The sequence below is a fragment of the Pelomonas sp. Root1237 genome (assembly GCF_001425055.1).
GTDB lineage: Bacteria > Pseudomonadota > Gammaproteobacteria > Burkholderiales > Burkholderiaceae_C > Pelomonas.
This window is the reverse complement of the sequence record NZ_LMDK01000018.1, coordinates 115,343-230,685: the sequence shown is the minus strand read 5'-3', so window position 1 is coordinate 230,685 and position 115,343 is coordinate 115,343. Positions and strand designations below refer to the sequence as shown.

At 67.5% G+C, this 115,343-nt stretch carries 95 protein-coding genes and 2 tRNA genes (2 of these 97 running past the window's edge); 46 read left to right on the top strand and 51 right to left on the bottom strand.

The genetic code is table 11. The annotated features are described in order from the left end of the window. On the bottom strand, positions 1-292 hold the 5' portion of the coding sequence (locus tag ASC91_RS21725) for an alpha-1,6-glucosidase domain-containing protein (protein ID WP_157281934.1). It extends 2,417 nt beyond the left edge of the window; the window shows 292 of its 2,709 coding nt (coding positions 1-292); it begins with the start codon at positions 290-292; its stop codon lies beyond the left edge, outside the window. Between the two features lie 169 nt (positions 293-461). Between ASC91_RS21725 and ASC91_RS21720 the strand changes: the two genes are divergently transcribed. Continuing rightward, positions 462-2,045: an alpha-amylase family glycosyl hydrolase gene (locus ASC91_RS21720; protein WP_235532054.1), complete on the top strand. Its 1,584-nt coding sequence runs from the start codon at positions 462-464 to the stop codon at positions 2,043-2,045. Further along, positions 2,042-3,871 carry a glycoside hydrolase family 13 protein gene (locus ASC91_RS21715; protein ID WP_056201830.1) on the top strand — a complete coding sequence of 610 codons (1,830 nt, stop codon included), beginning with the start codon at positions 2,042-2,044 and terminating at the stop codon, positions 3,869-3,871. Before ASC91_RS21720 ends, ASC91_RS21715 begins: the two co-directional genes overlap by 4 nt. A 49-nt stretch (positions 3,872-3,920) precedes the next feature. On the opposite strand, the gene ASC91_RS30415 is transcribed toward ASC91_RS21715, so the two are convergent. The 5 genes from ASC91_RS30415 to ASC91_RS21690 form a co-directional block, all read right to left on the bottom strand. After that, complete coding sequence (locus ASC91_RS30415; RefSeq protein WP_056201828.1) at positions 3,921-4,601, bottom strand: PEP-CTERM sorting domain-containing protein; 681 nt, start codon at positions 4,599-4,601, stop codon at positions 3,921-3,923. Between the two features lie 151 nt (positions 4,602-4,752). Further along, positions 4,753-6,261 (bottom strand): 4-alpha-glucanotransferase, encoded by a 1,509-nt coding sequence (gene malQ, locus ASC91_RS21705; protein ID WP_056201826.1) that lies wholly within the window; start codon positions 6,259-6,261, stop codon positions 4,753-4,755. Beyond that, complete coding sequence (glgX, locus tag ASC91_RS21700; protein WP_056201823.1) at positions 6,258-8,336, bottom strand: glycogen debranching protein GlgX; 2,079 nt, start codon at positions 8,334-8,336, stop codon at positions 6,258-6,260. The genes malQ and glgX overlap by 4 nt, the downstream gene beginning before the upstream one ends. 86 nt (positions 8,337-8,422) lie before the next feature. After that, entirely contained in the window at positions 8,423-10,600 is a 2,178-nt protein-coding gene (gene glgB / locus ASC91_RS21695) for a 1,4-alpha-glucan branching protein GlgB (protein WP_056201821.1), read from the bottom strand. 2 nt (positions 10,601-10,602) lie between these two features. After that, positions 10,603-13,131: a glycogen/starch/alpha-glucan phosphorylase gene (locus ASC91_RS21690; protein ID WP_235532053.1), complete on the bottom strand. Its 2,529-nt coding sequence runs from the start codon at positions 13,129-13,131 to the stop codon at positions 10,603-10,605. 290 nt (positions 13,132-13,421) lie between these two features. Here ASC91_RS21690 and ASC91_RS21685 point away from each other — a divergent pair, with 290 nt between their 5' ends. The 7 genes from ASC91_RS21685 to ASC91_RS21655 all read left to right on the top strand — a co-directional run bounded on the left by ASC91_RS21685 (position 13,422) and on the right by ASC91_RS21655 (position 22,850). Beyond that, a complete protein-coding gene (locus ASC91_RS21685) occupies positions 13,422-14,543 on the top strand; it encodes an ABC transporter ATP-binding protein (RefSeq protein WP_056201815.1) in 1,122 nt (373 codons plus the stop codon). Next, on the top strand, positions 14,540-15,781 hold the full coding sequence (gene malE, locus ASC91_RS21680) for a maltose/maltodextrin ABC transporter substrate-binding protein MalE (RefSeq protein ID WP_082532901.1): 1,242 nt from the start codon (positions 14,540-14,542) through the stop codon (positions 15,779-15,781). Before ASC91_RS21685 ends, malE begins: the two co-directional genes overlap by 4 nt. Positions 15,782-15,786: 5 nt before the next feature. Then, positions 15,787-17,370: a maltose ABC transporter permease MalF gene (gene malF / locus ASC91_RS21675; protein WP_235532051.1), complete on the top strand. Its 1,584-nt coding sequence runs from the start codon at positions 15,787-15,789 to the stop codon at positions 17,368-17,370. 278 nt (positions 17,371-17,648) lie between these two features. Then, positions 17,649-18,539 (top strand): maltose ABC transporter permease MalG, encoded by an 891-nt coding sequence (gene malG, locus ASC91_RS21670; protein WP_056201809.1) that lies wholly within the window; start codon positions 17,649-17,651, stop codon positions 18,537-18,539. A gap of 5 nt (positions 18,540-18,544) precedes the next feature. Further along, entirely contained in the window at positions 18,545-20,917 is a 2,373-nt protein-coding gene (locus ASC91_RS21665; protein ID WP_056201806.1) for an alpha-amylase family glycosyl hydrolase, read from the top strand. Then, positions 20,914-21,792: an aldo/keto reductase gene (locus ASC91_RS21660; RefSeq protein ID WP_056201803.1), complete on the top strand. Its 879-nt coding sequence runs from the start codon at positions 20,914-20,916 to the stop codon at positions 21,790-21,792. The genes ASC91_RS21665 and ASC91_RS21660 overlap by 4 nt, the downstream gene beginning before the upstream one ends. Continuing rightward, positions 21,774-22,850 (top strand): hypothetical protein, encoded by a 1,077-nt coding sequence (locus ASC91_RS21655; RefSeq protein WP_056201800.1) that lies wholly within the window; start codon positions 21,774-21,776, stop codon positions 22,848-22,850. Before ASC91_RS21660 ends, ASC91_RS21655 begins: the two co-directional genes overlap by 19 nt. Positions 22,851-23,080: 230 nt before the next feature. On the opposite strand, the gene ASC91_RS21650 is transcribed toward ASC91_RS21655, so the two are convergent. The 6 genes from ASC91_RS21650 to glk all read right to left on the bottom strand — a co-directional run bounded on the left by ASC91_RS21650 (position 23,081) and on the right by glk (position 30,822). Beyond that, the gene (locus ASC91_RS21650) at positions 23,081-23,920 is read right to left on the bottom strand and encodes a PA4780 family RIO1-like protein kinase (protein WP_056201797.1); all 840 of its coding nucleotides are present in this window, start codon (positions 23,918-23,920) and stop codon (positions 23,081-23,083) included. Positions 23,921-23,951: 31 nt separating this feature from the next. Further along, positions 23,952-24,254 (bottom strand): Rid family hydrolase, encoded by a 303-nt coding sequence (locus tag ASC91_RS29870; protein ID WP_162247840.1) that lies wholly within the window; start codon positions 24,252-24,254, stop codon positions 23,952-23,954. A 73-nt stretch (positions 24,255-24,327) separates the two neighbouring features. After that, positions 24,328-25,074 (bottom strand): sugar nucleotide-binding protein, encoded by a 747-nt coding sequence (locus tag ASC91_RS21640; protein WP_056201792.1) that lies wholly within the window; start codon positions 25,072-25,074, stop codon positions 24,328-24,330. Beyond that, positions 25,071-26,363: an alpha-amylase family glycosyl hydrolase gene (locus ASC91_RS21635; RefSeq protein WP_056201789.1), complete on the bottom strand. Its 1,293-nt coding sequence runs from the start codon at positions 26,361-26,363 to the stop codon at positions 25,071-25,073. The genes ASC91_RS21640 and ASC91_RS21635 overlap by 4 nt, the downstream gene beginning before the upstream one ends. Positions 26,364-26,584: 221 nt before the next feature. Next, positions 26,585-29,374, bottom strand: coding sequence for a TonB-dependent receptor (locus tag ASC91_RS21630; protein ID WP_082532898.1), 2,790 nt, complete (start codon positions 29,372-29,374; stop codon positions 26,585-26,587). A gap of 455 nt (positions 29,375-29,829) precedes the next feature. Next, positions 29,830-30,822, bottom strand: a complete 993-nt coding sequence (gene glk / locus ASC91_RS21625) for a glucokinase (protein ID WP_056201784.1) — start codon at positions 30,820-30,822, stop codon at positions 29,830-29,832. Between the two features lie 349 nt (positions 30,823-31,171). Here glk and ASC91_RS21620 point away from each other — a divergent pair, with 349 nt between their 5' ends. The 6 genes from ASC91_RS21620 (at position 31,172) to ASC91_RS21595 (ending at position 39,570) form a co-directional block, all read left to right on the top strand. Further along, positions 31,172-33,082, top strand: coding sequence for a glucokinase (locus tag ASC91_RS21620; RefSeq protein ID WP_056201782.1), 1,911 nt, complete (start codon positions 31,172-31,174; stop codon positions 33,080-33,082). Between the two features lie 177 nt (positions 33,083-33,259). Beyond that, on the top strand, positions 33,260-34,411 hold the full coding sequence (locus tag ASC91_RS21615) for an efflux RND transporter periplasmic adaptor subunit (protein WP_056201779.1): 1,152 nt from the start codon (positions 33,260-33,262) through the stop codon (positions 34,409-34,411). Positions 34,412-35,038: 627 nt separating this feature from the next. Further along, entirely contained in the window at positions 35,039-37,054 is a 2,016-nt protein-coding gene (locus ASC91_RS21610; RefSeq protein ID WP_056201775.1) for an ATP-binding cassette domain-containing protein, read from the top strand. A 5-nt stretch (positions 37,055-37,059) separates the two neighbouring features. Next, positions 37,060-38,445, top strand: a complete 1,386-nt coding sequence (locus ASC91_RS21605; RefSeq protein ID WP_056201772.1) for a TolC family protein — start codon at positions 37,060-37,062, stop codon at positions 38,443-38,445. Continuing rightward, positions 38,442-38,783: a low molecular weight protein tyrosine phosphatase family protein gene (locus ASC91_RS21600; RefSeq protein WP_056201769.1), complete on the top strand. Its 342-nt coding sequence runs from the start codon at positions 38,442-38,444 to the stop codon at positions 38,781-38,783. Before ASC91_RS21605 ends, ASC91_RS21600 begins: the two co-directional genes overlap by 4 nt. Positions 38,784-38,787: 4 nt before the next feature. Next, the gene (locus ASC91_RS21595) at positions 38,788-39,570 is read left to right on the top strand and encodes a glutaminyl-peptide cyclotransferase (RefSeq protein ID WP_056201766.1); all 783 of its coding nucleotides are present in this window, start codon (positions 38,788-38,790) and stop codon (positions 39,568-39,570) included. 1 nt (position 39,571) lies between these two features. Here the strand turns inward: ASC91_RS21595 and ASC91_RS21590 are convergent, their stop codons facing one another. From ASC91_RS21590 to ASC91_RS21580, 3 genes are all read right to left on the bottom strand, one after another. Beyond that, entirely contained in the window at positions 39,572-40,030 is a 459-nt protein-coding gene (locus tag ASC91_RS21590) for a DUF4440 domain-containing protein (RefSeq protein WP_056201763.1), read from the bottom strand. A gap of 211 nt (positions 40,031-40,241) precedes the next feature. Next, entirely contained in the window at positions 40,242-40,973 is a 732-nt protein-coding gene (locus ASC91_RS21585; RefSeq protein WP_056201760.1) for a DUF6445 family protein, read from the bottom strand. A gap of 273 nt (positions 40,974-41,246) precedes the next feature. Beyond that, on the bottom strand, positions 41,247-42,425 hold the full coding sequence (locus tag ASC91_RS21580; protein WP_056201757.1) for an acyl-CoA dehydrogenase: 1,179 nt from the start codon (positions 42,423-42,425) through the stop codon (positions 41,247-41,249). Positions 42,426-42,576: 151 nt separating this feature from the next. On the opposite strand from ASC91_RS21580, the gene ASC91_RS21575 reads away from it, so the two are divergent. The 4 genes from ASC91_RS21575 to ASC91_RS30065 all read left to right on the top strand — a co-directional run bounded on the left by ASC91_RS21575 (position 42,577) and on the right by ASC91_RS30065 (position 47,552). Continuing rightward, on the top strand, positions 42,577-43,452 hold the full coding sequence (locus ASC91_RS21575; protein ID WP_056201754.1) for a LysR family transcriptional regulator: 876 nt from the start codon (positions 42,577-42,579) through the stop codon (positions 43,450-43,452). 157 nt (positions 43,453-43,609) lie between these two features. After that, positions 43,610-45,196 carry a S9 family peptidase gene (locus ASC91_RS21570; protein WP_235532050.1) on the top strand — a complete coding sequence of 529 codons (1,587 nt, stop codon included), beginning with the start codon at positions 43,610-43,612 and terminating at the stop codon, positions 45,194-45,196. Between the two features lie 194 nt (positions 45,197-45,390). After that, positions 45,391-46,167: a glycosyl hydrolase gene (locus ASC91_RS21565; protein ID WP_056201748.1), complete on the top strand. Its 777-nt coding sequence runs from the start codon at positions 45,391-45,393 to the stop codon at positions 46,165-46,167. Positions 46,168-46,292: 125 nt separating this feature from the next. Beyond that, positions 46,293-47,552 carry a hypothetical protein gene (locus ASC91_RS30065; protein ID WP_056201745.1) on the top strand — a complete coding sequence of 420 codons (1,260 nt, stop codon included), beginning with the start codon at positions 46,293-46,295 and terminating at the stop codon, positions 47,550-47,552. On the opposite strand, the gene ASC91_RS21555 is transcribed toward ASC91_RS30065, so the two are convergent. Both ASC91_RS21555 and ASC91_RS21550 read right to left on the bottom strand, forming a co-directional pair. Further along, a complete protein-coding gene (locus ASC91_RS21555) occupies positions 47,553-48,455 on the bottom strand; it encodes a hypothetical protein (RefSeq protein ID WP_157281930.1) in 903 nt (300 codons plus the stop codon). A gap of 305 nt (positions 48,456-48,760) precedes the next feature. After that, positions 48,761-49,648, bottom strand: coding sequence for a LysR substrate-binding domain-containing protein (locus ASC91_RS21550; protein ID WP_056201739.1), 888 nt, complete (start codon positions 49,646-49,648; stop codon positions 48,761-48,763). Positions 49,649-49,751: 103 nt separating this feature from the next. Here ASC91_RS21550 and ASC91_RS21545 point away from each other — a divergent pair, with 103 nt between their 5' ends. The 4 genes from ASC91_RS21545 to ASC91_RS21530 all read left to right on the top strand — a co-directional run bounded on the left by ASC91_RS21545 (position 49,752) and on the right by ASC91_RS21530 (position 60,853). Continuing rightward, complete coding sequence (locus ASC91_RS21545) at positions 49,752-50,390, top strand: FMN-dependent NADH-azoreductase (protein ID WP_056201736.1); 639 nt, start codon at positions 49,752-49,754, stop codon at positions 50,388-50,390. 657 nt (positions 50,391-51,047) lie between these two features. Beyond that, a complete protein-coding gene (locus ASC91_RS21540; RefSeq protein ID WP_056201733.1) occupies positions 51,048-52,169 on the top strand; it encodes an ABC transporter substrate-binding protein in 1,122 nt (373 codons plus the stop codon). A 258-nt stretch (positions 52,170-52,427) separates the two neighbouring features. Continuing rightward, positions 52,428-57,731: a hypothetical protein gene (locus ASC91_RS21535; protein WP_056201730.1), complete on the top strand. Its 5,304-nt coding sequence runs from the start codon at positions 52,428-52,430 to the stop codon at positions 57,729-57,731. After that, the gene (locus ASC91_RS21530; protein ID WP_056201728.1) at positions 57,728-60,853 is read left to right on the top strand and encodes a hypothetical protein; all 3,126 of its coding nucleotides are present in this window, start codon (positions 57,728-57,730) and stop codon (positions 60,851-60,853) included. The genes ASC91_RS21535 and ASC91_RS21530 overlap by 4 nt, the downstream gene beginning before the upstream one ends. 16 nt (positions 60,854-60,869) lie before the next feature. On the opposite strand, the gene ASC91_RS21525 is transcribed toward ASC91_RS21530, so the two are convergent. Genes ASC91_RS21525 through ASC91_RS21515 form a run of 3 tightly spaced genes read right to left on the bottom strand, consistent with a single transcriptional unit; the run spans position 60,870 to position 62,861 of the window. Further along, the gene (locus ASC91_RS21525) at positions 60,870-61,262 is read right to left on the bottom strand and encodes a nuclear transport factor 2 family protein (RefSeq protein ID WP_056202474.1); all 393 of its coding nucleotides are present in this window, start codon (positions 61,260-61,262) and stop codon (positions 60,870-60,872) included. A 13-nt stretch (positions 61,263-61,275) separates the two neighbouring features. After that, positions 61,276-61,971, bottom strand: a complete 696-nt coding sequence (locus ASC91_RS21520) for a DsbA family protein (RefSeq protein ID WP_056202471.1) — start codon at positions 61,969-61,971, stop codon at positions 61,276-61,278. A gap of 5 nt (positions 61,972-61,976) precedes the next feature. Beyond that, positions 61,977-62,861, bottom strand: coding sequence for an MBL fold metallo-hydrolase (locus tag ASC91_RS21515; RefSeq protein WP_056201725.1), 885 nt, complete (start codon positions 62,859-62,861; stop codon positions 61,977-61,979). Positions 62,862-63,003: 142 nt separating this feature from the next. On the opposite strand from ASC91_RS21515, the gene ASC91_RS21510 reads away from it, so the two are divergent. Further along, entirely contained in the window at positions 63,004-63,942 is a 939-nt protein-coding gene (locus ASC91_RS21510; RefSeq protein ID WP_056201722.1) for a LysR family transcriptional regulator, read from the top strand. Further along, complete coding sequence (locus tag ASC91_RS21505; RefSeq protein ID WP_056201717.1) at positions 63,939-64,178, top strand: hypothetical protein; 240 nt, start codon at positions 63,939-63,941, stop codon at positions 64,176-64,178. The genes ASC91_RS21510 and ASC91_RS21505 overlap by 4 nt, the downstream gene beginning before the upstream one ends. Before the next feature lie 76 nt (positions 64,179-64,254). Here ASC91_RS21505 and ASC91_RS21500 read toward each other — a convergent pair whose 3' ends face one another. After that, on the bottom strand, positions 64,255-65,862 hold the full coding sequence (locus ASC91_RS21500; protein WP_235532049.1) for a glycoside hydrolase family 28 protein: 1,608 nt from the start codon (positions 65,860-65,862) through the stop codon (positions 64,255-64,257). Positions 65,863-66,099: 237 nt separating this feature from the next. On the opposite strand from ASC91_RS21500, the gene kynB reads away from it, so the two are divergent. The 6 genes from kynB (at position 66,100) to ASC91_RS21470 (ending at position 72,435) form a co-directional block, all read left to right on the top strand. Next, positions 66,100-66,741: an arylformamidase gene (gene kynB / locus ASC91_RS21495; RefSeq protein WP_056201716.1), complete on the top strand. Its 642-nt coding sequence runs from the start codon at positions 66,100-66,102 to the stop codon at positions 66,739-66,741. After that, on the top strand, positions 66,738-67,991 hold the full coding sequence (kynU, locus tag ASC91_RS21490; RefSeq protein ID WP_056201712.1) for a kynureninase: 1,254 nt from the start codon (positions 66,738-66,740) through the stop codon (positions 67,989-67,991). The genes kynB and kynU overlap by 4 nt, the downstream gene beginning before the upstream one ends. 3 nt (positions 67,992-67,994) lie before the next feature. After that, complete coding sequence (kynA, locus tag ASC91_RS21485) at positions 67,995-68,822, top strand: tryptophan 2,3-dioxygenase (RefSeq protein WP_056201711.1); 828 nt, start codon at positions 67,995-67,997, stop codon at positions 68,820-68,822. 86 nt (positions 68,823-68,908) lie between these two features. Then, on the top strand, positions 68,909-69,583 hold the full coding sequence (locus ASC91_RS21480) for a Type 1 glutamine amidotransferase-like domain-containing protein (RefSeq protein WP_056201708.1): 675 nt from the start codon (positions 68,909-68,911) through the stop codon (positions 69,581-69,583). 111 nt (positions 69,584-69,694) lie between these two features. After that, positions 69,695-71,512, top strand: a complete 1,818-nt coding sequence (locus tag ASC91_RS21475; RefSeq protein ID WP_056201707.1) for an aminopeptidase P family protein — start codon at positions 69,695-69,697, stop codon at positions 71,510-71,512. Further along, positions 71,512-72,435 (top strand): DUF3616 domain-containing protein, encoded by a 924-nt coding sequence (locus ASC91_RS21470; RefSeq protein WP_056201704.1) that lies wholly within the window; start codon positions 71,512-71,514, stop codon positions 72,433-72,435. Before ASC91_RS21475 ends, ASC91_RS21470 begins: the two co-directional genes overlap by 1 nt. On the opposite strand, the gene ASC91_RS21465 is transcribed toward ASC91_RS21470, so the two are convergent. Beyond that, positions 72,425-73,624 (bottom strand): MFS transporter, encoded by a 1,200-nt coding sequence (locus ASC91_RS21465; protein WP_082532895.1) that lies wholly within the window; start codon positions 73,622-73,624, stop codon positions 72,425-72,427. The two genes, ASC91_RS21470 and ASC91_RS21465, sit on opposite strands and share 11 nt — an antisense overlap. A 157-nt stretch (positions 73,625-73,781) precedes the next feature. Between ASC91_RS21465 and ASC91_RS21460 the strand changes: the two genes are divergently transcribed. Beyond that, positions 73,782-74,861 carry an NAD(P)/FAD-dependent oxidoreductase gene (locus tag ASC91_RS21460; RefSeq protein ID WP_056201698.1) on the top strand — a complete coding sequence of 360 codons (1,080 nt, stop codon included), beginning with the start codon at positions 73,782-73,784 and terminating at the stop codon, positions 74,859-74,861. A 35-nt stretch (positions 74,862-74,896) separates the two neighbouring features. Here the strand turns inward: ASC91_RS21460 and ASC91_RS21455 are convergent, their stop codons facing one another. Then, a complete protein-coding gene (locus ASC91_RS21455) occupies positions 74,897-77,140 on the bottom strand; it encodes an aminotransferase class V-fold PLP-dependent enzyme (protein WP_056201696.1) in 2,244 nt (747 codons plus the stop codon). 132 nt (positions 77,141-77,272) lie between these two features. Between ASC91_RS21455 and ASC91_RS21450 the strand changes: the two genes are divergently transcribed. The 4 genes from ASC91_RS21450 (at position 77,273) to ASC91_RS21435 (ending at position 80,421) form a co-directional block, all read left to right on the top strand. Then, positions 77,273-77,734 carry an Lrp/AsnC family transcriptional regulator gene (locus tag ASC91_RS21450; RefSeq protein WP_056202466.1) on the top strand — a complete coding sequence of 154 codons (462 nt, stop codon included), beginning with the start codon at positions 77,273-77,275 and terminating at the stop codon, positions 77,732-77,734. Positions 77,735-77,836: 102 nt separating this feature from the next. Continuing rightward, positions 77,837-78,271 (top strand): hypothetical protein, encoded by a 435-nt coding sequence (locus ASC91_RS21445; RefSeq protein WP_056201693.1) that lies wholly within the window; start codon positions 77,837-77,839, stop codon positions 78,269-78,271. A 275-nt stretch (positions 78,272-78,546) separates the two neighbouring features. After that, a complete protein-coding gene (locus ASC91_RS21440; RefSeq protein ID WP_056201690.1) occupies positions 78,547-79,074 on the top strand; it encodes a hypothetical protein in 528 nt (175 codons plus the stop codon). Positions 79,075-79,650: 576 nt separating this feature from the next. Further along, positions 79,651-80,421 (top strand): hypothetical protein, encoded by a 771-nt coding sequence (locus tag ASC91_RS21435; RefSeq protein ID WP_056201687.1) that lies wholly within the window; start codon positions 79,651-79,653, stop codon positions 80,419-80,421. Between the two features lie 899 nt (positions 80,422-81,320). Here the strand turns inward: ASC91_RS21435 and ASC91_RS29020 are convergent. The 8 genes from ASC91_RS29020 to uvrC all read right to left on the bottom strand — a co-directional run bounded on the left by ASC91_RS29020 (position 81,321) and on the right by uvrC (position 88,250). Continuing rightward, positions 81,321-82,052: a YkgJ family cysteine cluster protein gene (locus ASC91_RS29020; RefSeq protein WP_082532894.1), complete on the bottom strand. Its 732-nt coding sequence runs from the start codon at positions 82,050-82,052 to the stop codon at positions 81,321-81,323. A 145-nt stretch (positions 82,053-82,197) separates the two neighbouring features. Further along, a tRNA-His gene (locus ASC91_RS21430) sits at positions 82,198-82,273 on the bottom strand. 28 nt (positions 82,274-82,301) lie between these two features. After that, the gene (locus ASC91_RS21425) at positions 82,302-84,215 is read right to left on the bottom strand and encodes a peptidylprolyl isomerase (RefSeq protein WP_056201682.1); all 1,914 of its coding nucleotides are present in this window, start codon (positions 84,213-84,215) and stop codon (positions 82,302-82,304) included. A 104-nt stretch (positions 84,216-84,319) separates the two neighbouring features. After that, positions 84,320-84,395: transfer RNA gene (locus ASC91_RS21420), tRNA-Val, on the bottom strand. Positions 84,396-84,420: 25 nt separating this feature from the next. Next, entirely contained in the window at positions 84,421-84,693 is a 273-nt protein-coding gene (locus ASC91_RS21415; protein ID WP_056201680.1) for an HU family DNA-binding protein, read from the bottom strand. 226 nt (positions 84,694-84,919) lie between these two features. Further along, on the bottom strand, positions 84,920-85,486 hold the full coding sequence (gene pgsA, locus ASC91_RS21410) for a CDP-diacylglycerol--glycerol-3-phosphate 3-phosphatidyltransferase (protein WP_056201673.1): 567 nt from the start codon (positions 85,484-85,486) through the stop codon (positions 84,920-84,922). Between the two features lie 67 nt (positions 85,487-85,553). Continuing rightward, positions 85,554-86,081, bottom strand: a complete 528-nt coding sequence (locus tag ASC91_RS21405; RefSeq protein WP_157281927.1) for a hypothetical protein — start codon at positions 86,079-86,081, stop codon at positions 85,554-85,556. 168 nt (positions 86,082-86,249) lie between these two features. Further along, positions 86,250-88,250 (bottom strand): excinuclease ABC subunit UvrC, encoded by a 2,001-nt coding sequence (uvrC, locus tag ASC91_RS21400; RefSeq protein ID WP_082532893.1) that lies wholly within the window; start codon positions 88,248-88,250, stop codon positions 86,250-86,252. Positions 88,251-88,281: 31 nt separating this feature from the next. On the opposite strand from uvrC, the gene earP reads away from it, so the two are divergent. Next, positions 88,282-89,313, top strand: coding sequence for an elongation factor P maturation arginine rhamnosyltransferase EarP (earP, locus tag ASC91_RS21395; RefSeq protein ID WP_056201669.1), 1,032 nt, complete (start codon positions 88,282-88,284; stop codon positions 89,311-89,313). A gap of 96 nt (positions 89,314-89,409) precedes the next feature. After that, the gene (efp, locus tag ASC91_RS21390; protein ID WP_056201666.1) at positions 89,410-89,964 is read left to right on the top strand and encodes an elongation factor P; all 555 of its coding nucleotides are present in this window, start codon (positions 89,410-89,412) and stop codon (positions 89,962-89,964) included. 51 nt (positions 89,965-90,015) lie between these two features. Here the strand turns inward: efp and ASC91_RS21385 are convergent, their stop codons facing one another. From ASC91_RS21385 to mltG, 7 genes are all read right to left on the bottom strand, one after another. Continuing rightward, positions 90,016-90,237 (bottom strand): hypothetical protein, encoded by a 222-nt coding sequence (locus ASC91_RS21385; RefSeq protein ID WP_056201663.1) that lies wholly within the window; start codon positions 90,235-90,237, stop codon positions 90,016-90,018. 116 nt (positions 90,238-90,353) lie between these two features. After that, positions 90,354-91,028, bottom strand: coding sequence for an ankyrin repeat domain-containing protein (locus ASC91_RS21380; protein WP_056201661.1), 675 nt, complete (start codon positions 91,026-91,028; stop codon positions 90,354-90,356). Further along, entirely contained in the window at positions 91,025-91,810 is a 786-nt protein-coding gene (locus ASC91_RS21375) for a TatD family hydrolase (RefSeq protein WP_056201658.1), read from the bottom strand. Before ASC91_RS21375 ends, ASC91_RS21380 begins: the two co-directional genes overlap by 4 nt. 15 nt (positions 91,811-91,825) lie before the next feature. Then, positions 91,826-92,266 carry a PilZ domain-containing protein gene (locus tag ASC91_RS21370; RefSeq protein WP_082532892.1) on the bottom strand — a complete coding sequence of 147 codons (441 nt, stop codon included), beginning with the start codon at positions 92,264-92,266 and terminating at the stop codon, positions 91,826-91,828. Positions 92,267-92,281: 15 nt separating this feature from the next. After that, complete coding sequence (locus tag ASC91_RS21365; protein ID WP_056201656.1) at positions 92,282-93,289, bottom strand: hypothetical protein; 1,008 nt, start codon at positions 93,287-93,289, stop codon at positions 92,282-92,284. Then, positions 93,283-93,897: a dTMP kinase gene (tmk, locus tag ASC91_RS21360; protein WP_056201653.1), complete on the bottom strand. Its 615-nt coding sequence runs from the start codon at positions 93,895-93,897 to the stop codon at positions 93,283-93,285. The genes ASC91_RS21365 and tmk overlap by 7 nt, the downstream gene beginning before the upstream one ends. Next, positions 93,894-94,889, bottom strand: a complete 996-nt coding sequence (mltG, locus tag ASC91_RS21355) for an endolytic transglycosylase MltG (protein ID WP_056201650.1) — start codon at positions 94,887-94,889, stop codon at positions 93,894-93,896. Before mltG ends, tmk begins: the two co-directional genes overlap by 4 nt. Before the next feature lie 47 nt (positions 94,890-94,936). Here mltG and ASC91_RS21350 point away from each other — a divergent pair, with 47 nt between their 5' ends. After that, positions 94,937-95,815: a folate-binding protein YgfZ gene (locus ASC91_RS21350; protein WP_157281924.1), complete on the top strand. Its 879-nt coding sequence runs from the start codon at positions 94,937-94,939 to the stop codon at positions 95,813-95,815. 2 nt (positions 95,816-95,817) lie between these two features. Next, on the top strand, positions 95,818-96,066 hold the full coding sequence (locus tag ASC91_RS21345) for a DUF4936 family protein (RefSeq protein WP_056201645.1): 249 nt from the start codon (positions 95,818-95,820) through the stop codon (positions 96,064-96,066). On the opposite strand, the gene ASC91_RS21340 is transcribed toward ASC91_RS21345, so the two are convergent. From ASC91_RS21340 to ASC91_RS21330, 3 genes are read right to left on the bottom strand one after another with little or no spacing between them, the layout of a single operon-like run. Then, positions 96,063-96,920: a YbgC/FadM family acyl-CoA thioesterase gene (locus tag ASC91_RS21340; RefSeq protein WP_056201640.1), complete on the bottom strand. Its 858-nt coding sequence runs from the start codon at positions 96,918-96,920 to the stop codon at positions 96,063-96,065. The genes ASC91_RS21345 and ASC91_RS21340 overlap by 4 nt on opposite strands. Next, complete coding sequence (locus ASC91_RS21335; protein WP_056201638.1) at positions 96,917-97,813, bottom strand: alpha/beta hydrolase; 897 nt, start codon at positions 97,811-97,813, stop codon at positions 96,917-96,919. Before ASC91_RS21335 ends, ASC91_RS21340 begins: the two co-directional genes overlap by 4 nt. A 20-nt stretch (positions 97,814-97,833) precedes the next feature. Next, positions 97,834-99,528 carry a S10 family peptidase gene (locus ASC91_RS21330; RefSeq protein ID WP_157281918.1) on the bottom strand — a complete coding sequence of 565 codons (1,695 nt, stop codon included), beginning with the start codon at positions 99,526-99,528 and terminating at the stop codon, positions 97,834-97,836. Positions 99,529-99,586: 58 nt separating this feature from the next. Here ASC91_RS21330 and ASC91_RS21325 point away from each other — a divergent pair, with 58 nt between their 5' ends. Both ASC91_RS21325 and ASC91_RS21320 read left to right on the top strand, forming a co-directional pair. Further along, a complete protein-coding gene (locus ASC91_RS21325) occupies positions 99,587-100,726 on the top strand; it encodes an iron-containing alcohol dehydrogenase (RefSeq protein WP_056201635.1) in 1,140 nt (379 codons plus the stop codon). Between the two features lie 128 nt (positions 100,727-100,854). Next, positions 100,855-102,405, top strand: coding sequence for a methyl-accepting chemotaxis protein (locus ASC91_RS21320; RefSeq protein WP_056201632.1), 1,551 nt, complete (start codon positions 100,855-100,857; stop codon positions 102,403-102,405). On the opposite strand, the gene ASC91_RS21315 is transcribed toward ASC91_RS21320, so the two are convergent. Further along, positions 102,402-103,262: a hypothetical protein gene (locus ASC91_RS21315; protein ID WP_056201628.1), complete on the bottom strand. Its 861-nt coding sequence runs from the start codon at positions 103,260-103,262 to the stop codon at positions 102,402-102,404. The two genes, ASC91_RS21320 and ASC91_RS21315, sit on opposite strands and share 4 nt — an antisense overlap. A gap of 118 nt (positions 103,263-103,380) precedes the next feature. Continuing rightward, entirely contained in the window at positions 103,381-104,679 is a 1,299-nt protein-coding gene (aceA, locus tag ASC91_RS21310; RefSeq protein ID WP_056202459.1) for an isocitrate lyase, read from the bottom strand. A gap of 278 nt (positions 104,680-104,957) precedes the next feature. Between aceA and ASC91_RS21305 the strand changes: the two genes are divergently transcribed. Together ASC91_RS21305 and ASC91_RS30060 are read left to right on the top strand one after the other, a co-directional pair. Next, positions 104,958-105,509, top strand: a complete 552-nt coding sequence (locus tag ASC91_RS21305; RefSeq protein WP_056201626.1) for a GNAT family N-acetyltransferase — start codon at positions 104,958-104,960, stop codon at positions 105,507-105,509. 35 nt (positions 105,510-105,544) lie between these two features. Next, the gene (locus ASC91_RS30060) at positions 105,545-105,694 is read left to right on the top strand and encodes a hypothetical protein (RefSeq protein ID WP_200946909.1); all 150 of its coding nucleotides are present in this window, start codon (positions 105,545-105,547) and stop codon (positions 105,692-105,694) included. Positions 105,695-105,718: 24 nt separating this feature from the next. Here ASC91_RS30060 and ASC91_RS21300 read toward each other — a convergent pair whose 3' ends face one another. From ASC91_RS21300 to queG, 6 genes are all read right to left on the bottom strand, one after another. Then, entirely contained in the window at positions 105,719-106,321 is a 603-nt protein-coding gene (locus ASC91_RS21300; protein WP_056201623.1) for a MarC family protein, read from the bottom strand. Between the two features lie 24 nt (positions 106,322-106,345). Beyond that, on the bottom strand, positions 106,346-108,715 hold the full coding sequence (locus tag ASC91_RS21295; RefSeq protein WP_056201619.1) for a TonB-dependent siderophore receptor: 2,370 nt from the start codon (positions 108,713-108,715) through the stop codon (positions 106,346-106,348). A gap of 155 nt (positions 108,716-108,870) precedes the next feature. After that, complete coding sequence (gene xerD / locus ASC91_RS21290; protein ID WP_056201616.1) at positions 108,871-109,749, bottom strand: site-specific tyrosine recombinase XerD; 879 nt, start codon at positions 109,747-109,749, stop codon at positions 108,871-108,873. Between the two features lie 230 nt (positions 109,750-109,979). After that, positions 109,980-110,954 (bottom strand): tripartite tricarboxylate transporter substrate binding protein BugE, encoded by a 975-nt coding sequence (locus ASC91_RS21285; protein ID WP_056201613.1) that lies wholly within the window; start codon positions 110,952-110,954, stop codon positions 109,980-109,982. A 37-nt stretch (positions 110,955-110,991) separates the two neighbouring features. Next, a complete protein-coding gene (locus ASC91_RS21280; RefSeq protein WP_082532890.1) occupies positions 110,992-111,594 on the bottom strand; it encodes a chalcone isomerase family protein in 603 nt (200 codons plus the stop codon). Continuing rightward, positions 111,591-112,727: a tRNA epoxyqueuosine(34) reductase QueG gene (queG, locus tag ASC91_RS21275; RefSeq protein ID WP_056201608.1), complete on the bottom strand. Its 1,137-nt coding sequence runs from the start codon at positions 112,725-112,727 to the stop codon at positions 111,591-111,593. Before queG ends, ASC91_RS21280 begins: the two co-directional genes overlap by 4 nt. Here queG and tsaE point away from each other — a divergent pair, their 5' ends adjacent. Both tsaE and ASC91_RS21265 read left to right on the top strand, forming a co-directional pair. Then, positions 112,728-113,204, top strand: coding sequence for a tRNA (adenosine(37)-N6)-threonylcarbamoyltransferase complex ATPase subunit type 1 TsaE (gene tsaE / locus ASC91_RS21270; protein WP_235532048.1), 477 nt, complete (start codon positions 112,728-112,730; stop codon positions 113,202-113,204). Next, the gene (locus tag ASC91_RS21265; protein WP_056201605.1) at positions 113,201-114,577 is read left to right on the top strand and encodes an N-acetylmuramoyl-L-alanine amidase; all 1,377 of its coding nucleotides are present in this window, start codon (positions 113,201-113,203) and stop codon (positions 114,575-114,577) included. The genes tsaE and ASC91_RS21265 overlap by 4 nt, the downstream gene beginning before the upstream one ends. 128 nt (positions 114,578-114,705) lie before the next feature. On the opposite strand, the gene ASC91_RS21260 is transcribed toward ASC91_RS21265, so the two are convergent. After that, positions 114,706-114,906 carry a YbdD/YjiX family protein gene (locus ASC91_RS21260; protein WP_056201602.1) on the bottom strand — a complete coding sequence of 67 codons (201 nt, stop codon included), beginning with the start codon at positions 114,904-114,906 and terminating at the stop codon, positions 114,706-114,708. Then, a protein-coding gene (locus tag ASC91_RS21255; RefSeq protein ID WP_056202452.1) for a carbon starvation CstA family protein crosses the window boundary here: on the bottom strand, positions 114,899-115,343 show its final stretch. Its footprint extends 1,619 nt past the window's final position; only the last 445 of its 2,064 coding nucleotides appear in the window; the start codon falls outside the window, past its right edge — the gene reads right to left on this strand; its stop codon occupies positions 114,899-114,901. The genes ASC91_RS21260 and ASC91_RS21255 overlap by 8 nt, the downstream gene beginning before the upstream one ends.

The window sequence follows — 115,343 nt, the reverse complement described above, 5'->3', positions numbered from 1 at the left end:
TGGCGAGCACGAGTTCGACCGCGCCATCGGCACCAGTGACCCTGTCGCCAGCCGGCGCCTTCAGCCCCGCCGCCCGGGCGTGATACAGGCGTACGCGGTCGCCGCCCTGCAGCTTCAGCCCCGGCCACTGCACGGTCCGCGCATCCAGCCAATAGGCCTCGGCTGCCGGCCGCGCAGCAGGTGCGGGGATCGGCACTTCGGCATTGCAATCGTCCAGATCGCTGGCGCACGCTGCACCGGCAATCAGCGTCAGGCCCAGCGCCATGCAGCACAGCAGGGGGCGAGATGGCATGAAGGTCTCCTTGTTGTTTTTGAATAGTAGCAAAACTACATTCATCGAAATCCCGCTAGCGAATCACCCAATGTCGTCGCTATGCTCGGTATCAGATTGATAAGTAGTTTGATTACATGACTGCCTCATGGACAAGTTTTCTCGTCCACACCGCCACCTGCTGAACACCATGCAAAAGCAACTGCTGCTCACCCTCGCACTGGCCGCAGCGGCCACGGCACAAGCCCAGATCGACACACGGCCGGTACCGCCCCAGCCGCGCGCCAGCGCCCTGCCCGCGAACTGGCAGCACGGCGTCTTCATGGAAGTCTTCGTGCGCGGCTACCAGGACAGCAATGGCGACGGCATCGGCGACCTGAAAGGCCTGACCCGGCGACTGGACTACCTGAAGAAGCTCGGCGTCAGCGGCCTGTGGCTGATGCCCATCACCGCCAGCTCCGATCACGATCACGGCTACGCCACGACCGACTTCCGCGCCATCGAACCGCAGTACGGCACGCTGGCCGACTTCGACGAGCTGATCCGCGAGGCGCACAAGCGCGGCATCGCCATCGTCATGGACTACGTCATCAACCACGCGTCCTGGCAATTCCCGCCCTTCCAAGAGGCCGTGGCCGACCGCAATAGCCCCTGGCGCAGCTGGTTCGTCTGGAATACCGCGCCGGGCCCCGGCTGGGACATCTGGGGCAAATATCCCTGGTACGACGCCGCCACCAAGCCGTGGGACTGGCCCGGCGAACTGAAGGACCTGCCCGCGCCGAAGCCTGGTGCGCCGGACGTGTTCTTCGGCACCTTCGGCCCGCAGATGCCCGACTTCAACATGCGCAACCCGGCCGTGGTGCAGTACCACGAGGACTCGCTGCGCTTCTGGCTCAACCGCGGCCTGGACGGCTACCGGCTGGATGCCGTGCCTCACCTCATCGAGAACAACGCCAAGGACTGGAACGACCAGCCCGAAAGCCGCGTGCTGACCAAGCGCTTCCAGGACCTCATCAAGAGCTACCCCGGCCGCTACGTCGTCTGCGAGGCCACGGCCGAGCCCATCGCCTATGGCAAGCCGGAGCTGTGCGGCGGCGCCTTCGCCTTCAACCAGAACTACGAAATCATCAAGGCTGCCAAGGGCGAGGTTGCGGCGGTGCAGAAGGTGGCCGACTACTACCGCAGCATGTCGCCGACGATGGCGACCTTCCTGCACAACCACGACATCTTCACCGGCCAACGCGTGTGGGACCAACTGCACGGCGACGAAGCCCGCTACCGGCTCGCCGCGGCGAGCTATCTGCTGCTGCCCGGCACGCCCTTCGTCTACTACGGCGAGGAGATCGGCCATGCTGGCATCGACGGCAAGGGTGACGATCCGCTGCGTTCGCCGATGAGCTGGACCGCGGCAGGTGGTTTCACGACCAACCCCCAGCCCTTCCGCCCGCTGGCCCTGAACCGCAGTGCCCATAACGCCGAAAGCCAGCAGCGCGACGCCGGCTCGCTGTTCAACTTCTACCGTGAGCTGATCGCGCTGCGCCGCGCGTCGCCGGCACTGACATTGGGCCGCTACGAGTCCGACCGCGTCGACGGCGCCGTCTGGAGCTTCCAGCGCGTGCAGGGCAAGGAGCGTGCCCTCGTTGCCATCAACTACGGCGACACACCGGCCACCATCGAACTGACGGCGCATGCCCGGGCGCTCTATCCCAAGGGCGCCATCTCCGCCACGCTGCAGCCGCTTTCGGTGCGCATCTACAGCTTGCAAGCGCCATGAAGTCCCTGATCACCCTGACCACCGCCCTGTTGATGAGCCTGAACACGATGGCCGCCGGCCTGCAGCATGTCGAACCGCCCAACTGGTGGGTCGGCATGCGCGACACCTCCCTGCAACTGATGCTGCATGGCAGCGGCATTGCCGGCGCCCAGCCGACGCTGGCGCCCTACCCCGGCGTGAGGTTGAAGGGCAGCCACCGCGCCACCAGCGCCAACTACCTCTTCATCGACCTCGACGTGAGCCCCGACGCCAAGCCGGGCGAACTGCTGCTGAACGTGGCCGGCACGACGCTGCGCTACCCGCTGCTGGCCCGCGCGCCGGGCTCGGCGCAGCGCCAGGGCTTTGGCCCCAGGGACGCCATCTATCTCGTCGTGCCGGACCGCTTCGCCCAGGGCGGCAGCGGCAAGCCCGCCGACATGAAGGAAGGCATCCACCGCGACGACCCCGGCGGCCGCCACGGCGGCGACCTGGCCGGCATGCGCCAGCACCTGGGCTATATCGCCGGGCTCGGGTTCACCCAGGTCTGGCCGACGCCGCTGGTCGAGAACAACAGCGCCAGGTACAGCTATCACGGCTATGCGGCGACGGACTTCTACAAGATCGATCCGCGCTTCGGCACGAACGACGACTTCGGCGCCTTCGCCACCGAGGCTCGGGCCCAGGGCGTCGGCGTAATCCAGGACATCGTGCTCAACCACATCGGCAGCGGCCACTGGTGGATGGCCGACCTGCCGGCGCCGGACTGGGTCAACCAATGGCCAGCCGGATACACCGAAACCCACCACGCGCGCATGACGCTGCAGGACCCTTACGCGTCGCCGAGCGACCGCCTGCGCTTCACCGATGGCTGGTTTGTTCCCGGCATGCCCGACCTGAACCAGCGCCGGCCCGAGCTGGCCACCTATCTGACGCAGATGACGCTGTGGTGGGTCGAGCGCTTCGGCCTGTCAGGCATCCGCACCGACACCTACTCCTACTCCGACCGCGACTTCCTGACCCGCTGGTCGGCCCGCGTCATGCAGGAGTACCCGCGCCTGAACATCGTCGGCGAGGAATGGAGCCCGCACCCGGCCGTCGTGTCCTACTGGCAGCGCGGCAAGAAGAACCACGACGGCTATGTGTCATACGCACCCAGCCTGATGGACTTCCCGCTGCAGGGCAATCTGCTGGCCGCACTGACCGAGGACGACGGCGCCCACACCGGCCTGACCAAGCTCTACGAGGGCCTGGCGCATGACTTCGTCTACCCCGACCCGGCCAACCTCGTGCTGTTCGACGGCAACCACGACACGCCGCGCCTGTTTTCGCTGCTCAAGCGCGATGTCGGCCTGACCAAGATCGCGCTGGCCTACCTCGCTACCACGCGGCGCATTCCGCAGCTGTTCTACGGCAGCGAGATCCTGCTCGAGAGCCCCGTGGAGCGCGACGACGGCCGCGTGCGCGCCGACATGCCCGGCGGCTGGCCCGGCGACACCGTCAACGCCTTCACCGGCGCGGGCCTGACGGCCGAGCAGCGTGAGATGCAGGACTGGACGCGCCGCCTCTTCAACTGGCGCAAGGGCGCCACCACCATCCACGACGGCGCGCTGATGCAGTACGCACCGCTGGACGGCTGCCATGTCTTCTTCCGCTACGAAGCCGACCGCACCGTCATGGTCGTGCTGAACAAGAGCGCCGAGCCGGTGAATCTGGCGCTGTCCCGCTTCAGCGAGCGCGTGGCCGCGGGTGACCGTGCCCGCGACGTCCTCGGTGACCGGGAGTTCAGCCTCGGCGCCACGCTGACGGTGGCGGCGCGCAGCCCGCTGATCCTGGAAGTCTCGCGCTGAACGGAAAAGGGCTCCTTGCGGAGCCCTTGTTGCGTTCGGCAAGAGCCGATCAGCGCATTTGGCGGCGACGAGCCAGCAGGCCGACCATGCCCAGGCCGGCGAGCAGCAGCGCGTAGGTCTCGGGTTCCGGCACGGGGTTTGCGGTGAACGCGAAACTCAGCTTGTTCTGCGGCTGGGCGCCGATGGCAGCGAAGCTGCCGCCCATGGCGTTCAGCGTGATCGAGGCGCCAGTCACTGCGAAGCTGCTGAAACCTCCGAGCGGGACGCTGGTGGAGCCCGAGAAAAAGCCGAGGGACGGCGAGCTCGGGGTCTGGGTCAGGGCGCCAGCCGGCAATGCAACAACCGGGCCTCCGTCAATCGACATGCTGCCCGTCGCCGTGATCGACGTCGTCGCGCCAACGCCGCTCTGGAAATAGACGATATTGCCGAGGCTGGACGTGAGCGCGCCGCTCAGCGCGTAGCCTGGGTTGACCCAGATCGTGAAGTCGGGAACAGCGAAGGTGGCCGAAGCAGGAGCGCCGCCAATGCTGGTGACATTCACGGACGGATCAACCGACCATGAGAAGCCGACCAAACCGCCACCGCCACCGAACCAGCTGCTGATCGAACCAAAGCTCGTCGTGGTTTCGTCGTAGGTGACCGAGTAGGCGCCACCGTTGAACGTCGTGGTGGCGCTGGCCAGACCAGAAACCAGCAGGGCTGCTGCGGCGACGATTGTCTTGATTTGCATGATTGAACTTCCCCTGAAAACCGACCGGAGCAAAGGCCCCGCGAAAAACTAGGGGGATGCTATCGAGCGATAGCTTTCTAGGGGGACCGCTCTGACCAAAACAGCGATGTTAGGGGGGCAAAACCGCCCCCGGTTCGCGGGGGAGAGCCGCTCAGGGCAGACGCAACAGCTCGAAAGGCCCGCGGCCCGAGGCGGCGGTGATGAGTCCGAGCACACGGGCCGGCTCGCTGCCCAGCATGCCCCAATGGAAGCGCCAGCCCCAGTTGCCGCCCAGCACGCCGGGCACGTTCATGCGGTGGGCGCTGCCCAGGCCAAGCACGTCCTGCAGCGGATACACGGCCATGTTGGCCACCGAATTCGCGCAAGCGCGGATCATGGCCCAGTGCACGTCGTGGTCGCCGCAGGCGAGGTAAGAGCCGGCAAAGGCGCGCTCGCGAGGCTTGGCCTGGTCCCACCAGCCGCGCACGGTGTCGTTGTCATGCGTGCCGGTGTAGGCCACCGAGGCCCTGGGCCACATATGCGGCAGGAATTCGTGCTGCGCTGTAGCGCCGAAGGCGAACTGCAGGATCTTCATGCCGGGGAAGCCGCAACCATCGCGCAGCGCGTGCACGTCATCGGTGATGAAGCCCAGGTCCTCCGCCACGATGGGCAGCGGGCCCAGGGCTTGTCTGATGGCGTCGAAGAGGGCCATGCCCGGGCCGGTCAGCCACTGGCCCTGCGTGGCGTCGGGGCTGCTGGCGGGAATCTCGTAGTAGCCGGCAAAGCCGCGGAAATGGTCGATGCGAAAGACGTCGGCCTGCGTCAGCGCGCGCTGGATGCGCGCCGTCCACCAGGCGTAGTTCTCGTCGGCCATCTTGTCCCACCGATAGAGCGGGTTGCCCCAGCGCTGGCCGAGCGGGCCGAGGTCATCGGGCGGCACGCCGGCCACCACCGTGGTCTGGAAGTTGTCGTCCAGCTCGTAAAGGTCGGGGCGCGACCAGCAGTCGGCGCTGTCGTGGGCGACAAAGATGGGCAGGTCGCCCATGATGTGGACGCCGCGCTCGTTGGCGTAGCTCTTGAGCGCTCCGGCCTGCACATCGAACTGCCACTGCACGAATTGCCAGAAGGCGATCTCGTCGGCGTAGTCCTTGCGCGCCGCCGCCAGTGCCGCGGACTCACGCTTCTTCAGGCCTTCGCTCCACTCCCACCACGGCTGGCCATTCAGCGGCGAGCGGATGGCCATGAAGAGGACGTAGTCGTCCAGCCAGCTCTGCGCTTCCAGGCACCACTTGGCGAAGGCGATGCGGTCGACGTCGGCCGCGTTGGCGAAGAAGCCCTTGGCGGCCGCGCGCAGCTGCTGCTCGCGCCAGGGCGTGACCTCGCCATAGTTGATTAGGCCGCCGTTGAAGGCCGGGACGCTCGGCTGGGTCAGCCAGCCCTTGGCGACCAGCGGTTCCAGCGCCACCATCCACTGGCTGCCGGCGAAGGCCGACACGCCCTGGTAGGGGCTGTCGCCGGGGCCGATGGGCGTCGTCGGCAGCAACTGCCAGACGGACTGGCCGGCGGACTGCAACCAGTCGACGAAACGATAAGCGTCGGGGCCGAAGTCGCCCATGCCATGGGGGCCGGGCAGCGAGGTGATGTGCAGCAGCACACCCGAGGAGCGTTGGTTCAGGTTCATGCGTGGCGCAGTACGACGAGGGAACGGGCCGGCACATTGAGCGGCTGGCCGGGAAGAACGAGGGGCGCGGCCGACTCGCCGCTGCTGTCGAGCACGAGCTGCCAGGGCCCGTTGCAAAGCAGGAAGGGCAGCGCCGCCGGGTCGGGGTTGAAGACGATCATCAGCCGCGGCGCGCCGGCATCCGCTTCGCGCAGCTGGGCGCCGAAAGCGCGCTGGCCGGCGTCGTGCCAGTCGTGCGGGCTCATCTCGTGACCGCTGGGCGCGTACCAGGCAATGCTGGCGTCTCCCGGGCCACTGGCAAACCAGCGCGGGTGGCGCAGCAGCGGCTCGCTCGCGCGCAGGGTCAGCAGTTGCGCGACGAGCTCGGTCGTGCGGCCTTCAGCCTGGTCCCAGTCCAGCCAGGTGATGCCGTTGTCCTGGCAATACGCGTTGTTGTTGCCGCCCTGGCCATTGCCGATCTCGTCACCGGCGCACAGCATCGGCGTGCCTTGCGCCAGCAGCAGCGTGGCCAGCAAAGCGCGGCGAACGCGTTCGCGGGTGGCGCTGATGGCGGCGTCCTCGGTCGGGCCTTCGGCACCGAAGTTGGCGCAGAGCTCGCCGTCGCGGCCATCACGGTTCTCTTCGCCATTGGCGTGGTTGTGCTTGGTGGAATAGCTCGTCAGGTCTGCCAGCGTGAAGCCGTCATGAACGGCCACGAAGTTGACGGAGGCGGTGGGCAGCCGCTGCCCATGGTGAAAGACATCACTCGAGGCCATGAAGCGCCGCGCCAGCTCTCCGCGCCCGACGCCCGGTCCGGCGCCGAGCCAATAGCCGCGCACGGCATCGCGGAACTTGTCGTTCCACTCCAGGAAGCGGCCGGGGAAGCGGCCGACCTGGTAGCCGTCGTAGGCGGCGTCCCAGGGCTCGGCGATCAGGTGCACGCCGGCCAGCAACGGGTCCTGGCGCAGCGCGGTGAAGAAGGCGGCATTCGGGTCATAGCCCTGGTTCGTGCGGCCCAGCACCGGCGCCAGGTCAAAGCGGAAGCCGTCGACGCCCATCTCGGCGACCCAGTAGCGCAGCGAGTCCAGCACGAACTGCGTCACGCGCGGGTGGGCACAGTTGACGGTATTGCCGCAGCCGGTCAGGTTCTCATTGCGGCTCTTGTCATCCGCGACGAGCCGGTACCAGGTGGCGTTGTCCAGGCCACGCAAGCTCAGCGTCGGGCCGAACTCGTTGCCCTCGGGCGTGTGGTTGTAGACGACGTCCAGCACCACCTCCAGGCCGGCCTCGTGCAGGGCGCCCACCATCTGGCGAAACTCGGCCGTCACGGCGGTCGGGTCGTTGCGGTGAGCCGCATTCGCCCAACGCGGGTCCGGGCAGAAGAAGCCCAGCGTGTTGTAGCCCCAGTAGTTGTGCAGGCCGCGCTCGGCGAGGTGGGGCTCATCGATGCAGTAGTGCACCGGCAGCAGCGACAGCGTCGTCACACCCAGGCGCTTGAAATGAGCGATGGATGCGGGGTGGGCCAGGCCGGCATAGGTGCCGCGCAGTTCCTCGGGCATGCCGGGCAGCAGCCTGGAGAAGCCTTTGACATGGGCCTCGTAGAGCACGACGTCGGCCGGCGCGCGGCGCGGCTGGTGGGCGCGTGAGTGGCCGACCGGCGGCGGCGCCACGCGCGCCTTCAGCGCCTGCGTCGCGTTGTCGCGCGCATCCAGCGAGCGCGGGCCGTCCGGGTGGCCCAGCTCGTAGCCGTGGTGCTCGGCCCGCCAGCCGAAGTGGCCGACGATCTCGCGCGCGTACGGGTCCAGCAGCAGCTTGTGCGGGTTGAAGCGGTGGCCCTGTTCGGGCACATAGGGACCGTGGGCGCGCAGGCCGTAGACCAGGCCGGGGCCAACGCCGGGCAGGAAGCCATGGAACACGCCGTCATGCGGGCCGTCCAGCGCGTAGCGGCGCAGCTCGCGCTGGCCTTCGCCGTCGAAGACGCAGAGCTCGATGCGCGTCGCGTGCTCGCTCGCGAAGGCGAAGTTGACGCCGCCGTCACGGGCGAGCGCTCCCAACGGCTCGTGCCAGCCGGGTTGCAGATCAGGCAGATGAGCCATGGACTCAGCGCCCGCTGGGCCGCCCCGAGGGCGTTGGCGCCCCCTCGGGGGGCAGCGAACAGAGTGAGCGTGGGGGCTTCATTACTTCAGATCGGAACAAAAAACAATGTAGCCAGCGGCGGCAGGTTGATCGTGATGGACAGGCGCTTGCCATGCGCCGGCATCGCCTGCACGGGCAGGCCCGCCGCGGCGACGCCGTTGCCCATGTTGCTGCCGCCGTAGTAGGCCGAATCGGTGTTGAGGGCCTCGCGCCAGGCGGTCACGCCGTCGGGCACGCCCAGCGAATAGCCCTCGCGCGGCACAGGCGTCATGTTGCAGACGACGACGACCATGCGGCCCGTGCCGTCGCGGCGCACCCAGGCATAGATGGAATGCTCGGCGTCATGGGCACTGATCCACTCGAAGCCGCCCTGCTCGCAGTCCAGCCGGTGCAGGGCCGTGTGGTCGCGGTAGAGCTTGTTGAGGTCGCGCACCAGGCGCTGCACACCGGCATGGCGGTCGTCTTCCAGCAGGCCCCAGGGCAGGCTCTCGGCATGGTTCCACTCCTGGCGCTGGGCGAACTCCTGGCCCATGAAAAGCAGCTTCTTGCCGGGGTGGCCCCACATGAAGCCGTAGTAGGCGCGCAGGTTGGCGAACTTCTGCCAGTCGTCGCCGGGCATCTTGGCCAGCATGGAGCCCTTGCCGTGCACGACCTCGTCGTGCGAGATGGGCAGCATGAAGTTCTCGCTGAACGCATAGATCAGGCCGAAGGTCATCTTGTCGTGATGCCAGCGGCGGTTGATCGGGTCCTCGGCCATGTAGCGCAAGGTGTCGTTCATCCAGCCCATGTTCCACTTGTAGTGGAAGCCCAGGCCGCCCGCGTATGTGGGCGCCGAGACGCCGGGGAAGCTGGTGCTCTCCTCGGCCACGCTGATGGCGCCCTCGATCTCGCCGACATGCTCGTTCATCTCGCGCAGCATGGAGATGGCTTCGAGGTTCTCGCGGCCACCACGGATGTTGGGAATCCATTCGCCGGCCGGCCGCGAGTAGTCGCGGTAGAGCATGCTGGCCACCGCGTCAACGCGCAGGCCGTCGACGCCCCAGCGCTCGATCCAGTAGGTCGCGCTGCCGACCAGGAACTCGCGCACCTCGGTGCGGGCGAAGTTGTAGATCAGCGTGTTCCAGTCGCGGTGGAAGCCTTCCTTGGGGTCGGCGTATTCGTAAAGGCGCGTGCCGTCGAACTCTGCCAGGCCATGGGCATCGGCGGGGAAGTGGGCGGGCACCCAGTCCAGCAACAGGCCGAGGCCCTGCTCATGGCAAGCCTTGACGAAGCGGGCGAAGCCCTCGGGCGGGCCGAAGCGCGCACTGGGCGCGTACATGCCCAGCGTCTGGTAGCCCCAGGAGCCGTCGAAGGGATGCTCGCTGACGGGCATGAGTTGCACATGTGTGAAGCCCATGTCGACCACGTAGGCGGGCAGGTGCTCGGCGAGTTCGTCCCAGGTCGGGAAGTCACCGGCCACACCGCGGCGCCAGGAGGCGGCGTGCACCTCGTAGACGCTGATGGGCGACTCGCGCCGGTTGGCGCGCTCACGCTGGCGCGGCAGCGGCGTCGGCTCGGGCAGGGCCGCGACGACGCTGGCCGTCTCCGGCCGCAACTGGGCGCGGCGGGCATAGGGGTCGGCCTTGAGCGGCAGCAGCGCGCCGTTGCCGTTGACGATCTCGAACTTGTAGAGATCGCCTTCGATGGCGTGGGGCACGAAGATCTCCCACACGCCGGCCAGGTGGCGCAGCCGCATCGGGTGGCGCCGGCCGTCCCAGTTGTTGAAGTTGCCGACGACGCTGACGCGCTTCGCATTGGGTGCCCAGACCGCGAAGCGCACGCCGCTGACGTCGCCGTACTGCACGACATGTGCACCCAGGCTCAGCCAGGGCCGGAAGTTGCGGCCTTCGGCAAAGGCCTTGAGCTCATCGTCGCCGAGCTGGGGGTAGAAGTTGTAGGGGTCGGCATAGACGCCCTCGCCGCCCCCGGTCCAGCGCACGGCCAGGCGGTAGTCGAAGCGGTGCTTGCGACGCGGCACCTGCGCCTCGAAGAAGCCGCCGCGGCGCTCCTCCAGGTCGACGATGTGCTTCTTGCTGCTGGCATCCAGCAGCGCGACTTCCGCGGCGCCGGGCAGCAGCGCGCGCACCCAGAGCCGACCGTTGTCATCCGCGTGCAGGCCCAGCCGGCCGAAAGGATCGGCATGGCGGCCCGCCAGCAGGGAATCAACGTCGGCGTCGTTCAGCATCGTCAGGTGTTCAGACTCTTCACGGACCAGACACGGTCCACATACTCGGCGATCGTGCGATCGGACGAGAACGGGCCCATGCCGGCGATATTGCGCAAGGCGCGTTCGGCCCAGGCCGCACGGTCGGCAAACAGCGCATCGACCTTGGCCTGGGTGGCGACGTAATCGGCGAAATCGGCCATCAGCAGGTAGACGTCGCGGTGCAGGAGGCTGTCGACAAGTTGCCGGTAGCGCTCGGTGTCGCCGTTACTGAAGACGCCCGCCGCGATGGCATCGATGACGCGCTTGAGTTGGCGATTCTCTTCGACGTACAGGCGCGGGTCGTAGCCCAGCTGCTTGATCTTGGCGACCGCATCGGCGCGCAGGCCGAACACGAACATGTTCTCCACGCCCATGGCCTCGGCCATCTCGATGTTGGCGCCGTCCCAGGTGCCGATCGTGACCGCGCCGTTCATGCCGAACTTCATATTGCCGGTGCCCGAGGCCTCGGTGCCGGCCGTCGAGATCTGCTCGGACAGGTCGGCCGCCGGGATGATGCTTTCGGCCAGTGTGACGCTGTAGTTGGGCAGGAAGACGAGCTTGAGCTTGTCGCCCACGCGCGGGTCGCTATTGATGACGCGAGCGACGTCATGTGCCAGACGCACGATGCTCTTGGCCGTCTGGTAGGCCGAGGCCGCCTTGCCGGCGATGACGACGGTGCGCGGCACCCAGTTGGCATCGGGGTTATCGCGGATGGCCTGGTAGCGGCTGATGACGTGCAGGATGTTCAGCAGCTGGCGCTTGTATTCGTGGATGCGCTTGATCTGGATGTCGAACAGGCTGTCGACATTGACCGAGATGCCCAGCTCACGGCGGATGACGGCGGCAAGGCGTTCCTTGTTGGCGCGCTTGACGGCCAGGAACTCCTCGCCCAGCTCCTTGTTGGCGGCCAGCGGCGCCAGTTCGCCCAGCTCGGCCAGGTTCTTGCGCCAGCCCTCGCCGATGCGGCTGTCCAGCAGCCCGGACAGCAGCGGGTTGGCCTGCTCCAGCCAGCGGCGCGGCGTGACGCCATTGGTGACGTTGTGGAAGCGCTCCGGCCAGATGCGAGCGTAGTCGGCAAAGATGGTCTGCACCATCAGCTCCGAGTGCAGTGCGGCCACGCCGTTGACGCGGTGCGACGAGACCAACGCAAGCGCGGCCATGCGCACGCGGCGCTCGCTGCCGTGGCTACCTTCGTCAATGAGGGACACCCGCGAGGCGAAGGCGTGATCGCCGGGAAAGCGGGCCTGCACGTCTTCCAGGAAGCGGTGGTTGATCTCGTAAATGATCTCGAGGTGACGCGGCAGCAGGTTCTCGAACATGCGCACCGGCCAGGTTTCCAGCGCCTCCGGCATCAGCGTGTGGTTGGTATAGGCCACCGCCTGGCGGGTGATCTTCCAGGCCTCGTCCCAGCCCAGGCCGTGCTCGTCCAGCAGCAGGCGCATCAGCTCTGCCGGGGCGAGCGCGGGATGCGTGTCGTTGAGATGGATGGCGTTGGTCTTGCCGAGGTTGTGCAGCGAACCGAACTCGCGCAGATGGCGCGCGATCAGGTCCTGCAGCGAGGCGCTGACGAGGAAGGCCTCCTGCTTCAGGCGGAGCTCGCGGCCGGCTTCGGTGGAGTCGTCCGGGTAGAGCACCCAGTTCAGCGCATCGGCCAGCACCTGGTGGCGGGCAGCGCGGGCGTAGTCGCCCTCGCAGAAGGGCTTGAAAGCGATGGGCGCCGCCGTGGCCTGCCACTGGCGCAGCGTGGAGACGCGCTCGCTGTGGTGGGCGGGCACGATGAAGTCATAGGCCTGGGCCTCGATGCTGTCGGCCGGCTGCCAGCGGCGCACGCCCGAGGCATCGACCTCGATGCGGCCGCCAAAGCCAACCTCGTAGCGCAGGTCCTGTCGAGGCAGCTCCCAGGCGGGCGAGTCGCGCGTCCAGTCGTCGGGCTGCTCCAGCTGGCGGCCCTGGCTGATGACCTGGGCAAAGGTGCCATAGCGGTAGCGCAGGCCGTAGCCGAAGGACGGCAGCTCCAGTTCGGCGAAGCTGTCCAGGAAGCAGGCCGCCAGGCGACCCAGGCCGCCATTGCCCAAGGCCGCATCGGGCTCGCGCTCCAGCACATCGCCCAGGGCCAGACCCTGCTCGGCCAGCTTGGCTTCCAGCGGGTCGACCAGCTTCAGGGCGGCCAGCGCATTGGACAGCGCGCGGCCCATCAGGAATTCCATCGACAGATAGTGCACGCGGCGCACGGGCGCCTTGTCTCCACGCTGGGCGTCAGCGGCCTGCGTGGTGGCCCAGCGGCGGGCGAGCGTCTCGCGGCAGGCGATGGCCGCCGCGTGCAAGGCCGCCTGCGGCGTGGCGCCATGGCTGGATTGGGACAGCTCGCGCTCGTAGGCGGTCTCGAAGGCGGCGCGCAAGGCCTTGTCTTCGGCGGAGAGGGCAGTCGGCTTCTTCATCGCGGTGGAGGCCTTGGCGGCGGGCTTGCGTTGAACGGGTAACGCGAAGCTCTTGGGTGTTGGGGAGTTCATCAGTGCCGGCCCCCAGCGACGGAGGCAAGAATGCTACTCGACGGGCAGCGTTGGCTGAAGTATCGACCAGCTCCGCCCCGTTGTGTAGTTTGACTACATCGGGAAAACCCGGAACGTTTTGCAAAGCATTGATTTTCAAGGATTTCGCAAAGATTCAAGCGAGTCAACTCTGTTGTTGTAAGCTCGTCACGAATGTATATTGTCTACAAAGGCGGCCAAAGAAGAGAAATTTAGCCGTCGAACGACGAGACAAGCCGACCACCAGACGGCCGGCGACTGAAAGGTTAGAAGTGGCAGACGTTCGACTGACCGGTGTGGAGAAAGCCTACGGCGACATCCGCATCCTTCACGGCATCGACCTGGAGATCCGCGACGGTGAGTTCATGGTCTTCGTCGGCCCCTCGGGCTGCGGCAAGTCCACGCTGCTGCGCACCATCGCCGGCCTGGAAGAGATCACCGGCGGCGAGCTGACCATCGGCGGGCGCGTCGTCAACGAGGTGCCACCCAGCGAGCGCGGCATTGCCATGGTGTTCCAGTCGTATGCGCTCTACCCGCATATGAACCTGTTCGACAACATGGCCTTCGGCCTGAAGTTGGCCAAGGTGCCCAAGGCCGAGATCGAGACGGCCGTGCGCAACGCGGCCAAGATCCTGCACATCGAGCACCTGCTGGACCGCAAGCCGAAAGACCTCTCCGGCGGCCAGCGCCAGCGCGTCGCCATCGGCCGCGCCATCGTGCGTAAGCCCGATGTCTTCCTGTTCGACGAGCCACTGTCGAACCTCGATGCCGCCCTGCGCGTGCGCATGCGCTATGAGTTCGCCAAGCTGCACGAGGATCTGAAGACCACGATGATCTACGTGACCCACGATCAGGTGGAGGCCATGACGCTGGCCGACCGCATCGTCGTGCTGTCGGCCGGCAAGATTGAGCAGGTCGGCTCGCCGCTGGAGCTGTACGAGCATCCGCGCAACCTCTTCGTGGCAGGCTTCATCGGCAGCCCGAAGATGAACTTCATCGAGGGTGAGTTGGTCGTCATCGAGGCGGGGCATGTGGACGTGAAGCTGGCCGGCAGCGGCGTCGTCCTGCGCGCGCTGGTGGATGGCAGTGGCGCCAAGGTGGGCGACAAGGTGACTCTCGGCGTGCGGCCGGAGCACATCCGTCAAGGTGGCGAGAACAACCTGGTGTACAGCACCGTCGCCTTCGTCGAATCCCTCGGCGGCATCACCTTCGCCTACTGTCCCTACCCCGGCCTCGAAGAGCCGCTGACCTGCCAGTTCGAAGGCCGCAACGGCTGCGACCGCCTGCGCAGCGGCCAGGATCTGGACCTGCATCTGCCGGCTGAAGCCTTGTACGTGTTCGACGCCAACGGTCTGGCCTTGCGCCGGCTGGCTGCGCCGGAGCTGCAGGCATGACGGCTGTGAAGAAAACACAGCCACAGAGGCACAGAGGCACAGAGAAGAAAGCTCTGAAAGCCCTTTCGCGTTTCACTGTGTCTCTGTGCCTCTGTGGCGGCATTTCGGCGGCGTCGGCGGACACACCCAAGCTCCTGGTCTGGATCAATGGCGACAAGGCCTACAACGGCCTGCAGAAGGTCGGCGATGCCTTCGAGAAGGCCTCGGGCGTCAAGGTCGTCGTCGAGCACCCGGTCGATGCGACCGACAAGTTCCAGCAGGCCGCCGGTGCTGGCAAGGGCCCGGACATCTTCTGCTGGCCCCACGACCGTGTCGGCGAATGGGCCAAGGCGGGCTTGCTGACGTCGCTGCGTCCGTCGGCGCGGCTGAAGGCCGAGTCCGAAGACCAAGCCTGGGCGGCGCTGAGCTACCGCGGCCGCATCTGGGGCTACCCCATCGCCATCGAGACGACGGGCCTGATCTACAACAAGGCCCTGGTGCCCACGCCGCCCGCGACCTGGGACGAACTGATCGCGCTGGACAAGAAGCTTCAGGCCAGCGGCAAGCACGCCGTGCTGTGGGACTACAACAAGAGCTTCTTCAGCTGGCCCATGATTGCCGGCGCGGGTGGCGTCATCTTCGGCCGTGATACCCAGGGTGATTTCGATCCCAAGAAGGTGGACGTCAACAACGAAGGCGCCCTGGCTGGTGCCCAGATGATCGAGCGCCTCATCAAGGGCGGCCACATGCCCAAGGGCGCGCGCTACTCCGAGATGGAGTCCGCCTTTGCCCGTGGCGAGGTGGCCATGATGATCTCCGGCCCCTGGGCCTGGGACAACGCCAGGCGCGCCAAGATCGACATCGGTGTGGCAGGCATCCCGGCCGTCGTCGCCGGCAAGCCGAGCAAGAGCTTTGTCGGCGTGCTGGGCTGCATGATCTCGGCGCCCAGCAAGAACAAGGACATCGCCAAGGAGTTCATCGAGAACCACCTGATGCGCCCCGAAGCGCTGAAGGTGCTGGATGCCGACGTGCCCATCGGCGTGCCGGCCAACAAGGCCTTCTACGCCGAGCTGTCAGTCAACCCGCTGATCGCAGCCAGCATGACCAATGCGCGCAACGGCGCGCCCATCCCCAACATCCCCGAGGTCGGCCGCTTCTGGACCGCGATGGACGCGGCGCTCGAAGCCATCACCAACGGACTGCAATCACCGAAGGACGCGCTCGACGGCGCCGCCGCACGGATGCTGCTGAACAAATGAACGCCTTGTCCTCATCCCTCGGCCAAGGCGCCTACACGACGCTGCCGCCCTCGCTGACCGAGAAGCTGTCCAAGTGGCTGCACTGGCCGCTCGCCATCCTCGGCATGGTCGCCGCGCTGTATCTCGTCTTCCTGATTTACACGACCGGCCAGGCCGCCTGGGCCATCGGTCTGCTCGTGCTGTTCACCGCCGGCTTCTACGTCTACCTCAGCCGCGGCGGCTTCGCCTGGCGCTACCTCTTCCCCGGCGTGGCCGGCATGCTGGTCTTCATCGCCTTCCCGCTCGTCTACACGGCGCAGATCGGCCTGACGAACTACTCCAGCATCCACCTGCTCAGCGAAAGCCGCGTGCGCGAGTACCTGCTGGAGCAGCATGACGCGGTGGAAGACCGGGTGCTGAACTACAGCCTGCATGCCAGCGGCGCCGAATTCCGCCTCGTGCTTAAAACCGAGGGCGAAGCCAACCCGCAGTGGATGTCGCCACCGCTGGCGCTGCGCGCGGGCAAGGACCTCCGAGTGGACCTGGCCGCGGCGGACGCCACGTCCGCACCGACAGGCGCCGCCCTGCCCTTGCCCGAGCTGATCAAGCACCGCGACGCGCTGGCCAAGCTCGTGCTCGTTGCGCCCGACAGGACCGAGCTGCACTACCTCGGCCTGCGCGAGTTCGGCCCCGTCAAGCCGCAGTGGACCGCCAACGCCGACGGCAGCCTGACCCGCGCGCTGGATGGCGCCGTCTTCAAGCCCAACCGTGACACCGGCTTCTTCGAGGCCCAGGCCGACGGCGGCAAGGTCGAGACGCTGCAGCCCGGCTTCAAGGCCTTCATCGGCATGGCGAACTACGCACGCATGCTGTTCGACGCCGAGTTCCGTGGCCCCTTCCTGTCCATCTTCAGCTGGACGGTCATCTTCTCGGCGCTGACCGTCGTCTTCTCAACCGCCATCGGCATGCTCTTCGCCGTGCTGCTGAACTGGGAGGGCATGAAGTACCGCACCACCTACCGCACCCTGCTCTTCCTGCCGTATGCGGTGCCGGGCTTCATCTCCATCCTCGTCTTCAAGGGCCTGTTCAACCAGAACTTCGGCGAGATCAACGCCATCCTGAACGCGCTGATCGGCGTCAAGCCCGCCTGGTTTGCCGACCCGCTGCTGGCCAAGACCATGCTGCTCATCGTCAACGTCTGGCTGGGTTATCCGTACATCATGATCCTGTGCTCGGGGCTGCTGAAGGCGATTCCCGCGGACCTGTACGAAGCGTCGGCCCTGGCCGGCGCCAGCCCCGCGACCAACTTCCTCAAGATCACCGCGCCGCTGATCATCAAGCCGCTGGCGCCGCTGCTGGTCAGTGCCTTCGCCTTCAACTTCAACAACTTCGTGCTGATCGCGCTGCTGACCGATGGCCGGCCGGACTTCCTGTCCACCAAGTTGCCCGCGGGCCAGACCGACATCCTCGTCAGCTACACCTACCGCATCGCCTTCAAGGACTCGGGCTCCGACTTCGGCCTCGCCGCGGCGATCTCGACGCTGATCTTCTTCCTCGTGGCGGCGCTGTCGCTGATCAACCTTCGCATGAGCGCCAAGGCACAAAAATGATGCTGGCATCGATGGGTTGCCAAGCGCGGCAGACGAGGGACTACGTGTCCCCCGGCCGCTACGCGACCTCCTCCTTTACCTTCGTCCCTCGCCCGCCGCACTCGGCAACTGGACCCAGTGGGTTTCTTCAGCGAAGGAAACCGCTGGTGTTGGATCGGGCCGGGTGGGCGGGCTGCGCAGGTAAAGGAGGAGACCGCGCAGCGGGCGGGGGACACGGAGCAGACCGCTCACCCGGGCCGATCCCGACCCATCCAGAAAGACATTCGGAGTTCTGAACCATGGCCATCGTCCTCGGCAAACAAGCCCGCTGGCGCACCCTCGCCGGCCACGCGGTGATGTGGCTCTTCATCGCCACCACCATCTTCCCGCTGCTGGCCGTCGTGTCCATCTCGCTGCGCCCCGGCAACTTCGCCACCGGTAGCCTGATCCCGACCGAGATCAGCCTGGAGCACTGGAAGCTGGCGCTCGGCATCCCATATCAAGCGGCCGACGGCAGCCTGGTGCAGCCACCCTTCCCCGTGCTGACCTGGCTGTGGAACTCGATCAAGATCGCGACGATCTCGGCCTTCCTCATCGTCGCCATCTCCACCAGCGCGGCCTATGCCTTCGCGCGCATGAAGTTCCGCTTCGACAAGCCGGTGCTCAACGGCATGCTGCTGCTGCAGATGTTCCCGCCGGTGCTGGCGCTGGTGGCCATCTACGCCATCTTCGAGACCATCGGCACCTATGTGCCGGCGCTGGGCATCGAGACGCATGCCGGTCTGGTGCTCGCCTACCTGGGCGGTATCGCCACGCATGTGTGGACCATCAAGGGCTACTTCGAGACCATCCCCGTAGAGATCGAGGAGAACGCCAAGGTCGACGGCGCGACGCACTGGCAGGCCTTCTCGCGCGTGCTGCTGCCGATGGCGATTCCCATCCTGATGGTGGTCTTCGTGCTGGCTTTCATCGGCACCATCATCGAGTACCCGGTGGCGTCCATCCTGCTGCGCGAAGAGGGCAACCTCACGCTGGCCGTCGGCTCCAAATACTTCCTGCACGACCAGCGTTTCCTGTGGGGCGACTTCGCGGCCGCGGCCGTGCTGTCGGGCCTGCCGATCACGTTGGTCTTCCTGCTGGCACAGCGCTGGATCGTCTCCGGCCTGACTGCTGGCGGCGTCAAGGGCTGATCCATATGTTGAAGACATTCGCGCTGTGCGCAGCGTTGCTTTCGCTCGTCCCTGCGGCTCATGCCGCCAACTGCAAACCCGCACCGCTCGGCGACGCCACGCTCTATCTGCGCGGTGGCCTCAACAACTGGGCGGCCCAGGATGAGCACGCGTTCGAGTACCGCTGCGACGCCTACTACCTCAACCTCAAGTCCCAGGGCACCCAGGAGTTCAAGTTGGCCGACGAGGACTGGACGGCCGCCCTCACCTTTGGCGGCGACGCCAAGGGCGACCCGGCTCGCGGTGCCGGTGGCAACCTCAAGCGCGACTTCAAGGGGGAGCAGACGCTGCGCCTGGCGATTGCCGCCGACGGCAGCGCCACGCTTACCGTCGGCCCCAGGACCTTCAAACCCACGCCACCCAAGCCCCTCACCGACAAGGCTGCGCTGACGACCCACTTCAACTCCCGCAGTGCCGAGTCCAAGGCGCCTTTCGGTGCCCAGCCCGCCGGCAGCGAGATCCGCTTCAGCATCGGTAACGACGTGCCCGGCCTGAAGCAGGCCACCCTCGTCATCGAACGCCGCCAGATGACCGGCAACCAGGAGCAGCTCGCCTACGAACCTGTGGCCCGCATCGCCATGACGCCACATTCGCGCGGCATGGGCATCGGCTTCACAGCGAGCTATCGCTTTGACGCTACTGGTATCTACGGCTACTGGTTCGAGATCGAGACCGATCAGGGCAGGTACGCGCTGCAGAACAACAAGGACCCCATCTACTGGACGCGCGAGAAGGGCTCCATGGGGTCTGCCTCGGTCGAGCGCCTGCCGGCCAACTTGAACCGCGTGCGCCGCTACCGCCAGACCATCCATGCGCCCGGTTTCGAGGTGCCGGCCTGGGCCCAGGACATCGTCTACTACTACGTCTTCCCCGAGCGCTTCCGCAATGGCGACAAGGGCAACGACCCTCGCCCCGGCGGCGGCCGGCCGCAGGACCGTTACCAGGACCGCGATGTCGAGCGCCACGCCAAGTGGAACGAAAAGCCCTTCAAGCCGAACACCGGGGACGGTTCCGACGCTCTCTACAACAACGACTTCTTCGGCGGCGACCTCGCCGGCATCATCGAAAAGCTCGACTACATCAAGAGCCTGGGCGCCAACGCCATCTACCTGACGCCGGTGTTTCGCGCGCCCAGCAACCACAAGTACGACGCGGCCGACTACAAGCAGATCGACCCAGCCTTCGGCACGAATGATGACTTTGTGCGCCTGTGCGCCGAAGCCGCCAAGCGCGGCATCCGCGTCATCCCCGACACCTCGCTGAACCACGTCGGCGCAGACTCGCCCTACTTCAACCGCTTCTCCAATTTCCCCGCGGGCGGTGCGTTTGACGGCGGCAAGATCAACCCCGCCTCGCCGTATGCGAGCTGGTTCAAGTTCAAGCCCGAGGAGACTGACCCCAACAAGCAGTTCCAGGGCTGGGTCGGCGTGTCCGATCTGCCGGAGATCGACAAGAGCGCCCCGTCCTTTCGCGCCTACGCCTACCGCGACAAGGACTCGGTGACCAACCTCTGGCTGGACCGCGGCGCTGCCGGCTGGCGCATGGACGTGGCGCCCTGGGTGCCCGACGACTTCTGGCGCGAATGGCGCCAGGCCGTCAAGGCCAAGAAGCCCGACGCGCTGACCGTCGCCGAGACCTGGTTCGATTCGTCGAAGTACTTCCTCGGCGACATGTTCGACTCGACGATGAACTACATCTTCCGCAACGCCGTGCTGGACTACGCCGCCGGCAAGAGCGGCAAGCTGATGGCCGCAAACCTGGAGCTGATGCGCGAGGCCTATCCGGCGCAGTCCTTCTATGCGCTGATGAACCTGTTGTCGACCCACGACCAGCCGCGCGCCCTGCACCACTTCGGCGAGGACCGCGATCTGGCGCTGGCCAAGCAGCGCCTGCGCCTCGCCGTCTTCTTCCAGATGACCTACCCCGGCTCGCCGACCATCTACTACGGCGACGAAGTGGGCTTGGGCGGTGGTGACGACCCCTACAACCGTGCGCCCTACCCCTGGGCCGACGAGGGCGGCCAGCCCGACGAGGCCCTGCTCGCCGACTTCAAGCGGCTGATCCGGCTGCGCCACGACCTGCCGGTGCTGCGCCGCGGCAACTTGAACGCGCCGCTGCATGTCGACGACCACGTCGTCGTGCTGGCGCGCCAGGACGGCGACACCTGGGCCATCACCGCCACCAACAACAGTGACAAGCCGCGCACCGTCAGCGTCGGCCTGCCCTTTCCGGCCGACCAGCTGCACGACGCGCTCGGCGGCCCTGCCGTGGCCGTGAAGAACGGCTGGATCCAGCTCACTGTGCCGCCCTTGTTCGGCCGCGTCCTCATCACGAAATGATCCTCAACAACCTCGGCCACACCGGCCTGCGCGTCTCAGCCCTCGGCTTCGGCGCGATGCACATCAACGACGAGCGCACGACCGAGGCTGAAGCCGGCGCGTTGCTGAACCATGTGCTGGACCTTGGCATCAACCTCGTCGACACCGCCCGCGGCTACGGCCTCAGCGAGGAGCGGATCGGCCGCCACCTCAACACGCGCCGTGCGGACTTCGTGCTGTCCACCAAGGTGGGCTACGGCGTCGAAGGCGTGCCGGACTGGACGTACGACTGCATCGTGCAAGGCGTCGAGCGCGCGCTCAAGCTGATGCAGACCGACTGGCTCGACATCGTCCACCTGCACTCCTGCCCGCTGCATGTGCTGGAGCAAGGCGAGGTCGTGCGCGCGCTGAACGACTGCCGCACCGCCGGCAAGCTGCGCGTGGCGGCCTACTCGGGCGACAACGCCGAAATCGACTTCGCCCTCGTGTGTGGCGCCTTTGGCAGCCTGCAGACCTCGGTCAGCATTTGCGACCAGGCCCATCTGAACCTGCGTGCCGCTCGGGCCGACCATGCCGGCATCGGCGTCATCGCCAAACGCCCGCTGGCCGGCGCCGTCTGGCGCCATGCGCAGCGGCCGGATGACTTTGCAGAAGGCCAGTACTGGGACCGCTTCAAGGCCATGAGCCTGCCCGCGAAGGAAGACTGGGCTGACCTGGCCCTGCGCTTCGCGGCCTTCCACACGGGCGTTGCCAGCGCCATCGTCGGCACCGCCAAACCGGCCAACCTGCGCCGCAACATCGAAGCGATCTCGCGTGGACCGCTGCCAGCCGAACTGGTGGTCGCCGTCCGCGCGGCCTTCGACCAACATGGCGATGCATGGCCGGGCCTGATCTGACGCTGGACGAAGCGCGCCAGCGAACCAACCTGGCTTTCATCTCCAGTGGTGCCGAGTTCGCCTTTGGTGATGCGGCCGCGCTGCCCTTGCCGGTCGCGCAACTGAAGGCACTGAACGCCGACAGCCCCGGCGTTGAAGCCGTGCACAACGGCGGCCTGACCGCCGAGGTGCTGTGCCTGATCCACGCCGGCCGCCGCTGGGCCATCAAGCGCGCCCGCACCGAGTGCCGGGTGCGCAATCCCGACGGCCAGACATCCTTCCTGAACGAGCTGCAGCGCCACGCCGAGCTGACCGGGCTGGGCTTGCCGGGCGTCGTCGCACCGGTCTTCGGCTCGCTACGCGATGGCCTCGTCGTATCGCCCTGGATTGCCGGCCGCCCCCCGGGCGTGCTCGACGAGCGCCAGGCGCGCACGCTGCTCGAAGCCGGCTGCGCGCTGATCGAGCACGGCTTCTTCGAGTGGGACTACAGCGCCGGCAATCTGCTGGACGACGGCGAACGCGTCTGGCTCTACGACTTCGGCTACTGCTACCGCTTCGACCCGCTGACACAGTTCAACAGCGCCGGCGATGGCCACAACCGCCCCCAATACCACCTCGCCGAACGCATCGAAAGCCGCCACCTGTTCGGCGCCTTGCTCGATGCGGGCAGCGATGGCGACGCCCTGTCCCATTTCCTGGGTTTCAAGCGGCTGGCAGCGCAGGCCTATGAGGGCCTGGCCGAGCGCCTGGCCTGCCGCGGCGCCACCGGGCGCGTCATCGGTCACTACCGTGGGCTGGCCGTTCGCTGGCGCCACGAACTGGTCCACGCGCCGGGTCGGCTCTACCTGGCCGACGCCTGGCGCGCCCACCGCAGCGATCTCGAAGACGACCTGCGCGGCCGCTCCTGCACGCCGCGCACCCTCAGGCGTGCCCAGTGGCTGCAGCAGGCGCTGCGCGAGCACGGCCACACCCTGCGCAGCTGCGGCGCATTGGCGCAGCAAGATGCAGCCCTGGACGACGCGGCTTTGCTGCACCAGCTGCGCGAACAACAACTCGAAGCCGAGCGCCACCAGCTCTAGGGTCAACCCCGTCACCTCGGCGGGACTGGCCATCGCGCCCAACCTGATGCTGCACTACCCCGCGGCGGCCTATCTCTTCGTCAGCCCGAGTCGCCCCGGCCTGGCCGCCGAGCTGAAGACCCGCCTGGAGGCGGCGATCACCGACGGCATCTTCCAGCGTCTGCATCGCGAGTTCTACGGCGCCGTGCTGCAGGCCAGCGGCGCGAGCTGTAGCTGCAGCCGGGAGAAACCTAGCTCATGCGAAGAACGCGCGCTGCCTCTTCCAGGCGCGCATCCTCGATCTCGCGCAACACGCCCGACAGGTCCACCTCGCCGCGCTTGTGCTCGTAGCGGCCCGTCAGCGGCATGCCGGGCACCAGCAAACCGGCAGCGTAGAGCGACCAGATCTCGGGGCCGTACTGCGTGGCCAGCAAGGCCGGCGCGTGCTGGCCGAAGAAGTTGCGCAGGTTGTTCACGTCGCGTATGAGCATGCGCGGCGCATGGTTGTTGCCGGCGGCGTCCACGGCCTGCGGCAGGTCGATGATGACCGGGCCATCGGCGGCCAGCAGCACATTGAACTCGGACAGGTCGCCATGGATGACACCGGCGCAGAGCATGCGCACCACCTCGCCGATCAGCGTGTCGTGGTGCTGGCGCGCCTCGGCCGCGCTGAAGCTCAGGTCATTGAGCCGCGGTGCAGCGTCGCCGAACTCATCGGCCACCAGTTCCATCAGCAGCACGCCATCATGGAAGTTGTCGGGCCGCGGCACCCGCACGCCGGCCGCAGCCAGGCGGTAGAGCGCGTCGACCTCGGCGCTCTGCCACGCCGCCTCCTGCTGCTGGCGGCCGAAGGTCGTGCGCTTGGCCATCGCGCGCGCCTGCCGGCTGTTGCGGACCTTGCGGTTCTCGGTGTAGTCGACGGCCTGGCGGAAGCCCCGCTTGTTGGCCTCCTTGTAGACCTTGGCGGCACAGGTGTCATCGCCGCAGCGCACGACGTAGACATCGGCTTCCTTGCCGCTCTTCAGTTGCCTAACGACGCTGTCGATCAGGCCTTCATCAATCAGTGCCTGCAGGCGGGCGGGTGGTTTCATGGCGTCATTGTCGACGCGGGCGGGCCTGGGCTCAGGAGCCCAGCTTCTGCCTCGCCGAAACAGGCGCCGCGACGACCACCAGTTCGATCAACAACCCCGGCGCCAGGCCAGATTGGAAGCAGGCCCGCTGCGGCCAATGTTCGGGATGCGGCCCGATCCATGCCTGCCATTGCAGGTCGAAAGCATCCCGGTTGGCGATGTCGGTGAGGATGACCTGCAGCGACAGCAGGTGGGTGCGCGCCGAGCCGGCTTCCTGCAGATGCGCTTCGAGCATCTGCAGGCTTTGACGCACCTGTTCTTCAAAGCCGGCCGAGAAGTCGGTCGCGTTGGCCACCGTCCAGACCAGGCCGCCAACCCCCCCATACGCCACCGTACGGCTGCGGCCCTTGCCGTTGATGGGCCAGCGCTCAATCACGGGTGAGCCCAGGCAGGCGTGCCGACAGCGGTGGCAAGCGGCTGACGCCGCCGATGAGGCGCTGGTCATGCCGGTAGCCCTCGTCCGCCTGGACTTGCCAGTCGCGGCCGAACTCGATCGCGAGTGCGCGCGCCACCTCATCAAAGCGCCAGCCCTCCTCGGAATTGCTGTCCAGGTGGTGCACACCGGGCAGCGGCCGTTCGATCAACGCCAGCAGCGCGGCGGCCGTGTCGGTCATGAACGAGCAGGCCGGCGTCCATGCTCGGCTTGCGGCCACATGGCCATCGCGCTTTTGCCATTCGTCCAGCGTCGTCAGCATGTTGTTGCCAGGCCGGGTCGCGTCGATCTGCCAGCCGATGCGGGCGATGACGGGCCTCTCGTTGGCCAGCAACACCGCGTCTTCGCACTCGGCCTTGTAGCGGCCGTATTCGTCCTTGGCGTTGCGCGCGTCGGCCACGTCATGCGGGCCGTCGGGCTCGTGGTCGAAGACCATGACCGTGCTGGTAAACAGGAAGTTCGGACAGCGCGACGCCAGCCAGCCCGCGAAGCGCGCCGAAGCCATGCCCAGGTGGGCGATCGCGTCCACCGACTGCGCGGAAAGCCAGGCGGCTGACAGCTTCTCATCGTCGAGGTTCACCGCGGTGCGGTCCCAGCCGATGACCTGATGCCCGGCTGCGCGGGCCGCCTCGGCCAAGCGTGGCGCCAACGTGCCGTTCAGGCCAGTGATGAGGATTCTCATGACAACTGCCACCCCCATGGGCGCAGCTTGTGGCCCTGCCAGAGCTGTTCCATCTTCGACAGGTTGACAGCCACGCGTACCAGGTCCTGGTCCAGGCGGCGCTCGAAGGCGACGATGTCGGGCGGGCTGTCCAGCAGCTTCACCGGCGCGCCGTACTGGCCGGCGGCCAGCGCCGGATGTTGGTGCTTGAGCGCAGCGAGGCTGGCGTAGAAGTCGCTCAGCTCATAGGTCTTCCAGTCGATGGCGTCCTTCTCGAAGAACTCCAGCTTCTTGGTCAACCGCGACTCCTGGCCGTTGTAGACCAGCGGCATGCCGGGCAGCGTGAACGTCAGTACCGCCAGTGCGGGGTAGGCGTCGCCGTAGAGATCGGCGTCGGTGCCGTGCCAGGAGTTGAAGTCGTGATTGCTCGTGAAGCGCATGCGGTAGGCATGGGCGGGAAAGCCCGCCGGTTGCTTGGCCAGCCACTCCTTCAACAGTGGGGCGCCCGCCTCGCCCTTGCCGATCCTCTTGAACACCTGGTCGGCCAGGTCCCAGGAATAGGTCATGTCGAAGGCGCCGCTGGTGTGCAGGTCGATGGCGTCGGACTCGGCCAGCATGAACATCGGCTTGACCGCGTCCAGCTCCTTGCGCACACGCACCCAGAAGTCGGTCGGCACCAGGCTGGCCACATCGCAGCGGAAGCCATCGATGCCGGTTTCTCGCACCCAGAACTTCATCGCGTCGATCATTGCGGCGCGCAAGCCCGGGCTCTTGTAGTTCAGCGCGACGACATCGTCCCAGTGCTCCTCGCCCGGCTGGCCTTCGTTGAAAGTGACGGCGTGGATCTCACCCTTGCCGTTGAGCTTGTACCAATCCTTGTGTGCCGTAGCCCAGGGGTGTTCCCAGGCCGTGTGGTTGGCCACCCAGTCGAGGATGACCTTGAACCCCAGCTTGTGCGCCGCAGCGACCAGCGCCTTGGCATCGGCCAGCGTGCCGAACTCGGGGTTCACGGCCGTGTAGTCGCTGATCGAGTAGTAGCTGCCCAGCGTCCCCTTGCGGTTGAGCTTGCCGATGGGCTGGATGGGCATCAGCCACAGGATGTCCACGCCCAGCCTTTTCAGCCGCTGCAGGTCCGACTGCACGGCCTTGAACGTGCCTTCGGGCGAGAACTGGCGAACGTTGATCTGGTAGATGACGGCCTGGCGGGTCCAGGGCAGATGGGGCATCTCGACGGAAGCGGCGGCAGAGGCACTCATGGCGGGCAGGGCGAGTGAGGTGGCGGCGGTCAGTACGGTGCGGCGGTTGGGCATGGCGGTCTCGATGAGGGACGTGCTGCGTGATCGCGGGCAAGTGGCAAGCGGTGGCGCCGCTGAAACGGTAGATGCGTCCATGCGTGCGACAGAGGTCGAGCTTCTCTCCAGCTTGTGCGTCATGTGTCCCCTGAATCATCGCCCGTCTCCCGACCGGGCCGATGAGGGCCCCCAAACGAAAAAGCCCGGCGCACGGCCGGGCCTCATTCAACACCGAAGCATCAGAACTTGTAGTTCGCCCCCAGCAGGAAGGTGCGCCCCCAGCGGATGTACTCCAACGGGCGATCCTTGGTGCCGGCGTAGGTTTGGTAAGCCTCGTTGGTCAGGTTGTTGACCTGGAACAGCAGCCCCAGACCCTTGAAGGCGCCCTCGTTGAAGGAGTAGCCCAGTTGGAGGTCGGTGATCTTCTCGCCAACAACGTAGCGCAGGGTACGTGAGCCGTTGAAGTTGCCGATTTCACCAATGAAGTCCGAGCGGCGGCGCTGGCTCACGCGGGCCTCGAACCCATTGGCCTCGTAGTAGGCCGTCAGGTTGTAGACCCGCTTGGACAGGCCGGGCAGCGCGATGTCGCCGCCACCCACGCTGCTCGCACTCTCCGGATCCTGGATCTTGATGCTGCTGTGGGTGAAGCTGGCGCTGGCCTGGATGCCAAAGCCCTTGAAGGTGTCGGAGACGAGGCTCAGCGGCAGCGAGGCCGAGAGCTCGACACCAGACAACTTCCCGCCCTTGCCGTTGAACGGCGCCGTGAACGTACCCGTGGGCAGCGCGGCGGGACAAGGCTGATTGGGGCCGGCAGGCGTCGTGCACGTGTTCGGCGGCGTGTAGCTTTTGACGAAGTCCGTGAAGTCGTAGCCGTCCTGTTTCTGGGTGTAGATGTAGCTCTTCAAGTCCTTGTAGAAGCCCGCCGCGGCGATATAGGCCTTGGTGCCGAAGTACTTCTCATAGGACACGTCGAAGGCATTGGCGATCCACGGATCGGCCTTGGGGTTGCCGCCGCTGGCGCCGGGCTTGCCGGTCGAGTTGTCGACGCCGAACTCGATGCCCGAGCGGAGCTGGTCCACGCGCGGGCGGGCCATCTGGCGGGCCAGGGCCACGCGCAGGGTCTGGTCATCGGCCAGCGAGAAAGCCAGGTTCATGCTTGGCAGCACGTCGGTGCGCACCTTGCCGTCGCTGTTGGTCTTGACATTGCTGCCGGCGGGCGCGTTGCTGTCCCAATAGTTCGACGTGGACGACTGATCCACGCGGATGACTTGCAGGCCCACGTTGCCGCGCATGGGGATGCCGCCCAACTCGGTGTCGATGTTGCCCTTGATGAAGCCGGTGGTGGCCTTTTCGTACACGTTCCAGGCCTTGGGGATCAGATAGGCTGCGCTGGTCTCGCTGGGGTTGAAAGTCATGTAGCGCGACACGGCGCCCGGCACGTTCCAGGCCGGGATGCTGCCCAGGCCCGCAAAGCTCAGGTCCACGGGGGCGTACTGCAGGTCGCTGGCAATGGCGGTGTCACCCTGCGAGCCGACGTTGATGTTGCCCTCGGGCTGGCGCTTCTTCTTGGAGCGGTCGGCGTAGTTGACACCCAGGTCCACGTCCTGGAAGAAGCCCTTGATCGAATCCGGCAGCGGGAAGTTGCCAGCCAGCTTGAACGACTTGAGCTCGTCCTCGACGCTGGGACGCTTGCCGTAGCCCGAGCCGTAGATCGTGCCGCGCAGGAACAGCTTGGTCGGGTCGGAGTAGTTCAGCGTGGGGGTCAGCGTCGGGAAACTGGACGTGGCGAAATTCAGCTTCAGGGTGTCCAGCGGTGCGGTTGCGCCGGTGGGCAGCAACTGCGTGTTGTTCTCGAGATTGGTTTCCTTGCGGTCAGCCTTGGAGTAGCTCACATCCGCCGTCAGCGTGCCACCGCCGGCCAGCTTGAGCTTGTTGTTCCAGCCGAAGGCATCGATGGTGTCCCTGCGGTCGTTGTACATGCCACGCACCAGCGGGTACAGGCCGCTGGCGCTGCCGCCGACGAAGGTGTTGTTGCCGTTCACCACCGGGGAAGCGATGTTCAGGCCCGGGTTGTAACCGCCGTTGTAGCCGCCGAGATTGACTTCAAACTGGTTCGCGGTGTCCTCCTGCGTGGCCCTGGTGTGGTAGTAGTCCACCACGCTGGTGAAGTCCTTGTTCGGGCGGAACTCGGCGGTCGCCATGAAGGCGTCGCGCTTGTTCACCCCGGTGCGGCGCAGGGCCTTGATGCCATCGGAATAGAACGTACCTGCCGCCACGCCCGGACGCCAGCCGGCGCCCAGCGACTGCCAGGGCTCGTACAGGCCGACCTGCTCTTCCTGGATCGGGGTTTCCTGGTGGGCATAGCCCAGCACCAGACCGACGGTGCGGTCGGCGAACTGGTCGATGTAGCTGGCACTGACGCGGTTGCCCGTGCCCTTGGAACCGGCGGCACCGCCCAGCGAATTCCTCTGACCGCGCACGTTGACGGCCATCACGCGGCTGCCGAAGTTCAACGGGCGCACGGTCTGCATGTCGATGGTGCCGGACAGGCCCTGGCCGACCAGGCCGCCGTCCGGCGTCTTGTAGACGCTCACGCCGGCCAGCAGCTCGGAGGGGTATTGATCGAACTCGACCGAGCGGTTGTCGCCGGTGCTCACCAGCTCACGGCCGTTGAGCAGCGAGGTGGCGAAATCGGGCGACAGGCCGCGCACGCTGATGACCTGGGCGCGACCCGCCACGCGCTGGGCGGAAAGGCCCGGCAGGCGGCCGATGGACTCGGCGATGCTGATGTCGGGCAGCTTGCCGATGTCTTCGGCCGAGACCGACTCAACGATGTTGTCGGCGTTCTTCTTGACCGAGATCGATGCCTCGATGCCTCTGCGGATGCCGGTGACGGTCACCGTTTCGAGTTGCTGGGTCTGCGCTTGTGCGCCTGCGGCGGCGATCAGCAATGTGCAGCCGATGGCAATCGGACTGATGCGGAACGACGCCGCGGTGCCCGACCCGCACTTGTCTTGGCTCATGGTCATGAATGTCTCCTCTAGTTCATTGGAAAACGGCTTGGCCCGAAGTCCGCCTCCGGGGCCACCGGCGCGCGTCTCGTGGGCGAGAACCCAACGTCTCGAGCAGGTTTGTATCAAAACTAGATTTTTTCCAGCATCTGCGTAAACCCTAGACGTTGCGAAGAAACGACCCGATTTCAGTCAAAAACCGCGGGTAAACCAGCATGGAATTGACACTGCCGGCGAAACATCAGGGCGAACAACTACGCAAGAAGTCAAAACTTGTAGCGCAACTACAGCATCAACTTAGGGGTTAACAACAGGTCTGCCGGCGTGACCAATCGCGTCCGGGCGACGCAAGGCGCAAGGGCGGTCATGCAAGGCGAGAGCACGCAAGGCGAAGCCACACCGGCCGCGCGGCGGCGGCGTGGTGCCAAAGATCGCGTGTGAGAAGACGGCGCGCGCAGACCGCGCGCGCCGTGTCAGGCGTCGGCCTGCTCCAGCGCCAGGGCGGCGCCGGACAATGCGGCCAGCGTGTCGGTGATGAGGGCCGTGGGGATGCCCGCCAGGAAGGGCTGGAAGCGCCCCTTGGCCTCGAAACGGGCGCGGAACTCCGATTGGAAGAAGCGCTCGCCCAGGCGCGGCACGATGCCGCCGCCGATGAAGACGCCGCCGCGCGAACCCAGCGTCAGCGCGACGCTGCCGGCGAAACCACCCAGCATGGCGCAGAAGAGATCCAGCGTGCGCACGCAAGCAGTCGATTCACCGGCCAGGCCCCGGGCGACGATCTGCTCGGTCGGCAGCGAGCTGACGTCTTCGCCCTCGCCGAGCGCGGCCGCGACGGCGCGGCACAGCACCGGCAGCCCGATGCCCGACAGGAAGCGCTCGGCCGACACATGCGGGAACTCGCGGCGCGCCTGGCTCAGCACGGCGCTCTCAAAATCGTCCGCCGGCGCCAGCGTCGCGTGCCCACCCTCACCCGGCAGCGCCAGCCAGCGCCCGGGTGCGCGCACGACGCCGCCCACGCCCAGGCCCGTGCCCGGGCCGATGACAGCCATGACCGTGCCCACAGCCACATCACCGGTCGCCGGCGGGGGCGCACCCCAGGCACGCAGCTGGTCGGCCCGCAGCCGCGGCAGCGACAGCGCCTGGGCCTCGAAATCATTCAGGCAGAGCAGCGTCTTCAGGCCCAGTTCGGCCTGCGTGCCGGCGCGCGAGAAGCTCCAGGCACCGTTGGTCAGCTCGATGTGATCGCCGTCCAGCGCCGTCGCGAGCGCAAAGGCCGCACTTTGCGGCTTGGCCTTGCCGGCTGGCTGCCCCTGCAGATATGCGCGCACTGCGGCCGCCGGGCCCGCATGGCCCGCCACCGACAGCACCCGCACGTCTTCCACTGCGGCGCCGGGGCCGGCAACGGTGCCGAAACGCGCATTGGTGCCGCCGACGTCGGCCACCAACCAAGGGTAGGCGGCACTCATACAGGAACTCCCGAAACAAGGAGGGGCGCAAGGCAGCGGATATTCAGGAGTCGGACAGTGGCAAACACAGGGCTGAAAAGGGTGTAGTACGGTCGCGGCGGACGGTAGCAAAACTACATCAAATCGACAATACATACTCGCCCTTGGAATCAAATCTCGAATGAGAAAACGCTTTCAACTCCCGGCAAGCCAGCCATCGCCCTGGGGAAACTCGATTGCCGAGGATCTGTAGTGAAGCTACAACCTGTTTGAGCTTCCACACCAGGAATCGCCCCCGAAAGGGTCCAAGGCAGGTCGCCTGCGCGCCTGCTGATAATCGCCCGTCTTTCCTCAGGTTCCTTCAGCGCCCATGCCCCGTTTCGACAGCCCCCGCCTGCTTGCCGATATTGGCGGCACCTATGCTCGTTTCGCGCTGGAAGTCGGCCCGGGTGAGTTCACGCAGATGGCCTCGCTGCGCTGCGCCGACCACGCCGACTTCCACGCCGCCGTGCGCGCCTATCTGCAAGGCCTGAGCTGGCAGGACGGCGGCGCACAGCAAATCGCGCATGCGGCCATCGCCATCGCCAACCCGGTCGAAGGCGATCGGGTGCGCATGACCAACTACCACTGGCAGTTCTCCATCGACGAGATGCGCCAGCGCCTGAGCCTGGACACCCTCGTCGTCGTCAACGACTTCACCGCCCTGGCCATGGCCCTGCCCCGGCTGGCCGAAGTGGATGTGCACCAGGTCGGCGGCGGCCAGGCGCGCCGACCCAGCGTCATCGGCCTGCTGGGCGCGGGTACGGGCCTGGGCGTGTCGGGGCTGATCCCGGCCGGGGAAGGCTGGATTGCGCTCGGCACTGAGGGCGGCCACGTCAACTTCGGCCCGCGCGATGAGCGCGAGATGGACATCCTGAAGTTCGCCTGGCGGACCTTGGATCACGTGTCCTACGAACGCCTGATCTCCGGCCCCGGCCTGGAGCTGATCTACAAGGCCCTGGCCGACCGCAACGGTGTCACCGATGCCGAGCCCCTGCTCGCCCCCGCCATCACCCAGCGCGCGCTGGAACAAGGCGACAAGCTGTGCCTGGAGACGCTGGAGGTCTTCTGCGGCCTGCTCGGCACGGCCGCGGCCAACCTGGCGGTGACGCTGGGATCGCTGGGCGGCATCTATATCGGCGGCGGCATCGTGCCGCGCCTGGGCGAGTATTTCGACCGCAGCCCCTTCCGCGAGCGCTTCGAGGACAAGGGGCGCTTCCGCGAGTACGTGTCGGCCATCCCGACCTTCGTCATCACCGCCGAGCACGCCACCTTCAAGGGCGCCTCGGCCATCCTCGAGAACCAGCTGCGCAATCTGCAGGCCTCGCCCGGCTCGGCCATCCTCGGCCAGATCCGCCGCGCCCGCAGCGAGCTGTCGCCGGCCGAACTGCGCGTGGCCGACCTGGTGCTGGCCCAGCCGCGCTCGGTGCTGAACGATCCCATCGCCGAGATCGCCCGCGCCGCCGGCGTCAGCCAGCCCACCGTCATCCGCTTCTGCCGCTCGCTGGGTTGCGAGGGCCTGTCCGACTTCAAGCTGCGCCTGGCTTCCGGCCTGACGGGCACGGTGCCGGTGACGCACACCCAGGTCAACACCAACGACTCCATGCTGGAGCTGGGCGCCAAGGTGCTGGGCAACACCGCCAGCGCCATCCTGCAGGTGCGCAGCCATCTGAACCGCGACACCATCGACCGCGCCATCGACATGCTGCTGTCGGCTCACCGCATCGAGTTCTTCGCCCTCGGCCATTACGGCGTCGTCGCCCAGGACGCGCAGTTCAAATTCCTGCGCTTTGGCATGCCCTGCGGCGCCTACACCGACCCGCGCCTGCAGCTGCTGGCCGCCGATGTGCTGCGCGAGGGCGACGTGGCCGTCGTCATCAGCAGCGGCGGCCGCCTGCCCGAGCTGCTGTCCGTCGTCGAGAAGGCGCAGGAACGCGGCGCCAAGGTCGTGGCCATCACGGCCAGCCAGAGCCCGCTGGCCAAGAAGGCAGATGCAACGCTGATCGTCGACCACATCGAGGACATCGCCACCCACCTGCCCATGGTCAGCCGCATCCTGCACCTGCTGGTCATCGACATCCTGGCCGTGGGCGTGGCCATGCGCCGCAGCCCCGACAGCATTGCCGCGCTGACCGTCGGCGGCGAGGACGACGAGGGCAAACCGGGGCGCGGAGCCAGCACGGCGGCCCCCGGCGTCAGCATGGCGTCGCCGCTGGCGCGGCTCACGTCGCACAGTCGCTGATGCGCAGGCTTGAAGTGCGCAAGCCTTGACCCCACATGACTTTTGCCAAGCGGCGCTTCACTCACGACGATGTGTGAAGTGGGGCCGGCAGGCTCCGTTCAACTGCTACGCTAGCCGACCCATCACGCCAACGCCGGCCGGAAGGGGCGAATAAGACCCCATCGTCCTGGGAGGGACATGAAAGCTTCTTTTCTGAAACGCTGGCGCGTGCGCCTGATCGTCATCGCCGTGCTCGCCGCTGGCGGGGCCACCTGGTGGTTCACCCGCACGCCGCCGCCGCCGCCACCGCCGCCCAGCGGCGTCGTCGCCCTGGCTGACGTGACCCAGACCGTGCAGGCCGCCGGCGTGCTGCAGGCCAAGACGCGCGTCGACGTCGGCGCCCAGGTCAGCGGCCAGGTCCAGACCATCCACATCGAGTTGGGCCATCAAGTCAAGAAGGGCGACCTGCTCGTCAGCCTCGACCCCGAGCTGGCGCGCAGCGACGTGGCGCAAGCCGAAGCCGCGGTGGCCCAGGCCAGCGCGTCCATCGACAGCCGCCGCGTCGACGCCGAAGCCGCCCGCCGCGAACTCAAGCGCCAGCAGCGCCTGCTGGCCGGCCAGGCCACTTCGGGCAACGAAGCCGAGAAGGCCGAGATCGACATCGCCAAGATCGAAGCCGACCTGCGTGGCCAGGCCGCCAACCTCACGCGCCTGCAGGCCGAGCTGGACAAGAAGAAGGTCAGCCTCTCCTACACGCGCATCACCGCGCCCATGAACGGCACCGTCGTCAACCTGCCCGTGCAGGTGGGCCAGACGCTGATCTCGGTGCAGATCACGCCCGTCATCCTGACGCTGGCCGATCTGGACACCATCACCGTGCGCACCAAGGTGCCCGAGGCCGACATCCAGGCCATCAAGGTCGGCCAGACGGCGCGCTTCACCACGCTGTCTGGCGAAGGCAAGCGCTACGAGGGCAAGGTGCGCGTCATCCAGCCCGTGCCGGAGCGCGCGGGCAATGCGGTGTTCTACAACGTGCTGTTCGAGGTGGACAACCGCGAGCGGGCGCTGTTCAGCGACATGACGGTGCAGGTCGACATCGAGACCGGCTCCGCCAAGCAGGTGCTGGCCATGCCCATCGTCGCCCTGGGCGAGCGCGGCAAGGACGGCCGCTTCACGGTGCAGGTGCTGGACGCGGCGAACAAGCAGACGCCGCGGCAGGTCAAGGTCGGCCTGCAGGACGGCGCCAAGGTGCAGGTGCTGGATGGCCTGAAGGCCGGCGAGAAGGTGCTGCTGGCGCCGCCGAGTGCGGCGGATGCGGCGGCTTCGGGTGCCAGCGCTGCGAGCAACTGACATGGCTCGCTTCGCTTCGACGGGAGGCGGGTTGCCGCCTACGCCCAGCCGGGAGTTCGCCCCGGCGGGCGACCTACTTTTTGCGCCGCCAAAAAGTAGGCAAAAAGCTCTCCCCTGCAAAACCGCCCTTCGGGTTCCCTGCGATGCTCGAATCCCAGGGCCGCGCCCAACTCACTTCGCTACGCTCCGTTCAAACAAAGGGGCGCGAAGTCAGAGCTTGAAGCTCGCTGTGCTCGCGCCCTGGGCTTCTGCGCTTCTCGGCGGTTTAGAAGGGGAGGCCCCAGAACAGCCGCAACAGCCAACAGCCAAGCCCGAAAGCCGGCTGGCAGCGGCTGTTCATCACCCCCCCTCTGAGCCCGCCGAGGAACGCAGGGCCTTGAGGCTGCGAGCGCAGCGAGCTTCAAGCTCTGACTCCGCGCAACTGTTTGACCAGAGCGTAGCGGCGGGAGTTTTGCGCGGTGCCTCGAGGCCTGAGTACCGCAGGGCAGCCCGCTGCGAAGCTAAGGGCCGGGCGGTTCGGGGGCGACTTTTTGCCTTCTTTTTGGTCGCTCAAAAAGAAGGTCGCCCGCCGGGGCGACGTCCCGGCATGGGCCTAGCCAAGAACACACCGCAGCCGGAGGCCCCGCAATGCCTCTGATCGAACTCAAAGACGTCGCCCGCCACTATCAACTCGGCGAAATCGACGTCCCCGCCCTCGACGGCGTCAGCCTCAACATCGAGGCTGGCGAGTTCGTCGCCATCATGGGCCAGTCGGGCTCGGGCAAGAGCACGCTGATGAATGTGCTGGGCTGCCTGGACAACCCCACCAGCGGCAGCTTCGTCATCGACGGCAAGGACGCCAGCACCCTCGGCCCTGACGAGCTCGCCGCCCTGCGCCGCGAACGCTTCGGGTTCATTTTCCAGCGCTACCACCTGCTGCCCCACCTGGACGCGCGCGCCAACGCCGCCCTGCCCGCCGTCTATGCGGGCGTCGGCACCGGCGCGCGCGGCGGGCGGGCTCGGGCGCTGCTGGAGCGGCTGGGCCTGGGCGACCGCCTGCACCACCGGCCCAATGAACTCTCGGGCGGCCAGCAGCAGCGCGTGTCCATCGCCCGGGCGCTGATGAATGGCGGCCAGATCATCCTGGCCGACGAACCCACCGGCGCGCTGGACTCGGCCTCCGGCGCCGAGATGCTGCGCCTGCTCGAAGAGCTGAACCAGCGCGGCCACACCATCATCCTCGTCACCCACGACGCCGCCGTGGCGGCTCATGCGCGGCGCGTCATCGAGCTGAAGGACGGCAAGGTCGTCGCCGACAACGGCACGCCGGCCGGCCACATCGCACCCACCGAACTGCCCAGCGATGCGCCGCCCGTGAAGGAAGGCGGCCGCCTGCGCCGCCTCCAGGTGCAATGGCGCGAGGCCGTCGCGACGGCCCTGCTGGCGCTCAAGGGCAACCGGCTGCGCACGGCCCTGTCCATGCTGGGCATCAGCATCGGCATCGCCTCCGTCGTCAGCATCGTCGCGCTGACCACCGCCGCCCGTGACTCCATCGAGACGGACCTCAGCAGCCTGATCTCGGGACGCATCCCCGTCTGGCGCGGCAACCCCGCCCTGCCGCCGGGCGCCGTGCCCCAACCCTTCCGGCCGCACGAGATCGACTCGCTACGCGCGCTCAATGGCGTCAAGAGCATCACGCTGAACCGCCAGATGCAGCTGACCGCGCGACACCAGTCGCGTGACGCGATGCTGGAGGCCATCGGTGGCGACACGGCCACGTTGAAGGCGCGCAAGCTCAAGCTCGTGCAGGGCCGCTATCTCAGCGCGATGGATTACGAGACCCGCAGCCAGGTCATCGTGCTCGACGAAAAATCGCGCGACGCGCTGTTCAAGAAAGGCGAGTCGCCACTGGGCCAGCTCGTCTTCGTCAACCCCGGCATGGCGCCTGACGCCCAGGCCGCCCAGCAACCGGGTGCGCCGCCACCGCCCACCGCCGCCCTGCCCTTCACGGTCGTCGGCGTCGTCGCACCCGAGGGCGGCGCCTTCAGCTTTGGCAGCTGGCTGGGCCAGCTCTACATCCCGCACACCACCTTCTCGCGCAAGCTGGACGCGCGCGCCGACGTCGACAACTTCGACGTGCTGCTGGACCTGACCGTGCCGCCGCAGCAGGTGCGCGAGCAGATCATCCACCGCCTCAAGGCCCTGCACGGCCGCGAGGACTTCGGCACCTGGAACGGCGAAGAGGAGTTCCGCAAGTTCCAGAGCGTGACCAGCGCGATGGCGGCGCTGTTCGCTGGCGTCGCGGCCATCTCGCTGCTGGTGGGCGGCGTGGGCGTCATGAACATCATGCTGGTGTCAGTGTCCGAGCGCACCCGCGAGATCGGCATCCGCATGGCCGTTGGCGCGCGCCAGGGCGATGTGCGGCTGCAGTTCCTCATCGAGGCCGTCGTGCTGTGCATCCTGGGCGGCCTTGTGGGTGTCTGCCTGAGCTGGCTGGCGGCCCAGGCCGTCAACGCGGCCCAGCAGCATCTGCATGTGGTCATCAGCTGGGCGGCACTCGGCGTGGCCTTTGCGGTGTCCAGCGGCGTAGGCCTGGTGTTTGGCACGCTGCCCGCGCGCCGTGCGGCGGCTCTCAGCCCGGTCGACGCGCTGGCACGGGAGTAGAAAAGATGAAAACAAGACTGACCTCGATCGCCCTGGCTGCGCTGCTGCTGGCCGGCTGCGCCGTCGGCCCCGCGGCCAAGGCACCTGACGTACCGGTGCCCACGGCCTGGAGCCTGGGCAGCGGCGACGCGGCGCCCGACTGGGCCGGCCTGCTGGACCCCCAGCTCGCCGCGCTGCAGGCCCGCGCACTGGAGGCCAACCGCGACATCGCCCGCGCCGCGCTGAGCTGGAAGCAGGCGCAGTTGCTGGCCGAGCAGAGCGCGCTGCGTTGGGCGCCCAGCGCCAGCCTGTCGGCCAATGCCAGCCGCCCGATCGAGACCCAGAGCAGCACGCGCAATGTCGAGGTCGGCGGCGTGACGATTCCCGTAACGACCTCGACCGGCTGGAGCCGCAGCTATGGCGCCTCCGTCGGCGTCGGCTACGAACTCGACCTATGGGACCGCCTGGCCCAGAGTACGGCCGCCCAGCGCGCCAATGCCGAGGCCACCCGCACCGACATCGACGCCGCCCGCCTGTCCATCCGCAGCCAGGTGGCCGAGGCCTACTGGACGCTCGCCGCCATCCGCGCACAAAAGCCGCTGGCCGAGACCCAGCTCGCGCTGACCCGCGAGACGCTGGAGCTGACGCGATCCCGCGTTCGTGAAGGCAAGCTGCTGCCGATTGAGGTCGACAAGATCGCCGTCAACCTGCAGGCCGCCGAGTCGCGCCTGGCCGACCTCGCCGCCGACGCGCAACTGCAGCGCCAGATCCTCGCGTTGCTGCTCGACGAGCCCCTGCCCGGCCCTTCGCCCGAGGCGGCGCTGCCGGCTGGAGAGCCGCCACGCTGGCGCCTGGCCGAGCCCGCCGAGGTGCTCGCGCGCCGCCCCGATGTGCAGAAGGCCCGCTTCGGTGTGGATGCGTCCCTGGCGCGGCTGCGCGTCAGCGAGGCCGACCGCTACCCGCGCCTGTCCTTCTCCGCGGGCCTGAGCACTGGCGGCAGCCATGCACGAGACTGGTTGTCGCAGCCACTGGCGTCTCTCGGCACCAACCTCATCGTGCCGATGATCGACTGGCAGCGCCTGGCCCTGCAGCGCGACGGCGCCCGCACCGAACTCGACGCGGCCGCGCTGACCCTGCGCGACACGCTGCAACGCGCGCTGGCCGACATCGAGACCCAGCGCATCGAGGCCGAGCGCGTGGCCCAGCAGCTTGCCGCCAACGAAGGCCGGCTGCGCGAGGCGACCGAGAACGAGCGCCTGGCCGCGCTGCGCTACGAGGTGGGCGCCGTGGCCCGCGCCGACTGGCTGCAGACGCGCAGCGCCGTGCTCGACGCCGAGCAGGGCCGCATCCGCCTGCGGCTGCAGCAATGGGTCAGGCAGGCGGCCCTGTTCAAGTCCCTTGGCGGCGCATGAGCCCAGACAGGCTCAAGGTCCTCTTCATCTGCAGCCGCAACCAGTGGCGCAGCCCGACGGCCGAGCAGGTGTTCCGCCGCCACCCGGCCCTGCACGTGCGCTCGGCCGGCACCAGCGCCAGCGCGCGCAAGCAGGTCAGCGCTGCCGACCTCGAGTGGGCCGACGTCATCCTCGTCATGGAAAGCAAGCACCGGTCGCGCCTCATGCAGGGCCACGCCGCATCGCTGGCGGGCAAGGAACTGCATGTGCTGGACATCCCGGACGACTACCGCTTCATGGACGCTGAGCTCGTCGAACTCTTGCAGACAGCTGTGCCCCCGCTGCTTCGGCTAGGCTGACGGCATGCGTTCTACCTTCTCCTCTTTTCTGCAGCGGCGCGCTGCCCTCGCGCTGATCGCCGCGGCACTGACGGCGCCAGTCATCGCCGCCACGCCCGTGCAGGGTTTCAAGGTCGTCAAGAGCTACCCGCACGACGCCCAGGCCTTCACCCAGGGCCTGTTCTTCCACGACGGCTTCCTGTTCGAAGGCACCGGCCTGCGTGGGCGCTCCAGCATCCGCAAGGTCGAGATCGAGACCGGCAAGGTGGTCCAGCAGGTGGACTTGCCGCCGGAAGTCTTCGGCGAAGGCATTTCGCAATGGGGTGACCGCCTCATCGGCATCACGTGGACGGAGCAGACCGCCTATGTGCTCGACCTCAAGACCTTCAAGCTCTGGCGCAAGTTCTCCTACCCCGGCGAGGGCTGGGGGCTGACGCACAACGACAAGGAGCTGGTCATGAGCGACGGCAGCCCCGAGCTGCGCTTCCTCGACCCGCTGACCTTCAAGGAACTGCGCCGCGTGCGCGTGACGGCCGACGGCAAGCCCGTCGATCAGCTCAACGAACTGGAATGGGTGGACGGCGAGGTGTTGGCCAACATCTGGCAGACCGACCGCATCGCCCGCATCGACCCCAAGACAGGCCGCGTGACCGGCTGGATTGACCTGAACGGCCTGCTGCCCGACAACCTGCGCAGCAGCCCGGATGCGGTGCTCAACGGCATTGCCTATGACGCCAAGACCAAGCGGTTGTTCGTGACCGGCAAGCTGTGGCCCAAGTTGTTCGAGATCCAGCTGACCAGGAAATAGTTCAACGGCAGACTTCGGTCCCGAAGTCAAAGACGATCTCCCAGCCGCCAGCCGGCTTGCGGCGCCACACCGACTGGAAGCGCGCCGTCACCTTGCCATCGGGGTCCAGCACCGGGCCCGTCGTGCGGGCCAGATCGCCGCTCGGCAGCACCAGCACCAGGTCGGGTGACCAGCTGAAGGGCGGCTTGGGCGAAGTCAGCAGGCCGTTCCAGGCCGTCATGACTGCGTCGGGACCGTGCAGCGGCGCCTTGCCCATCCAGATGGTGTCGGGCGCCAGCATGCGCCGGAACCCCGCCACGTCACGTGCTGCGAAGGCCGCGGCAAAGGCGGTCTCGGCGGCGCGAGCCTCTTCGACCCGCCTGGCGATTTCGTCGGCTGACGGCCAGCCCGGTTCCGACGCGGCCGAAGCAGCGGCGGGCAGCGTGGCGGCGGCAAGCAGGGCATGGCGGCGGGTGGTCATCGGCTTCTCCGTTTGCTGGAAGCCACGAGCATGCCTCGCGGGCCACGCCCTGCCTCAAGTCACCCAGCGCGTTTGCGGTCTTGCTCGTGTTGCTCGGCACCCGGGATCGGCAGCAACCACGGCTCGCCCCTCTTCGTCACCCGCTCCCGGAAGACGCGGGCCGGATCCAGAAGTGCCGGCCGGTCCGCCGAGCGTGAGTTGACGCTGCCGCTCACGCCGCCTGGCGCTTGCACGTGAAAAAACCGTTCAGCGTGAGGCGGCCTCGAAGCGCGTCGGAGCTCAGCAGCGTGGGCTGATCCACGTCAGGCGAATGAAAAAGGGAGCCGTCGTAGAAGATGGCGCGGTTCCAGACCGCGAGGACTTTGGCCACGCGCGCGAAATGCGCGTTGTCGCCTTTCATGTACCCCGGCTCCACACCATAGCGCGCACTGAAGGTCGGGCCGTCCAGCTTGAAACTGTCCTCCAGCACGCGGTCGATCTCTTGCGGGTCTCGCAGTGGGCGATAGAAGCTGGTCCCCCCCAGCGCAGGGTCATGAAACAAATACAGCACACTGGCTGCGCACAACAAACTTCGGTCGACGAGCACAACGTCGCGGTGGCACAGCCAAAGCCGGTGATCAAGCGCCTCGGGAGGCGTGTTCAGCAATGACAGCCGCGCCTCTTGATGCAGCGTGCGACGACCACCGAGCGGCGCGCGCGCATGCTTCGCGAAGAAATCGGCCATCCGCTCGCCCAGCACCTTTGGCGCGTCGAGCACCAAGCCCGGATAAGGAAAGTGCGTCGGCGGCCGGAAAGCTTGCGAGGCCGCCCATTGGCGCACGCCCTCCGGATTGGCCAGGACGTTGTCCACCACCACGCAGTGGCTGCCATGCGGCAGAGGCACGACCCGCACTTGCGGCTCGGGATGAAAAAAACGACCCTCGGCGTCCAGCCACTCTGTCAACACGGCGCTCCTCCCCAACCTGTCTTGTGTTCGTTCATCCTGGAAACCGCGGCGGCCTCGTCCGAAGGGCTGCGATGGCGAGGTGCGCAGTTCTGCCCGAAAGGAAGGAGCTACGCGGCCGGCGTACTGGCAGCGTTGTCTTTCGACGGGTGCACATGGCGGTGAGCCCACACGGCTGACGGCCCGTCAACTGCGGTGCCCAGAATGATAGGTGAGGCCAGCGCTGGCGCCGGTCGTCCAGCCTGCTGGGAACGCCCGTCAGCCTTCCAATTCTCAGAACGCCGCAATCCCCGTGATCGCCCGCCCCAGGATCAACGCATGGATGTCATGCGTGCCCTCATAGGTGTTCACCACCTCCAGGTTCACCAGGTGGCGGGCGATGCCGAACTCGTCGGAGATGCCGTTGCCACCGAGCATGTCGCGCGCCATGCGGGCGATGTCCAGGCTCTTGCCGCAGCTGTTGCGCTTCATGATGGAGGTGATCTCCACCGCCGCCGTGCCCTCGTCCTTCATGCGACCCAGGCGCAGGCAGCCTTGCAGGCCCAGCGTGATCTCGGTCTGCATGTCGGCCAGCTTCTTCTGCACCAACTGGTTGGCCGCCAGCGGCTTGCCGAACTGCTTGCGGTCCATCGTGTACTGGCGGGCCGTGTGCCAGCAGTCTTCTGCCGCACCCAGGGCACCCCAGGCGATGCCATAGCGGGCACTGTTCAAGCAGGTGAACGGGCCCTTGAGGCCACGCACCTCGGGGAAGGCGTTCTCCTCGGGGCAGAACACGCTGTCCATGACGATCTCGCCGGTGATGGAAGCCCGCAGGCCCACCTTGCCGTGGATGGCCGGGGCGCTCAGGCCCTTGGCGCCCTTTTCCAGCACGAAGCCGCGGATCTGGCCGCCGTCGTCCTTGGCCCAGACGACGAACACGTCGGCGATGGGGCTGTTGGTGATCCACATCTTGCTGCCGGTCAGCTCATAGCCGCCGTCGACCTTGCGGGCGCGCGTGATCATGGAGCCGGGGTCGGAGCCGTGGTTGGGCTCGGTCAGGCCGAAGCAGCCGATCCACTCGCCGCTGGCCAGCTTGGGCAGGTATTTCTGCTTGGTCGCCTCGTTGCCGAACTCGTTGATAGGCACCATGACGAGCGACGACTGCACGCTCATCATCGAGCGGTAGCCCGAGTCGACACGCTCCACCTCGCGGGCGATCAGGCCGTAGCTCACATAGTTCAGGCCGGCGCCACCGTACTCGGCAGGGATGGTCGGGCCCAGCAGGCCCAGCTCGCCCATCTCGCGAAAGATGCTGGCGTCGGTCTTCTCGTTGCGGAAGGCCTCCAGCACTCGCGGCTTCAGGCGGTCAGTGCAATAGGCCGCGGCGGCGTCGCGCACCATGCGTTCATCGTCGGTGAGCTGCTCGTTCAGCAGCAGCGGGTCATCCCAGTGAAAGCTTGCCTTGGTGGCCATGGTGCGCGTCCTAATGAGCAACGCCCGGCAAAAGCGCCGGGCGCGAATGGCAGAAGTATTGCGCCACGGCCCGATTCGTGTCCAATTCAAGAAACGACTTCGACGATTCGCAATGCCTATTGCCAAGACAACGGACACCGTTACCCGCTCCTTGGAGTTCCGCCACCTGCGCTACTTTCTCGCCTTGGCCGAGGAGCTGCACTACGGCCGCGCCGCCCAGCGCCTGGCCATCTCCCAGCCGCCGCTGTCGGTCGCCATCCAGCAGCTGGAGGCCAGCGTCGGCGCCCGCCTGTTCGACCGCGACAGCAAGGGCGTGCGCCTCACGCCCGCGGGCGACGCCTTCCGCACCAGCGCGCAAGCCCTGCTGGACCGCGCCGAAGACGCCTGCGCCCTCGCCCGTGAGGTGCAGGCCGGCGAGGTGGGGCGGTTGCGCCTAGGCTTTGTCGGCTCCACGCTGTTCAACGGCCTGTCCGCCTGGCTGCAGGCCTTCCAGGCCAGCCACCCCAAGGTCGAGGTGATCGTCATCGAGCTGAACTCGCAGGACCAGATCGAGGCGCTGCTGGGGCAGGAGCTGGACCTCGGCCTCGTCCACACCGACCGCCTGCCCCCCGCCCTCGCCTCGCAGCCCCTCTACAGCGAACCCTTCCTCGCCTGCCTGCCCGCCAACCACCCGGGCGCCAAGCTGAAGAAGATTCCCTTGGCGACGCTGAGCGACCAGCCCTTCATCCTCTTCTCCCGCAAGGGCTCACCCGACTACCACGCCCGCATCGTCGAGATCTGCCGCCAGCACGGCTTCTACCCGCGGCTGCAGCACGAAGGGCGGCACTGGCTGTCGGTCGTGTCGCTGGTGGCGCAGGGCATGGGCATCAGCATCGTGCCGGCCGCCTTCCAGCGCGCGGGCGTGCAGGGCGCGGTGTTCCGGCCGTTGGCTGAAGCCATCGAGGCGTCTGCGGTGTTTGCGGCGTGGCGCAAGGATGCCGAGGCGGTGCTGCGGGAAAGCTTCCTGGCCGCACGGCCAGCGAGCTGACCGGCCCCGGTGCAACTTTTCATCGCCGCCATCCCGCAATCTGTCGCACCGCAGCAGCGCCGCCGGCCCCGGCTGAGCAAGATGCAGGCTTCGTTCGACTGATCCGACAACTTTTTTCATGACCCGCTCCCGCTTTTGCGCCCGATTCGGCGCCGCCTTGCTCTCCCTCCTGCTCGCCCCGCTGGCCGGCGCGCATGCTGAACCCACCCGCGGCGAATGGGCCGGCCTGATCGAGGTGGCCGGCCGCCCCTCCTTCTGGCGCCTGCGCACCGAACTCGTCGACAACCAGCCGCGCCTGGCCTATGCCATGCCGGGCGGCGGCGTGAACGCCGGTGGCGAATGGCAGCCGCTGCCCGGCGCAACGATGGGCGACGGCCGCATCGGCTTCACGTTGCCGGCCGCAATGGGCGGTGGCTCCTGCACGGCCCGGCGTGAGGGCGACGCACTGCTTTCAGTGGCGACCGACAACTGCCGCCTGTCGATGGTGCAGGTCGCGTCGCCGCCACAGCCCGCCATCACACCCGGCCTGTACCGGCTGCGTGACGGCCGGCTCGTGTCGGTCGGTTCGTTCACCGATTTCCCGCAGCCGACCGTCATCGAGTTCGGCACCGGCCGCTGGGCTTTCCTGTTCGAGCGCGGCGCGGGCGAGGCCACCGCGGGGCCGTCGCTTCAATCGCCGTGGCCGGTGCGCCTGACGCTGAAGCGCCTGCCCGCGCAAGGCCAGGCCGAGCGGCTGCTGTGGAGCGAGAACGGCGCCGCGCCGCAGATTGGCGAGCGGGTGGACATCGTCGAGCGCCCGATGCGCTGGACCAACGGGGCGCTGAGCCTGGGTGGCACCTTGATGCTGCCGCCCACGCCCGGCCCACATGCCGCCGTCGTGCTGTCGCCGATGTCCACCGACGCACCGCGCGAGGCCTACCGCCAGCAGGCCGAGTTCTTCGTCAGCCAGGGCCTGGCCGCCCTCATCTACGACAAGCGCGGCGTCGGCGAGTCCAAGGGCGACGTGCGCGAAACCGGCCTCACCGACCTGGCCGACGACGCAGTCGCGGCCGTCCGGCTGCTCAAGCAGACGCCGGGCGTCGACCCGCAGCGCATCGGCGTCTGGGGCCATTCCCAGGGCGGCTGGGTCGCCCCGATCGCGGCAGCGCGCAGCAGCGACGTCGCCTTCGTCATCGCCCAGTCCGGGCCGTCGGTCACCGCGGCCGAACAGGAGATCTACCGCGTCGAGACCAGCGCCCGCAACGAAGGCCTGAGCGCTGCCGAAGTGGCCGAAGCGGCCGACTACGAGCGCCGCCTGATGCACTGGGTCAAGACCGGCGAAGGCCGCGAGTGGCTGCAGGACGCGGCGCGCACCAAGCTCGACGCGCGCTGGGCCCACCTCGTGGAGTTCCACGAGAAGCTGCCCGAGCTGCCGAGCCGGCGCGCTCAGACCTTCTGGTACTTCGACCCCATGCCGTCCTACGCCCAGGTCAAGGTGCCCATGCTCGCCGTCTTCGGCGACCGCGACGCCTTCGTGCCGGTCGAGCGCAGCGTGGCGCTGCTGCGCCAGGCCCTCGCGCAAGCCGGCAACCGCGACCACCAGATCACCCTCCTCGACCACGCCGCCCACGGCCTGTGGGCGACCGACCTCGACAGCGGCCACAAGGCGGCCACGACGACGGGCTTCCACGCCGACTACTTTCCCACGCTGGTGCGCTGGATGAAGGCGCACGGGCTGACCGGGCAAGGGACCGGCAAGCGCTGACCGCCTGATCGCTCCAAGCGCACGCTCGCATACGACGGCGAAGCGGAGCCGGCCCGACGACTTGTTTCACATCAGCGGGTAAGCCCGATGGTCGAACTAATTGTTCGCGGCTCGAATTTATTTGCCCATGACAACGCTGCCATTCACAAGGTAGCGGTCATGGGCGATGACCCTTTCAACCATAACGGAGACATATGAAATCAATCCACCGCGCGTTGGGCGCTGCCGCCTTTGTCGTCATGTCCCTCGCCTCCCCGGGCGCGCAGGCCGCCACCTGGGGGGCCTCCTCGCCCGCCACGTCATCCTGCTCGGCCCCCAACCTGTTCGCCAGCTGGAACTACGGCAGCTACAACTTCAACAACGACGTCTGGGGCCCGTGCGGCGGCGCCGCCGTCGGCCCGCAGACCATTTGGGTCAACTCGAATGCCGACTGGGGTGTCTGGTCCGACCAGCCCAACACCGGCGGGATCAAGTCGTACCCGCACATCGGCTACGCGGTCAACCGCACCATCAGCTCGCTGTCGCAGCTGTCGTCCACCATCTCCGCAACCACGCCGGCCGGCGGCGCCTGGTCGTCGACCTTCGACGTCTGGGTGGGCAACAACGCCCACGAGATCATGCTGTGGCTGAACTACACCGGCACCGCGGCCGGCTGCGGCAACGTCAAGCCCATCTCCTACAACTGGAACGCACAGGGCTGCGCCATCCCCGTCTACACCAACGTGAACGTGGGCGGCTCGACCTGGAACGTCTACCGCGGCAACAACGGCGCCAACATGGTCTATTCCTTCCTGCGCACCTCCAAGACGAACAACACGACCATCGACGTGCTGGGCATCCTCAACTACCTGAGGAACCTCGGCTGGATGGCCGACCTGGTCGTGGGTGATGTGCAGTACGGCTTCGAGATCACGTCGTCGTCGGGCGGCATGAACTTCGGGTCGAGGAACTTCTCCGTCACCGTGAGGTAGCCGAGGCAAAGCGCGGCCAACACGGCCGCGCTTACATCCCCGTACACCTGGGCGTGCTCGCTGCGACGCACTTGTTTCAACATGGCCGCCGGCACTTCGGCCGGCGCCCTGTTGAAGAAGAACAAATGCAAAGCGACCCGATCAAAAAGAGCATCGGCGGGCTCGTCCTGCTGGCCACGGCCGTCGGCCTGACGGCCTGTGGCGGCGGTGGCGGCAGCCCCCTGCCGCCGCCAGCCCCATCGCCCGCTCCCACGCCCTCTCCTGCGCCGCCGCCACCTCCGCCGGCCCCTGCGCCGGCTCCCACGCCTTCCCCCACGCCTTCCCCCGCACCCGGCGCCGCGCCGCAGATCGGCGCCTGCGACGTCTTCCCCGCCACGGCGGTGTTCAACACGCGCATCGACGACGCGCAGCGCTTCCCCGTGCACGCCAGCAGCGCGACGTGGATCACCAACATCGGCACGACGAGGTCATTTCATCCGGACTGGGGCACCAGCGAGAACCAGCAGCAGCCGGCCGACTACTACGGCATCCCGTACAACGTGGTGGACGGCAGCACCGCCGCCACGGCCACCAGCAGCTGGCCGTCGGTGGCCTTCAACCCCACCGATCCCCGCGCCGGCAGCGGTGACGGCGCGCCCGACGAGAGCGACTGCGCCGCGCCCGTGGGCGGCGGCTACAGCCTCGTGCGCGACTGCACGACGCTGACCGCGCCCAACCGCCGCTTCCCCTTCCCGCGCGACGACCTGCTCAAGGCCGAGGGCGGCGCCTGCAATGACGCCCAGCAATGCGGCGACCGCCATGTGCTGGTGGTCGAGCAAGGCAGCTGCCGGCTGTGGGAGAGCTACGCCAGCTTCAAGCTCAATGCGCAGTGGTACAGCTACTCGACAGCCGCGTGGGACCTGAAGAGCAACGCGATGCGCCCCGACACCTGGACCTCGGGCGACGCCGCCGGCCTGCCCATGCTGCCCCTGCTGGCGCGGGCCGCTGAAGCCAGCGCGGGCGAGATCCGCCATGCCTTGCGCGTCACGCTGCGCGACAGCGTGCTGGCCCGCAGCCACGTCTGGCCGGCGCGCCATCACGCCGGCGGCGAGACGGCCGGCGGCGTGCCCTTTGGCGCCGTGCTGCGCCTGAAGGCCAGCTTCTTACCGCCAGCCTCCTGGAGCGCCCAGGCCAAGGCCGTCACGGTGGCGATGCAGCGCTATGGCCTCTACGTCGCCGACATCGGCTCCGACCTGTACGTGCAGGGCGAGCCCAGTGCGCAGTGGCAGGACGCGACGATTTCGAACTTGAAGTCGCTGCGGGCGTCGGACTTTGAGTTCGTGGACATGGGCGTGGTCACGGGTGATAGCCGGTTCAGCGGGGATTCATTCCAGGCGAGTTGGTAGTCATCCCCCTCGGTCTGCAGTGGCCGACCGGCGCCTGACGCACCACACGGCCGCTAACGCCGCCAGCACAAGGGCCGCGCTTGCGGGTTCAGGGTTGGTGCGGTGCTCGGGCGACTCCGCGATGGCGGCAAAGATCGTGCCGCTGCGCACGTTGCCCGTGACCGGGCTGAGGTACTGAACGGTCAGGGCGCCCGCCAACTCGCCGAGGCGTGCGCTGGTGGACTTGCCATCCTCCGGATCGATATAGCCAATGTTCGCGGCCTCACCGGCGTCGATGCTTCCGTCGCCGTCGTCGTCGCTCCAGAACAAAGAGGTCAGCGTGACGTAGTGGCCACCGTCGGTGCCGAAGTCGAGCAGCAGCTCGATATCCTGGTTGTGGCTCAACTCGTTCAGCAGGAATTGCGGCGTCGGGTTGGTTTCGTCGATGTTGTCGGGCTTGGCACCGCCCTCAACCGGATCCCAGTCCTTCACTTGCCCGTGGATGACAGTGGTGTTGGGCGCCACCGTGTCGAAGTACTTCTGCTTGCCGTTGATGAAGTTCGTGATGTGAGTGCCCTTCTCACAGCAGGTGTCCATGTAGTTCTTCGCCAGGTCGGCGGCAACCGCAATAAGTTCGGCTTGAGTGGGCTTGGTGCCATCGACTGCCGGGATCAGCTTGGAGCCGTAGATCAGGGAGTACTCGCGCTGCAGGAAGACAAAGGAGTTGACGGCTGCCACCGGCCCGCAGGCCATGTTGGGACAGGGAGCCACATTCTTCTGAGACAGATCACCGAACTTGTCGACGTCTTCATGCTCAAAATGCACCACCGGCACGGGGTCGGCCAGCGCTGGCGTACAGAGCAGGAGGCCTACAAGTGCGGCAAGAAGCCAAGAGCTGCGAACCGCCTGCGAAACGTCGTTCATGCTGCGCTCCCCGCGTGCCGAATCCGGCAACGTCCCGTTTTGCGCCTGCATCGCTGGCCTGTCAACGGCAACAGGCGGTGGTCGCGCCCGGCACATCCTCTACCTGCACGATGAATTGCTCGCGGGCAAACGGGCGTGCACGATGCCCGGCAAGACTTAAAACTTTAAACCTGACCCCATCCTCGCTTTCAGCTTTTCCGACGGCGAGGGCCGTTGCATGTCGGCAGGCGCGTGCAAATCGCATGCCGTTCGCCACGAACGTACATTTTTTGCGGCTGATCAGGCGGGGTGCTGAGGCTTTTGCGTTAGACGAAGCCAGGCCTCAACTGGAGCGATCCAAGCCATCGATGGCAGGCGTGGCGAATGTCGGCTGCCACTTCGGTTGCCGCTTCGCCAAGTCGGCCCTCGCGCAGCTGCATCGTGAACTCCGCACGGGGCAGGTCGGGAAGGATGTCCCCCGTCGGAACAGCGCGCAAACCCGTTGCCATGAGGGACGGCGTGAGAGGCGTTACCGCAAAGCCCGATGCCACCGCAGCCAGCAAGGCGCCGGAACTCTGGGCCGTCAGTGCGATATGCCAGCGTCGCCGATGCCCTGCCAGGGCGACAAGCGCCGCATCGCGGTAGGGACAAGGCTCGGAGAGAAAGGCCATCGGCACAGGCCGTGCAGGGTTCAGGAAGGAGCGCTCCGAGAAGGCCCAAACCAGCGGTTCGCTCCAGAGGAGTTCGCCCACACCGGAGCCGCCGCACCGCCCGCCAATCGAGATGTCCAATGCGCGCCGCCGCGTGAGCTCGGACAACGCAATGCTGATTCCTCCGGTGACTTCCAGTTCGACCTCGGGGTACTTCTCGCGAAACCTAGTCAGCGCAGCGAACAGCCAATCGGCCGGAAGGCCTTCCGAGCAGCCGATGCGCACCGTATCGCGGATGCGCCGCGCAGCGCCCAGATGAAGGACGGCGTGATCGTTCAACGTGAGGATGCCCCTTGCGTAACCCAGCAGGACCTCTCCCTGTGCTGTCAGCCGAAGCGAACGGGTGGTGCGAGCGAAGACGCGGCATCCCAGCTGAGCCTCCAGTCGCTTGATCTGGGCGCTGACCGCCGACTGCGTCAGACGCACTCGCTCCGCGGCACGCGAGACGCTCCCCAGATCGGCAACAGAGACAAAGCTCCTGAGGAGCTGCGGATCAATGAGCATGATTCAGTGAGATTACTTCTGAAAAGTCTCATATTAAGTTGATTGAGGTCTGAGGAGGTTATGCCTACTCTCCGTTCCGTCTCGGACCTCCAGCCCACACTCCATGAAACACCTCCTGTACATCGAGGCCTCCCCTCGCAAGACCCAATCGGCCAGCATCGACGTGGCGAAAGCGTTCATTCAGCGTTGCGAGCAGCGGCACCCGAAAAGCGTAGTCGTTACGCTCGACCTCTGGTCGCTAGACCTTCCTGAAGTCTCTGCCGAGTTGCTGGAAGCCAAGTACGCCGGCATCAACGGCACGCCTCTGACACCGGTGCAGCAGCATGCGTGGGAGCGCGTGAAGTTACTTGGCCAAGCGTTTCACGCGGCCGATCACATCTTGCTGTCGGTGCCACTGTGGAACTTCGGCATCCCCTACAAGCTGAAGCACTTGATCGATGCGGTGTCCCACAAGGACATCCTGTTCAGCTTTTCCCCGGAGGAAGGAGCGAGAGGCTTGCTCGGCGGCAAGGCCGCCACGCTGGTTCTGGCTCGAGGACTGGACTATGCCGCGGACGGCGTGGGCAGCTTCCACTCGCTCGACTTTCAGAAGCCCTATCTCGAAGCCTGGCTGAAGTTCGTCGGCATAGAGCGCATCAACACCATCACCGTGGACAAGACGCTTTACGGACCGGAGGTAAACGCATCCGTTCGGGAGTCGGCCCGGCGCGAAGCGATCGCCGCAGTGGACGGCCTCGATTGAAGGGGGAGGTCGAGTCGCGCGAGCCGGGTTGCTACACACCTTCGTCGCACGCGGGGCGCCGATGGCGACGATCAGTCGCCCTTGCTGCGCGACCAGATCGGATCGGGGTCGATCAGATCGCGGATCGCACGGATCGGGGTCAGGCCTTTAATCTAAAGGCCCACGAAGGAGCCGCAGAGCATCGCAGGGCGCCGAGGCGCGTGCGCAGCACGCTTCGTGAACTGACTCCGCGCAACTGTTTGACCAGAGCGTAGCGGCGGGAGTTTTGCCCAGGTCTCGGCGACCGAGACTGAGGAGGGACCGAGCGCAGCATCTGCGTGCTGCGCGACGCCTGTCGAAGGACATGCCGCCTGCAAGCGGCACGGCGCACAGGGAACCCCTCGCAACGCGAGGGGCGGCGGAACCGGGGCAGCTTCTTTGCTTACTTTGACTTCGCCGAACCTTCGGTTCCTTGGGCGCCCAAGAAAGTGAGTCGCCCGCGGGGGCGAACTCCCCGCTGGACCTCACGCGTTAAGCCAAAGTCGCGACATACGCACTATCCACATCGCGGCAACGCCCTAGTGACACACGCCGCATGCTTGAATTGCTATCCCGCGCGCAGGCCGTCCAGAGCATCCAAGAGCCCGCCGCAACCAGGGGCAGCTTGGAGACAAACCCATGACGACGTCACTTCGGCAGTTGGCCCACCGCCTCCTGCTCGCCGCCACGACCGCAGCGCTGGCCACCACCGCCCACGCCCAGATCACCATCGGCCAGACCGCCGGCCACACCGGCCAGGTGGCGGCCAGCGTCGGTGAGGCGACGAAGGGCGCCAAGCTCTACTTCGACATCATCAACGCCGGCGGCGGCGTCAATGGCCAGAAGATCAACCTGGTGTCGCTGGACGACAAGTTCGACCCCAAGATCGCCGTCACCAATGCCAAGCAGCTGATCGACCAGGGCGTCATCTCGCTGTTCCTGAACCGCGGCACGCCCCATACGCAGGCCATCATGCCGCTGCTGACCGAGCACAAGGTACCGCTGGTGGGGCCGTCCACAGGCGCCATGGTGCTGCACAAGCCCGTGCACCCGTGGCTGTTCAACGTGCGCGCCACCTACCAGCGCGAGGCCGAGCGGGCCATCGAGCACCTGAGCTTGATCGGCATGGAGCGCATCGCCATCGTGCAGGTGGACGACTCATTTGGCGACGACGCCGTGCAGGGCGCCATGGCCGGCCTGACCAAGACGAACAAGAAGCCCGTGGCCCACGAGAAGTACGACCGCGCCAAGCCCGACTTCGGCCCCATCGTGCCCAAGCTGCTGGAGAAGCAGCCCCAGGCGGTGATGTTCATCGGCTCCGGCACTGCCGTCGTGCAGGGCATGAAGGCCGTGCGCGCCGCGGGCTCGAATGCGCAGCTGGTGACCCTGTCCAACAACGCCTCGATGGGCTTCATCAAGGACCTGGGCGACATCGGCTACGGCGTCATCGTCAGCCAGGTGTTCCCTTATGAACGCTCCATCGCCAAGCCGATCATCAAGGAGATCTCCGAGGCAGCCCAGAAGGCCGGCGTGGACGTGACGCCGACCGTCGTCGAGGGCTATGTGTCGGCCAAGGTGCTGGTGGAAGGCCTGAAGCGCGCCGGCAAGCAGCCCACGCGCGACGGCCTGCGCAAGGCGCTGGAGGGCATGAGCCGCTATGACCTGGGCGGCATCGAGCTGGGCTACAGCCCGACGGACCACAGCGGCCTGGACTATGTGGACCTGGCCATCATTGACCAGAACGGCAAGTTCCGCCGCTGAGGGGCTGACCCGGCGCTGCACGCCCTCGCCTTCTTCCTCTTCTGCTAACGGCGCGGCTTCGCGCATACCCCAGCACGCCCCTCTTCCTCCCGATTGATGAAGGCGCCGGAGTGCACCGGCGCGCGCGGCCATGGAGGGCCGCCCAACTGCCCGCTCCCGCCCTGTGTTCTGCGGGATGGCGCCCGCTCGCCCCACGTCCAACAGTCCGCCGCCTAGGCCGGCGCATGCATGGGCCGCAGCAAGGCGAGGCAGGGACGTATGAAGAGCACCAGACAACATCTGTCCGACGAAAAGCTGCTGGCCCAGCTCATCACCAGCGTGCCGGTGGACGCGCTGCTGTCCACGCTGCAGATCGTCTCCACCACGGTGCTGTCCGATCAGACCGAAGAAGGCAGGATGTTGCTGGCCGCGGACGAGCAGGCGCTGGGTGTCTTCAACCTGCACCTGGTGCCGCCGCCTGAAGCGGTTCCCGAACGCGACTATTTCCTGTCCTTCGACGGCGCGCCTGGCGCGCGCACGGGCTTCCGGCTGGCGGTGTCGCTCGAGGAAGGCGCGCAGCGGCCGCTATTCAACCTGGCGCGCTCGGTGGCATCGCACGGCCTGGTGGCGGCCACGCTGGCGGCAGACGGCCAGTCGCTGACGGCCGCCCCGGGCAACCCGCCGGTGCAACTCGTCGGCCAGGGCCTGTTCCTGGTGCTGCAGGGGCAGGCCGGTGGCAGCGTCAAGCTGAGTTTGTCGCCCAACCGCGAGGCGCCTGACGACGTCGTCGTGCTGCAGGTGCAGCCGCCCACGGTGCTGTTGGGTGGCACCACCTTCGGGTTCGAGTTCACGCACGGCATCGTGCTGGACTTTTCCAGCGAGGCCGGGCCGGCGGACGGCGTGGTTGTCGACGGCGTTGCGCTTGCCACGCCTGCGGACGCGCCCGCCTGGCAGGGCATTGCCGTCAACCGCGCGCGCTTCTTCCTGCCCCAGGGCGTGCCTTTCCTCGGCGGCCATGCGGTGGACGCCTGGCTGCAGCTCGGCCTGCCGCCCACGCCGGGCATCGACCTCATCGTGAATGCCCAGGTGCCGGCCGACGGCGACCGGCCGGCCATTGCCGTGCGCATCGAATGCCGCGACCCCACGGCGACGGGGCTGGACGGCTTCGTGCCCACGTTGGTCGAGGCGGTGATGGAGCTGCCACTGAATGGCCGCACCGAGAACTTCGGCCACGCGCTGACGTTTGCGGCCGGCACGCCGGTGCTGGCGCGGCTGCGCTATGCGCGCAAGCCGGGATCGGCCGGCGCGGCGCCCGCGTCTGAAATGAGCCTGGCGCTGGAAAGCCAGGGGCCGGACGGGCTGCTGAAGATCGACAGCACGCCCGGCGGCCTGGGCGCCAAGATCGCCGTCACCGCGGCCACGCTGGCCACCGCGCTGATTGCCCAGCAGCCACCGCCGCCCGGCGGCGACAACAGCGGCGTGGTGCTGCAGACGCTGCTGGTGGCGGCCACGGGGCTGTCGAGCTTCCTGGAGCACGGCGAGCTGGTGCTGCACGGCGCGGAGCTGATCAGCAGCGGTGCCAAGCTGCCGGGCGGCGACGCGGTGCGGTTGAAGCTCGACTATTCGGTGGCGGCCACCGTCACGGGCATCGACGTGGGTGTGCTGTCGGTGCAGATGCAGCCCAACCAGCCGCTGCGCGTGCGGGTGCGCGAGGTGGTGCTGAGCATCTTCCCCGACAAGCCCGGGCTGGAGAAATTCCATCTCGACTACGCCCGCAGCTCGATGGAGGTGGAGGACCCCGGCGGCTGGCTGGTGCAGGGGCCGGGCTCGCTCTTCGACGTGCTGGGCACACGCTCGGGCCGCGGCTCGATGTGGATCGAAGTGGACCTGCGCTTCAAGCTCGACCTGGGGCCGGTGAAGGTCAGCGGTTGCACCATCCGCGGCACGCTCGACGAGAACGGCAAGCTCAGCGGCGAGCTGCGCGGGCTGGAAGCGTCGATCGCGCTGCAGCCCATGATCACCGGCAGCGGCGCGGTGATGCTGACGCCCAATGGCTTCCGCGCCGCGATGGAAGCCAGCATCATGCCTCTGGGCAAGCTGGGCGCGAGCGCCGAGATCGAGACCGAAGGCGAGATGCTCAAGCTGGCGCTGGGCGTGGACCTGCCTGGCCCGCTGCCATTGGCCAACTCGGGCCTGGCGATCTACGGCGTGGGCGGCATGTTCGCGATCAACGCCAAGCCCAAGCCGGTGCCGCCGGGCGATGACCCGGTGCAGGCGGCGCTGGACTGGGACTACCGCGAAGCGGGCATGTTCGTGGAGGAAACGGGCGCCTTCAGCTTCGGCCTGGAGGCCGTCATCGGCACGGCGCCGGACATGGGCTTTACCTTCAGCGCCCGTGCCGGCCTGTTCGTGACCACACCGGACATCATCGTGCGCGGCTCGGTCGAAGGCCGCTACATGGGCCCGCGCATGAAGATCGCACGCGGCGGCAACGACCTGTCGCTGCTGCAGGCCAAGGGCGTCATCCTGGTGGACCCGGCCGACGGCGTCACCATCGCCGTCGAGGGCGAGTACAAGATCCCGCACATCGTCACCACCACGGTGCCCGTGGGCGCGCATTTCCCGACGGAATCAGCGGACTGGTTCATCCATCTGGGCGCCGACGGTTACCCCGCCGAAAGCCGTGAGCGCGGCCCGGTGCGCTCCATCTTCCTGCCCGACATCGTGGGCCAGAGCTCCGACGCCTATTTGATGATCCGCGGCAACGGCATCAACAACTGGCCGCGCGGCGGCACCTTCTGCGCCGCCCCGGGCAGCTTCGTCCTTGCCTTCGGCGTCGGCTTTGACATCGTCTATGGCTTCAAGCCCGTGGTCTGGGCGGACGTGTTCGCGCGGGCCGACATCCTGGTGGCGACGCACCCGATGAGCTTCGTCGGCGCGGGCACCATCGGCGGCGGGCTGCACATCGGCATCTTCTCGGTGGGCATCGACGCGACCATCAACGTCGTGCTGGTGGACGGTTCCGACCCACACGTGAAGGCCGAGCTGTGCGGCAGCATCGACCTGTTCTTCGACGAGATCCGCAAGTGCGTGACGCTGGAGTACGGCAGCCCGTCGCCCAAGGACAAGGTGCCCGAGCCCGAGCACCCGCTGGATGGCCACGGGCATTCGCTGGTGGACGACCAATACCACCGCCTGGCGCCGCTGGCCACCAAGCCCGAGGATGCGACGTCCGAGAGTGCGGTGTGGCCCGACAGCATCCCGCTGCTGGCCTTCAGCACCGCGCCCAAGCTGTCGTTCGCCTCGGCGCAATTCCCCGATGCCGGCGGCTACCCCGAGGGCTTGCGTGCCAAGCCCCTCGGCAGCGATCTGCTCAGCTACGACTGGGAGCTGCTGGACGTGGCGCTGATCGACGCCACCGAGGCCGACGTGGTGGTCGCCGGGCCCTTCAGCAGTGCCTGGCACGGAGGCAAGCATGGCAATGCCGGCGGCCAGCCGCAGCCGGCCGAGCTGCTATTGCTGACGCCCTTTCGCGACCCGTGGATGCATGCGGTGGGCGACGCGGGCGCAGGCGTGGCGGGAAAGCCGCTGCAGGAGCTCGCCGACATCTGTCATCTGCGGGCGGATGCACATTTCGGCTGGGCGCTGGGCGGCTCGGCCGCGCGCGAAGGCAGTGGTTTCCGGTTGCCGCCCGACCCGCACAGCGCCGACCCGCTGCAAAGCCAGGTGCGGGCGCGCGTGGAGCTTTTGCTGACGCAGCCCGCGCTAGCCCCCGTCGTGCTCGACAAGACCGCGGCGAACCTGCTGCCCCTGCACATGGGATACACCGGCCCGCGCGTGTGGCCGTTCGCGCCGCAGTCGCTGGACGGGCGGCAGTTCAACGCCTGGCTCGACCCCGGCGCCGTGCAGTTCACGCCGCGCATCGACTTCGCCTTCCAGCGCGTGCAGCCGCGGCACGACCTGCGCATCGTGCCCGACGAGGCGCTGACGCAGCCGCGCCTGTGGCTGGTGGTGCGCGCCACCGACTGGCAGGCCAATGCCGCCGGGGCGCGGCCCTTTGTCGTCGTCGACGACCTGGCGCGCCGCTGGGCACCCGATCTGCAAGCGGATCTGGGCGACGGCTGGCTGGCCGTGCGCTGGCTGCCGCCCGCCGACGGCGCCGTCAAGCTCATCGAGGCGAGCTGCGTCGCAGGGACGCGGCTGGGCTTGCTGGCGCTGGGCGGCATCACGCTGTCGGCCGCCGCTGCCGCTGCGGCGCGCAATGCCGCCACGGCTGCCGAAGCGGCCAAGCAGAAAAAGGCTGCCGACGACGGACCGCCCAAGGCCGACGCAAAGCCATCGACAACGCGCCGCGCCGTGCTCGACCCCGGGCGGCTGTACCGCATCGATGTGCGCATGCGCTGGTCCGGCACGCTGTACGAGGTGGATGACAAGGGCCAAAAGCAGGTGCTGGTGCCACAAGCCGCCGATGGCACGACCGACAGCGTGCGCAGCTACTGGTTTCGCACCGCGCCGCTGCTCGGGGCGGGCGGCAAGCCGGCACCCAGCACGCATGCCTATCTCGACCTGATTCACCGCAAGCGCGATTTCTTTGACCCGGCCATGCTCCAGCGCTACCTGCTGGGCTATGAGCCCGCGCAGAGCGAACTGCACCGGTTTGCCCACGACCCCGTGCGCATGCGCTTCGCACCGGGCCACGTGGCGCTGCTGGCCGCCGCCTACAAGTACGAGCTGCTGTGCGGCCTGCGCCGGCTCGACCAGCCCGAGGAGGTGGAGCCCGACCAGCTGCTCGTGCCCAAGCTCGCCTGGGTCACCAGCACCACACAATTGGCCGGCAGCGCCGCCCTCATCGCCAATGCCTATCTCGCCTCGACCTGCGGACTGGCGCCCAACGTGGCCGAGCTGCGCGTGGACGTGACGCTCACGCGCGACACCTGGTACGAGGTGTTCGCGCTGGCCAAGTCAAAGCGGGAAGGCGTGGCGGACGGGCGGCTGCCCGGCGTGAGCTTTCGCACCTCGCGCTGGGCCACCGGCACCGAGATGCTGGCGGGCCTGCACTTCCCGATCAGTGGCCTGGCTGGTCACCCGCAGGGCGACGTGGCGCTGCAGCCCGGCACGGTGTTGGCCGCGCAGGTCAGCAAGGGTGACGACGCCGCCTTCGATGCCTTCCTCGACAGCCTCGGGATGGACGGCTGGCCCGCCGCCGCCGAGCCGCGCATCAGCCTGCTGTGGCTGCCGCCGGTGGCCGCGGGAACACCTTGGCTGTGTGCCGGCGCGCTGATCGAATCGCCCGAACCGGTGCACCGAGACGGCCGTTTCGATGTGACCGACCTGCAACTCGTGAGCGGCGCCAACAGCGCCAACTTCAACGTGCGGCTGCGTGACCGCAGCGGTTCGCGGCTGCTGTTCGCCGCGTCCGCGCCCTTCGTGCCGCGGCGCACGCGGCGCGGCATCGGCTTCGCGTGGGTCATGCCCAGGCTGCGCCTGCATTGCACCGACCAGCCCATCGGCCTGCCACCCAAGCCGTTGCAGGGGCTGCTTGAAGTTCCGCTGCAGCCCAGTTTTGCCCAGGAGGCCGCATGAACAGCTGGCTCGTTGACCCTCGCTATTTCTCGGCCCACGCGGCGGCGGCCGGCATCGTCGCCCCCGACCCCGACCTGCCCAAGGGCACGCATCTGCGCCTGTTCCCGTCGGCGGCCCTCGGCTTTCCACTGGCGCCCTTTCTGGTGTGGCCGGTGGAGGCGTCCGCGACCGATGCGCCGGCCATGGACTGGTTCGCCCGCGACGGCCGGCTGCTGCCCGCGCTGAACCTCGACATCGGGGGCGGCCAGCTCATCGGCCGCCGCCAGCTCGAGGCGCCCAGCGACGCCCGCGTGGCCGGCATCGAGGCGCGCTTCCAGGGCAGCGGCGAGCTGGCCCTGCTCGACCGCAGCGGCAGCCGCGTCGTGGCGGCACGGTCTTCGCCGCGCTGGCTGGTGGCCGCACCGCAGATCACCGGCCTGCGGCTGCGCGGCCGCGGCCGGGTCACGCTGCAGGGCTGGGGGATCTCGGCCGGGCGGGCGATCGAGGCACTGCTCGGCCAACAGCCCTTCGCCAGCCTGTCGCTACCCATCGAGGGCGACCAGCCCTGGTATGCCGGCGGCGAAGGCACCGCGGTTGCGCTCGCGCGCGCCGAGCGCGGCGCACCGGAGCGCTGGACCCGGCCTGACCGGCCCGACGGTCCGTTCGATGCCCTGCCTGCGTCGGCCGAACGCGCGCGCGTGGCCGCCTTGCAGGCCGACCTGGACGACGACACCCAACGCCTGGTGGGCGACGCGGAGAAGCCGCCGTCGCTGGTACAGCGCACACACCTCTGGGAGGCTGCTGTGGCCCTCAACGGCAAGCGCCGGCCGTGGCAGCGCGCCACCGAATGGGTGCAGGGCAGCCTGCTGATGAAGGCGCTGGACCCTGGCGCAGGGCGGTACCTGGGCACCGCCACGCTGCTGGACAACCTGCTCGTGCCTGACAACCCGTTCCAGCCACCCGGCGCGCGCGGCTGGCTGGCGGCGGGCTTGTTTGCCGTCGGCCCGGCCATGCGCTTCGAGCTGCCAGACGCCGACGCGACGGAACTGGAACTGATCGAGCGGCTGATGCAACTGCAACCTGGGCTGCGCGGCCCGGCCGAACTGGCCGTGCAGCGCCATGGGCTGACGCTGCGTGCCTTCGTGGCCACCGCCTTGGCCGCGCCGCCGCCCGACCTGCCAGCCGCACCCGAGGTGCTGCTGGGCGATGCCGGCTGGCAGCGCGAGGACGAGGGGCCGAGCATTCGGTTCCGCCAGCAGCTGCGCATCGCCACGCCGGCGCTGGCCACGCTGGTGGCGCTGGGCCGGCTGGAGGTCGACGGCTGGCGCACGCGCCATGACATGGTGGACCTGACCCCCGCCACGCCCGATGCCGACCCCGCCGAGCGCGCCGCCCCGCGCATGCTGGGCAACGCCGACAAGCTGCACGACGGCGTCTTCGGCATCGTGTCAGATGCCAACATCGACGCCGGCAACGCGCCCTGGAGCTACCGCGTGGCCCTGGCCGACGTGTTCGGCCGCTTCGGCGCAGCGACCGAGGTCGTCGTGCCGACGCCGCCGCGGCCGCCCATGCCGCAGCCGGTGCTGCGCTCACACCTGCAACTGGTCGGGCGGGCGGCTGGCGACGCGGCGGCCGTGGCCGGCAGCGTGCGCTGGTCGGTGGTGGTGCCCGCGCTGCACGAGATGACGGCCGGCTCGCGGCCCTTGTCGCGCGTCGTGATCGACCTTGATGGAGCACTGCAGGCCGCCGCGGCGCCGCAGGACGGCGGCGTGCTGCACTTCGACTTCGAGCTGCCGGCGCTGCTGCCGATGGAAAGCCGTGCCGTCACCGCGACCGCCCATTTCGAAGATGACGCGGGCACCCCCGGCCCCACCGTGGCAGCGACCATCGCCCTCCACGACCCGCGCACGCCGCCGGTGCCGCAGACGGGCATCGCCATCGTCTGGAGCAGCCGCCCGGCGCCGGCGACCGATGTCGAGTTCCGGCTGCGCTTCACCGGCGTGGCCGGCGCCCGCTACCGCGCCTACCTGGCGGATGCGCGTGGACTGGGCATCGCGCTGATGGAGGGCGAGCGGCCGCGCACCCGCGCCGAGGTGGCCGTCGACGGCGCGCAGCAGGGCCTGGCGGGCTTGGGGTTGCGCGACCGTTTCCGCCTGCTCACCGACACGCCGCTGACGCCCGGCGGCGATGGCAGCGTGCTGTTCGACACGCGCCTGCCGCGGGCGCTGGAGACCGTGCAGTTCCTGCGCTTCGTGCCACTCAGCAGCCAGGGCAACGAGGCCGCATTCGAGAGCTGCCCGCTGCTGCCGGTGGCCGTGCCCAGCGACCGGCGCCCGCCCGCACCGCGCGTGGAGACCCGCGTCGACCCGGTCAGCGGCGTGGCCACCGTCACGGTGCGCGCGCCGGGCCTGGACCTGGTGGCGCTGCGCGCCGCCGAGCCGGGCCTGTTCGACGAACCACCGGCCGCGGACGCGCAGCCGCCCGAGTACCGGCTGCGGCGCGCCAGCGGCGGCGTGCCCGAGGCGCTCTACGCCCGCGAGATCGGCCGCGGCGTGCTGCGGCGCGACGGCGGGGAGTTCGTCGCCGAGGTGGACGACTCGCCAACGCCCGAGGGCTTGAGCGCCTATGTGCGCTACCACTACTGGGCCGAGCTGCGCATGCCGCCCGAGCGCCGCCTGCCGCCTGGCGTGGCCGAGATCCCGCTACCCGCCGGCGCCGTCGAGCCGCTGCAGCCGGCGCAGCGCCTGGACGCGCCGGGCGCGTTCAGCAGCGCGTCCGCGCCCGCGATGGCCATGTTCGTGCCGGCGGATATCCCGGCGTTGCCGGACGGCAGCGTGACGGCAACGGTAGGCGCCGGTGCCGCAGCCGGCACGTGGCGGCTGACGCTGGCGATCCGCGGCGGCCCGGTGGCTCACCCACGCGCGGTGGGCGGCTTCAGGGTGCAGGTGCATCTGAAGCTGGATGACGGCGACTGGGCGCCCGAGGCTGCCGCGGTGCCGCTGGACAGCGGCGCGCTGGACCTCGTCATCGAGCGTGCCGTGCCTGCCGTGCCGCCTGTGCCGGCCTTGCAGCTGGCGCTGGTGCTGGTCGACCCGGTCGGCCGCGAGGCGCCGCTGCTGCGGGTCACCGCCACGCCGGTGTGACGCCGGCGGCGGTGGCTCAGGCCGTCATCGCCCTGGCCACCAGCAAGGTGTCGGTGAACTGCTCGAAGGCCACCACCCGCCCCGCCTTCAGCCGCCACACGTGGGCCACCCGCGCATGCAGGGCCTTGCCCGTGGCGAGGTGGCGGCCGCTGTAGTGGCCCAGGGCGACCAGCTGCTCGCCGCCGTCGATGAGCTGCTCCAGCGTGAAGCGATAGTCGTCCCAGTCACGGCCCAGCACGGCAAAGACGTTGCTGACGACGGCCGCGGGGCCGATCCAGGTGCCCGCGCAGGGGAAGCCGGCCATCTCCGTCCAGGCCACGTCGGGGGCCATGTCGGCCATCATTGCCGGAATGTCGCCGCGCGCCGAGGCGGCGTAGTGGTCGCTGACGATTTGCAGGTTGCTCTTCACGCCTGCCTCCGGTTCACGAGGCACAGCCATCGATGCTGCAGAGCGCGGCTGCGTCGCCCGGCTGCGCTGGCGCCTGGCCGAGCATGCCCTGCAAGGCGGCCGCGAAGTCCTGCGGCCGCCCCAGATAGGCCGTGGCGTCCACGCGGCTGAGGCCGGCTTGGGTCTCCAGCAGAAAGCTCGGGAATCCGCGCGCCCCCGTCTGCGCCATGAAGGCGCGGGTCTGCTCGATGTGGGCCTGCACCGGGCCCAGGCTCTGGCGGCCCAGTTCGGTCGCGAATTCCGCCCTTGGCAGGCCGATGGCAACGGCCTGCTCGATCAGCACGGCGGGCTCGGCAATGCGGCGGCCCTGCACGTAATGGGCCGCCTGCAGCTCGGCCAGCATGTCCGCACCGCGGCCGGCAAGGGCTTCGGCGGCGAGGATGGCGGCGGTGGGCGGCTCGGAGTCGAACACCGCCTGTGGGTCGCGCAGCAGGCCGTCACGGTAGGCGTCGCCGAAGGGCTGGCCGGTAGCCTGGGCGATGCGCTGGTCATGCGCCAGCACGTAGGCGCGCAACTCGGGCGTGACGGGCTGGCGTTGCGGGCCGGTCATCATGCCGCCGGCATGCAGGCGCACCGGCAGCAGGTCGCGGGCCGCGCGCACCAGGGGCGAGGCGCCCCAGCACCAGCCGCACAAGGGGTCGTAGATGTAGTGGAGGACAGGGCTCGTCATGCTGCTCACCAGGCCATTTCGCCCTTATTGACCTTGGCGCCGATGTCCAGGGCCATGCCCAGACCGGCCTGGGGATAGGCCTGCTTCATGGCAGCGATGAGGTCGGCGCCGGTCTTGGCCTTGGCGGCCTCGGCGTCGAAGCGGCGCAGGTAGTCGCGGGTGTAACGGATGGCGCTGGTGTCAAGCGCGGTGCCGGCGGCCATGTGGCCGGGCACGACGGTGGCGGGCTGAAGGGCCTCGATCTCGTCAAGCTGGGCCAGCCAGGCCTGGCGTTCGGCGGGCTTCTGGGTGTCGGCCGTCCAGACGTGCAGGTTGCCGAAGATGGCGATGTTGCCGGCCACGGTCTTGATGGACGGGATCCACACATAGGGCCGGTGGGCCAGCGCGCCGGTGGTGCCGCGCACCTCGATGGTCTCACCGTCGACGGTCAGGGTTGTGCCCTGCAGGGCCTCGGGCACGATGGGTTGCTGGGGCGCGTTGGCGCCCATCTTGGGCGACCAGAAAGCCAGCTTGCCGGCCAGCTTGGCCTGGATCTTCTCGCGCACGGCGGGCGTGGTCACCACGCGGGCCAGGGGGAAGACGGTCTTGAGTGTCTCGGCGCCGAAGTAGTAGTCCGGGTCGGCGTTGCTGATGAAGATGGTCTTGAGCGTCTTGCCGCTGTCCAGCACGTTGGCAGCCACGCGCAGGGCGTCGGCACGGGTGAAGCCACTGTCGATGACCAGGGCCTCGGTCTTGCCGCTGATGACGACGGCGTTGACGTGGAAGCTGTTGCCGTCGGCGTTGTAGACCTTGACGGCCAGCGGGGCCTGGGCCAGGGCGCTGCCCGTGGCAACCATGCCCAGGGCCAGGGTGGGCAGCAGGCGGCGGGCGAGTTGGCTGAGAGGGAACATGGGCATCTCCGGTGGGGGTCTGGTGGACGTGCCGAGGTGTCGGCGGGGTGTGGGGCGAACTCTAGGTTTTGCGGTATGGTTGATAAAGACCGATTCGGTTGACTATTTATTTCGTTTTTCGTCGCAATCAAAGAAAGAGATCATGGATCGCCTGACCGCCATGCGCGTCTTTGTCGAGGTGGCCGACCGCGCCAGCCTGACCCAGGCGGCCGATCAGCTGGAGATGTCCACCGCCATGGTCAGCCGCTATCTGGCGGCGGCCGAGGACTGGTTCGGAGCGCGGCTGCTGCACCGCACGACGCGCCGCGTCAGCCTGACGGATGCCGGCAGCGCCGTGCTGCCCGCCTGCCGCCAGATGCTGGACCTGGCGCTGGAGACCCAGCACCTGGCCGCCGAGCGCAGCCGCGAGCCGGCCGGCCTGCTGCGCGTGACGACGCCGGGCTCGCTGGCCGAAGCCCAGCTGACGGCCGCGGTGGTGGACTTCCAGCGCCAGTACCGCCAGGTGGAGGTGATGCTGTCGGTGGCCGACAAGCCGGCCGACCTGGTGGCCGAGCGGGTCGACCTGGCCGTGCGCATCACCAACACGCTGGACCCGGCCATGATCACCCGCCCTCTGGCGGTGTGCCGCTCGGTGCTGTGCGCCTCGCCGGCCTATCTGCAGCAGCACGGCACGCCGCGCACCGCCGACGAGTTGCGCCAGCACCGCTGCGTGGCGCACGCCTTCGGCATCGGCAAGCAGTACCGCTTCATGCGCGGCGCCGAACTGATTACCGTGCCGGTGGAATGGAGCCTGCACACCAACGAGACCGCCGTGCTGCGCCGCGCCGTGCTGGCCGGGGCCGGCGTGGGCATGCTGCCCACCTACTACCTGGGCGATGATCTGCGCGCCGGCCGGCTGCTGCCCCTGCTGCCCGACCACCAGCCCGAGGTGCTGGGCATCCATGCCATCTACCTGTCGCGCCAGCACCAGCCGCTGGCGCTGCGGCTGCTGGTGGACTTCCTGGCGGCACGCTTCGCAGGCGAGCCCTGGGACCATGAACTGAACGCCGCCCCTGCGGTGGCGCACGAGGAGACTGCATGAACCAGCCCTTGCTCGACGTGCTGGCGCTGCTGCGCGCCGGCCAATGGGTGCAGGCGCACGACGAGGTGCAGCGCCACGATTCGCCCGAGGCCGCCTGGCTGCATGCCCTGGTGCATGTGCAGGAGGGCGACCTGGAGGACGCCGAGTACTGGTACGGCAAGGCCGGCCGAGACTGGCGCCGCCGCCTAAGCCTGGACGAGGAACTGGACGTGTTGGAGCGGCAGCTGCGTCTTTAACTGGCGCGACAGCGCGCGCAGGCCGGCCTGGCGGCCCCTCAGGTACAGGGTCAGGCGCTGGCCGGCCGCGAGCCCCTCAAAATGTCAGCGCATCCACACGCCCCGGGACCTCGCGGTCCGGCATGCCGCGCACATCCCTGGCCGAGAATTCGCTGACCCCGCGCAGCGCGAACAGCGCCGCCCCGCCCTGCCCGCGCCGCAGATTGACGGCATGGAAGCTGGCATCGCTGACATCGTCCAGCACGACCGCGGTTCGCCCCTCCGGCTGGACGTAGCCGACTTTGACGTGATGAACCTCGATGGCCTTCACGTGGCGCAGGTAAAACGCATACGCCGGGGCCTTGCCGAACATGCCGGGCTCCGGATATCCGTTTGCGTTTTCGGGCGGAACCGCCTTGCTCCAGGCCGCATCGCCGCCGCCTTGCGTTTCTATCTGCACATTGCTGATGCGAATATCCTCGATCAGATGCCCTTCCAGCCCGGCGATGGTGCTGGCGTGATTGACGTGCGCACCGGACACCACAATGTTGCTGATATTGATGCGCTTGATCGTGCCCACCCGCGGCTGATTCGGTCCGCGCAGGCGCGCGCCCAAGCGGATGAAGATCGGATCGTTCACCACGTTGCGCATGGTGATGTTGGAAATCGTCAGGTCCTCGATGTGCGAACCGTCCACGCTCTCGATCGCCAGGCCGCGGCACTCGTCGAAAATGCAGTTCGTGATGGCGATGTTCTTGAAGTCACCATTCGATTCGGTGCCCATCTTGATGCGGCCGTATCGCCCCGAGCGGTATTCCGGCGCACTGCGCTTGAAGGTGCCGTCAATCACGCTGCCTTCGTCGAAATTTCCCGATACCAGGCAATCCGATATCGTGATGTTTTCGCAGTGCTGGATGCGCCCCAGGCCGTAGCTGGCCTTGAGGCAAATCGCATCGTCCCAGGGCGTATTCAGGCTGCAATTCGTGATGCGCACGTTGTTGCACCCGTCGATATCCATGCCGTCGCGGTTGGTGTCGATGATCAGGTGGTCGATCAGCATATTGCCGCAGCCGGTCGCCAAGATGCCGAAATGGCCGCCATGCAAGATCGAGAAATCGCGCAGGGTCACGTTGCGGCATTCGCGCAGCGCAATCGCCTTGTCGGCTTCGCCGGGCTGGTCCGGTTTGTCGGTGTAGTAGCCGGTGTATTTGTCGTGCCCGCTGATCAAGCCTTTGCCATGAATCAAGCCACCGCCCAAGATGGCCACGTTGTTCAGGCCAATACCCCAGATCAGGCTGTTTTGCCAGTGGCTGTGGCCGTAGTCCTGATAGTTGCCGCCGGCCTCGTTCGGCTCGGGCAGGTCGTAGCGCGCCACGCTGGCGTCAACCGCTTCGATCACCGCGCCCGCTTCCAGGTAGAGCGTGATGTTGCTCTTGAGCCGGATCGACGCCGACAGGTAACGCCCAGGCGGGAAATAGACAGTACCCCCGCCCGCGGCCGCCGCGGCAGCAATGGCCGCATTGACCGCCGGCGAGTCGAGCGTGCGGCCATTGCCCTTGGCGCCGAAACGCCTGACGTCGAACAGCGAACTCGTTGGTATGGGCGGCGCTGCCAGCGAGCAGGCCGGCAGCGCGGCAACGAGCGCAACGGCCCGTGCCAGGAAATGTCTGCGTATAGGTAGCAATGTAAATTTCTTGAACGCCACGGAACCGCACAGTCTTTGTCCGCGCGAACGATTCGACCAATGACTTATTCGCCGTGATCCATATGCAAATTGACATCACCCCGGCCCTGCTTTTCATGCCCTTAAGTCGACCGGCGGGATTGAGAGCCGCAGCTGCGAAAAGGTGCAGCGCCCCAGGGCGGCTGCCGCGCCCGATTGACAGCCAGTTGGAATTAACCGACACCACACGGGCCGCTGCAACGCTAAGGTGCCGCCGCCATGAGCTCCAACCTCTCTCCCAGACTCTGGGACATCTCTCCCACCGTCGCCCCCGACGCGCCCATCTTCCCGGGCGACGAGCCCTACAGCCTGCGCTGGACGGCGCAGCTGTCGCCCGGTTGCCCGGTCAACCTCAGCGCCATCACGATGAGCCCCCATGTGGGCGCGCATGCCGATGCGCCGCTGCACTACGCCAACGACGCGCCGGCTATTTCCGACGTGCCGCTGGACACCTATCTCGGCCGCTGCCGCGTCATCCATGCGATTGGCGCCGCGCCGCTGATCATGGTTGAGCATCTTCAGCACGCCGAAAACGACCTGCCGCCGCGCGTGCTGGTGCGTTGCTGCGACAAGGCCGACACGGTGTGGAACCCAGCCTTCACCGCCTACGCGCCCGAGGCCGTCGAATGGCTGGCCGCGCGCGGTGTGCGGCTGATCGGCATCGACACGCCGAGCGTGGACCCGGCCGACTCCAAGGTGCTGGACAGCCACCAGCAACTGCGCCACCACGACCTGCGCGTGCTGGAGAACCTGGTGCTCGACGACGTGCCCGAGGGCGACTACGAGCTGATCGCCCTGCCACTCAAACTACAAGGCGCCTGTGCCAGCCCGGTGCGCGCCGTCCTGAGGGAACTGCCATGACTCTCGATGATGCCAAGCGACTCGATGCCGCCGACCCCCTGCGCAGCCTGCGCGACCTGTTCACGCTGCCCGAAGGCGTCACTTACCTGGATGGCAACTCGCTGGGCGCCCTGCCGCGCGCCACACCGCAGCACATCCTGCGCGCGGTGGAGCAGGAGTGGGGCCAGGGCCTGATCAAGAGCTGGAACACCGCCGGCTGGATCGACCTGCCGCGCCGCCTGGGCGACCGGCTGGCGCCGTGGCTGGGCGCGCGCCCGGGCGAGGTGCTGGTGGCGGACTCGACCTCCGTCAATCTCTACAAGGTGCTGCATGCCGCGCTGCAACTGCAGCAGGGCAAGCGCAAGGTTGTCATCAGCGAGCGCAGCAACTTCCCCACCGACAACTACATCGCGCAGAGCGTGGTGCGGGCGCATGGCGGCGAGTTGATCCTGACCGAGCAGCCCGAGGACATCCCGCCGCTGCTGGACGAGCGCTGCGCCGTGCTCATGCTGACGCATGTGAACTACCGCACCGGCCGCATGCATGACATGGGTCTGCTGACGCGCTGGGCGCAGCAGGCCGGCGCGCTGGCCGTGTGGGACCTGGCGCACAGCGCCGGCGCAGTGCCCATCGACCTGCTGGGCAGCGCGGCGGACTTCGCCATTGGCTGCGGCTACAAATACCTGAACGGCGGCCCGGGCGCGCCGGCCTTCGTGTGGATGCACCCGCGCCACGAGGGCCAGGTGTGGCAGCCGCTGACCGGCTGGCTGGGACACGCCAACCCCTTCGATTTCGACAGCGAATACCAGCCCGCGCCGGGCATCCAGCAGTACCAGTGCGGCACGCCCGCCGTGCTGGCGATGACGGGGCTGGACACGGCGCTGGACGTGTACGACGCGGCGAACAAACTGGGCGGCATCAAGGCGCTGCGCAACAAGTCGCTTGCGCTGACCGAGGCCTTCATCGGTGGCGTGGAGGCGCGCGTGCCCGGCGCCATCATCGCCACACCGCGGGACTCGGCCATGCGCGGCTCGCAGGTGTCGTTTTCGCTGCCCCAGGGGATCGATGGCTATGCGGTCATGCAGGCGCTGATTGCCCAGGGCGTCATCGGCGACTTCCGCGCCGGCGACCCCGAGCTGCTGCGCTTCGGTTTTGCGCCGCTGTACAACGGTTTCGCCGATGTGGCGTGCGCCGTGCGGGTGCTGGGGGACATCCTCGACGCGCGCTCCTGGGACGCGCCGCAATTCACTAGCCGCTCCAAGGTGACCTGACTCATGGCGACTACCGAACACCACGGCGCCCAGCTCGATTTCTCCAAGGACATGAGCTATGGGGACTATCTCCAGCTCGACGCCATCCTCAGCGCCCAGAAGCCGCTCTCGCCCGACCACAACGAGATGCTCTTCATCGTGCAGCACCAGACCTCGGAGCTGTGGATGAAGCTGATGCTGCACGAGCTGCAAGCCGCCATCGCGAACGTGGCGGCCGACCGCCTGCCCGAGGCCTTCAAGATGCTGGCGCGGGTGTCGCGCATCATGGAGCAGCTGGTGCACGCCTGGGACGTGCTGGCGACGATGACGCCGCCCGAGTACAGCGCCATCCGGCCCTACCTGGCCAAGAGCAGCGGCTTCCAGAGCGCGCAGTACCGGCGCATCGAGTTCCTGCTCGGTAACAAGAACGCCGCCATGCTCAAGCCGCACGAGCACCGGCCCGACCTGCTGGCCCAGGTGAAGCAAGCCTATGACGCGCCGTCCCTCTACGACGAGGCGCTCAAGCTGATGGCGCGGCGCGGCATCCCCGTGCCGGCTGCAAACCTCAGCCGCGACTGGACCCAGCCCCATGTGGCCGACGAGGGCGTCAAGGAGGCCTGGCTGACGGTCTACCGCAAGCCGCAGGACCACTGGGACCTGTACCAGATGGGCGAGGAGCTGGTGGACCTGGAGGACGCCTTCCGCCTCTGGCGCTTCCGCCACGTGACGACGGTAGAGCGCGTCATCGGCTTCAAGCGCGGCACCGGCGGCACGGGCGGCGTCAGCTATCTGCGCAAGATGCTGGACGTGGTGCTGTTCCCGGAGCTGTGGGCGCTGCGCACGGAGCTGTAGGGAAAAACGCCGGGCGTTGTCGATTTCGGCCGGCCTCGACCGTCGTTCCTGGCCCGGCCCGGTCGGCCGGGTTTGGAAAGGACCCGATGAAACTGCTCCTCACCTCCGCCGGCATCCGCAACGCGAGCATCCATGCCGCGCTGCTCGACCTGCTGGGCAAACCCATCGCCGAGTGCCACGCGCTGTGCATCCCCACGGCGCTGTACGGGCATCCGCACGGCAGCCCTGACAACACGTGGCGTTTCATCAGCGGCCAGGAGCCGTCCACGCCGATGTGCGAGCTGGGTTGGAAGTCGGTCGGGGTGCTGGAACTCACTGCGCTGCCGAGCATCGACAGGACGCGCTGGCAAGGCTGGGTGCGGCAGGCGGACGTGCTGCTGGTGAACGGCGGCGACGCGCTGTACCTGTGCCACTGGATGCGCGAGTCGGGGCTGGCCGACCTGCTGCAGTCGCTGCCGGACATGGTCTGGGTGGGCTTGAGCGCAGGGAGCATGGTCATGACGCCGCGCGTCGGCGAGGCCTTCGTCGAAACCAGGCCGCCCATCACGGGCGATGACAGGGCGCTCGGCGTGGTCGATTTCGCGATCTTTCCCCACCTGGACTACCCCGGCTGGCCGAGCAACTCGATGGCCGCCGCCGAGGCATGGGCGGCCGGCATCGGCTGCCCGGCCTACGCTCTCGACGACGAGAGCGCCATCAAGGTGGTGGACGGCGCCGCGGAAGTCGTGTCGGCAGGGCATTGGAAGTTCTTCGCCCGCTGACGGCAGGCACCGTGCCCACCGGCATGGTGCACCCGGCTTCTACAATCCCAGGCACCCTTTTCACGGTCCCGAGCCCACCCGGCGCGGGACCATCACCGAGGTCCTGACGCCATGGACACCCGCACCCACGAAACCCGCCTGCGCATCGAGCGCCTGCGCGATGCCCTCAACGCCCACGGCGTGCATGCCGTGCTCGTGCCGTCCAGTGATCCGCACCTGTCCGAATACCTGCCCGACCGCTGGCAGGGCCGCGAATGGCTGTCGGGCTTCACCGGCTCGGTCGGCAGCCTTGTCGTCACGCGCGACCAGGCCGCCCTGTTTGCCGACAGCCGCTACTGGGCCCAGGCCGAGGCGCAGATCGCCGGCAGCGGCATCCAGCTCGAGAAGATGAACTCGGGCGCGTCGACGCAATACATCGACTGGATCGCCAAAGCCCTGCAGCCCGGCCAGGCGATCGCCGTGGACGGCCAGGTGTTGGGGCTGTCCCTGGCCAATGCCCTGCGCACGGCCATGCAGCGCGCCGGCATCACGCTGCGCACCGACCTCGACCTCGTGCAGGACGCCTGGGACAGCCGCCCCGGCCTGCCCACCGAACCCGTCTACGAGCACGCCGCGCCGCAGGCCGCCGTGTCCCGCGCCGACAAGCTGGCCCGCGTGCGCGCCGCGATGGCGACGGTGCAGGCCACCCACCACCTCGTGTCTACCGTGGACGACGTGGCCTGGCTGCTGAATCTGCGCGGCAGCGACGTGCAGTGCAACCCGGTCTTCATCGCCCACCTGCTGCTCGGCCCCACCGGCGGCCGCCTCTTCATTGGCGACGGCAAGGTGCCAGCCGACGTGGCCGCGCGGCTTGCGGCGGATGGCATCCAGCTGGCCCCCTATGGACAGGCTTCGTCCGCCCTGGCCGCCCTGCCCGCCGGCGCCAAGCTGCTGATCGACCCACGCCGCGTGACCCTGGGCCTGCGCGAGGCCGTGACGGCCACCGTGACCGTCGTCGAGCAGATCAACCCGAGCACGCTGCTGAAGAGCCGCAAGACCGCGGCCGAGGCCGCCTTCATCCGCGAGGCCATGGCCGAGGACGGCGCGGCGATGTGCGAGTTCTACGCCGAGTTCGAGGCTGGACTAGCCCGCGGCGAACGCTGGAGCGAGCTGGACGTCGACACCCAGCTGACGGCCGCGCGCAAGAAGCGCCCGGGTTTTGTCGGCCTGTCCTTCTCGACGATTGCGGGCTGGATGGCCAATGGCGCCCAGCCGCACTACCGCGCCACGCCCGAGTCGTTCGCGCAGATCGAAGGCAACGGCCTGCTGCTGATCGACTCCGGCGGCCAGTACGTCGGCGGCACGACGGACATCACGCGCGTCTGGCCCATCGGCACCGTCAGCGCGGCGCAGAAGCGCGACTACACGCTGGTGCTCAAGGGCACGCTAGCGCTGTCGCGCACCCGCTTCCCGCGCGGCACGCTCAGCCCCATGCTGGACGCGATTGCCCGCGCGCCGCTGTGGGAGCACGGCCTGGACTACGGCCACGGCACGGGCCACGGCGTGGGCTACTTCATGAATGTGCATGAGGGCCCGCAGAGCATCAGCAAGGCGATTGCCGAGCCAGCCATGGCCATGGAGCCCGGCATGATCACGTCCATCGAGCCAGGCCTGTATCGGCCGGGGCTGTGGGGTGTGCGCATCGAGAACCTGGTGCTCAACGTCGCCATCGATACGCCGGAGAAGAACGCCTTCGGCGAGATGCTGGAGTTCGAGACGCTGACGCTCTGCCCCATCGACACGCGCTGCATCGACATCAGCCTGATGCGCGCCGACGAGATCGACTGGCTGAACCGCTACCACGCCACCGTGCGAGAGCGCCTGAGCGCCAAGGTCAGCGGCCCGGCCCTGGCCTGGCTGCTGCTGCGCACCGCGCCGTTGGCGGCCTGATGCGCGCGCTGGCTGCGCTGCTGCTGTGTGCGGTAGGCGCGGCCGCGGCGCAGACGCGCTATGAGGGCCTGTGCGACGCCTCGGCGGCGGTGGCGCTGGATGCGCGTCATTTCGTTGTTGCCGACGATGAGCACAACCGGCTGACCATCTACAGGCGCGGCGAAGCCAAAAGCGTCGGCGGGATCGACCTCGACAAGTTCTTGAAGGCCGACAAGGAAGCCGACCTCGAAGGCGCGGCCCAGGTCGGCAGCCGCATCTACTGGATCGCCTCGCATGCACGCAACAGCGCCGGCAAGGTGCGCGAGGACCGGCTGCGCTTCTTCGCCACCGACATCCACGGCACCACGGTGGAGCCGGTGGGCCAGCCCTACACGGGCCTGCTGGCCGACCTGCTGGCGGCGCCGGCCCTCGCGCCGCTGAAGCTGTCCGACGCCGCTGGCCGTGCGGCCGAGGCGGAAGGCGGCTTCAACATCGAAGGCCTGGCCGCCGCGCCGGACGGCAGCCTGCTGATCGGCTTGCGCAACCCGATTCCGCAGGGGCGTGCCCTCGTCATTCCGCTGCTGAACCCGGCCGAGTTGGTGAGCGGGAAGAGCCCAGCGCGCTTTGGCAGCGCCATCCGCCTGGACCTGGGTGGACGCGGCGTGCGCTCCATCGAGCGCGTGGGCAGCGGCTATCTGATCGCCGCTGGCCCGCCGGCCGACGTGGGCAGCTTCGCGCTGTTCCGCTGGAGCGGCAAGGCCACCGATGTGCCGGCGCCCATCAAGGCCGACCCCGGCACGCTGCGCCCCGAGGCGCTGTTTGCCTGGCCGGACGGTCAAGTCACGCTGCTCAGCGACGACGGCGGCGTCATGGTGGGCAAGAAGGCCTGCAAGGACGCGGACAAGAGCAAGCGCGCCTTCCGCGCCCTCGACCTCAAGCCTTGACCGGCTGCACGACGGGATAGCGCCATACCAGCGCCGCGCTGACCAGCAGCTGGATCAGCACGCCAGCGAACACCGGCACAGCGCTGTCCGCATGCCCGAGGAAGGGCGCCACCAGCTGCGTGCCGACGGCGCCTGCCGCCAACAGGGCCAGCACCAGCAGGGCCGTCGCGCGGCCCATCTGGGCGGGCGGCAGCGCCAGGGCATCGACGAAGGTCGCCGGCCCGCGAATGGCCAGGGCGCCGCAGAAGCACATCCAGTAGGCCGCCACCGCCGCATAAGGCAGCTGCTGCCCGCTCCAGGCGGCCAGCAGGGCCAGCGTGCAGGCCACCAGCTGCACCACGCTGCCCAGCCTCACGACGCGCGCATGGCCCAGGTGCGCGGCCAGCCGGCCAGACTGCGAGGCGCCCAGCATGAAGGAGCCGACACCCAGCACCTGCAGCAGCGCGAATGCCGCCGTGCCCAAGCCCAGGGTGTGCTGCAGCAGCTGGGGCGCGCTGGCCAGGAAGGTCAGCAGCGCACCGATGCACAGCGCATGCGAACCGGCCAGCCGCAGATAGCTGCGGTTGCGCAGGATGCCGAGATAGCCGGCGTCGTGCTCGAGGTTGAGCCCGGGCAGCCTGCGCGGCGCGATCTTCACCACCCACGGCAGCAACAGCAGGGCCAGGGCCGCCAGCACCCAGAAGGTGCCGCGCCAGTCCGTCACGCGCAGCATCAGCGCGCCCAGCACGGGGCCGGCAGCAGGCACGATGGCCTCGACCATGGAGATGGCGGCGATGCCGCGCACCACGTCGGCATCGGCCAGCGTGGCGCGTACGACGGTCGGCGCCACCACCGTCGCCGCCGCGGCTGACACACCCTGCAGCAGGCGCAGCACCAGCAGCGTCTCGATGTTGGGCGCTAAAGCGCAGCCCAGGCTGGTCAGCACCAGCAGCAGCAGGCCCACCTCGACGCAGCGCCGCGGACCGAGGCGGTTCAGCAGCTCGCCCCACAGCAGTTGGGCGCCTGCCAGGCCGGCCAGGTAGACGGCCACGGTGGCCTGGGCCAAGGGCACGCTGATGCCCATGCCGGCCTGCAGGGCCGGCACGGCGGGCAGGTAGAGATCCATCGCGGCCATGCTGACGCCGGTGACGAAGGCCAGCGGCAGGATGGTGCGTATCGATGCGGAAGGGGATGCGGGAGGGGAATGCATGCGGGAGCCTCTTCTTCACAGAGGGCGCCCTTGTCCTGTCGTCCTCACCAAGCGTGGCGAAGGCATCATGACCCTCGTCGCAGCACCCCTCGGCAGAGACGGCGTCACGGCACTCGCCGCGAAGCGCCGCGCATTTTAGGCAAGGCAAACTCCGTTCATGGATCAGGTGGATATTGCCGTCATCGGTGCCGGCGTTGTCGGCCTCGCGATCGCGCGCGAGCTGGCGCTGCGCGGGCGTGAGGTCGTCGTCATCGAGGCCGCTGGCGCCATCGGCACGGGCATCTCCTCGCGCAACAGCGAGGTCATCCACGCCGGCCTCTACTACCCAACCGGCAGCCTGAAGGCGCGGCTGTGCGTGCGCGGCAAGATGCTGCTCTACGACTACTGCGCGGCGCGCGGCATTGCGCACAGTCGCTGCGGCAAGCTGGTGGTGGCAACACGCGCCGAGGACCTGCCGCGGCTGGAGCAGATCGCCGAGGCTGGCGTGGCCAATGGCGTTGACGACCTGCGCCTGCTGCGTCGGACCGAAACGCTGGCGCTGGAGCCGGCCTTGAACGCCGCGGGTGCGCTGCTGTCGCCGTCCAGCGGCATCGTCGACAGCCATGGCCTGATGACAGCCCTGCTGGCTGACGCCGAGAACGCCGGCGCGACGCTGGCCCTGGCCAGTGCGGTGACCGGTGGCGCGCGGGAGGGTGATGGCTGGCGGCTGCTGGTGGAGGATTTCGAGCTGGGCGCGCGCTGCGTCATCAATGCAGCTGGGCTGTTTGCTGCGCAGGTCGCTGAATCCCTGGGCACGCCTGTGCCACCACTGCGCTTTGCCCGCGGCCACTACTTCTCACTCGCCGGACGGGCGCCGTTCTCGCACTTGATCTACCCGCTGCCGGTAGACGGCGGCCTGGGTGTGCATCTGACGCTGGATCTGGGCGGCCAGGCGCGCTTCGGGCCTGATGTGCAGTGGTTGACCGAGCGCGCGCCGGCCAGGCTGGACTACGCCGTCGACCCTGCCCTGGCACCGGCCTTCGAGGCCGAGGTGCGCGGCTACTGGCCGGGCCTGCCCGCGGGCGCGCTGCAGCCGGCCTACAGCGGCATCCGGCCAAAGCTGAGCGGCCCGGGCGAGGCGGCGGCGGACTTCCGCATCGACACCGCGACGCCGGGCTTGGTGCAGCTGTTCGGCATCGAGTCGCCCGGGCTGACGGCCTCGCTGGCCCTGGCCGAAGAGGTCGCCGCCCGGCTTTGAACCCAGGACGCTGAAACTGGTTTCAGGTCCGGCGCTCAGATGGCGAGCGCGGCGTCGGCACCGGCCAGCGCCCGCGGCCACAGCGCCAGGCCACCGCCCAGGCTCCAGGCCTGCTCATGCCCAAGCCGCCGTAGAGCCTGCGCGGCTTGCGCGCTGCGGTTGCCGCTGCGGCAGAAGAAGACGATGGGCGTCTCGGCCGGCAGGGTCAGCCAGCGTGCCAGCGCATTGGGCAGGCCCGACAGCGGCACGGCCTCGCGGCGCACGCCCGCGCCGAGCTCGGGCGCCTGGCCCAGGCGCTGCTCGTAGGGCTCGCGTACATCGACGAGCAGAAGCTGCGGGTGCTCGCGCAGCAGGTCATTCAGTTCGTCCAGGCTCATCTCGCTGGAAGCAAGCGGGCAAGCGCTGTCGACGCGCGCGCCGCAGGCCACGGTCTGGTATTCGGTCAGCGCCAGGCCCTGCTCCAGCTGGGCCTTGGCGGCCGCAAAGCCGGCGCCGTCGATGCGGCCACCCAGCACGTCGCCCAGCAGCGGCTGGGCGACGCACTCCACGGCCAGCGTGCTGGCGAAGCGGTCGTCGTAGTCGTGACCGGGCAGCAGCAGGGCGTGGGGGCCGACGGCCTTTTCCAGGCGGCCTAGCGAGCTGCCGTAGGCCAGCGGCGCGCTCTGTTCGAAGTCGCTGCGGCCCAGGGCGCCGGGCATGACGGTGTCGCCGACGAAGGCCAGGCGCAATCCGCCCGCGTCGTACAGCAGATAGGCCGTCGAGTCCTGGGTGTGGCCGGGAATCGGCATGCGGCTCAGCCGGGAGGTGCCCAGCGCGATGGCGTCGGCGCCGATTGGCCAGCCCAGGCCGTCGACATCACCGCGCGACTGGCCGGCGGCAGCGAGCAGCTCGGACGCGGACGAGGCGTGGTCGCCATGGCTGTGGGTGTCGAGCACGGCGGCGAGTTCATAACCCTGGCAGGTCAGCCACTGAGCCAGGCGTTCGGTCAGCTCGGGCAACGGGTCGACGACAACGGCACGGCGGCTGGCGGCATCGGCCAGCAGATAGCAGCAGGCGCCATCGACAACGAAGCGCGTCAGGCCATCGGCCGGCAGGGCCTGGCCGGGAGCGCTCGGGTCCAGGCAGCTCTCGCGCAGGGACTCGCCACAGATGCGGATGCGAGCGCAGGCCTCGTCGATGAAGGCGGCATCGGCCACCGGGCCGAAGGACAACCGCACGGCCGAGGCCGTCTGCCAGGCCGGCAGGCCCATGGCTTCGAGCACATAGCTGGGCTGCGCCTTGGCCGCGCTGCAGGCCGAGCCGCCGCTGACGCGCAGCTCGGCAGCGTCGAAAAGGTCCAGCAGCAGCTTGGAGCTGACACCCGGCACGGCGAAGTTCAGCGTCGTCGGCAGGCAGACCTCGGGCGGTGCATTGAACACGAGGCCGGGGAAGGCCTGCTGCAGCGCGCCAGCCAGGCGGTCGCGGAAGGCGACGAGGGTGGCGTGATCGCGAAAGGTCTTGCCGTCCTCCAGCGCCGCCAGCACGGCGCCCAGGGCGGCAATGCCGGACATGTTCTCGGTGCCCGAGCGCAGCGCGCCCTCCTGGCCGCCGCCGGCCAGCAGCGGCGTGAACGGTGCGCCTTCGCGCACATAGAGCAGGCCGATACCCTTGGGGGCGTAGAGCTTGTGGCCCGAGAACGGCGCGAAGTCGATGCGGCGCTCGGCCAGGCGCAGCGGCAGCTTGCCCAGGGCCTGCACGCCGTCCACCATCCACAGCGCCGCGCTGCCGGAAAGCGCCCGCTCGATGCCATCCAGATCGCTGATGACGCCGGTCTCGTTGTTGGCCGCCATCGTGCAGACGAGGCCGGCGCGCGGTGCGTGCTCGCGCAGCCAGGCGAGGTCATGGCGGCCGTCGCGGCCGACGGGAATGGCCAGCACCTGCAGGTTCAGGCCGAGCAGCGCATTCCAGTGCTTGATGGCCTCGGGCACCGCCTTGTGCTCGGTGGCGCCGTAGAGCAGCAGCTTGGGCCGGGTTGGCACGTCCCTCAAGGCGCTCAGCGCCGACAGCACGGCCGTCTGGATGCCCTCCGTCGCTCCGCTGAGGAAAAGCAGCTTGCCCGAACTCGCCCCGAGCACGCGGCGAGCACGGGCCCGAACGCCGTCCATCAGCGCCCTCGCCTTCAGCCCGGTGCTGTGGACGCTGCTGGGGTTGCCGAAGTCATCGGCCATCGCGGCCATGGCGGCTTCGCGGGCTTGCGGCAGGACGGGCGTGGTGGCGTTGGCGTCGAGATAGATTTCCATGGTGCTGGCCGCTGCGGCAGTGGGATGCGCTGGCGGTATTGTTGCCAGCTTCGGGCACAAACGGTTTGCGCAAGCCGGCTTTCAATCGCCCGGACCGGGCATGCAATGCTTTATATGATCGATTCCATGAAACTGGATTCCATAGACATCCGCATCCTCGACATCCTTCAACAGAACGCCGAGCTTCAGACGGCCGAGGTGGCGCAGCAGGTCGGCCTGTCAACGACGCCTTGCTGGCGGCGCATCCAGCGCCTGAAGGAATCGGGCGTCATCACACGCCAGGTGGCGCTGCTGGACGCGCAGAAAGTGAATGTCGGCGTCACCGTCTTCGTCTCGGTGCGCACCAGCACCCACAGCCAGGACTGGTTCGAGACCTTCAAGGCCACGGTGCAGGCCATCCCCGAGGTCGTCGAGTTCTATCGCATGAGCGGCGACGTGGACTATCTGCTGCGGGTGGTGGTGCCCGACATTGCCGCCTATGACAGGGTCTACAAGCGCCTCATCGCCGGCACTCAGCTGCGCGACGTCAGCTCCAGCTTCGCCATGGAGGAACTCAAGCTGACGACGGCATTGCCCTTGGGCTATGCCGGTTGACGCGTCATTTGCTACGGCGTGTTGCAAATTGCGGGCAGCCGCAGTACACCGTACAGGCATTGCGGCGTTAAGTTCACCGCATTCGACCTGAGCGAGCCTGTCATGAAGACCCTTGTCCGCGCCTCCGTTGTTCTGGCCCTGCTGGCCGCCCAAGGCCTGGCGAGCGCCGGCCCCCGCTACTACCACCATCACCATCATCACCGCGGCCCCGGCCTCGGTGGCTTGGTCCTCGGCCTGGCAGTGGCGGTGCCGCTGATCGCGATGGCGAATCAGGCTGAGCGCGAGGTGGTCTATGTGCCGCCGCCCCCGCCGCCGCAGCCGGTGTATGTGCAGCCCGTGCAACCGGTTTACACCCAGCCGTCGCGTGCCGTGCCGATCATCTATCCGCGCAACGGCCAGAGCGGCGTCCAACTGGAAGCCGACAGCCGCGAATGCAACCGCTGGGCGACGACTCAGCAGGCCGCGATGTCGGATGCCGGCGTGTTCCAGCGCGCCGTCGAAGCCTGCATGGACGGGCGCGGATACACGATGCGCTGAGGCGTGACCCGGCCGCTATGGCGGCGGCCCAAAACAAAAAGGACCTGGAGGCTTTCGCTTCCAGGTCCTTGCTTTATTTGGGGGCTGATGGAGATTGAACACTTCAATGTAAGCCGCGCCGGTGCTTGCTTCCCAGCGCGTGGACGTTGATCGTTCCCCGACTTGTTCCCCTACCACCCGACCGGCGGCCCCGCGCCGACCGATCGCGACCGGGTCGAAAACGGCGGCACGTCTGCCACCATGGCAGTTCAAGTTCACTTTGGGAGGGGCCAGGTATGGACGCAACGATCGCCACCATCATTGGAGCCACGATCGGCTTGGCAGGGACGACGCTCGGCAGTCTCATCGCAAACTTTCTGGGCGAGGACTACAAGCGATTTCGGGATGCGCAGGCCCTCGCTGGCGGCCTCGCTGGTGAGCTGGCCTCACATGCTGAAGGGGCGGCGATGATGCGCCCGCTGCTAGATACCCTCATCGCTCAGGTGGCAGCCGGCACTCCAATAGCGCCGACGCCGCAGGAGAAACCGGTCAGTCGGTTCTACGACGCCAACGTCTCGAAGATCGGGCTGCTGGGCGCTTCTGCGGCCGAGCAGGTGGTACGGACCTACGACCTCATCAATGCCTTCCGACTCGCGATGGGGCGCCTGTACGACGCCGACAAGACCGAGCAGTCAATGCAGCTAGGCCACCTACACGTGGCGCGGTGGGCTCTTGGCAAGGCCGCTGAGGGCGCCGGCCTGATCGACAGGCTCCATGCCTTTGCTGGGCGTGGATACCGGCCATTCCGCCGCTGGGACGCTTAGGTCGACTGCCACATCGTCGGAATCGGCCTGGACGACATCGGGGGACGTTGGAGGCTTGAAGGAGCCGTCTTCGTTGAACTGCGCCGCAATCAGGCGCTGAATGCCCTCCTCGATGCGGTCGGCGTAAAGCGTGTCGAGGCTCATGGCTTCACCGGCAGGCGCAGCGGCTGACCGCCAGCGACTGCCGCGTTTACATCGTCGACGCGAGATGCTCACAAATGCTCAGGTTTTCGAAAAGGTCGTTGAAGGGCGGGGGCCGGCGCTCGGTTGCACCCAGTTACCACGATGGTTACCACGACGGTCAGTGCCATGGTTAGCGCGCCAACGTCTTCCTCGAGCTGCTGCGCGAGCTGACCCCGACTCCCCCGTGCCCCGCCACAGGCAAGACGCAAGGGGCGTGGCCAGGTTGGTAGGTTGACCACATCACGCCCTCAAGTGCGGCGGGCCTGACATGACGACGGACATGCAATGGCTGAGCGTCGAGCAGCACAAGGTCAAGACCGCCCGCGAGGCGAAGAGCTGCCGCACACGCGACGGTAGGCGCTCGCAAAGGTAGACTGGCTTACGGAACCTAGCATGACAGTAGTTCAGCCCGCCACCATCAGCGACGAGGTTCAGGACGACCTCCTCCGAGCAACCTATGCGGCGACGCATTGGCTGTCTCCTGAAGACCAGTTTGTCATCGAACTGCAGGACAGGCTCAAACAGCTAGACAAGGTGGACGCAGCAACGGCCAGCGTGGTACGCGGTGGGCTGTTTTGTCTGCTGGGTGATACCGAACAGATGCACTACTGGTTCGACAACGGCGAAAGGCTGCACGCTGAACCTTGGTACGTGAATGGGTCGCGCGTCTTTTCCCTAGCGAACCTCGGGTATTTTTCGGACGCGGCTGCGCTGTACGCAAAGATCGCCGACGTGGATAACCCAAGGCTCAAACGCTTATGGTCTGCTGGGCTGTCAACGGCATCCTTCAAACAGATGGCTGGTGTGTTTCAGCGTGCAGCGGATCTAAAACTAGAGTTGGACCCTAATGCGCACCGAGTTGCGGTGGAAGCGGCGATAGTTTTAGAACGGCTTGGACTTGACCAATCGCGCGTCTTGGCAGCACTCGACACCTTCGGCCAAGTTCAACGAGAGAGTCGCCTCCTTTGGCTGAACCGACACCTCAGCGTCACCACCTCATTGGATGCTGAGGAGCCGGGCCTACTGATTGAGCTTCCTATCGCGACCGACGCAGATCAGGCTGTCGAGCTGACGGACCAAGCCGTTGAAAAGTGCATCGACGCAGGTCTTTTGATGCCTGGCCTCAGCGTTGCATTCGTTGCTTCGGAACCGCCATGCCAGTGACCATAGACGACTTGCTTGCCATTGGCGACACGCTTGCCGGCACTGACAACGAGTCATTTCGGCGAGCGGCAATTGGGCGCCACTACTACGCCCTCTTTCACCACTGCCGCGCATGGCACCAAGGGCTAAAGCATCCCGGTGAGGTGAGGCGAGCAAACATCGGCGCTCATCTCCAGTTGGTCGAGCAGCTTAGCTACCCCAGCGCCATCATTTCTACTGAACAGCAGCGACTGTCGAAGAAGCTTGGAAATAAGCTCGACACCGCTCGACAGCGACGAACCCGCGCGGACTACGAACTAGCCGCGCGAATATCAAAAGAGGACTTGGCCACCCACGCCAGCATGGTTAAGCGAGCAATTGTCGAGACTGCCACGGGAGCCGCCTCTTCAGCCACCGCTGCACCGCCTGCGCAAAGTGTTGCAGTTCCAGATCCGCCCAGCGCGCCAATGGGTCCGAGGCCAGGCATACGCCGAGTCAAGTAGGCGGATCCGGTTGCCAGCGCGTCAGTGGAGATGCTTTCTTTATTGCTCCAGCCGCGCTCCTCGCGGCAGGCGCTCTTGCGGACTGGGCATCAGCTACATCCTGCCTAGACGCGGAAAAGGCGTCCAGGCATCCCGCCTATTTCGATGCTGGAGGCGTACCAGTGCACTGATATTCGATGGTCACACGCCAAGCGTTACAGCTTGGCCCATGCGCTTGAAGTACTTTTGACTTCATCTAGCTGTGAGGTGAGCAACTCCCGTCTCGCTGATCCACGCGCCAGCCAGCTCACCTCCTTTGCCCCGAACGAGCGGCGGCTGTTGCTCCTGGGAAATGATGCCCGGCATCGCGCCCATCGACTGGGTGCCTAGTGGGTTCCTGATGGCTGACGGCACCGTGTCTGAGATGTGGACGGCCGGCTAGTTGCCCTTGTCCAAGTGCAGACGTGCTTGCCGGAAGACTTCTTGCCCATTGGCCCAAAGGGCTGCTCCGTCAGGGGAATCAAGAGCCACCACCAATGCAGCAGTAAGTTCCAGCGCTGAACAGTCCGCTAGCGGCGCTGCGGTTTTCAAACCTTCGGTCAAGCCACGCTGGACCGCGTAGTAGACGAGCATCCGCGCTTTTTCGTGGATAACCGAATCAGGCTTAAAGCCTTTACGCTGCCCCTTCTTGCAAACGCGCAGGTCATAGGAGGTGAACTCCGCGCACGCAAGAGGTCGCACCGCATATATGGCGCACCTCCCATCCTGCAGGAAGGCGCAAGGCTTCGGGACGCCAACACGCTGTTTGGGGGTGATGCCTCGTGTTGCCCTATCTAGCATCCGAAGGCGAACCTTGATGCCATCAGCCTCCGCTGTCGGCAAGTCTTGAAGAAAGGCAGCGATTTGAAGAGTCTCTGGGACGGAAACCGGGACCAACTGATAACAGCACCACGAGCAGCCCGCTTTACACGCGACTGGCGGACTTTCAGGATGCAAGTGCCGAGCAGTGGCTTCTTTAGCAAAGCCAGCCGCATTCTCAGCAACAGCAATGAGCTGGCGCTCGGTCACTGCACCAGCAAGACGGGCGACTACTTCCTCGGCTTCAGTCCGTTGGATTCGTCTTGAAAGCTCAGCCTCTGCTGGCGTATCAGCCGATATCGGAATCGTCATCTAGCGCACCTCCCTGGCGGGCCAGTGTCTCCCAACAATGCCACCTGGACCGGTCACCTGCAAGAATCGTCTTACGCAGGCGTTACATGGAGCGCAAAAAACAAAAAGGACCTGGAGGCTTTCGCTTCCAGGTCCTTGCTTTATTTGGGGTGGCTGATGGGACTCGAACCCACGACGACAGGAATCACAATCCTGGACTCTACCAACTGAGCTACAGCCACCGCAGAGCCAAAAAGTATAACCGATAAATCAGGGTGCGCTGGCCGCCGAGGCCGGTGCCTCGACCTTGATGGCGGCCTTGTATTGCGCCTTCAGCGCGGCCAGATAGGCGGCGCCTTCGGCACGCGCCCAGGCGCCGGCGTATTGCTGGGCTGCGCGCTTGTCGTCGATGACGGCGGCGTCGCGTGGCTGCAGCTGGTTGATGCGCACGACGACATAACCGCCGTCGTCGGCCGCCACGCCAACGGCGGCCGGCAGCTTGGCGGCATCGGCACCGAGCACGGCTTCGAGCTGGGTGCGCGTCAGGTTCTGCGGCTTGGCACGCGAAACGGAGACGGCAACTTCCAGGCCGGCGGTGTCCGCCGGGTTGGCCTTCATCGCGGCCAGGCGGGCTTCGCCGGCCTTCCTGGCCTGATCGGCGGCGAGCTTGTGCACGAGCTGCTCGCGCACCTTGTCCTTCACGTCGGCCAGCGGCGGCACGCGGGCCGGGTTGTGCTGGGTGACGTGAGCCGACACGAGCTGGCTGGGACCGGTCTCGACGGCTTCAGTGTTGCGCTTGTTGCGCAGTGCATCGTTGCCGAAGACGGCTTCCAGCAGCTTGGGCGAGGCGAGCGGGCCCGCTGCGCCAGGCTGCGGCAGGCGCTGCACGGTGGCGGTCTGGACCTGCAGCTTGAGCTTGTCGGCTGCGGGCTGCAGGCTGTCGGACTGCTCGTAGACGAGATTGCCGAACTGCTCGGCAGCCTCGGAGTAGCGGCGCTGGGCGAGCTGCTTGCGCACTTCGTTCTCGACTTCGGTGCGCACGGCCTCGAAGGGCTTCTTGTCGCCGCCGCGGGTACCGGTCAGCTGGATGATGTGATAACCGAAATCGGTCTCGACAAGGTTGCTGATCTCGCCCTGCTTCATCGCGTAGACCGCCGCATCGAACTCCTTGACCATGGCGCCGCGGCTGAAGAAGTCGAGGTCGCCGCCGTTGGCGCCCGAGCCTTCGTCCTGGGAATTCTTCTTGGCCAGCGCGGCGAACTCGCCGGGGTTCTTGCGCACTTGCGCCAGGATCTCCTCAGCCTTGGCCTTGGCCTTGGCGCGCTCTTCGGCTGGCGCATTGCGCTCCACCTTGATGAGGATGTGGCTGGCGCGGCGCTCCTCGGGCACACCATAGCGTGCTGCGTTTTCCTTGTAGTAGTTCTGCAGGTCGTCTTCGCTGAACTTGACGTCCTTCTTCAGCGCGTCCAGGTCGAGCACGACGTACTGGATCTGGGCCGATTCGGGCAGCTGGAACTTGGCGGCATTCGCCGGTTCCTTGTAGAAGGCCTCGACGTCGGCATCGCTCGGGTTGAGCTTGGCAGCGAAGTCCTTGACGTCAAAACGCTGCAGCTGCACCTCACGTTGCTGCAGCAGGGCGTCGAAGGCCAGCTTGGGGCTGGCGGCGCCGACGGCAGCCGAGGACTCGATGGGGGCCGTGACCTGACGGACGGCGTAGTCCTGACGCAGGCGCTCCATGAAGATGGAAGGCGTCATGCCCTGGGCCGCGAGCAGGGCCTTGTTGACCGTACCGTCGGGGTTGCGCAGAAAGGCGAACTGCGGGTCATTCCAGAAGCGGGCGTTGACGGACTCAGCGCTGGGCGTGAAGTGCTGGTGCTCCGCGGCGGCCTTGAGCGTGCGCTCGTTGACCAGGTTCTCGAGGGCCTGGCGTTTCACTTCCGGCGTATCCAGCAGTTTGGCATCGACGCCCGGGCTCTGGCGGCGGATGCGGTCGGCCTGCTCACGTTGGGCGACGTCCCATTCGGCCTGGGTGATCTTGCGGCCATCGACGCTTGCCACGCCGGTGTTGGCACCACCCATCATGCTGGTGTAGCCCTGCATGCCGACGAGGGCGAAGGACGGCAGGATCAGCAACAGCAGGACGAACTGGAACAGGCGGTTGTGCGTGCGGACGAATTCAAACATCTCGGGGAGCCTTGAGGATCAAACGCGACGAAGGCGAACCGAGGTTCGCCTTCGAGGGAGCCGCATTCTAAATGCGAGACGGCTGACGCCGCCCTGGGGTCGGGTGGTGGGCGCTGACGGGCTCGAACCGCCGACAATCTCCGTGTAAGGGAGGTGCTCTACCAACTGAGCTAAGCGCCCGGGGAAACCGGGATTGGCCGAAGGTTCAGTTCACGGCGTCCTTGAGCGCCTTGCCGGGTTTGAACTTGGGCACCTTGGCCGATTTGATCTTGATGGTATCGCCGGTGCGTGGGTTGCGGCCGGCGCGCGCAGCACGCTTGGTGATGCTGAAGGTGCCGAAGCCTACCAGCGAGACGGTGCCGTTCTTCTTCAGCGTCGTCTTGACGCCGCCGATCACGGCTTCGAGCGCACGGCCTGCAGCAGCCTTGGAGATGTCGGCCTGCTTGGCGATGTGCTCGATCAATTCGGACTTGTTCACTCGTGCCCCCTCATGACGATTCAGCGGACTGTTGAGCCCTGCACCGTGACCGGCCGCAAGACTGCGATGCAGATGTCGATCCCGCGCACTGCGCAGCCTGTGACAGGCCGACTACAAGCGGCCAAGGCGCGCGCGGGGAAGCGGATTCTAGACGCGCGTCCGGCGGTGGGCGGGGCGGGAAAAGTCCCGATACAACTCGGCGTCCGGCGTGAACCAGGACGGCGCCCTAGCGGGCCTTGGCACGGATTTCCGGCAAGGCCTTCTGCAGGTAATAGACCATGGACCAGATGGTCAGCACGACGGCTGCGTAGATCAGCCAGGTACCCCAGAGCCGCGTCGGAATGAGGCCGAAAAGCTGGCCGTCATAGAGCAGGAAGGGGATGGCCACCATCTGCACCGTCGTCTTCAGCTTGCCGACCATGTGCACGGCAACGCTGCGTGAAGCGCCGATCTGGGCCATCCATTCGCGCAGGGCCGAGATCGCGATCTCGCGGCCGACGATGACCAGGGCGACGAAGGCGTTGACCCGGCCGAGCTCCAGCAGGATCAGCAGCGCCGAGCAGACCAGGAATTTGTCGGCCACCGGATCGAGGAAAGCGCCGAAGGAGGATGTCTGGTTGAGCTTGCGTGCCAGATAGCCGTCCAGCCAGTCGGTCAACGCGACCACGACGAACAGGACCGTCGCGAACAGATTCTTGTGCGCCGGCTGCATTTCCAGATAGAACACGCCGACGATCAGCGGGATCGCCACGATGCGGGCCCAGGTCAACAGAGTCGGCAGCGTCAGGAACATGCCAGCATTGTGCCCATGTCGACGCCCGCCCCCGGGGCACCGCCGGCGCAACTGTGGCGGCCAGCCCTCAGTTCAGGCTGAGCGGCTTGAAGCGCCGGTCCTCTTCGAAAAGGAAGGTCTCGGTGAACTTCCAGGGCTCAGGCATGCGGCGCACGTCGCCAAAGGGCGCAGCGCGATGGATGGCGTCGATGGCCAGCTGCAGGGTTTCCGGTGCAAACCTGGGCTTGCGGACGACGTTGACGCGACGCACGCTGCCGTCGGCCTTGACCTCGATCTCCAGCACCACGACGCTCAGTACATGCGAGGGCGCCTTGGTCATGAAGCTGCCTTCCGGGTTGGCCATGACGAGGCGCTCCGCGGCCTGGCGACGCAACTCGTCGTGGGTGCGCACCGGCTTGGGCGGCGGCAAGCCGGCGGGCTTGGGGGCCGCCACAACGGTTGGCGACGGCTGCGGCGCGGGCTCTAGAACCACGGCGCGTGGCACGCCGTCAGTGGGCACCACAGGCGCCGGTGCACGTGGCGTTGCCGCGCAGCCGGCCAGCAGCGGACCGATCAGCCAGCGTGCGGCGCGTTTCAAGGGGGCGATGGTGGGCACGGCGTTCTCCTCATGGCTCGCATTGTTCTGCTTCGTCCCCTGCTCGAGGTGCGACGAATTTCTCACCGCGACTGCGGCGCTGGTAGCGCAATGCAACGCAGCGTAAGCGTTCTACACCTCAGTGCAGCGCGCGGTAGATTTCTTCGGCCAACTCGCGCGTTCTGCACTTCAGTGCAGCGCGCGGTAGATCTCCTCGGCAAGTTCGCGCGACACGCCCTTCACGCTGCACAGCTCGTCCACGCTCGCGCCCGCCACGCCGCGCACGCCGCCAAAGCGCTGCAGCAACTGAGCACGCTTCTTCGGGCCGACCCCCGGCACGTCCTCCAGCCGTGAGCCGCCGGTGCGGGTCGCGGCGCGCTTGGCGCGCATGCCCGTGATGGCAAAGCGGTGCGCCTCATCGCGGATCTGCGCGATCAGCATCAGCGCCGCCGAGTCGCGGCCGAGGTAGATCTTCGCGCGCCCGTCGGCAAAAACAAGTTCCTCCAGCCCGACCTTGCGGCCCTCGCCTTTTTCGACGCCGGCAATGAGACCGAGGTCCAGCCCCAGCTCCTCGAAAACCTCGCGCGCCATCGACACCTGGCCGCGGCCACCGTCGACGAGCACGAGATCGGGCAGGCGGCCGGTGCCCAGCTGGGCGGCTTCGGCCATCTTGCTGTAGCGGCGCGTCAGCACCTGGCGCATGGCCGCGTAGTCATCGCCGCCCGTGATGCCCTCGATGTTGTAGCGCCGGTACTGGCTGCTCTGCATCTGATGGTTCTCGAACACGACGCAGCTCGCCATCGTCGCCTCGCCTGCCGTGTGGCTGATGTCGAAGCATTCGACACGGAACTTGTCAATCTCGGCAACCGACAGATCCAGCGCGTCGACCAGGGCCCGCGTGCGCGCATGCTGGGAGCCTTCCTCCGCCAGCAGCCGTGCCAGTGCCAGCTCCGCGCCCTTGACGCACATCTCCAGCCAGATGCGCCGCTGCCCGCGCGGCTGGGCCTGCACAGTCACGCGGCTGCCAGTCTGGATGCCGAGGGCTTCGGCCAGCCCCGCATCCACCATCTCGCTGACGACGATCAACCCGGGAGCCGGCGAGGCCAGGTAGTGCTGGGCCATGAAGGCCTCGAGCACTTGCCGCTCAGGCGACAGCATTTCTTCATCGTTGAGCTGAACGGCAGTCGCGTCATCGACATGCTTGGGGAAGAAGGCGCGGTCACCCAGATGCCGTCCACCGCGCACCATGGCGAGATTCACGCAAGCCTTGCCGCCCTGCACCTTGACGGCCAGCACGTCGACATCACGGTCGCGGCCCGTGGCGCTGCTTTCCTCGATGACCTGCTGCTGCAGCACCTTGGACAGCGCCTGGATCTGGTTGCGCACCTCGGCCGCCAGCTCGTACTCGAAGCGCTCGGCATAGGCGCCCATCTGCTCCTGCAGCGCTGCCATCACCTCGTTGGTCTCGCCGCGCAGGAAGCGCTCGGCGCTATCCACATCACGCGCGTACTCGGGCGTCTGCCCGGCCGGCACGCAAGGGCCCGAGCAGCGCTTGATCTGGTGCAGCAGGCAAGGCCGGCTGCGGTTGTTGAAGACGCTGTCCTCGCAAGTGCGCAGCTTGAAGACCTTCTGCATCAGCTGGATGGACTCCTTCACCGCCCAGGCGCTCGGGAAGGGGCCAAAGTATTTGTGCCGCTTGTCCACCGCACCGCGGTAGTAGGCCATGCGCGGCCAGGCGTGCGAGGTGATCTTCAGATAGGGGTAGCTCTTGTCATCCCGGAACACGATGTTGAAGCGCGGGTTCAACGTCTTGATCAGGTTGTTCTCGAGCAGCAGCGCCTCGGCCTCGGTGCGCACCACCGTGGTTTCCAGGCGCGCAACGCGGGCCACCATCAGGCCGATGCGGGTGCCGCCATGGTTCTTCTGGAAATAGCTGCTGACGCGACGCTTCAGGTCTTTCGCCTTGCCGACGTAGAGCACCTCGCCCTTGGCATCGAAATAGCGGTAGACGCCCGGCAGGGCCGGCAGCGCATTGACTTCGGTCAGCAGCCTTTCGCGGCCCTCGCGCGCGGCGGCCTCCACCTCGGCGGTGCGCTGCTTTTCGGCGGTTGCGATGGCGGCCCGCTCGGCCACCTGCTCAGACTGCTGCGGATCACCGGCATCGGTGTTGGAAGGGGTCGTACTCGACATGGCTGGAATTGTGGCCTGGGAGAATCGGGCCATGAGAGCGCCGATGCTTTGGGACATCTTCTGCCGCGTCATCGACAACCATGGCGATCTGGGCGTCTGCTGGCGGCTGGCACGCGACCTCGCGGCGCGCGGCGATGAGGCCAGGCTGTGGATTGATGAGCCGTCGGCCCTGGCCTGGATGGCACCGGACCGCCCCGCCGCCATCGACGTGCGCGCCTGGCCCGAGGGCGACGTGCTCGAGCAGCCCGGCGACATCGTCATCGAGGCCTTTGGCTGCGAACTGCCGCCGGCCTTTGCGGCCCGCATGGCCGCGCGCCAGCAGCCAGCGCGGTGGATCAATCTCGAATACCTCAGCGCCGAGGACTATGTCGAGCGCAGCCATGGCCTGGCCTCACCGCAGTTCAGCGGCCCTGGCGCGGGGCTGACCAAGCACTTCTTCTACCCCGGCTTCACGCCACGCACCGGCGGCCTGCTGCGCGAACCGGGTTTGTTGGAGCGCATCGCCGGCTTCGATGGCACGGCCTGGCTGGCTGAGCGGGGCTGGTCGCCGCTGCCTGGCGAGCGCGTCGTCAGCCTGTTCGCCTATGCCAATGCGGCCCTGCCGGCTCTGCTCGACGCGCTGGGCAACGAGCCCACGCTGCTGCTCGCCTGCCCCGGCCCGCTGCAGGCACAGGTTCACGAACGCCCAGGCTTGCGCACCATCGCCCTGCCCTATCTGGCCCAGGACGACTACGACCGGTTGCTCTGGGCCTGCGATCTGAATTTCGTGCGCGGCGAGGACTCGTTCGTGCGCGCGCAATGGGCCGGCAAGCCATTCGTCTGGCATATCTATCCCCAGCACGACGACGCCCACCACGCCAAGCTCGAAGCCTTCATGGCGCGTGCCGAACTGCCTGCATCCTGGCGCGCGGTCTGGCGTGGCTGGAACGGCCTGACTCCCTTACCCGCCTCGCTCACCGGCCTGGACGAGGCCGCCGAGCAAGCGCCGAGGTGGCGTGCGCAATTGGCGGCGCAGCCCGACTTGCTGACGCAGCTGCAGGGCTTCTTAGGGGTTTCCAGCTAGAATGACGGGCTTTGCCGCGCCAACCCGAGACGGGTTCTCCTGGAGTCTGGTGCGCCGTCCAGCCGGAATCTCCGGCGCCTCACACCGCAATTCACCATGAAACTCGCTCAAGAAATCCGCGCCGGCAACGTGATCATGCAGGGCAAGGACCCGATGGTCGTCCTGAAGACCGAATACAGCCGTGGTGGCCGTGGTGCTGCCACCGTGCGCATCAAGATGAAGAACCTGCTGAACGGCGCGGGTGCCGAGCTGGTCTTCAAGGCCGACGACAAGATGGAGCAGATCATCCTCGACAAGAAGGAGTGCACCTACACCTACTTCGCCGACCCGATGTATGTCTTCATGGACACCGAGTACAACCAGTACGAAGTCGAGTCCGAGAACATGGGTGACGCTCTGTCCTACCTCGAAGACAGCATGGCCGCGGAAGTGACCTTCTACGACGGCAAAGCCATCTCCATCGAACTGCCCACCAGCGTCGTGCGCGAGATCGAGACCGAGCCGGCCGCCAAGGGCGACACCTCGGGCAAGGTCATGAAGCCCGCCCGCCTGAAGGGCACCGGCTTCGAGATCTCCGTGCCGGCGTTCGTCGAGAACGGCGACAAGATCGAAATCGACACCCGCACCCACGAGTACCGCAAGCGCGTCTAAGCAGACGCCTCCGGCCTCCAGCAAAACGCCCGCATCAGCGGGCGTTTTTCTTTATTCGGCGTCGTCAGACAGATCGGGGACTTCCAGCTCGGCGTCGATCTCGCTGTCGAAATCGGCCGAAGCCTTGACCGGGATCCATGGGCGGTCCAGCGGGCGGTAGATGCGGCTCTGCAGGCGCGCCAGGCGGTCGGAACGCTCGATGGCGTTCATCACCTCGGCGGGGGAGATCAGCATCGCGAAGGGGTCAGCCAGATTCGGGGTGTTGGACAGCATGGTGGGCCTCGTGTTTGACGATGACTCCACTTTAGGCAGCCGCGCCTTGGCGCAACAGTCGGCCCAGCGCGCTAGCCGCTGTAAGACTTTTCCCTACACGGCCCCCGGGGCGAGAACTAATTGGCGCTCTTGGCAGGTTCTGCAGCTTTGGCCGCGCGCTGGCGTTCCTGAATGATCAGGCGCAGCTCCTTGGCCATCACATCGCGGCCGCCGCGCTGGGCGAAATCGGCCGCCGTCAGTTCCTGCTCGTTGGCCGCGCGCGGCTCGGCGCCGGCCTTGATGAGCAGAGGCACCAGATCGCTGTTGCCGTAGCGCGCCGCCATCATCAGCGGCGTCGTACCGTTCTCGGAGCGCGCATTGAGCTCGGCGCCGTGAGCAATGAGGAAGGCCGCCACGCCGTTGTCCGGCCCGCTGCAGGCGTAGTGCAGCGGCGTCCAGCCCTTGCGATTGACGGCGGCGCCACGCTTGACCAGGGCCTGCACGGCCGGCAGCGAGCCGCGGATGGCAGCCACCATCAACGGCGTCTCGCCCTGGGCATTGGCTTCGTCCACCTGCGTCTGCGGCGAAGCCAGCAGACTGTCCAGCGCGCGCAGCGACTCTTCACGCACGGCGATGAAGATGGCCTTGCGGCCGCGCGAGTCAGCCTGGTTGGCGTCCACGCCCTTGAGCAGCAGAGCCAGCACGGCGCGGCCGTCGTTCATTTCGGCGGCAATGGCGAGTTCGTCAGCGGGCGCGGCACGCAGGGCCGTCGTGGCCAGCAGCGCCAGCGCGGCGATCCATGCCTTCTTCATGCCGCTTCGGGCAGGCCGAACAGCCGCCGCGTATTTGCCGTCGTGCGGGCGGCCAGCTCCTCCACCGGCAGGCCCACCGCATCGGCCACCGCCTTGGCTACATGGGGCACATAGGCCGGCGAATTGGTCTTGCCGCGGAAGGGCACCGGCGCGAGATAAGGGCTGTCGGTTTCGATCAGCACGCGATCCAGCGGCAGCAGCCTCAGCAGGTCACGCAGGTCCTGGGCGTTCTTGAAGCTGACGATGCCCGAGAAGGAGATGTAGTAGCCGCGTTCGACGGCGGCCAGGGCAACTTCCGCCGTCTCGGTGAAGCAGTGGAAAACGCCGCCGGCCTGCTCACCGCCCTCTTCGTCCAGCACGCGCAGCGTGTCGGCCGCGCTGGAGCGAGTGTGGATGACCAGTGGCTTCGCCGCTGCCTTCGCGGCCCGGATGTGGGTGCGAAAGCGCTCGCGCTGCCACTCCATGTCGTCGATGCTGCGGCCGTTGAGGCGGTAGTAGTCCAGCCCGGTCTCGCCGATGGCGACGACACGCGGCAGCGCGGCCAGGCGCACCAGTTCCGCCACGTCGGGTTCGCGCATGTCCTCGGTGTCGGGGTGTACGCCCACGGTGGCCCACAGCTGGGCATGCTCAAGAGCCAGCGCATGCACGGCCTCGAACTCCTCCATCTGCGTGCAGATGCAGATGGCCTGCTCGACCTGCGCGGCCTGCATGTCGGCCAGGATGGCGGGAAGGTTCTGCTTCAGCTCCGGGAAGCTGAGATGGCAATGCGAGTCAACGAACATCGACGGGAACAGGAATCAAAGGGTCTGAGTCGGCTTGCTCGACGAGATCGCAGTGCCCAGGATTTCCTCGATCCTGACGCGGATCAACCGGGTCTTCTCGTCACCAGGGAAGCGCACGCCCACGCCCTGGGTGCGGCCACCCGACGCGTTGGCTGGCGTCAGCCAGGCCACCTTGCCGGCCACCGGATAGCGCTGGTTGTCCTCGGGCAGGGCCAGCAGCAGGTAGACGTCTTCGCCGAGCTTGTAGTCTCGCGTCGTCGGCACGAACAGGCCGCCTTCCGTGAAGGCCGGGATGTAGGCGGCGTAGAGCGCCGACTTCTCGCGGAAGACCAATTGGATGACGCTGGGCCGCGCGCCGGACGATGCGCCCTGACCGCTCACCGTGGGCAAGGGCAGGCTACCGCTCACCTTGCTGGGCTGGAATTGCGGAGACTTGGAGGAGGGGGCGTCGCTCATGAAGGGCGAGTGTAGTCAGCGCGCGGCGGCCGAGATGGCCGTCTGGGCTTGCGCCACCAAGGCCTCGATCCACAACCCGGCGTTCAGCGGATGGTCGGCGTGGCGGGCGGCGCGGCGCAGTTCGGCGTCCCAGCTCAGCAACGGTGCGGCGCGCTTGGGCGCAGGCAGGGCCGCCGGCGCGAAGAACTGGCCGCGCTGCCCGTGGCTGCGGCGCACCAGGTCGTGGCACAGGCGCTGCAGCGCATCGATGACGCGAGGTGGCGCCCAGTCCGACAAGGCCGCCACCTCGCCGCGGGCCACCCGCTTGGGCAGGGCCTGCCACGCCGCATCGGTCAAGCCGCCTTCGGACCAGGCCAGCGCCTGCTGCGGCCGGCCGCCTGTGGCATCCAGCAGCCCTTCGGCACCGTCGACACCCTTGGACACCAGCCAGGCCAGCGCGGCCGCGCGTTCGGGCAGCGGCAAGGGTACCGGCTGGCAGCGGCTGCGGATGGTGGGCAGCAGCGCGGCGCTGTCATGGCTGGCCAGCGCAAAGCGCAACAGGCCGGAGGGCTCCTCCAGCGTCTTCAACAACGCATTGGCCGCAATGCCGTTCAGCGCCTCGGCCGGGAAGATGACGACCACCTTGGCCTTGCCGCGCGCCGATGTCGCCTGGGCAAAGGCGAGCAGGTTGCGCACCGCTTCGACCTTGATTTCCTTGCTGGGTTTGGCCTTGCCGGCCTTGGGCGCGTCGGGTTCCTCGAAAGGCAGGCCGAGGGACTCGCGTGCAGCTGCGTCCAGGGCTTCCGGCATCAGGAGCTGGAAGTCCGGATGAGTGCCACTGGCAAACAACTTGCAGCTTGAGCAGTGGCCGCAGGCGGGTTGGGCTTGGCCGCGGTCTTCGCACAGCCAGCTCTGGGCCAGCTTGACGGCGAGTTCGAGCTGGCCGACGCCGGCCGGCCCTTGCACCAGCAGCGCATGCGAACGCGCCCGTGCCAGCGCATCGGCCAGCGGCGCCTGCAGCCAGGGGAGATCGGCGTTCAGCATGGGTAGCGTTCTGCAAGGACGGCCAGCACGTGGGCACCTACCTGCTCGACCGTGCCACTGGCGTCGACACGCACGATGCGCCCCGGCGCCTTGGCCGCACGCGCCGCATAGCCGGCCCGCACGCGCTCGAAGAACTCCAGGTCCTGCTGCTCGATGCGGTCGGCCTCACGGGCGCTGGCACGACGGGCGGCGGCCTGTTCGGCGGGCAGGTCGAACCACAGCGTCAATTCGGGCTCGGTGCCTTCCTGCACCCAATCGGCCAGCGGCTCCAGCACCGACAGCGGCAGGCCGCGGCCGCCGCCCTGGTAAGCAAAGCTGGCGTCGGTGAAGCGGTCGCAGAGCAGCGTCTTGCCGGCGGCCAGTGCCGGCTTGATGACGGCCTCGACATGGTCGCGCCGGCCGGCAAACATCAGCAGCAGCTCGGTCAGCGAGCCCATGGATTCCTTGAGCACGATGTCACGCAGCGTCTCGGCCAGTGGCGTGCCGCCAGGCTCACGGCTTAGCTGCACATCGGCGCCGCGCGCGCGGAACCAGTCGGCCACCGCCTGGATGTGGGTGGACTTGCCGGCACCGTCGATGCCTTCGAAAGAAATGAATCGACCGGTCACTTGCCGCCGCGTTGGTATTTGTTGACCGCGCGATTGTGCGCGGCGAGGTCATCGCTGAATTCGCTGCTGCCATCCCCCCGGGCAACGAAGTAGACCGCCTTGATGGCCGCCGGGTTCAGCGCCGCCTGCAGCGAGGCCGCGCCGGGCATGGCGATCGGCGTCGGCGGCAGGCCACCACGGGTGTAGCTGTTGTAGGGCGTGTCAGCCAGCAGGTCACGCTTGCGCAAGTTGCCGTCGAAGCTTTCGCCCAGGCCGTAGATGACGGTGGGGTCGGTCTGCAGGGGCATGCCCACGCGCAGCCGGTTCATGAAGACGGCGGCGACCTTGGAGCGGTCTGAAGACACGCCGGTTTCCTTTTCGACGACGGAGGCCAGGATCAGCGCCTCGTCGGCCGATTTCAGCGGCAGGTCGCGCGCCCGCTTGCTCCAGGCTGCCGCCAGCCGGCCCCGCATCGCCGCGTGGGCGCGCTTGAGCACCGTCAGGTCGCTGACACCGCGGCTGTACGCATAGGTGTCGGGGAAGAAGCGGCCCTCGGGCGCCACGCCGGGCTCACCCAGCGCCGTCATGATCTCGGCATCGCTCATCTGCGCCGTCTTGGGCTTGAGTGAAGGTGCGGCGGCGAGTGCTGCCCTCACCTGGCGCCAGTTCCAGCCTTCGATGAGGCGCAGTTGCTCCATGACCTGGTCGCCGCGCACCATCTTGTCGAGCAACTCGCGCGGCGTGATGCCGGCATGCACCTCATAGCTGCCGGCGCGGATCTGCTTGGCCTGGCCGGACCACTTGAACCATTGGTAGAGGAAGCGGGTATCGGTCTGCACGCCGGCAGCGACCCAGGCGCGGGCAACCTCCACCGGGTTGGTGCCGGGCTCGATGGACAGCTCCACCGAAGGCGCCGACAGCGCCAGCGGGCTGCGCAGCCACTGCCAGACGGCGCCTGCAGCCAGCACTGCGATCAACAACAAGACGAGCAGCGCTCGCAACAACCACTTCATGCCCTGTGAAAAGCCCGGTCAAAAGGGGGCCGATGATAATTCCCGTCATGTCCCAAGCCTCCCAACTCCGTCTCTCTGACTGGGGCGTGATCCGCGCCCAGGGCGCTGACGCCGCCAGCTTCCTGCACAGCCAGCTGACCCAGGACTTCGCCCTGCTCGACCGCGAGCACGCACGCCTGGCCGGCTTCTGCACGGCCAAGGGCCGGCTGCTGGCGACGATGGTGGGCTGGCGCGGCGGTGATGAAGAGATTCTGCTGGCCCTGCCGGCCGAGACGCTGGCCGCCACGCTGAAGCGGCTGTCCATGTTCGTCATGCGCGCCAAATGCAAGCTCAGCGACGCGAGCGCCGAGTTCGCGGTCTACGGATTGCTGGGCGAGCCGGCCGCCGAGGCCTGGACGCTGGCGAGCGATGGCGAAGCCGTACAGGTCGCCCTGCCTGGCACCGGTCGCGCGCTGCGCGTGCAGCCCGCCAACGCACCCGCACCGACCGGCGCAGCGATGACGGCCGACGACTGGGCCTGGGCCGAAGCCGAGGCCGGTGTGGCCTGGGTGCGTGGCGCCACCGTCGAGGCCTTTGTGCCGCAGATGATCAATTTCGAGGTGCTGGGCGGCGTGAATTTCAAGAAGGGCTGCTACCCCGGCCAGGAGATCGTCGCGCGCAGCCAGTACCGCGGCACGCTGAAGCGCCGGCTGCAGGTTTTCGAGACCGACGCCACCGCCACCGTGGGCCAGGAGATCTTCAACAGCGCTGATCCGGAACAACCCGCTGGCGTCGTTGCGGGCAGCGGGTCCAAGGGCGGCCGGACCGCCATTGCCGCCGAGATCAAGCTCGCGGCATTGGAAGGCGGCAGCCTGCACCTGGGCAGCGCTACCGGCGCCACGCTGCAGCCGCGTGCCCTGCCCTACGAGATCCCGCCCCAAGACTGACCGTGCAGCTCTACGTCTACTACCGCGTCGCCGCCGACAACGTCGAGGCAGCGCTCATCGCCTTCCGCAAGGCTCGCGTCGAAGCGCCCATCGAGCTGCTGCAACGCCCCGAGCCGGACGCCGATGGGCGGTGGACCTGGATGGAGATCTATCCGGAAGGCTGGACCCACCGCGAGCCGCAGGTGGCAGCGGCGATGGCCGAGTGGCTGGCCAGCGAACGCAAGGTTGAGCGCTTCGAGATGCTCGGTTAGAGGCCGCGCACCATCTCCACATGTCCGATCCCGGCCTCTTCGAAAGGCTGGCCCCGCCGCTGGAAGCCAGCGCGCAAATAGAAATTCTCGGCAGACAGCTGCGCATGCAGCAGCACCTCGCGGTAGCCCTGTTTTCTGGCCTCGGCCATCAACGCGTCGAGCACCTGGCGGCCGATCTGGGTGCCGCGCATGGCGCGCAGCACGGCCATGCGGCCGATCTTGGCCACGCCGGGCACATGCTCCAGCATGCGGCCGGTGGCCAGCGGAATGCCGAAGCGGTTGCGCGCCAGCGCATGCAGGCAGCTCGCGTCGGCGGCGTCCCATTCCATGTCGGCCGGGATGCCCTGCTCCTCGATGAAGACCTCGCGACGGATGGCGCCGGCGGCTTCGCCATGCTCGCTCCATGCGCCGACGCTGACGTCGACGACGCTCTGGCCGGCCTCGAAGCCATGGATGACGTCGCGCAGCGCCTCGGGCAGGCGCTGCGGCGTCTGCGCGACCGGGTCGGCGAAGACGTAGATCATGTCGGCCTGCACCAGCAACTGGTCGCCACGGAAGAAGGCGCCGTCGACCTTCATCGAGCTGTTGCCGAACTCGCGGCAGCGCACGCCGATGTCCAGGCGGTCGTCATAGCGGGCCGAGGCGAGGTAGTCCAGCGCCGCGCGGCGCACGAAGAGGTCGCCACCCAGCATCTTCATCGTGTCGGCATAGGGCAGCGCCAGGGCTCGCCAATAGCCGCTGATGGCCGTGTCCATATAGGTCAGGTAGTGGCCGTTGAAGACGATGCCCTGGGCGTCGATCTCGGCCCAGCGCACGCGCAGCGGTTCGAAGAAGCGGAAGTCCTGGCGTTTCATGGCTTGAGATGTTCCTTGATGGCCGCGGCGCAGAAGTCCAGCGCCGCGACGGCCTCGGGCAGGCTGCGGCCCATCTTGATGAAGTCGTGGGTCACGCCGCGTGCGAGTTCCAGCTGCACCGGCACGCCGGCCGCGCGCAGCACGTCGGCATAGGCCAGGCCTTCGTCCACCAGAGGGTCGGCCTCGGCCAGCAGCACGGCGGCGGGCGCGAGATCGGCATGGTCTTCGGCCTCCAGCGGTGCGAAGCGCCAGTCGCTGCGCTGGTCGGCGTCGATGTAGTGGCTGAAGAACCATTCGATGGTCGTCGCATCGAGCAGATAACCCTCGGCAAAACGGCGGTGCGAGTCATGGCTCAGCCGGGCCGCGGTACCGGGCGTGATCAGAAGCTGAAGCGCCAGCGGCAGGCCCTGCTCACGGGCGAAGAAGGCCGTGCTGGCCGCCAGCGTGCCGCCGGCGCTGTCGCCGCCGACGCCCAGGCGGCTGCCGTCCAGGCCCAGCGCCGACGCCTGCTCATGCAGCCAGGCCAGGGCGGCCCAGGCATCGTCGACAGCGGCCGGAAAACGGTGCTCGGGTGCGAGGCGGTAGTCCAGCGCCAGCACGGCTGCGCCACTGCGGTTGCTGAGCTGGCGGCACAGGCTGTCATGCGTCTCCAGGTCGCCGATCGTGAAGCCGCCGCCGTGCAGATACAGCAGCACGGGCAGCTTGTCGGCGCTGGGCGCGTACAGACGTGCCGGCCGGCCAGCCACCTCCAGATCTTCGACGCGGGCCAGGGCCGCACGCGGCAGGTCCAGGATCTCTGCGCCCATGCGGTAGGCCAAGCGGGCCTCACGCGGCGTCAGCGCGTGAAACGGCGGCCGCTTGGCGCGCTGGATGCGCGTCAGCAGTTCGGCCATACGTGGGGTCAGTGGCGTCGTCATCGGGCCCGCATTGTCGGCGGCACCCAGGGGTCGCGCAGCGGGGCTTGGAAGGCGTTCTCGCTCGTTGGCGCCACGCTGCCCGGCTGCTGCGGCGTACCGGCGCGATCCACCATCACGAAGGGCCGCGCCTGCAACGCTCGCCGTTCGGGTTCGAGGTCGGCGGCCGCACGCAGGGCCAGCGTGTTCGCGTAGAAGGCCTTGAGGTCGGCGAGCTGAGCGACCCGGGTCGCGTCGTCGAGATAGCTCATGTGGCCGCCGGCATAGTTGCGGACTTTCACGCGGCTGGCATCGACGCGCGCCAGGTCGGTCTCGGTCAGGTGAAAGGGCGTGGCCAGGTCGTGATAGCCGCTGACGGCGAGCACGCGCAGGCGGGCGTTCTGGGCCAGGGCCACCGAAAGGTCGGGCAAGGTGTCCGGCAAGGGCCGGCCGGCGTGGCTGAAGTTCCAGAAGTTGATGGCATTGCTCAGCACGACATAGGTGGAGCTGTTGCGGTAGCCGAGCTGGTCGCGCAGATGGGTGGCGATGCCCGTGGCGAAGCTGCTGCCGATCCAGGTGCTGGACACATCGCCCTCGGAAGCGAGCTGGCTGCCAATGGCCGCCTTCATGCGGCCGTCGTAGCGGCCGAGCTGCTGGCCGGAGATCAGCCAGATGCGGAAGTTGTCGGCCGACACGTTCAGGCTGGTCTGCCATTGCGCCGCGGGCAGACCGGTCAGGTCGGCCAGAGGCTGCCAGATCGACGGTGTCGGCGCATTGGCCAGCCAAGCCTGCAGCGCCGGCGCGTAAACCTGGTCGGCATAGACACGCGCTTGCGCCGCCCAGGTATTGAGATCGGCCGGCACCGGTTGGGTGAGGCGGTGGAAGGCGCCAACGGCGGCAAAGCTCGGCAGATAGCCGCCGCAGCCCTGCCCGTTCGTGATGCCGCAATTGCTGTTGTAGTCCATCGCCGGGGACTGCAGCACCAGCCCGTCAAGCATGACGCCGGCCTCCTGCAACTGGCGCGCAAGCACGGCCGTACGCGGGCCGCCGTAGCTTTCGCCGTAGAGGTATTTGGGCGAGGCGGCGCGGTTGTTGGCAGCCAGGTAGCGCTGGATGGCGTCGCGGAACAGCGCGGCGTCGGCGTCCACGCCCCAGAAGTTGCGGTTGGTGAAGGGCGCGATGGCCTGGGAATAGCCGCTGCCGACCGCGTTGATGAAGACGAGATCGGTCTGGCCCAGCAGATGCTCGGCGTTGTCGATCATCGGGAAAGGCCGCGCCGCCGTCGTGTCGGGTGCGTTGGCCACGAGGCGCTTGGGACCGAAGCTGCCCAGCTGCAGCCAGACCGAGGCCGAGCCCGGGCCGCCGTTGTAGAAGAAGGTGACGGGGCGGGTCGCCACATCGGCACCGGGCAGCGTGTAGGCGACGTAGAAGACCGAGGCTTCGGCGGCGCCAGTGGCGTCGCGCGCGATCAGGTGGCCGGCGGTGGCGGTGTAGCTCAGCGTCTGGCCGTTGGCCGTGAGCGTCTGGGTGCTGACCGCGGCGGCCTCGACGGCGCCCGACAGCGAAGCATCGGCCGCCGAGGAATAGACCGTCGTGTCGGTCAGCCCCGGCTGGTTGTCGACCGGCGGCGTCGGCGTTGGGGTCGAGCCCCCTCCTCCGCCCCCGCAGGCCGCGAGCAGGACCAGGAGCAGCAGGGGCAGTGAAGTCGCGCGCATGACGGCGAGTCTAGACACGCCGGACTAGGATGCGCAAAGACATTGCAGGGAGTGCGCCGTGGCCCAGATCCTCTACCTGACCCGCATCGAGCTCGAGTTCGGCGCCAGCCGCCTGCTGCCGGCCGAGTGCGAGCGCATCGGCATCCGCCGCCCGCTCGTCGTCACCGACGCTGGCGTGCGCGCAGCCGGCGTGCTGGACGAGGCGCTGGCGGCCTTCGACGCCAAGCCCCCCGTCTTCGACCGCACCCCCGCCAACCCGACCGAGGCGGCCGTGCGGCTGGCGGTACAGATGGCCCGGGAGTTCGATTGCGACGGCCTGATCGCCATCGGCGGCGGCTCCAGCATGGACTTGGCCAAGGGCGTGGCCATCGCCGCCACGCACGAGGGCCCGCTGACGCATTACGCGACCATCGAAGGCGGCGCCGGGCGCATCAGCCCCAAGGTGCTGCCGCTGATCGCCGTGCCGACGACGGCGGGCACTGGTAGCGAGGTGGCCCGCGGCGCCATCATCATCGTGGACGACGGCCGCAAGCTGGGCTTCCACAACTGGGAACTGCTGCCCAAGGCGGCCATCTGCGACCCGGCGCTGACGCTGAAGCTGCCGCCTGGCCTGACGGCCGCCACCGGCATGGACGCCATCGCCCATTGCATCGAGACCTTCCTCGCGCCGGCCTTCAACCCGCCGGCCGACGGCATCGCGCTGGAAGGCCTGCGCCGGGGCTGGCAATCCATTGAACGGGCCACGCGCGACGGCCAGGACCGGGACGCGCGCATGGACATGATGTGCGCCAGCGTGCATGGTGCGATGGCTTTCCAGAAGGGCCTGGGCGCCGTGCACTCGCTGAGCCATGCGCTCGGTGGCCTGAACCCGCGCCTGCACCACGGCACGCTGAACGCGGTCTTCCTGCCAGCCATGATCCGCTTCAATGCCGAGGCCGACAGCGTGCGGCGCGAGCGGCGCATCGAACGGCTGGCGCAGGCCATGGGGCTGGCCGGCAGCGACGCCGATGCGGTGGCCGGCGCGATCAGCGCATTGAATGCCCGCCTGGGCTTGCCCAGCGGGCTGGCGGCCATGGAGGTCGGCCCCGAGCTGGACGACCGCATCATCGAACGCGCCCTGGTCGATCACTGCCACAAGACCAACCCGCGCATTGCGAGCGCCGAGGAATACCGGGCGCTGCTGGCAGCATCGCGTTGATCATCGTTTTCATCGCGACAGCGTGACCGAAGTCCCAGTTTGCGGTCGACACGGCTTGTAACGCCGCACTAGCATGCTTCGTTGCCCGCGCGCAGGCGCGGCGTCGAGACGAAAAGACAGGAGACATCATGAACAAGCTATCCATCGGCAAGCGCCTGGCCGCCGGCTTCGCCCTGGTGCTGGCATTGGCCGCCTGCGTGATTGCGCTGGCGTCCTGGCGGCTGGCCTCGACGGCCGCGGCGACGCGTCAGATGATGGACGAGCCGCTGACCAAGGAGAGGCTGATTGCGGACTGGAACCGCAACATCAACTCGGGCGTACGCCGCACCATGGCCATCGCCAAGAGCTCCGACGCTTCGCTGGTCGAGCTGTTCAAGGAGGATCAGGCGCAGTCCACCAAGTCGTCCAGCGAGATGCAGGACAAGCTGAAAGCGCTGATCCGCTCGCCCGAGGAGCAGACGCTGTTCGATGAAGTCGGCAAGGCACGCAAGATCTACATCGACTCGCGCGACACGATCGTCAAGCTCAAGAAGGACGGCCAGGCCGAGGCGGCCGACAAGCTGCTGACCGATGTCTTCGTGCCCGGCTCCAAGGTGTATCTGGCCAAGATGCAGGACTTCCTGGACTACCAGCGCAAGGCCATCGACCAGACCGCGGCCGGCATCGACGCCGCCAACAGCAACGGCCGCCTGCTGCTGCTGGGTTTCGGCCTCGCCATGCTGGGCCTGGGCGTGGCCGCGGCCTGGACCATCACGCGCAGCATCACGCTGCCGCTGGCGGCAGCCAACGAATTGGCCGAGCGCGTGGCGGACGGCAACCTGATGCGCTCGGGCGCGGGGCAGATTGCGCGCTCCGACGAAATCGGCAAGCTGCAGACGACGCTGCGCCGCATGCGCGAAACGCTGGCGCAGACGATTGGCAGCATCCGCGATTCGGCCGAATCCATTGGCACTGCGTCGGCCGAGATCGCCAGTGGCAACCAGGACCTGAGCGCTCGCACCGAAAAGGCGGCCTCCAGCCTGGAGCAGACGGCCAGTGCGATGGAGGAGCTGACCGGCACGGTGCAGCAGTCGGCGGCGTCAGCCGGCCAGGCGAACACGCTGGCGGTCTCGGCCGCCAACGTGGCTCAGCGGGGCGGCGAGGTGGTCGGCCAGGTCGTGCACACCATGGACGAGATCAATGCCAGCTCGCGCAAGATCGCCGACATCATCAGCGTCATTGATGGCATCGCCTTCCAGACCAACATCCTGGCGCTGAATGCCGCCGTCGAGGCGGCGCGAGCCGGTGAACAGGGGCGCGGCTTTGCGGTTGTCGCCAGCGAAGTGCGCTCGCTGGCCGGCCGCTCGGCGGATGCGGCCAAGGAGATCAAGAGCCTGATCGGCAGCAGTGTCGAGCGCGTGGAAGCGGGCTCGCGGCTGGTGGCCGAGGCGGGCAAGACGATGGGCGAACTCGTTGGCGCCGTGCAACGCGTCAAGGACATCATGGGCGAGATCACGACCGCCACGGCCGAGCAGTCCGACGGCATCGCCCAGGTCAATATCGCGATCGCCCAGCTCGACCAGGTCACGCAGCAGAACGCCGCCCTGGTGGAGGAGTCGACCGCCGCGGCCGAGAGCCTGCGCGAACAGGCGACGACGCTGAACGGCGCGGTCGGGACCTTCCAGGTCGCGCGGCGCTAACTGCCCCCGCCGCCTCCGCAGCCCGAGCCGCCGCAGCTGCTGCCGCCACCGCCGTCACAGCTGGCTCCACCGCCATCGCTGCTGCCACAGTCGCTGCTGCCGCCATCGCTGAAGCTGTAGCCCCAGTTGAAGCCGCCATCGCCGCTACCGCTGTCATCACGGCGGCGCTGCATCGCCTGGGCCTCTGCGGCACTGAGCAGCCCCAGGCCCGCCAACCCGGCAGCACCGAGAGCGGCATGGGTCGTCGAGCTGCCGCTGAGCTGACCAAAGCCATCGATCTGGCGATGCACCAGCACACCGCGCTCATGACCATAGGCCCAGCCGGTGGGCAGGCGCATCAGGCCGTCGAGCGCGAACAGGAAGGGCAGCCGCTGCGCGATCAGGCTGCGCCCTTCGCTGCGACAGGCGCCGGCCCAGGTGCGGGCCAGGCATTCATCCAGGGGCGCGCCCAGCGCCTCGGCTTCGCGGTGTTCGACGAACTGGCCGAAGTAGCGTTGCTGCCAGGCAGCCAGCCCGCCAGCATCCGTTTGCAGCCAGACATGCCACACCGAATCCGCCGCCTTGCTGGGCAAGGCACACGGGCCCTGAGCCTGCTGCAGCCGGCAGGCCTCGAAGAACTGGGCCAGGCCTGTGGAGCAGCGCAACCAGGCCGCGTCATCGACGGCAAGGCCGGGAAAGTCATCGGGGGCTTGCCGCATCCAGGCCTCGCGAACCGCGGGCTGGATCTGCTCGGCGGCCAGCGTGGCCGGCGGGCACTGGCGGCGCAGCGCCTGCTGGAAACGGGTCTCGCGTCGCTGGCCGACCCAGGCGCTCAGGCGATTTGCGAGGCTGAACTTTGTTGTCGTTGTGTTGTTCATGGCCACGAGTGTTTGACATGAATATGACACGACCGTGACGACCGGGCAAACACTCACAACGCCATAAAAAAGGCCCGCCGAAGCGGGCCACAAAAGTCAGGAGTTGAAGCCGACTGATTTAACCGTGCTTGGCATCGAAGAACTGCTCGTCCTCCGTCGAGCCCTTCAGGGCGGCCGTCGAGGCGTTGGCCTCGATGGTCGTCGTGACGGCGTCGAAGTAGCCGGTGCCGACTTCGCGCTGGTGCTTGACAGCGGTGAAGCCCTTCTCGGCGGCGGCGAATTCCTTCTCCTGCAGTTCGACGAAGGCGCTCATCTGGTGGCGGGCGTAGCCATGGGCCAGCTCGAACATCGAGTAGTTCAGGCTGTGGAAGCCGGCCAGCGTGATGAACTGGAACTTGTAGCCCAGGGCACCCAGTTCGCGCTGGAACTTGGCGATGGTCGCGTCGTCCAGGTTCTTCTTCCAGTTGAAGCTCGGCGAGCAGTTGTAGGCCAGCAGCTTGCCGGGGAACTTGGCATGGATGGCGTCGGCGAAGGCCTTGGCGAAGGCCAGGTCGGGCTTGCCGGTCTCGCACCAGATCAGGTCGGCATAGGGCGCGTACGCCAGGCCGCGGCTGATGGCCTGGTCCAGGCCGTTGCGGGTACGGTAGAAACCTTCGACGGTGCGCTCGCCGGTGCAGAACGGCTTGTCGTTGTCGTCGATGTCGGCGGTGACGAGGTCGCCGGCTTCGGCGTCGGTACGGGCGACCAGCAGCGTGGGCGTGCCCATGACGTCGGCAGCCAGGCGGGCGGCGACGAGCTTGGCCACGGCCTCACGGGTGGGCACGAGCACCTTGCCGCCCATGTGGCCGCACTTCTTGGCGCTGGCAAGCTGGTCTTCGAAGTGCACGCCCGCGGCACCGGCCTCGATCATGGCCTTCATCAGCTCGAAGGCGTTCAGCACGCCGCCAAAGCCCGCTTCGGCGTCGGCCACGATGGGGGCGAAGAAGTCGATGTCGTCCTTGCCTTCGCTCCACTGGATCTGGTCGGCGCGCTGGAAGGTGGCGTTGATCTTCTTGACGACCTTGGGCACCGAGTCCACCGAGTACAGCGACTGGTCGGGGTACATCTCGCCATTGCTGTTGGCGTCACCGGCGACCTGCCAGCCGGACAGGTAGATGGCCTTCAGGCCGGCCTTGACCTGCTGCATGGCCTGGTTGCCGGTCAGGGCGCCCAGGGCATTGACGAAAGGCTCGGTGTTCACCAGGCCCCAGAGCTTCTCGGCACCGCGCTTGGCCAGCGTGTGTTCGATCTCGATGGAGCCGCGCAGGCGCACGACGTCGGCGGCGCTGTAGCCGCGGGTGATGCCCTTCCAACGGGGGTTCTCGGCCCAGTCTTTTTCCAGGGCGGCGATCTGTTGGTCACGGGTGAGGCGGGTCATGAAAAGCTCCTTGCTGAACATCGAAAACCGATGGTGCAAGACTAGGCCTTGGACCTGGCCTTGTGAAGCCGCTAGTCTTATATAAGACGAAAAACTTTGTCATTTAAAAACAATGGCTTATGTTTTATTTTTCAAATCAAGAAATGCCATTCACCATAATGAGAAATATTGCGGCAGCGCACCATGGTTGCTTTTCACGATTTGAAAAGTGACTTTCGAATCGTGAGAACGCACCGCTTCACAATGCGTCCAACCATGACCCACTCAGGCTGCGTGCCATGACCCTTCTCGTGACCCCTCGGCTGCGCCTTGAGCCGCTGAACGACAGCCATTTCGAGGCCCTGTACCGCCTGAACAGCGACCCCGTCGTCATGCGCTACATCACCGGCCGGCCTGACACGCCGGAAGACACGCAGTCCATGATCGACCGCGTGAAGGCCCGCTGGGCCGAGTTCGGCTATTCCTGGTGGGGTTTCATCCGCCAGGACAACGGCGACCTGATCGGCACCGGCTGCATCCAGCACTTGAACCGCGACCCGGCGGGGCCGCTGGAGACCGGCTGGCGGCTGCGCCAGGATGCCTGGGGCGTGGGCTATGCCAGCGAAGCAGCCCGCCACATGGTCGGCTGGGCGTTCAAGACGCTCAAGCCGGAGTTGATCTGCGCCGTCTGCCAGCCCGAGAACACGCCCTCCTCCACCGTCATGGAGCGCCTGGGCATGACCTTCACCGGCAACGGCCGCTGGTATGACATGGATTGCAGGCGCTACGACATCACCGCGGCGCAATGGGCGGCCAGCCCAGCTAAAACACGCTACGACGCTGAGGCATAGTTCGGTTTCTCGCAATCACTCTGCACGGAGGACCTATGGCCAACACCGAACAACGCGGCAACAAGATGACGAAGAAACCCAAGAAGGACACGGGCCCCGGCAAGGCGGCGGGCTCGGATCGCCCGGTGCCACCGATGACGGCCGTGCTGCCCAAGGGCAAGGAAGCCAAGCTCAAGAACAAGTAAGGCCGGCCGCTGGCCGACCAAGGACTACAAACCGCCGACGAAGTAGCGCTTCAGGCCGGCCAGCACCATCTCGACCGCGATCGCGGTCAGCACCAGGCCCATCAGCTTCTCGATGGCCGAGACCACCGAGTCGCCGAGCAGCTTGCGGATGCGGTCCGCCAGCACGAGCACCAGGCCTGAGACCAGCAGGGCCGCGCTGAGCGCACCAATCCACTCGTAAATGCGGTCAGGCTGGCGGGAAGCCAGCAGCAAGACCGTGGCCATGGCCGATGGCCCAGCCAGCAGCGGCACGGCCAGCGGAAAGATCAGCGGCTCCTTGCCGGGCTCCAGGCCATAGGCCGATTCGCCCGAGCTGCCGAAGATCATGCGGATGGCGATGATCACCAGAATCACGCCGCCAGCCACCTCGAGCGAGCGCTCCGACAGGTGCATCACGCGCAGGAAGCCCTCGCCCAGGAACATGAAGGCAAACAGCACGCAGAAGGCGATGCCCACCTCGCGCAACGCCACCCGCGTGCGGCGCTCCTTGGGCACCGCACGCATGATGGGAATGAACACGGGCAGGCTGCCGAGCGGGTCGAGCACCAGCAGCAGCAGGATCAGGGCGGAGAGGAAGCTGTGGTCCATCCGCCCGGATTGTCAGCGAGCGACTCAGAAGCGGTAGTAGGCCCGCGCGTAGTAGGACGCGCCATTCAGGCCGAACTGCACGCTGTCGTAGTAGAAGCCGTTGTCGGTCTCGAACGGGTCCTGGCGCGACGGCTTCACGTTGAAGACGTTGTTGCCACCGATGCTGAGCTTCAGCGCCGGCGTGGCCTGCCAGGTGGCGCCCAGGTCCATCGAGGTCTTGGGCTTGTAGTTCAGCGTCATGCCTTCGGTGAAAGCGCCCTGCGTCTGCTTGCCGAAGTGGATGATCTTGGCCTCACCCGTCCAGGCGCCCTGGGCGTACTCGAAGCCCAGCGTGCCCTTGGCCCGCGGGCCGGCCTCCTCGATGAAGAGGCGCTCGCGCGTCGACAGCAGCACATCCTCGTACCCCTTCAGCGCTGCCGGCGCGTGGATGGCCGTCACCGTCGTGCGGCTGATGTTCAGCGCCAGGAAAGTGCTGAGTTGACCCGCGCCCAGCTTCATGCGGTTGGACGCCGTCAGGTCCAGGCCGCGGGTGCGCGTGTTGATGGAGTTGACGAAGAAGGCCGTCTGCTCGACACCCTGGCTGTTCAACAGCGGTGCCAGCGGCGGGTAGTTGCTGGCCGTGAAGCGGCCGGACAGCACGATGCGGTCTCGGATGTTGATCTGGTAGAGGTCTACAGTGAGCGCGGTGTCGGCGCTCGGCTTGACGGTGAGACCGAGCGTGAAGTTCTTGGACTTCTCCTGCTTCAGCGGTGGCACACCCGCGGCCAGCGGGATGGCGCTGCCGTTCGGAGCCAGCTTCACCTGCACGGGCTCGCCGCTGATGAAGTCGGTGAAGGTAGACGAGAAGTAGAGCTGCTGCAGACTGGGGGCGCGGAAGCCCGTGCTGGCCGCGCCGCGCAGCAGCACTTCCTTGCCGAGCTTGTAGCTGGCCGCCAGCTTGGCGGTGGTCTCGGAGCCGAAGTCGCTGTAGTGCTCGGCACGGATGGCTGCGTCCACTGTCAGGCTGGGCGTGAAGCTGGCTTCCCAATCGGCATACAGCGCCTGGCTGTTGCGGCTGCGGTTGGTCATGTCGACCGGCTGAAAGCCCGGGAAGCCCTGGCTGCCGGCGATGCCGCCGAAGTTCAGGCCGTCGGCGTCCTGGTACGAGCCCAGTTCGCCAGCGACGATGTCGTACTTCTCTTTGCGGTACTCGGCGCCGAAGGCGATGTTGCTGCCCCCGAGCAGGTCTGGGAAGAAGCGGCTGACATCGAAGTTGGTCGTCGCCTGGCTGAAGCCGAAGCCGCCGGCGTCGAAGCTGGACGGGCTGATGCCCTTGCCGCCAGCCAGCAGATCCTTGTTGGCGATGGACGCGTTCAGCGTGTTGCTGATGTTGTAGCGCATCTTGTTGGAGCCATAGGTCTGCGACAGGTCGGTGTCCCAGCCGACAAAGGCCGACTTCCAGCCGACGCTGACATACCGGTCCTCGATCTTGCCGTTGATGAAGGGCACGAAGCCGTCAGGGTACATCGCGGCGGAGTTGCGCGACGGCACGTCGCTGGAGCCGACGCCGCCACGCGCCCAGGCGCCGGACGACGCATCGCGGTTCTGCGCACCGGCGGTGACGTAGAGCTTGTTCTCGGCCGCCAGCGGGAACTCGCCGTTCAGATAGACCGTCTTGTTCGTGACCGCGGTGTCGCCAATGGTGCGGGGGCCGACGTTCTCGTCGTTGGGGTCGTTGCGGTTGGAACGGCCACGGTCCTGCCATTCGCCGGTGATGCCCAGCGAGCCGTCGCCGAGCTTGATGCCGCAATAGGCAGAGGCGAGGTAGTTCTTGCCGTCGCCCGCCGAGTACTGGCCATAGCCCGCCACGGCCTCGCAGCCGGCCTTCTTCCTCAGCTGGATGTTGACGACGCCGGCAATGGCGTCAGAGCCGTACTGGGCCGCCGCGCCGTCACGCAGCACCTGCACGTTGTCGATGGCCAGCAGCGGCAAGGCATTCATGTCCGTGCCCGTCGCGCCGCGGTTGCGCGCGCCGAACAAGTTGACCAGCGCCACGGTGTGGCGGCGTTTGCCGTTGACGAGCACCAGGGTCTGGTCCGAGCCCAGGCCACGCAGCGCAGCGGAGTCGATCAGGTCGGCACCGTCAGCGCCGGTCTGGCGCGTCGAGTTGAAGGACGGCGACAGGTATTGCAGCGTCTGCGCCAGATCGAATTGACCCCCGCCCTCGGTGATCTTGCTCATCGAATAGATGTCGACAGGCACCAGCGTGTCGGTGCTGGACGCGGCGGGCAGGCTCTTGCGGGAGCCGATGACTGTCACGCGCTCGAGGTTGCTGGCTTCCTGGGCCAGGGCTGAGGCGGTGGCAAAGAGGGTGATGGCGGCAAGCGCGGTTGGCAGCAGGCGGGTGGCGTGCATGGGGACTCCGTGATCGATTTGTGATGGCGGCGGAGTTTGCCCCTCGTAACAGGCCCGTGAAGGTGGGTGTTGTGGCCCGCCGACAGGTTTGAAACCAACGAAACGAACGAAGCTTCGGTGCAACCCGAGGGCGGGAAAACGAGAGGCCGCCGCGCTCAGCCCCGAGGATGGTGCTCGGCGTGCAAGGCTTTGAGGCGCTCCCGCGCCACATGGGTGTAGATCTGCGTCGTCGACAGATCGGCATGCCCCAGAAGCAGCTGCACGGCACGCAGATCCGCACCATGATTGAGCAGATGCGTGGCAAAGGCGTGGCGCAGCGTGTGCGGCGACAGCGGCACGGTGATGCCGGCCGCCAGCGCGTGTCGCTTGATCAGGGTCCAGAACATCTGCCGCGTCATGCCGGCGCCGCGGGCGGTCACGAAGAGGTCGTCGCTGCTCTGGCCGGCCAGGATCTCGGCGCGGGCCTCGCGCAGATAGCGCGTCATCCAGTCCCTTGCGTGCTCGCCAAAGGGCACGAGGCGGGCCTTGCTGCCCTTGCCCGTGACGTGCAGCACCGCATCCTTGAAGGCGACATGCGCGCTCTTGAGCGTGACGAGTTCGCTCACGCGCAGGCCGCTGGCATACATCAGCTCCAGCATCGCGCGGTCACGCAGGCCCAGCGGCGTGTCGACGTCCGGCGCATCCAGCAGCGCGCTGACCTGGGCCTCGCTGAGCAGCTTGGGCACGCGCAGCGGCTGCTTGGCCGTCGTCAGCTTGAGCGTTGGGTCGGCCTGGACGCGGCCCTCGCGCAGCGCCCAGCGGAAATAGCGCTTGAAGACCGACAGCCGCCGGTTCGCGCTGGTGGCTTTGCCGGCCGGCTTGGCGGCCGCGTACTCGAACAGCTTCAGCTCGGTGCAGGCATCCAGCGAGGCGGGCGCCAGCCAGGCCGCCAGCGCGGACAGGTCGCGCCGGTAGGCCGCCTGCGTGTTGGCGCTCAGGCCGTCTTCCAGCCAGAGCGCCTCGATGAAGTTCTCAATGCCAGGGTCAGCGGCCACGGCGCATCTGGCATTCGGGCCGAGCGCCGGGCTGCCCTGGGCCAGAGGCCCAGGGCCTGTCGTAGGCACAAGCAGTCCGCAGGGACTGCTTGAGTCCGACTCCAGTTCGCCAAGCCGGCCCGCGTTGGCGATGTGCTTGCGGTTCGAAGCCGCAAGCATCGCCGTCCCCTCGGGGGACCGACCAGACTCGCTCGCGTGCAGCGATGCGAGGATGGGCGAGGGGCTTCAAGTCAATCAAGCTTGAGCTTCTGTGCCGCCACGACCTTCTTGTAGACCTCGAACTCCGCCGCAATCTGCGCCGCGAACTGCTCGGGCGTGTTGGCCACGATCAGCGAGCCGGTGTCCTCGATGCGCTTCTTGACGTCGGGGATCTCGAGCGCCTTCTTGACCCCGTCGTGCACCTTGTCGACGATGTCGCGCGGCAGGCCCTTGGGGCCGTGGATGCCGTAATAGGCCAGGCGGTTGACGGCCTCCAGGCCGACTTCCTTGAAGGTCGGCACATTCGGCAGCGCCGCCAGGCGCTGCGGTGCGGCGACGACGATGGGAATGAGGCGGCCGTCCTTGATGAAGGGTAAGGCCGACGGCAGGTTGTCGAAGATCATCGGCACCTGGCCGGCCACCGTGTCGTTCAACGCCGGGCCGGCGCCGCGGTAGGGGATGTGCAGCACGAAGACGCCGGCCAGCGTCTTGTAGAGCTCCATCTGCAGGTGGCCGATGCCGCCGGTGCCGGAGGTCGCGTAGCTGTGCTTGGCCGGGTTCTTCTTGAGTTCGGCAACGAAGCTCTTGTAGTCGCGCGCCGGGAAGCTGGGGTGCACGGCAATGACGTTGGGCGTCGCCGCGACGTTGATGATGGGCGTGAAGTCGGTCAGCGGGTTGTAGGCGATCTTGGGATTGATCGCCGGGTTGGCCGCCGTCGTCGACACCGTGGCCATGCCCAGTGTGTAGCCGTCGGGCGCGGAGCGCACGATCTCCATCGCTCCGACCGTGCCGCCGCCGCCGGCCTTGTTGTCGACCACCATGGTCTGGCCCAGGATGCTGGACATGCGCTCAGCGACGATGCGGGCAATGATGTCCGTCGTGCCGCCTGGTGCGAACGGCACGATCAGGCGGATGGGTTTGGCGGGGTAGCCCTGCGCCCAGGCCAGATGCCCGAAGGGGCCGAGGCTGGCGAGTGCGGCGGCTTGGAGGACGGAACGGCGTTGCATGAAGTCGGTCTCCTTGGTTTGATGGGGCGATGCTAGTTCAGGACGGCTGACCCAGCAGGCCGGCACGCAACCGGGCATCGCTGTTGCTGTCGCCAAGGAAGACCTTCAGGAAGGCCGTGTAGAAGTCCTGGCCCTCGATGGGCTTGCCCCAGACCTTGCCATTGACCGACAGGACGGTGCCACCCTGGGTGGGCAGATAGTCGATGTGCAACAGGTCGCCCTTCTTCACGCGGCCTACGTCGGCGATGGCCGTGTTGAACTGCTTCAGGCGCTCGGCCACCGCCGCCTTCTCGGCCTCGGTGGAGTTGCGATTCACCCCCTTGCCGATGGCCTTGACGAATTCCTGCGTCGACACGTCCTTCACGAGCGGAATGACGATGCGCATCTCCAGCCGCTTGGGGCCGGCCTCGGCGTAGATGGCGTCGGGCGCCGCCGCCTTTTGTGGCAGGTAAAGGGCCGCGAGATAGAGCGGGTAGATGGCCACCTGGCGCTTGCCGGTACCGTTCAACACCAGGGTGCTGCCGCCGAGCTGCAGCGTGTCGGGAAAGTCCTGGTTTTCATAGCGGACAGCGCGGGCGGGCATGGATGCGGCTGCGGCCAGGGCGAGAACGGCCGCACGGCGGCGGATGGACAAAGTCATTCACGGGCTCCAACGGTCAGCGGGCCGGACGATAACGCGGCAGGCGACGCCGGCGCGGACAAGGCCCAGGCGATGTGCTCGGTCACCACTTCGTCGGCGCCGTGCCCTGCTTGCTGCAACGCGGCGCGCAGAGTCGAGTCGTCGCGGACCCGCAAGGCGTTGCCCGCCGCCACCGCCAGATTGCGCCGCCAGCGGGCGAAACCGATGCGGCGGATGGCCGAGCCTTCCGTGCGGCGCAGGAATTCGCTTTCGCCCCATCCAAGCAGCGTGGCAATTGGCTCGCCCGCCATGCCTGGGCGCACGTCGAAGTCGGCCAGCACGGCGGGCTGCGCGAACTTGTTCCACGGGCAGGCCAGTTGGCAGTCATCGCAGCCATAGACGCGATTGCCCAGCAAAGGTCGCAGCTCGACGGGTATCGGCCCATCGTGTTCGATGGTCAGGTAAGAGATGCAACGCCGGGCGTCGATGCGGTAGGGCGCGGTGATCGCGGCAGTCGGGCAGACATCGATGCAGGCGCGGCATTCGCCGCAATGCGCGCTGACGGCTTCGGTCAACGGCAGGGCCAGATCGATGAAGAGCTCGCCCAGAAAGAACATCGAGCCGGCCTCGCGGTGCAGCGTCAAGGTGTGCTTGCCACGCCAGCCCAGGCCCGAGCGCGCGGCCAGTTCGACCTCCAGCACCGGCGCCGAGTCGGTGAAGACGCGATAGCCCAGCGGGCCGACTTCGGCCTCCAGCTTCTCGGCGAGCTTCTGCAGCCGCTGGCGCAGCACCTTGTGATAGTCCCGGCCGCGGGCATAGATCGAGATCTGCGCTTGCTCCGGCTGGGCCAAGCCAGCCCATTCGACGGCCTGCCAGCCCGGCTCGGTGGCCTGGGGCAGATAGTCCATGCGCGCCGTGATGACGCGCAGCGTGCCCGGCACCAGCTCGGCCGGGCGCGCACGCTTCATGCCGTGGCTGGCCATGTAGTGCATGCGGCCATGGTGGCCGGCGTCCAGCCAGGCCTGCAGGCCCGGCTCGGCGCTGCTGAGGTCCACGTCGGCCACGGCGATCTGTGAGAATCCCAGCTCATGCGCCCAGCCGCGCAAACGGATCAACAGCGCGGCGGCATCGACAGTGGACGGGACTTCTTGCATTTGGCACCGATTTTAGAAACCGATCTGCTGTGGCCCGACGAGGCCGCGGCCCAGGCCACCGCCGGACGCCTCGCGGCGGTACTGCTGCCCTCCCCCAACGCGCTGATCGAGCTGCACGGCTCGCTCGGCGCCGGCAAGACGACCTTCGTGCGCCTGCTGCTGCGCGCGCTGGGCGTGCAAGGCCGCATCAAGAGCCCCAGCTATGCCGTCATGGAGAGCTATGAGCTGCCTGAATCCGCGGGAGGCAACACTGCCAGCCACTTCGACTTCTACCGCTTCGGCGACCCGCGCGAGTGGGAAGACGCTGGCTTTCGCGACGTCTTCGCTGCACCCGGCCTCAAGCTCTGCGAATGGCCCGAGAAAGCGGCCGGCCAGCTGCCGCCGGCTGATCTGCAGCTCTTCATCGAGCTGATGCCCGACGACAGTCGAAGCGTGCACGCGGTTGGCGACGCGCGCCTCGTGGGAGCCCTGGCATGAAGCGCCGCGAAACCTTGGGGCTGCTCGCTTTGCTGCTGAAGGCGCCCGACACGCTGGCCGCGACTAGCCAGGCCAGCATCGTCGCCGTGCGCGTCTGGCCGGCACAGGAATACACCCGCGTCACCATCGAGTCCGACCAGCCGCTGGCGGTCAAGCATTTCCTGGTCGACTCGCCGCACCGCCTCGTCATCGACATCGACGGCCTGGAGCTGAGCCCGGGGCTGCGCGAGCTGATCGGCAAGGTCAAGGCCGACGACCCCTACATCACCGGCGTGCGCGTCGGCCAGAACACGCCCACCGTCGTGCGCATCGTGCTGGACCTGCGCCAGCCCGCGGCACCACAGATCTTCACGCTGGCGCCGGTGGCCGCCTACAAGAACCGTCTCGTCTTCGACCTCCACCCCAAGTTCGAGGCCGACCCGCTGCTGGCCTTGGCGCAGGAGCGCGACAAGAAGCCGTCTGCCGCTGCGACGCCTTCCCCGACCCAGCGCGCCGAGGCTGCGGCCAGCGCCGTCAACGACGCCCTCGGTGACCTCATCCAGAAGATCGAGCGTCCGCCAGCGCCGGCAGCCTCGGCACCCCTGACGCCGCCCGCGCAAGCCGCGTCCAAACCCGCACCAGTGCCCGCCCCTGCCGTCGAGCCCAAGATCGACCGCCTCATCATCATTGCGCTGGACCCCGGCCACGGCGGCGAAGACCCCGGCGCCGTCGGCCCCTCAGGCCTGCGTGAGAAGGATGTCGTCCTGGCGGTCGGCCTCAAGCTGCGCAAGCGGCTCCAGACCAATCCGAACATCCGCGTGCTGATGACACGCGACGCCGACTTCTTTGTGCCGCTGCAGGACCGCGTGCACAAGGCGCGCCGCGTGCAGGCCGACCTGTTCGTGTCCATCCATGCCGACGCCTTCTTGACGCCGCAGGCGCGCGGTGCCTCGGTGTTCGTGCTCAGCGACGGTGCCGCGACGAGTGCCGCCGCACGCTGGATGGCCAACCGCGAGAACGCGGCCGACATGGTCGGCGGCGTCAACGTCGGCGCCGCCACCAAGGACGCCAACGTGTTGCGCGCCCTGCTCGACATGAGCACCACGGCGCAGATCAAGGACAGCCTCAAGCTCGGCGGCGAGGTGCTGGGCCAGATCGGCAAGATCGGCAAGCTGCACAAGGCCAAGGTCGAGCAGGCGGGTTTTGCGGTGCTGAAGGCGCCGGACATCCCCAGCATCCTGGTGGAGACGGCCTTCATCTCCAACCCTGAGGAAGAGAAGAAGCTGCGCGATCCGGACTATCAGGACGAACTGGTGGACGCGTTGGCCTCGGGCATCGCGAGGTACTTTGCGAAGAATCCGCCGATGGCGAGGAAGCGGAGCACGACGTTGTAGGGTGGGTTGCTTTTTCGCAGAGCGGTTTTGTTCGCTGCATTGCCGGGAGTCCGTCCCGGCGGCCGGGGCGGACTCCCGGCGCGATGTACACAAGCCGAAAGGACAGAGGCAAAAGCAACCAAACCCATTCAGCAGCACTTCCCAACCCGCGCCGAATACCTCGCCGCCTGCCTCTCCCTGAAGAACTCCTCATAGCTCATCGCAGCCCGATCCGGATGCGTGGCCTGGTGGTGGGCGAGATAGCTGCCGTAGTCCGGCACGCCCACCATCAGGCGCAGGCTCTGCGTCAGATACCGGCCCGCCTGGGCCAGTTCACGAAGCTCAAGCACGTTGCCCCGCCGGCAGCAGCACGAAGGCCGTCTCCTGCGCTGTCGCCCGACCACTGCGGCGCGCAGCCAGCACGGCCTTGACGCTGTAGATCAGCACGCTGATGACGACGCCCATGAACAGCGCACACAGCGCCGCATCCAGACGATCGTTGAACACCACCCGCGACATCGCGTCCAGCGTCTTGGCCGGCGCCAGCACCTTGCCTTCGGCGATCGCCGCGGCGTATTTGTCGGCATGGGCCAGGAAACCGAGCTTGGGGTCGGCCGCGAAGATCTTCAGCCAGCCGGCCGTCATCGTGCACACCAGCAGCCAGGCCGCCGGCACGGCCGTGACCCAGGCGTAGCGGTCCTTCTTCATCTTGAAGATGACGACCGTGCCCAGCAGCAGCGCGACGGCAGCCAGCATCTGGTTGGCGATGCCGAACAGCGGCCACAGC

Bases quoted from the DNA above. Each gene is read 5' to 3' on its own strand.
- ASC91_RS21590 (WP_056201763.1), bottom strand. From the start codon at position 40,030: ATGACCACCCGCCGCCATGCCCTGCTTGCCGCCGCCACGCTGCCCGCC.
- ASC91_RS21265 (WP_056201605.1), top strand. From the start codon at position 113,201: ATGAAGCGCCGCGAAACCTTGGGGCTGCTCGCTTTGCTGCTGAAGGCG.
- ASC91_RS21435 (WP_056201687.1), top strand. From the start codon at position 79,651: ATGACAGTAGTTCAGCCCGCCACCATCAGCGACGAGGTTCAGGACGAC.
- ASC91_RS21650 (WP_056201797.1), bottom strand. From the start codon at position 23,920: ATGAAACCACCCGCCCGCCTGCAGGCACTGATTGATGAAGGCCTGATC.
- ASC91_RS21425 (WP_056201682.1), bottom strand. From the start codon at position 84,215: ATGTTTGAATTCGTCCGCACGCACAACCGCCTGTTCCAGTTCGTCCTG.
- ASC91_RS21510 (WP_056201722.1), top strand. From the start codon at position 63,004: ATGGATCGCCTGACCGCCATGCGCGTCTTTGTCGAGGTGGCCGACCGC.
- glgB (WP_056201821.1), bottom strand. From the start codon at position 10,600: ATGCTGAACGACGCCGACGTTGATTCCCTGCTGGCGGGCCGCCATGCC.
- ASC91_RS21370 (WP_082532892.1), bottom strand. From the start codon at position 92,266: ATGAGCGACGCCCCCTCCTCCAAGTCTCCGCAATTCCAGCCCAGCAAG.
- ASC91_RS21660 (WP_056201803.1), top strand. From the start codon at position 20,914: ATGATCCTCAACAACCTCGGCCACACCGGCCTGCGCGTCTCAGCCCTC.
- kynA (WP_056201711.1), top strand. From the start codon at position 67,995: ATGGCGACTACCGAACACCACGGCGCCCAGCTCGATTTCTCCAAGGAC.
- ASC91_RS21535 (WP_056201730.1), top strand. From the start codon at position 52,428: ATGAAGAGCACCAGACAACATCTGTCCGACGAAAAGCTGCTGGCCCAG.
- ASC91_RS29020 (WP_082532894.1), bottom strand. From the start codon at position 82,052: ATGACGATTCCGATATCGGCTGATACGCCAGCAGAGGCTGAGCTTTCA.
- ASC91_RS21315 (WP_056201628.1), bottom strand. From the start codon at position 103,262: ATGAACAACACAACGACAACAAAGTTCAGCCTCGCAAATCGCCTGAGC.
- ASC91_RS21350 (WP_157281924.1), top strand. From the start codon at position 94,937: ATGTCCCAAGCCTCCCAACTCCGTCTCTCTGACTGGGGCGTGATCCGC.
- ASC91_RS21475 (WP_056201707.1), top strand. From the start codon at position 69,695: ATGGACACCCGCACCCACGAAACCCGCCTGCGCATCGAGCGCCTGCGC.
- kynU (WP_056201712.1), top strand. From the start codon at position 66,738: ATGACTCTCGATGATGCCAAGCGACTCGATGCCGCCGACCCCCTGCGC.
- malQ (WP_056201826.1), bottom strand. From the start codon at position 6,261: ATGAACCTGAACCAACGCTCCTCGGGTGTGCTGCTGCACATCACCTCG.
- glgX (WP_056201823.1), bottom strand. From the start codon at position 8,336: ATGGCTCATCTGCCTGATCTGCAACCCGGCTGGCACGAGCCGTTGGGA.
- ASC91_RS21630 (WP_082532898.1), bottom strand. From the start codon at position 29,374: ATGACCATGAGCCAAGACAAGTGCGGGTCGGGCACCGCGGCGTCGTTC.
- malG (WP_056201809.1), top strand. From the start codon at position 17,649: ATGGCCATCGTCCTCGGCAAACAAGCCCGCTGGCGCACCCTCGCCGGC.
- pgsA (WP_056201673.1), bottom strand. From the start codon at position 85,486: ATGTTCCTGACGCTGCCGACTCTGTTGACCTGGGCCCGCATCGTGGCG.
- ASC91_RS21555 (WP_157281930.1), bottom strand. From the start codon at position 48,455: ATGAACGACGTTTCGCAGGCGGTTCGCAGCTCTTGGCTTCTTGCCGCA.
- aceA (WP_056202459.1), bottom strand. From the start codon at position 104,679: ATGACCCGCCTCACCCGTGACCAACAGATCGCCGCCCTGGAAAAAGAC.
- ASC91_RS21320 (WP_056201632.1), top strand. From the start codon at position 100,855: ATGAACAAGCTATCCATCGGCAAGCGCCTGGCCGCCGGCTTCGCCCTG.
- ASC91_RS21520 (WP_056202471.1), bottom strand. From the start codon at position 61,971: ATGACGAGCCCTGTCCTCCACTACATCTACGACCCCTTGTGCGGCTGG.
- ASC91_RS21715 (WP_056201830.1), top strand. From the start codon at position 2,042: ATGAAGTCCCTGATCACCCTGACCACCGCCCTGTTGATGAGCCTGAAC.
- ASC91_RS21285 (WP_056201613.1), bottom strand. From the start codon at position 110,954: ATGCAACGCCGTTCCGTCCTCCAAGCCGCCGCACTCGCCAGCCTCGGC.
- ASC91_RS21610 (WP_056201775.1), top strand. From the start codon at position 35,039: ATGCCTCTGATCGAACTCAAAGACGTCGCCCGCCACTATCAACTCGGC.
- ASC91_RS21550 (WP_056201739.1), bottom strand. From the start codon at position 49,648: ATGCTCATTGATCCGCAGCTCCTCAGGAGCTTTGTCTCTGTTGCCGAT.
- ASC91_RS21340 (WP_056201640.1), bottom strand. From the start codon at position 96,920: ATGAAACGCCAGGACTTCCGCTTCTTCGAACCGCTGCGCGTGCGCTGG.
- ASC91_RS21565 (WP_056201748.1), top strand. From the start codon at position 45,391: ATGAAATCAATCCACCGCGCGTTGGGCGCTGCCGCCTTTGTCGTCATG.
- ASC91_RS21445 (WP_056201693.1), top strand. From the start codon at position 77,837: ATGAAGACCCTTGTCCGCGCCTCCGTTGTTCTGGCCCTGCTGGCCGCC.
- ASC91_RS21280 (WP_082532890.1), bottom strand. From the start codon at position 111,594: ATGACTTTGTCCATCCGCCGCCGTGCGGCCGTTCTCGCCCTGGCCGCA.
- ASC91_RS21330 (WP_157281918.1), bottom strand. From the start codon at position 99,528: ATGCGCGCGACTTCACTGCCCCTGCTGCTCCTGGTCCTGCTCGCGGCC.
- ASC91_RS21365 (WP_056201656.1), bottom strand. From the start codon at position 93,289: ATGCTGAACGCCGATCTCCCCTGGCTGCAGGCGCCGCTGGCCGATGCG.
- ASC91_RS21440 (WP_056201690.1), top strand. From the start codon at position 78,547: ATGGACGCAACGATCGCCACCATCATTGGAGCCACGATCGGCTTGGCA.
- ASC91_RS21305 (WP_056201626.1), top strand. From the start codon at position 104,958: ATGACCCTTCTCGTGACCCCTCGGCTGCGCCTTGAGCCGCTGAACGAC.
- malE (WP_082532901.1), top strand. From the start codon at position 14,540: ATGACGGCTGTGAAGAAAACACAGCCACAGAGGCACAGAGGCACAGAG.
- efp (WP_056201666.1), top strand. From the start codon at position 89,410: ATGAAACTCGCTCAAGAAATCCGCGCCGGCAACGTGATCATGCAGGGC.
- ASC91_RS21470 (WP_056201704.1), top strand. From the start codon at position 71,512: ATGCGCGCGCTGGCTGCGCTGCTGCTGTGTGCGGTAGGCGCGGCCGCG.
- ASC91_RS21595 (WP_056201766.1), top strand. From the start codon at position 38,788: ATGCGTTCTACCTTCTCCTCTTTTCTGCAGCGGCGCGCTGCCCTCGCG.
- ASC91_RS21690 (WP_235532053.1), bottom strand. From the start codon at position 13,131: ATGAACTCCCCAACACCCAAGAGCTTCGCGTTACCCGTTCAACGCAAG.
- ASC91_RS30065 (WP_056201745.1), top strand. From the start codon at position 46,293: ATGCAAAGCGACCCGATCAAAAAGAGCATCGGCGGGCTCGTCCTGCTG.
- ASC91_RS21375 (WP_056201658.1), bottom strand. From the start codon at position 91,810: ATGTTCGTTGACTCGCATTGCCATCTCAGCTTCCCGGAGCTGAAGCAG.
- ASC91_RS21335 (WP_056201638.1), bottom strand. From the start codon at position 97,813: ATGGCCGAACTGCTGACGCGCATCCAGCGCGCCAAGCGGCCGCCGTTT.
- queG (WP_056201608.1), bottom strand. From the start codon at position 112,727: ATGCAAGAAGTCCCGTCCACTGTCGATGCCGCCGCGCTGTTGATCCGT.
- ASC91_RS21300 (WP_056201623.1), bottom strand. From the start codon at position 106,321: ATGGACCACAGCTTCCTCTCCGCCCTGATCCTGCTGCTGCTGGTGCTC.
- ASC91_RS21620 (WP_056201782.1), top strand. From the start codon at position 31,172: ATGCCCCGTTTCGACAGCCCCCGCCTGCTTGCCGATATTGGCGGCACC.
- ASC91_RS21385 (WP_056201663.1), bottom strand. From the start codon at position 90,237: ATGCTGTCCAACACCCCGAATCTGGCTGACCCCTTCGCGATGCTGATC.
- ASC91_RS21295 (WP_056201619.1), bottom strand. From the start codon at position 108,715: ATGCACGCCACCCGCCTGCTGCCAACCGCGCTTGCCGCCATCACCCTC.
- ASC91_RS21465 (WP_082532895.1), bottom strand. From the start codon at position 73,624: ATGCATTCCCCTCCCGCATCCCCTTCCGCATCGATACGCACCATCCTG.
- mltG (WP_056201650.1), bottom strand. From the start codon at position 94,889: ATGAAGTGGTTGTTGCGAGCGCTGCTCGTCTTGTTGTTGATCGCAGTG.
- ASC91_RS30415 (WP_056201828.1), bottom strand. From the start codon at position 4,601: ATGCAAATCAAGACAATCGTCGCCGCAGCAGCCCTGCTGGTTTCTGGT.
- uvrC (WP_082532893.1), bottom strand. From the start codon at position 88,250: ATGTCGAGTACGACCCCTTCCAACACCGATGCCGGTGATCCGCAGCAG.
- ASC91_RS21515 (WP_056201725.1), bottom strand. From the start codon at position 62,861: ATGTTCCCTCTCAGCCAACTCGCCCGCCGCCTGCTGCCCACCCTGGCC.
- ASC91_RS21505 (WP_056201717.1), top strand. From the start codon at position 63,939: ATGAACCAGCCCTTGCTCGACGTGCTGGCGCTGCTGCGCGCCGGCCAA.
- ASC91_RS21545 (WP_056201736.1), top strand. From the start codon at position 49,752: ATGAAACACCTCCTGTACATCGAGGCCTCCCCTCGCAAGACCCAATCG.
- earP (WP_056201669.1), top strand. From the start codon at position 88,282: ATGAGAGCGCCGATGCTTTGGGACATCTTCTGCCGCGTCATCGACAAC.
- ASC91_RS21615 (WP_056201779.1), top strand. From the start codon at position 33,260: ATGAAAGCTTCTTTTCTGAAACGCTGGCGCGTGCGCCTGATCGTCATC.
- ASC91_RS21600 (WP_056201769.1), top strand. From the start codon at position 38,442: ATGAGCCCAGACAGGCTCAAGGTCCTCTTCATCTGCAGCCGCAACCAG.
- ASC91_RS21540 (WP_056201733.1), top strand. From the start codon at position 51,048: ATGACGACGTCACTTCGGCAGTTGGCCCACCGCCTCCTGCTCGCCGCC.
- ASC91_RS21605 (WP_056201772.1), top strand. From the start codon at position 37,060: ATGAAAACAAGACTGACCTCGATCGCCCTGGCTGCGCTGCTGCTGGCC.
- ASC91_RS21665 (WP_056201806.1), top strand. From the start codon at position 18,545: ATGTTGAAGACATTCGCGCTGTGCGCAGCGTTGCTTTCGCTCGTCCCT.
- ASC91_RS21460 (WP_056201698.1), top strand. From the start codon at position 73,782: ATGGATCAGGTGGATATTGCCGTCATCGGTGCCGGCGTTGTCGGCCTC.
- ASC91_RS21480 (WP_056201708.1), top strand. From the start codon at position 68,909: ATGAAACTGCTCCTCACCTCCGCCGGCATCCGCAACGCGAGCATCCAT.
- ASC91_RS21380 (WP_056201661.1), bottom strand. From the start codon at position 91,028: ATGAAGAAGGCATGGATCGCCGCGCTGGCGCTGCTGGCCACGACGGCC.
- ASC91_RS21635 (WP_056201789.1), bottom strand. From the start codon at position 26,363: ATGCCCAACCGCCGCACCGTACTGACCGCCGCCACCTCACTCGCCCTG.
- ASC91_RS21655 (WP_056201800.1), top strand. From the start codon at position 21,774: ATGGCCGGGCCTGATCTGACGCTGGACGAAGCGCGCCAGCGAACCAAC.
- ASC91_RS21580 (WP_056201757.1), bottom strand. From the start codon at position 42,425: ATGGCCACCAAGGCAAGCTTTCACTGGGATGACCCGCTGCTGCTGAAC.
- ASC91_RS21640 (WP_056201792.1), bottom strand. From the start codon at position 25,074: ATGAGAATCCTCATCACTGGCCTGAACGGCACGTTGGCGCCACGCTTG.
- ASC91_RS21455 (WP_056201696.1), bottom strand. From the start codon at position 77,140: ATGGAAATCTATCTCGACGCCAACGCCACCACGCCCGTCCTGCCGCAA.
- ASC91_RS21530 (WP_056201728.1), top strand. From the start codon at position 57,728: ATGAACAGCTGGCTCGTTGACCCTCGCTATTTCTCGGCCCACGCGGCG.
- ASC91_RS30060 (WP_200946909.1), top strand. From the start codon at position 105,545: ATGGCCAACACCGAACAACGCGGCAACAAGATGACGAAGAAACCCAAG.
- ASC91_RS21720 (WP_235532054.1), top strand. From the start codon at position 462: ATGCAAAAGCAACTGCTGCTCACCCTCGCACTGGCCGCAGCGGCCACG.
- glk (WP_056201784.1), bottom strand. From the start codon at position 30,822: ATGAGTGCCGCCTACCCTTGGTTGGTGGCCGACGTCGGCGGCACCAAT.
- kynB (WP_056201716.1), top strand. From the start codon at position 66,100: ATGAGCTCCAACCTCTCTCCCAGACTCTGGGACATCTCTCCCACCGTC.